Annotated in this window: 106 protein-coding genes and 1 pseudogene (2 of these 107 cut by a window edge); 62 read left to right on the top strand and 45 right to left on the bottom strand. The window is 71.5% G+C overall.

What is annotated here, in order from left to right:
* Together Vau01_RS25110 and Vau01_RS25115 are read right to left on the bottom strand one after the other, a co-directional pair.
* Positions 1-418, bottom strand: the 5' end (the start) of a protein-coding gene (locus Vau01_RS25110) for a hypothetical protein (RefSeq protein WP_203996941.1). It extends 1,319 nt beyond the left edge of the window; 418 of the gene's 1,737 nt are visible here — the first part of the coding sequence; the start codon lies at positions 416-418; the stop codon falls past the left edge of the window.
* Positions 418-987 (bottom strand): histidine phosphatase family protein, encoded by a 570-nt coding sequence (locus Vau01_RS25115; protein ID WP_203996943.1) that lies wholly within the window; start codon positions 985-987, stop codon positions 418-420. The genes Vau01_RS25110 and Vau01_RS25115 overlap by 1 nt, the downstream gene beginning before the upstream one ends.
* A gap of 152 nt (positions 988-1,139) precedes the next feature.
* Here Vau01_RS25115 and Vau01_RS25120 point away from each other — a divergent pair, with 152 nt between their 5' ends.
* Genes Vau01_RS25120 through Vau01_RS25135 form a run of 4 tightly spaced genes read left to right on the top strand, consistent with a single transcriptional unit; the run spans position 1,140 to position 4,902 of the window.
* On the top strand, positions 1,140-2,138 hold the full coding sequence (locus tag Vau01_RS25120) for a tripartite tricarboxylate transporter substrate-binding protein (protein WP_203996945.1): 999 nt from the start codon (positions 1,140-1,142) through the stop codon (positions 2,136-2,138).
* A gap of 1 nt (position 2,139) precedes the next feature.
* Positions 2,140-2,601 (top strand): tripartite tricarboxylate transporter TctB family protein, encoded by a 462-nt coding sequence (locus Vau01_RS25125; RefSeq protein ID WP_203996947.1) that lies wholly within the window; start codon positions 2,140-2,142, stop codon positions 2,599-2,601.
* Complete coding sequence (locus Vau01_RS25130; protein ID WP_203996949.1) at positions 2,601-4,127, top strand: tripartite tricarboxylate transporter permease; 1,527 nt, start codon at positions 2,601-2,603, stop codon at positions 4,125-4,127. The genes Vau01_RS25125 and Vau01_RS25130 overlap by 1 nt, the downstream gene beginning before the upstream one ends.
* Before the next feature lie 22 nt (positions 4,128-4,149).
* Positions 4,150-4,902 (top strand): hypothetical protein, encoded by a 753-nt coding sequence (locus tag Vau01_RS25135; RefSeq protein WP_203996951.1) that lies wholly within the window; start codon positions 4,150-4,152, stop codon positions 4,900-4,902.
* Between the two features lie 202 nt (positions 4,903-5,104).
* Here Vau01_RS25135 and Vau01_RS25140 read toward each other — a convergent pair whose 3' ends face one another.
* Entirely contained in the window at positions 5,105-6,715 is a 1,611-nt protein-coding gene (locus Vau01_RS25140; RefSeq protein WP_203996953.1) for a methyl-accepting chemotaxis protein, read from the bottom strand.
* A gap of 121 nt (positions 6,716-6,836) precedes the next feature.
* Between Vau01_RS25140 and Vau01_RS25145 the strand changes: the two genes are divergently transcribed.
* Positions 6,837-8,318, top strand: a complete 1,482-nt coding sequence (locus Vau01_RS25145; protein ID WP_203996955.1) for a beta-propeller fold lactonase family protein — start codon at positions 6,837-6,839, stop codon at positions 8,316-8,318.
* A 136-nt stretch (positions 8,319-8,454) separates the two neighbouring features.
* Positions 8,455-9,336 carry an oxidoreductase gene (locus Vau01_RS25150; RefSeq protein WP_203996957.1) on the top strand — a complete coding sequence of 294 codons (882 nt, stop codon included), beginning with the start codon at positions 8,455-8,457 and terminating at the stop codon, positions 9,334-9,336.
* Here Vau01_RS25150 and Vau01_RS63500 read toward each other — a convergent pair.
* On the bottom strand, positions 9,315-9,890 hold the full coding sequence (locus tag Vau01_RS63500; protein ID WP_239151833.1) for a CGNR zinc finger domain-containing protein: 576 nt from the start codon (positions 9,888-9,890) through the stop codon (positions 9,315-9,317). The two genes, Vau01_RS25150 and Vau01_RS63500, sit on opposite strands and share 22 nt — an antisense overlap.
* Positions 9,891-9,946: 56 nt before the next feature.
* Here Vau01_RS63500 and Vau01_RS25160 point away from each other — a divergent pair, with 56 nt between their 5' ends.
* Positions 9,947-11,179: an MFS transporter gene (locus Vau01_RS25160; RefSeq protein WP_203996958.1), complete on the top strand. Its 1,233-nt coding sequence runs from the start codon at positions 9,947-9,949 to the stop codon at positions 11,177-11,179.
* Positions 11,180-11,252: 73 nt separating this feature from the next.
* Here the strand turns inward: Vau01_RS25160 and Vau01_RS25165 are convergent, their stop codons facing one another.
* The 3 genes from Vau01_RS25165 to Vau01_RS64670 all read right to left on the bottom strand — a co-directional run bounded on the left by Vau01_RS25165 (position 11,253) and on the right by Vau01_RS64670 (position 13,077).
* Positions 11,253-11,807, bottom strand: coding sequence for a CHRD domain-containing protein (locus Vau01_RS25165; RefSeq protein ID WP_203996960.1), 555 nt, complete (start codon positions 11,805-11,807; stop codon positions 11,253-11,255).
* A 76-nt stretch (positions 11,808-11,883) separates the two neighbouring features.
* Positions 11,884-12,873: a LysR family transcriptional regulator gene (locus Vau01_RS25170; protein WP_203996962.1), complete on the bottom strand. Its 990-nt coding sequence runs from the start codon at positions 12,871-12,873 to the stop codon at positions 11,884-11,886.
* Positions 12,874-12,948: 75 nt separating this feature from the next.
* Positions 12,949-13,077, bottom strand: coding sequence for a hypothetical protein (locus tag Vau01_RS64670; RefSeq protein WP_275423956.1), 129 nt, complete (start codon positions 13,075-13,077; stop codon positions 12,949-12,951).
* Between the two features lie 101 nt (positions 13,078-13,178).
* Between Vau01_RS64670 and Vau01_RS25175 the strand changes: the two genes are divergently transcribed.
* Positions 13,179-14,576, top strand: a complete 1,398-nt coding sequence (locus Vau01_RS25175; protein ID WP_203996970.1) for a pyridoxal phosphate-dependent decarboxylase family protein — start codon at positions 13,179-13,181, stop codon at positions 14,574-14,576.
* 12 nt (positions 14,577-14,588) lie between these two features.
* Here the strand turns inward: Vau01_RS25175 and Vau01_RS25180 are convergent, their stop codons facing one another.
* The 4 genes from Vau01_RS25180 to Vau01_RS25195 are packed head-to-tail and all read right to left on the bottom strand — an operon-like array spanning position 14,589 to position 17,173.
* Positions 14,589-15,236 carry a leucine-rich repeat domain-containing protein gene (locus tag Vau01_RS25180; RefSeq protein ID WP_203996972.1) on the bottom strand — a complete coding sequence of 216 codons (648 nt, stop codon included), beginning with the start codon at positions 15,234-15,236 and terminating at the stop codon, positions 14,589-14,591.
* 33 nt (positions 15,237-15,269) lie between these two features.
* Entirely contained in the window at positions 15,270-16,082 is an 813-nt protein-coding gene (locus Vau01_RS25185) for a MerR family transcriptional regulator (RefSeq protein ID WP_203996974.1), read from the bottom strand.
* Complete coding sequence (locus tag Vau01_RS25190) at positions 16,082-16,573, bottom strand: GyrI-like domain-containing protein (RefSeq protein ID WP_203996976.1); 492 nt, start codon at positions 16,571-16,573, stop codon at positions 16,082-16,084. Before Vau01_RS25190 ends, Vau01_RS25185 begins: the two co-directional genes overlap by 1 nt.
* A 33-nt stretch (positions 16,574-16,606) precedes the next feature.
* On the bottom strand, positions 16,607-17,173 hold the full coding sequence (locus Vau01_RS25195) for a class I SAM-dependent methyltransferase (protein ID WP_203996978.1): 567 nt from the start codon (positions 17,171-17,173) through the stop codon (positions 16,607-16,609).
* 144 nt (positions 17,174-17,317) lie between these two features.
* Here Vau01_RS25195 and Vau01_RS25200 point away from each other — a divergent pair, with 144 nt between their 5' ends.
* The 3 genes from Vau01_RS25200 (at position 17,318) to Vau01_RS25210 (ending at position 20,388) form a co-directional block, all read left to right on the top strand.
* The gene (locus Vau01_RS25200) at positions 17,318-18,472 is read left to right on the top strand and encodes a sensor histidine kinase (protein ID WP_203996979.1); all 1,155 of its coding nucleotides are present in this window, start codon (positions 17,318-17,320) and stop codon (positions 18,470-18,472) included.
* Positions 18,469-19,125, top strand: coding sequence for a response regulator (locus tag Vau01_RS25205; RefSeq protein WP_203996980.1), 657 nt, complete (start codon positions 18,469-18,471; stop codon positions 19,123-19,125). Before Vau01_RS25200 ends, Vau01_RS25205 begins: the two co-directional genes overlap by 4 nt.
* A 99-nt stretch (positions 19,126-19,224) precedes the next feature.
* Complete coding sequence (locus Vau01_RS25210) at positions 19,225-20,388, top strand: EI24 domain-containing protein (RefSeq protein WP_203996984.1); 1,164 nt, start codon at positions 19,225-19,227, stop codon at positions 20,386-20,388.
* Here the strand turns inward: Vau01_RS25210 and Vau01_RS25215 are convergent.
* A complete protein-coding gene (locus Vau01_RS25215) occupies positions 20,288-22,399 on the bottom strand; it encodes a pentapeptide repeat-containing protein (RefSeq protein ID WP_203996986.1) in 2,112 nt (703 codons plus the stop codon). The genes Vau01_RS25210 and Vau01_RS25215 overlap by 101 nt on opposite strands.
* A 44-nt stretch (positions 22,400-22,443) precedes the next feature.
* On the opposite strand from Vau01_RS25215, the pseudogene Vau01_RS63505 reads away from it, so the two are divergent.
* The 4 genes and pseudogenes from Vau01_RS63505 to Vau01_RS25230 form a co-directional block, all read left to right on the top strand.
* Positions 22,444-23,280 (top strand): annotated as a pseudogene (locus tag Vau01_RS63505) (FAD-dependent monooxygenase); the annotation flags it as partial.
* 214 nt (positions 23,281-23,494) lie between these two features.
* Complete coding sequence (locus Vau01_RS63510) at positions 23,495-24,577, top strand: WD40 repeat domain-containing protein (protein ID WP_239151834.1); 1,083 nt, start codon at positions 23,495-23,497, stop codon at positions 24,575-24,577.
* A gap of 38 nt (positions 24,578-24,615) precedes the next feature.
* Positions 24,616-25,374 (top strand): alpha/beta hydrolase family protein, encoded by a 759-nt coding sequence (locus Vau01_RS25225; protein WP_203996988.1) that lies wholly within the window; start codon positions 24,616-24,618, stop codon positions 25,372-25,374.
* A gap of 470 nt (positions 25,375-25,844) precedes the next feature.
* On the top strand, positions 25,845-26,219 hold the full coding sequence (locus Vau01_RS25230) for a Rid family hydrolase (RefSeq protein ID WP_203996990.1): 375 nt from the start codon (positions 25,845-25,847) through the stop codon (positions 26,217-26,219).
* On the opposite strand, the gene Vau01_RS25235 is transcribed toward Vau01_RS25230, so the two are convergent.
* From Vau01_RS25235 to Vau01_RS25245, 3 genes are all read right to left on the bottom strand, one after another.
* Positions 26,210-27,160 carry an aldo/keto reductase gene (locus Vau01_RS25235; RefSeq protein ID WP_203996991.1) on the bottom strand — a complete coding sequence of 317 codons (951 nt, stop codon included), beginning with the start codon at positions 27,158-27,160 and terminating at the stop codon, positions 26,210-26,212. The two genes, Vau01_RS25230 and Vau01_RS25235, sit on opposite strands and share 10 nt — an antisense overlap.
* 83 nt (positions 27,161-27,243) lie before the next feature.
* The gene (locus Vau01_RS25240; RefSeq protein ID WP_203996992.1) at positions 27,244-28,176 is read right to left on the bottom strand and encodes an exopolyphosphatase; all 933 of its coding nucleotides are present in this window, start codon (positions 28,174-28,176) and stop codon (positions 27,244-27,246) included.
* Between the two features lie 154 nt (positions 28,177-28,330).
* Positions 28,331-28,714 (bottom strand): DoxX-related protein, encoded by a 384-nt coding sequence (locus Vau01_RS25245; protein ID WP_203996993.1) that lies wholly within the window; start codon positions 28,712-28,714, stop codon positions 28,331-28,333.
* Positions 28,715-28,764: 50 nt separating this feature from the next.
* On the opposite strand from Vau01_RS25245, the gene Vau01_RS25250 reads away from it, so the two are divergent.
* On the top strand, positions 28,765-29,328 hold the full coding sequence (locus Vau01_RS25250) for a hypothetical protein (RefSeq protein WP_203996994.1): 564 nt from the start codon (positions 28,765-28,767) through the stop codon (positions 29,326-29,328).
* A gap of 1 nt (position 29,329) precedes the next feature.
* Here Vau01_RS25250 and Vau01_RS25255 read toward each other — a convergent pair whose 3' ends face one another.
* Positions 29,330-30,265 carry a hypothetical protein gene (locus tag Vau01_RS25255; RefSeq protein WP_203996995.1) on the bottom strand — a complete coding sequence of 312 codons (936 nt, stop codon included), beginning with the start codon at positions 30,263-30,265 and terminating at the stop codon, positions 29,330-29,332.
* Between the two features lie 136 nt (positions 30,266-30,401).
* On the opposite strand from Vau01_RS25255, the gene Vau01_RS25260 reads away from it, so the two are divergent.
* Positions 30,402-30,548, top strand: a complete 147-nt coding sequence (locus Vau01_RS25260) for a hypothetical protein (protein WP_203996996.1) — start codon at positions 30,402-30,404, stop codon at positions 30,546-30,548.
* Positions 30,549-30,551: 3 nt separating this feature from the next.
* Here Vau01_RS25260 and Vau01_RS25265 read toward each other — a convergent pair whose 3' ends face one another.
* The 4 genes from Vau01_RS25265 to Vau01_RS25280 are packed head-to-tail and all read right to left on the bottom strand — an operon-like array spanning position 30,552 to position 32,618.
* Positions 30,552-30,752: a hypothetical protein gene (locus tag Vau01_RS25265; protein WP_203996997.1), complete on the bottom strand. Its 201-nt coding sequence runs from the start codon at positions 30,750-30,752 to the stop codon at positions 30,552-30,554.
* Between the two features lie 40 nt (positions 30,753-30,792).
* The gene (locus Vau01_RS25270) at positions 30,793-31,467 is read right to left on the bottom strand and encodes a pyridoxamine 5'-phosphate oxidase family protein (RefSeq protein ID WP_203996998.1); all 675 of its coding nucleotides are present in this window, start codon (positions 31,465-31,467) and stop codon (positions 30,793-30,795) included.
* 55 nt (positions 31,468-31,522) lie between these two features.
* Positions 31,523-32,062 (bottom strand): GNAT family N-acetyltransferase, encoded by a 540-nt coding sequence (locus Vau01_RS25275; RefSeq protein ID WP_203996999.1) that lies wholly within the window; start codon positions 32,060-32,062, stop codon positions 31,523-31,525.
* A gap of 19 nt (positions 32,063-32,081) precedes the next feature.
* Positions 32,082-32,618: an RBBP9/YdeN family alpha/beta hydrolase gene (locus Vau01_RS25280; RefSeq protein WP_203997002.1), complete on the bottom strand. Its 537-nt coding sequence runs from the start codon at positions 32,616-32,618 to the stop codon at positions 32,082-32,084.
* A gap of 121 nt (positions 32,619-32,739) precedes the next feature.
* On the opposite strand from Vau01_RS25280, the gene Vau01_RS25285 reads away from it, so the two are divergent.
* Positions 32,740-33,345, top strand: coding sequence for an SRPBCC domain-containing protein (locus Vau01_RS25285; protein ID WP_239151842.1), 606 nt, complete (start codon positions 32,740-32,742; stop codon positions 33,343-33,345).
* On the opposite strand, the gene Vau01_RS25290 is transcribed toward Vau01_RS25285, so the two are convergent.
* A complete protein-coding gene (locus Vau01_RS25290; protein WP_203997013.1) occupies positions 33,335-34,750 on the bottom strand; it encodes a cellulose binding domain-containing protein in 1,416 nt (471 codons plus the stop codon). The two genes, Vau01_RS25285 and Vau01_RS25290, sit on opposite strands and share 11 nt — an antisense overlap.
* 162 nt (positions 34,751-34,912) lie before the next feature.
* On the opposite strand from Vau01_RS25290, the gene Vau01_RS25295 reads away from it, so the two are divergent.
* Together Vau01_RS25295 and Vau01_RS25300 are read left to right on the top strand one after the other, a co-directional pair.
* The gene (locus Vau01_RS25295; RefSeq protein ID WP_203997014.1) at positions 34,913-35,122 is read left to right on the top strand and encodes a dodecin; all 210 of its coding nucleotides are present in this window, start codon (positions 34,913-34,915) and stop codon (positions 35,120-35,122) included.
* 93 nt (positions 35,123-35,215) lie between these two features.
* Complete coding sequence (locus Vau01_RS25300) at positions 35,216-36,466, top strand: FAD-dependent monooxygenase (RefSeq protein ID WP_203997016.1); 1,251 nt, start codon at positions 35,216-35,218, stop codon at positions 36,464-36,466.
* Here the strand turns inward: Vau01_RS25300 and Vau01_RS25305 are convergent.
* A complete protein-coding gene (locus tag Vau01_RS25305) occupies positions 36,418-36,993 on the bottom strand; it encodes a putative glycolipid-binding domain-containing protein (protein WP_203997017.1) in 576 nt (191 codons plus the stop codon). The genes Vau01_RS25300 and Vau01_RS25305 overlap by 49 nt on opposite strands.
* 82 nt (positions 36,994-37,075) lie before the next feature.
* Here Vau01_RS25305 and Vau01_RS25310 point away from each other — a divergent pair, with 82 nt between their 5' ends.
* Entirely contained in the window at positions 37,076-37,603 is a 528-nt protein-coding gene (locus Vau01_RS25310; RefSeq protein WP_203997018.1) for a CGNR zinc finger domain-containing protein, read from the top strand.
* Here the strand turns inward: Vau01_RS25310 and Vau01_RS25315 are convergent.
* Positions 37,600-38,166, bottom strand: a complete 567-nt coding sequence (locus Vau01_RS25315; protein WP_203997020.1) for a TetR/AcrR family transcriptional regulator — start codon at positions 38,164-38,166, stop codon at positions 37,600-37,602. The two genes, Vau01_RS25310 and Vau01_RS25315, sit on opposite strands and share 4 nt — an antisense overlap.
* Before the next feature lie 82 nt (positions 38,167-38,248).
* Between Vau01_RS25315 and Vau01_RS25320 the strand changes: the two genes are divergently transcribed.
* Together Vau01_RS25320 and Vau01_RS25325 are read left to right on the top strand one after the other, a co-directional pair.
* A complete protein-coding gene (locus Vau01_RS25320; RefSeq protein WP_239151835.1) occupies positions 38,249-39,679 on the top strand; it encodes an MFS transporter in 1,431 nt (476 codons plus the stop codon).
* 140 nt (positions 39,680-39,819) lie between these two features.
* Complete coding sequence (locus Vau01_RS25325) at positions 39,820-40,059, top strand: DUF4193 family protein (RefSeq protein WP_203997022.1); 240 nt, start codon at positions 39,820-39,822, stop codon at positions 40,057-40,059.
* On the opposite strand, the gene Vau01_RS25330 is transcribed toward Vau01_RS25325, so the two are convergent.
* On the bottom strand, positions 40,008-40,286 hold the full coding sequence (locus Vau01_RS25330) for a hypothetical protein (protein WP_239151836.1): 279 nt from the start codon (positions 40,284-40,286) through the stop codon (positions 40,008-40,010). The two genes, Vau01_RS25325 and Vau01_RS25330, sit on opposite strands and share 52 nt — an antisense overlap.
* A 63-nt stretch (positions 40,287-40,349) precedes the next feature.
* Here Vau01_RS25330 and Vau01_RS25335 point away from each other — a divergent pair, with 63 nt between their 5' ends.
* The 5 genes from Vau01_RS25335 (at position 40,350) to Vau01_RS25355 (ending at position 45,785) form a co-directional block, all read left to right on the top strand.
* Positions 40,350-40,574: a hypothetical protein gene (locus tag Vau01_RS25335; protein ID WP_203997024.1), complete on the top strand. Its 225-nt coding sequence runs from the start codon at positions 40,350-40,352 to the stop codon at positions 40,572-40,574.
* Between the two features lie 412 nt (positions 40,575-40,986).
* Complete coding sequence (locus tag Vau01_RS25340; protein ID WP_203997025.1) at positions 40,987-42,006, top strand: glycosyltransferase family 4 protein; 1,020 nt, start codon at positions 40,987-40,989, stop codon at positions 42,004-42,006.
* Positions 42,007-42,118: 112 nt separating this feature from the next.
* The gene (locus Vau01_RS25345) at positions 42,119-43,249 is read left to right on the top strand and encodes a glycosyltransferase (RefSeq protein ID WP_203997026.1); all 1,131 of its coding nucleotides are present in this window, start codon (positions 42,119-42,121) and stop codon (positions 43,247-43,249) included.
* Entirely contained in the window at positions 43,246-44,292 is a 1,047-nt protein-coding gene (locus Vau01_RS25350; protein ID WP_203997027.1) for a glycosyltransferase, read from the top strand. Before Vau01_RS25345 ends, Vau01_RS25350 begins: the two co-directional genes overlap by 4 nt.
* A gap of 5 nt (positions 44,293-44,297) precedes the next feature.
* Positions 44,298-45,785 (top strand): glycoside hydrolase family 130 protein, encoded by a 1,488-nt coding sequence (locus tag Vau01_RS25355; RefSeq protein ID WP_239151837.1) that lies wholly within the window; start codon positions 44,298-44,300, stop codon positions 45,783-45,785.
* Here Vau01_RS25355 and Vau01_RS25360 read toward each other — a convergent pair.
* Entirely contained in the window at positions 45,772-46,365 is a 594-nt protein-coding gene (locus Vau01_RS25360; RefSeq protein ID WP_203997029.1) for a DUF1989 domain-containing protein, read from the bottom strand. The two genes, Vau01_RS25355 and Vau01_RS25360, sit on opposite strands and share 14 nt — an antisense overlap.
* A 36-nt stretch (positions 46,366-46,401) precedes the next feature.
* On the opposite strand from Vau01_RS25360, the gene Vau01_RS25365 reads away from it, so the two are divergent.
* Complete coding sequence (locus Vau01_RS25365) at positions 46,402-47,070, top strand: GntR family transcriptional regulator (RefSeq protein ID WP_203997031.1); 669 nt, start codon at positions 46,402-46,404, stop codon at positions 47,068-47,070.
* A 6-nt stretch (positions 47,071-47,076) separates the two neighbouring features.
* Here Vau01_RS25365 and Vau01_RS25370 read toward each other — a convergent pair whose 3' ends face one another.
* A complete protein-coding gene (locus Vau01_RS25370) occupies positions 47,077-47,478 on the bottom strand; it encodes an SSI family serine proteinase inhibitor (RefSeq protein WP_203997032.1) in 402 nt (133 codons plus the stop codon).
* A gap of 105 nt (positions 47,479-47,583) precedes the next feature.
* Between Vau01_RS25370 and Vau01_RS25375 the strand changes: the two genes are divergently transcribed.
* Genes Vau01_RS25375 through Vau01_RS25385 form a run of 3 tightly spaced genes read left to right on the top strand, consistent with a single transcriptional unit; the run spans position 47,584 to position 51,556 of the window.
* Positions 47,584-49,053, top strand: coding sequence for a gluconokinase (locus Vau01_RS25375; RefSeq protein WP_203997033.1), 1,470 nt, complete (start codon positions 47,584-47,586; stop codon positions 49,051-49,053).
* 26 nt (positions 49,054-49,079) lie between these two features.
* Positions 49,080-50,390: a radical SAM protein gene (locus Vau01_RS25380; RefSeq protein WP_203997034.1), complete on the top strand. Its 1,311-nt coding sequence runs from the start codon at positions 49,080-49,082 to the stop codon at positions 50,388-50,390.
* 23 nt (positions 50,391-50,413) lie between these two features.
* The gene (locus Vau01_RS25385) at positions 50,414-51,556 is read left to right on the top strand and encodes a hypothetical protein (RefSeq protein ID WP_203997035.1); all 1,143 of its coding nucleotides are present in this window, start codon (positions 50,414-50,416) and stop codon (positions 51,554-51,556) included.
* On the opposite strand, the gene Vau01_RS25390 is transcribed toward Vau01_RS25385, so the two are convergent.
* Together Vau01_RS25390 and Vau01_RS25395 are read right to left on the bottom strand one after the other, a co-directional pair.
* A complete protein-coding gene (locus tag Vau01_RS25390; RefSeq protein ID WP_203997036.1) occupies positions 51,553-51,951 on the bottom strand; it encodes a hypothetical protein in 399 nt (132 codons plus the stop codon). The two genes, Vau01_RS25385 and Vau01_RS25390, sit on opposite strands and share 4 nt — an antisense overlap.
* On the bottom strand, positions 51,948-52,313 hold the full coding sequence (locus tag Vau01_RS25395; protein WP_203997037.1) for a hypothetical protein: 366 nt from the start codon (positions 52,311-52,313) through the stop codon (positions 51,948-51,950). The genes Vau01_RS25390 and Vau01_RS25395 overlap by 4 nt, the downstream gene beginning before the upstream one ends.
* A 112-nt stretch (positions 52,314-52,425) precedes the next feature.
* On the opposite strand from Vau01_RS25395, the gene Vau01_RS25400 reads away from it, so the two are divergent.
* Positions 52,426-54,702, top strand: a complete 2,277-nt coding sequence (locus Vau01_RS25400) for an Hsp70 family protein (protein WP_203997038.1) — start codon at positions 52,426-52,428, stop codon at positions 54,700-54,702.
* Positions 54,699-55,241 (top strand): hypothetical protein, encoded by a 543-nt coding sequence (locus Vau01_RS25405; RefSeq protein ID WP_203997039.1) that lies wholly within the window; start codon positions 54,699-54,701, stop codon positions 55,239-55,241. Before Vau01_RS25400 ends, Vau01_RS25405 begins: the two co-directional genes overlap by 4 nt.
* An 8-nt stretch (positions 55,242-55,249) precedes the next feature.
* On the opposite strand, the gene Vau01_RS25410 is transcribed toward Vau01_RS25405, so the two are convergent.
* Positions 55,250-58,378, bottom strand: a complete 3,129-nt coding sequence (locus Vau01_RS25410; RefSeq protein WP_203997041.1) for an AfsR/SARP family transcriptional regulator — start codon at positions 58,376-58,378, stop codon at positions 55,250-55,252.
* A gap of 193 nt (positions 58,379-58,571) precedes the next feature.
* Between Vau01_RS25410 and Vau01_RS25415 the strand changes: the two genes are divergently transcribed.
* Together Vau01_RS25415 and Vau01_RS25420 are read left to right on the top strand one after the other, a co-directional pair.
* Complete coding sequence (locus tag Vau01_RS25415) at positions 58,572-59,111, top strand: hypothetical protein (protein WP_203997043.1); 540 nt, start codon at positions 58,572-58,574, stop codon at positions 59,109-59,111.
* 139 nt (positions 59,112-59,250) lie between these two features.
* Entirely contained in the window at positions 59,251-61,203 is a 1,953-nt protein-coding gene (locus tag Vau01_RS25420) for an Hsp70 family protein (protein ID WP_203997045.1), read from the top strand.
* Between the two features lie 6 nt (positions 61,204-61,209).
* On the opposite strand, the gene Vau01_RS25425 is transcribed toward Vau01_RS25420, so the two are convergent.
* On the bottom strand, positions 61,210-62,130 hold the full coding sequence (locus Vau01_RS25425) for an NADP-dependent oxidoreductase (RefSeq protein WP_203997047.1): 921 nt from the start codon (positions 62,128-62,130) through the stop codon (positions 61,210-61,212).
* 94 nt (positions 62,131-62,224) lie between these two features.
* Between Vau01_RS25425 and Vau01_RS25430 the strand changes: the two genes are divergently transcribed.
* Positions 62,225-62,881 carry a TetR/AcrR family transcriptional regulator gene (locus tag Vau01_RS25430; RefSeq protein WP_203997049.1) on the top strand — a complete coding sequence of 219 codons (657 nt, stop codon included), beginning with the start codon at positions 62,225-62,227 and terminating at the stop codon, positions 62,879-62,881.
* 6 nt (positions 62,882-62,887) lie between these two features.
* On the opposite strand, the gene Vau01_RS25435 is transcribed toward Vau01_RS25430, so the two are convergent.
* Positions 62,888-63,886 (bottom strand): aldo/keto reductase, encoded by a 999-nt coding sequence (locus Vau01_RS25435; protein WP_203997051.1) that lies wholly within the window; start codon positions 63,884-63,886, stop codon positions 62,888-62,890.
* A 202-nt stretch (positions 63,887-64,088) separates the two neighbouring features.
* Between Vau01_RS25435 and Vau01_RS25440 the strand changes: the two genes are divergently transcribed.
* The 3 genes from Vau01_RS25440 to Vau01_RS25450 all read left to right on the top strand — a co-directional run bounded on the left by Vau01_RS25440 (position 64,089) and on the right by Vau01_RS25450 (position 66,792).
* The gene (locus Vau01_RS25440) at positions 64,089-65,297 is read left to right on the top strand and encodes a DUF6745 domain-containing protein (protein ID WP_203997053.1); all 1,209 of its coding nucleotides are present in this window, start codon (positions 64,089-64,091) and stop codon (positions 65,295-65,297) included.
* Between the two features lie 18 nt (positions 65,298-65,315).
* Entirely contained in the window at positions 65,316-65,849 is a 534-nt protein-coding gene (locus tag Vau01_RS25445) for a DUF8820 family protein (RefSeq protein WP_203997054.1), read from the top strand.
* 178 nt (positions 65,850-66,027) lie between these two features.
* On the top strand, positions 66,028-66,792 hold the full coding sequence (locus Vau01_RS25450) for an SDR family NAD(P)-dependent oxidoreductase (RefSeq protein WP_203997062.1): 765 nt from the start codon (positions 66,028-66,030) through the stop codon (positions 66,790-66,792).
* A 42-nt stretch (positions 66,793-66,834) separates the two neighbouring features.
* Here Vau01_RS25450 and Vau01_RS25455 read toward each other — a convergent pair whose 3' ends face one another.
* Positions 66,835-69,963 (bottom strand): GH92 family glycosyl hydrolase, encoded by a 3,129-nt coding sequence (locus Vau01_RS25455; protein WP_239151838.1) that lies wholly within the window; start codon positions 69,961-69,963, stop codon positions 66,835-66,837.
* Positions 69,964-70,179: 216 nt separating this feature from the next.
* On the opposite strand from Vau01_RS25455, the gene Vau01_RS25460 reads away from it, so the two are divergent.
* Positions 70,180-71,154 carry a LacI family DNA-binding transcriptional regulator gene (locus Vau01_RS25460; protein ID WP_203997191.1) on the top strand — a complete coding sequence of 325 codons (975 nt, stop codon included), beginning with the start codon at positions 70,180-70,182 and terminating at the stop codon, positions 71,152-71,154.
* On the opposite strand, the gene Vau01_RS25465 is transcribed toward Vau01_RS25460, so the two are convergent.
* From Vau01_RS25465 to Vau01_RS25475, 3 genes are all read right to left on the bottom strand, one after another.
* Positions 71,144-72,361, bottom strand: coding sequence for a cytochrome P450 (locus tag Vau01_RS25465; protein ID WP_203997070.1), 1,218 nt, complete (start codon positions 72,359-72,361; stop codon positions 71,144-71,146). The two genes, Vau01_RS25460 and Vau01_RS25465, sit on opposite strands and share 11 nt — an antisense overlap.
* 301 nt (positions 72,362-72,662) lie before the next feature.
* Positions 72,663-73,865, bottom strand: a complete 1,203-nt coding sequence (locus Vau01_RS25470) for a PucR family transcriptional regulator (RefSeq protein ID WP_203997072.1) — start codon at positions 73,863-73,865, stop codon at positions 72,663-72,665.
* On the bottom strand, positions 73,865-75,325 hold the full coding sequence (locus Vau01_RS25475; RefSeq protein WP_203997074.1) for a glycosyltransferase family 39 protein: 1,461 nt from the start codon (positions 75,323-75,325) through the stop codon (positions 73,865-73,867). The genes Vau01_RS25470 and Vau01_RS25475 overlap by 1 nt, the downstream gene beginning before the upstream one ends.
* A gap of 183 nt (positions 75,326-75,508) precedes the next feature.
* Here Vau01_RS25475 and chvE point away from each other — a divergent pair, with 183 nt between their 5' ends.
* From chvE to mmsB, 3 genes are read left to right on the top strand one after another with little or no spacing between them, the layout of a single operon-like run.
* Positions 75,509-76,633, top strand: a complete 1,125-nt coding sequence (gene chvE / locus Vau01_RS25480) for a multiple monosaccharide ABC transporter substrate-binding protein (protein ID WP_203997076.1) — start codon at positions 75,509-75,511, stop codon at positions 76,631-76,633.
* A 5-nt stretch (positions 76,634-76,638) separates the two neighbouring features.
* Complete coding sequence (gene mmsA, locus Vau01_RS25485) at positions 76,639-78,186, top strand: multiple monosaccharide ABC transporter ATP-binding protein (protein WP_203997084.1); 1,548 nt, start codon at positions 76,639-76,641, stop codon at positions 78,184-78,186.
* Positions 78,187-78,189: 3 nt separating this feature from the next.
* Positions 78,190-79,440 carry a multiple monosaccharide ABC transporter permease gene (mmsB, locus tag Vau01_RS25490; protein ID WP_203997086.1) on the top strand — a complete coding sequence of 417 codons (1,251 nt, stop codon included), beginning with the start codon at positions 78,190-78,192 and terminating at the stop codon, positions 79,438-79,440.
* 51 nt (positions 79,441-79,491) lie between these two features.
* Here the strand turns inward: mmsB and Vau01_RS25495 are convergent, their stop codons facing one another.
* The gene (locus tag Vau01_RS25495) at positions 79,492-80,466 is read right to left on the bottom strand and encodes an FG-GAP repeat domain-containing protein (RefSeq protein ID WP_203997087.1); all 975 of its coding nucleotides are present in this window, start codon (positions 80,464-80,466) and stop codon (positions 79,492-79,494) included.
* A gap of 142 nt (positions 80,467-80,608) precedes the next feature.
* Here Vau01_RS25495 and Vau01_RS25500 point away from each other — a divergent pair, with 142 nt between their 5' ends.
* Together Vau01_RS25500 and Vau01_RS25505 are read left to right on the top strand one after the other, a co-directional pair.
* Positions 80,609-82,693: an FAD-binding protein gene (locus Vau01_RS25500; RefSeq protein WP_203997092.1), complete on the top strand. Its 2,085-nt coding sequence runs from the start codon at positions 80,609-80,611 to the stop codon at positions 82,691-82,693.
* A gap of 76 nt (positions 82,694-82,769) precedes the next feature.
* Positions 82,770-84,758: a hypothetical protein gene (locus Vau01_RS25505; protein WP_203997093.1), complete on the top strand. Its 1,989-nt coding sequence runs from the start codon at positions 82,770-82,772 to the stop codon at positions 84,756-84,758.
* Here Vau01_RS25505 and Vau01_RS25510 read toward each other — a convergent pair.
* The 3 genes from Vau01_RS25510 to Vau01_RS25520 are packed head-to-tail and all read right to left on the bottom strand — an operon-like array spanning position 84,739 to position 89,572.
* Positions 84,739-86,346: a phytoene desaturase family protein gene (locus Vau01_RS25510; protein ID WP_203997094.1), complete on the bottom strand. Its 1,608-nt coding sequence runs from the start codon at positions 86,344-86,346 to the stop codon at positions 84,739-84,741. The genes Vau01_RS25505 and Vau01_RS25510 overlap by 20 nt on opposite strands.
* Positions 86,339-88,450: an acetate--CoA ligase family protein gene (locus Vau01_RS25515; protein ID WP_203997095.1), complete on the bottom strand. Its 2,112-nt coding sequence runs from the start codon at positions 88,448-88,450 to the stop codon at positions 86,339-86,341. The genes Vau01_RS25510 and Vau01_RS25515 overlap by 8 nt, the downstream gene beginning before the upstream one ends.
* A 21-nt stretch (positions 88,451-88,471) precedes the next feature.
* Entirely contained in the window at positions 88,472-89,572 is a 1,101-nt protein-coding gene (locus Vau01_RS25520; protein ID WP_203997096.1) for an ABC transporter ATP-binding protein, read from the bottom strand.
* 56 nt (positions 89,573-89,628) lie between these two features.
* Here Vau01_RS25520 and Vau01_RS25525 point away from each other — a divergent pair, with 56 nt between their 5' ends.
* Together Vau01_RS25525 and Vau01_RS25530 are read left to right on the top strand one after the other, a co-directional pair.
* Positions 89,629-90,264 (top strand): TetR/AcrR family transcriptional regulator, encoded by a 636-nt coding sequence (locus Vau01_RS25525; protein ID WP_203997097.1) that lies wholly within the window; start codon positions 89,629-89,631, stop codon positions 90,262-90,264.
* Between the two features lie 68 nt (positions 90,265-90,332).
* Positions 90,333-91,499 (top strand): acyl-CoA dehydrogenase family protein, encoded by a 1,167-nt coding sequence (locus Vau01_RS25530; RefSeq protein WP_203997098.1) that lies wholly within the window; start codon positions 90,333-90,335, stop codon positions 91,497-91,499.
* A gap of 100 nt (positions 91,500-91,599) precedes the next feature.
* On the opposite strand, the gene Vau01_RS25535 is transcribed toward Vau01_RS25530, so the two are convergent.
* From Vau01_RS25535 to Vau01_RS25545, 3 genes are read right to left on the bottom strand one after another with little or no spacing between them, the layout of a single operon-like run.
* A complete protein-coding gene (locus Vau01_RS25535) occupies positions 91,600-92,445 on the bottom strand; it encodes an ABC transporter permease (protein ID WP_203997099.1) in 846 nt (281 codons plus the stop codon).
* A complete protein-coding gene (locus tag Vau01_RS25540; RefSeq protein WP_203997101.1) occupies positions 92,442-93,329 on the bottom strand; it encodes an ABC transporter permease in 888 nt (295 codons plus the stop codon). Before Vau01_RS25540 ends, Vau01_RS25535 begins: the two co-directional genes overlap by 4 nt.
* Entirely contained in the window at positions 93,326-94,558 is a 1,233-nt protein-coding gene (locus Vau01_RS25545) for a polyamine ABC transporter substrate-binding protein (protein ID WP_203997102.1), read from the bottom strand. The genes Vau01_RS25540 and Vau01_RS25545 overlap by 4 nt, the downstream gene beginning before the upstream one ends.
* A 59-nt stretch (positions 94,559-94,617) precedes the next feature.
* On the opposite strand from Vau01_RS25545, the gene Vau01_RS25550 reads away from it, so the two are divergent.
* The 5 genes from Vau01_RS25550 to Vau01_RS25570 all read left to right on the top strand — a co-directional run bounded on the left by Vau01_RS25550 (position 94,618) and on the right by Vau01_RS25570 (position 101,725).
* On the top strand, positions 94,618-96,231 hold the full coding sequence (locus Vau01_RS25550; RefSeq protein ID WP_203997104.1) for a phytoene desaturase family protein: 1,614 nt from the start codon (positions 94,618-94,620) through the stop codon (positions 96,229-96,231).
* Positions 96,228-97,385 carry an aromatic ring-hydroxylating oxygenase subunit alpha gene (locus Vau01_RS25555; RefSeq protein WP_203997105.1) on the top strand — a complete coding sequence of 386 codons (1,158 nt, stop codon included), beginning with the start codon at positions 96,228-96,230 and terminating at the stop codon, positions 97,383-97,385. The genes Vau01_RS25550 and Vau01_RS25555 overlap by 4 nt, the downstream gene beginning before the upstream one ends.
* Position 97,386: 1 nt before the next feature.
* Entirely contained in the window at positions 97,387-98,748 is a 1,362-nt protein-coding gene (locus Vau01_RS25560) for an aspartate aminotransferase family protein (protein ID WP_203997106.1), read from the top strand.
* Positions 98,748-100,106 carry an aminobutyraldehyde dehydrogenase gene (locus Vau01_RS25565; protein WP_203997108.1) on the top strand — a complete coding sequence of 453 codons (1,359 nt, stop codon included), beginning with the start codon at positions 98,748-98,750 and terminating at the stop codon, positions 100,104-100,106. The genes Vau01_RS25560 and Vau01_RS25565 overlap by 1 nt, the downstream gene beginning before the upstream one ends.
* Positions 100,107-100,279: 173 nt before the next feature.
* Positions 100,280-101,725, top strand: a complete 1,446-nt coding sequence (locus Vau01_RS25570; protein ID WP_203997109.1) for a GGDEF domain-containing protein — start codon at positions 100,280-100,282, stop codon at positions 101,723-101,725.
* Between the two features lie 44 nt (positions 101,726-101,769).
* Here Vau01_RS25570 and Vau01_RS25575 read toward each other — a convergent pair whose 3' ends face one another.
* Positions 101,770-102,279: a leucine-rich repeat domain-containing protein gene (locus Vau01_RS25575; protein ID WP_203997110.1), complete on the bottom strand. Its 510-nt coding sequence runs from the start codon at positions 102,277-102,279 to the stop codon at positions 101,770-101,772.
* 65 nt (positions 102,280-102,344) lie between these two features.
* Between Vau01_RS25575 and Vau01_RS25580 the strand changes: the two genes are divergently transcribed.
* Together Vau01_RS25580 and Vau01_RS25585 are read left to right on the top strand one after the other, a co-directional pair.
* Positions 102,345-103,166, top strand: coding sequence for a hypothetical protein (locus tag Vau01_RS25580; protein ID WP_203997112.1), 822 nt, complete (start codon positions 102,345-102,347; stop codon positions 103,164-103,166).
* 81 nt (positions 103,167-103,247) lie between these two features.
* Positions 103,248-103,871 carry an LppU/SCO3897 family protein gene (locus Vau01_RS25585; RefSeq protein ID WP_203997114.1) on the top strand — a complete coding sequence of 208 codons (624 nt, stop codon included), beginning with the start codon at positions 103,248-103,250 and terminating at the stop codon, positions 103,869-103,871.
* 10 nt (positions 103,872-103,881) lie between these two features.
* Here Vau01_RS25585 and Vau01_RS25590 read toward each other — a convergent pair whose 3' ends face one another.
* Positions 103,882-104,610 (bottom strand): MOSC domain-containing protein, encoded by a 729-nt coding sequence (locus Vau01_RS25590; RefSeq protein WP_239151839.1) that lies wholly within the window; start codon positions 104,608-104,610, stop codon positions 103,882-103,884.
* Between the two features lie 71 nt (positions 104,611-104,681).
* On the opposite strand from Vau01_RS25590, the gene Vau01_RS25595 reads away from it, so the two are divergent.
* From Vau01_RS25595 to Vau01_RS25625, 7 genes are all read left to right on the top strand, one after another.
* A complete protein-coding gene (locus tag Vau01_RS25595) occupies positions 104,682-105,236 on the top strand; it encodes a CGNR zinc finger domain-containing protein (RefSeq protein ID WP_203997122.1) in 555 nt (184 codons plus the stop codon).
* A gap of 91 nt (positions 105,237-105,327) precedes the next feature.
* On the top strand, positions 105,328-105,699 hold the full coding sequence (locus tag Vau01_RS25600) for a hypothetical protein (protein ID WP_203997124.1): 372 nt from the start codon (positions 105,328-105,330) through the stop codon (positions 105,697-105,699).
* Positions 105,690-107,120, top strand: a complete 1,431-nt coding sequence (locus Vau01_RS25605; protein WP_203997126.1) for a lysyl oxidase family protein — start codon at positions 105,690-105,692, stop codon at positions 107,118-107,120. The genes Vau01_RS25600 and Vau01_RS25605 overlap by 10 nt, the downstream gene beginning before the upstream one ends.
* 108 nt (positions 107,121-107,228) lie before the next feature.
* Positions 107,229-108,668 (top strand): DUF3375 domain-containing protein, encoded by a 1,440-nt coding sequence (locus Vau01_RS25610; RefSeq protein WP_203997127.1) that lies wholly within the window; start codon positions 107,229-107,231, stop codon positions 108,666-108,668.
* Positions 108,665-109,270, top strand: a complete 606-nt coding sequence (locus tag Vau01_RS25615) for a DUF4194 domain-containing protein (protein ID WP_203997128.1) — start codon at positions 108,665-108,667, stop codon at positions 109,268-109,270. The genes Vau01_RS25610 and Vau01_RS25615 overlap by 4 nt, the downstream gene beginning before the upstream one ends.
* Positions 109,270-112,662 carry an ATP-binding protein gene (locus tag Vau01_RS25620; RefSeq protein ID WP_239151843.1) on the top strand — a complete coding sequence of 1,131 codons (3,393 nt, stop codon included), beginning with the start codon at positions 109,270-109,272 and terminating at the stop codon, positions 112,660-112,662. The genes Vau01_RS25615 and Vau01_RS25620 overlap by 1 nt, the downstream gene beginning before the upstream one ends.
* Positions 112,655-113,863: a Wadjet anti-phage system protein JetD domain-containing protein gene (locus tag Vau01_RS25625; protein ID WP_203997131.1), complete on the top strand. Its 1,209-nt coding sequence runs from the start codon at positions 112,655-112,657 to the stop codon at positions 113,861-113,863. The genes Vau01_RS25620 and Vau01_RS25625 overlap by 8 nt, the downstream gene beginning before the upstream one ends.
* Positions 113,864-113,866: 3 nt before the next feature.
* Here Vau01_RS25625 and Vau01_RS25630 read toward each other — a convergent pair whose 3' ends face one another.
* A protein-coding gene (locus Vau01_RS25630) for a helix-turn-helix transcriptional regulator (protein ID WP_203997132.1) crosses the window boundary here: on the bottom strand, positions 113,867-114,192 show its 3' end. The gene runs 634 nt beyond the window's last position; 326 of the gene's 960 nt are visible here — the last part of the coding sequence; the start codon falls outside the window, past its right edge; the stop codon is at positions 113,867-113,869.

A 114,192-nucleotide genomic window follows, 5' to 3' on the forward strand; every position in this document is an offset into this window, starting at 1 on the left:
ACCCGCAGAACGCCCCGCCGACCGCCGCGGCCGCCCGGTGGTTCAGCAACCGGCACAGAACGAAGAACCACGCGGACGCCGTGCCGGCCAGCGCGAGCGTGTCGACGACCACGAACGTCGTGTCGGCGCCGAACATCAGGGTCACCGGCGCCAGCGGCAGCGCGAGGGCCAGCACTGAGGTGTTTGCCATCAGGTTGACGCCGTAGGGCGCGTTCAGTTTGGCCGTGAACAACGGGTTCTCGAGGTGGGCGACCGCGTTGGCGCCGTTGGTGAGGAACCACTCGAACTGCACCTGGTCCGGATAGTTGTCCCGGAGCACGAGGCCACCGGGATCGGCCCACAGGTTGTGCAGCACCACGACGGCGCCCACGAGGTAGACCACGTACGGCAGCGCCCGCACGGTCAACCGTTCCGTCATCAGCCGCGAGGGTCGATCGAGTAGATGACGTCGTGGGGTTGGACACCCGCGAGCGCCTCGTCCGGATCGAGGCCGAGCAGGTGCCGTCGCAGCATGCGTCCGATCATCTCGTGGGAGACGAGCAGGGGCCGACGGGCCGGGTAGCCGCCGATCCGGGCGAGCGCGTGGCCCGCGCGGACGTCGGCGTCGGCGTAGCTTTCGCCGTCGGGGAACGACCAGCCGTACTTGTCCGCCGAGCGCCGGCGCCAGCTGTCGGGATCCCGGGCGTCGATCTCCTCGTCGGTCAGGCCGGCGAAGCTGCCGTGGTGGACCTCGGCCAGCTCGTCGATCGCGACGACCGGCAGCCCGAGGTGGCCCCCGATGATGTCCGCGGTCGCCCGGGCCCGCCCCAACGGGCTGGCGAAGATCGCGTCGACCGCGTGCGGCCGCAGGTGCGCGGCATGACGGTGGGCCTGCTCGACCCCGCCGGCGGTCAGCGGCGAGTCGAGCTGACCCTGTCGACGTCGTTGCAGGTTCCACTCGGTCTGGCCGTGTCGGGCCAGGAACACGCGGTCCCATCGGATGTCCACCCCGCCATCCTGCCGGACCGGGCGGGACGGCCGGGCCGGCCGGGCGCGCGACGATTTGATCTCGGATCGGCATCGCGATCGATCGATGGCGGTATGGTGGCGGTCCCCGGGAACCATCGATGAGCTGCAATCGTTGATGAGGAGGTCGCGCCATGCGCACGACCAGGACCATCGTCGCGATCGCCGCCGTCTCACTCGCCGCCGCCTGTTCCGGTACCGGCGGCTCCGACGACGGCGACGCCGGAAACTACCCCGACGACAACATCACCTTCATCGTGCCGTTCAGCGCGGGCGGCCCGACCGACACCGTGACCCGCATGATCGCCGAGCCCATGGCCAAGGAGCTCGGCGTCAAGATCGTCGTCCAGAACAAGGAGGGCGCGGGCGGCACCGTGGGCGCCGGCGAGGTCGCGCGGGCCAAGCCGGACGGCTACACGGTGCTCATGCACCACATCGGCATGTCCACGGCGCCCGCCCTGTACAAGAACCTGCCCTACAAGCCGCTCGAGGACTTCGAGACGATCGGGCTCGTCACCGAGGTCCCGATGACGATCGTCGCCCGCAAGGACTTCGCGCCCGCGACGCTGCCCGACCTCGTGACGTACGTGAAAGCCAACGCCGGCAAGGTGACGCTCGCCAACGCCGGCATCGGCGCCGCGTCCCACCTGTGCGGACTGCTGTTCCAGCACGCCGCCGGCGTCAAGCTCCAGGAGGTCCCGTACCAGGGCACCGGCCCCGCGCTGACCGACCTCGTCGGTGGCCAGGTCGACTTCATGTGCGACCAGACCACCAACACCACCGGCCAGATCACCGCGGGCAAGGTGAAGGCGTACGCGGTCACCACCCCGGAGCGGGTCAAGAGCCTGCCCGACCTGAAGACCACCGCCGAACTCGGGATGCCCCAGCTCCAGGTCAGCGTGTGGCACGGCCTGTACGCGCCGAAGGGCACGCCGAAGGCGATCGTCGAGAAGCTGTCCAACGCGCTGAAGAAGGCGCTGGCCAACCAGGCGGTCATCGACCAGATGGCCAAGCTCGGCACCGCGCCGGTACCGGCCGACGACGCGACGCCGCAGGCACACCGGGCCTACCTGGAGGAGCAGCTCACGACCTGGGCGAAGATCATCGCCGACGCCGGGGTCAAGGCAACCTGACGTGGAGCGTCGCCGGTCCTTCCCGGACGTCCTCGCCGGGGGAATCTTCGTCGTGATCGGTGGCGCGTTCGTGGTGGGGTCGCTCGGCTACGAGCTGGGCACCCCGCTGCGGATGGGCCCGGGCTACTTCCCCCTGCTGGTCGGCGTCATCGTCGTCGCGCTCGGCCTGGCGATCGTCCTCAAAGGACTGATCGCCGGCGAGGTGATCGCGTTCGGCGCGGTTCCCTGGCGCGCGGTCGCCGCGATCGTGGCCGCGTTGCTGTTCTTCGGCTTCACCGTCGACGGGCTCGGGTTCGTGCCGGCGTCGGCGGTGACCGCGTTGCTGACCACCCTGGCCAGTTCCCGGGTGCGGCCGCTGCGGGCCGTGCTGGTCGCCATCGGCCTCACGGTGGCCAGCACGCTCATCTTCGTCGTCGGCCTCCAGTTGCGGATCCCGCTCTGGGGCCCGTGGCTCGGGGTCTGATGGAACTTCTCGACAATCTCGCGCTGGGCTTCTCGACCGCGCTGCTGGTCCAGAACGTCGTCTACTGCTTCATCGGCGTGCTGCTCGGCACGGCCGTCGGTGTGCTGCCCGGCATCGGCCCGACGGCGACGGTCGCCATGCTGCTGCCGATCACGTTCAACTTCGAGCCGGTGACCGCGCTGATCATGCTGGCCGGCATCTACTACGGCGCGCAGTACGGCGGCTCGACGACCGCCATCCTGATCAACCTGCCGGGCGAGTCGTCGGCGGCGGTCACCGCGCTCGACGGGCACGAGATGGCCCGCCAGGGCCGGGCCGGACCGGCTCTCGCCGTCGCCGCGATCGGGTCCTTCATCGCGGGCACGGCGGCCACCGTCGTGCTGGCCGTGGCGGCACCGCCGCTGGCCGAGGTCGCCCTGAAGTTCGGCCCGGCCGAGTACTTCGCGCTGGTGCTGTTCGGCCTCATCGTGTCGATCGCGCTGGCGCGCGGGTCGACGCTCAAGGCGCTGGCGATGATCGCCCTCGGCGTCATGTTCGGCACGGTGGGCCAGGACATCTACACCGGCACGCCCCGGTTCGTGTTCGACCAGCGGGAACTGTACGGCGGCATCGACTTCGTCTCGGTCGCCGTCGGCCTGTTCGGGGTGGCGGAGATCCTGCGCAACCTGGAGAACGAGGCCACCCGCACCGCGATCGTCGGCAAGGTGACGAACCTGTGGCCGACCGCCGAGGACCGCCGCCGCGTCGTCGGTCCGATCCTGCGCGGCACCGGCCTCGGCGCCGCGCTCGGCGTGCTGCCCGGCGGTGGGCACGTGCTCGCGTCGTTCACGTCGTACGCGGTGGAGAAGCGGGTCTCGAAGCGGCCGGAGGAGTTCGGGAAGGGCGCGATCGAGGGCGTCGCGGGTCCGGAGTCGGCGAACAACGCCGCGGCGCAGACGTCGTTCATCCCGCTGCTCACGCTGGGGCTGCCCGCGCATCCGGTGATGGCGCTGATGGTCGGCGCGTTCATCGTCCACGGCATCACCCCGGGGCCGAACGTCATCAACGACGAACCGGCACTGTTCTGGGGCCTGATCGCGTCGATGTGGATCGGCAACGCGCTGCTCCTGCTGCTGAACCTGCCACTGATCGGCATGTGGGTACGGATGCTGCGCATCCCGTACGAGGTGCTGTTCCCGATGATCATCCTGTTCGCCGCGATCGGCACGTACTCGTTGGCGCTCAACCCCTTCGACGTCTACGCGATCGTGTTCTTCGGGATCCTCGGGTACGTCCTCATCAAGTGCGGCTGCGAGCCCGCGCCGTTCCTGCTCGGTTTCGTGCTCGGGCCGCTGCTCGAGGAGAACCTGCGGCGGGCGCTCATCATCTCCCGGGGCGACCCGACGGTGTTCGTCACCCGTCCGCTCTCCGGCACGCTGCTGGCCCTGGCGGCGATGGCGCTGATCGTCACGGTCCTGCCGACGATCCGCCGGCGCCGCGACGAGGTCTTCACCGAGGACGAGGTCGGCAGCAGCCTGCCGTCGTAACGACCGGTGCTACCGTGCGCCGGTGCGATGGGCATGGCTGGAGATCGATGTACCGTGGGTGCTCGCCGGGGCGCTCGCGGTGTTCGTCGGCTACATGACGCTCGTGCTGCCGGCGTACCGCTGCTGGCGGTGGCCCCGGCTGTCCGAACCCGAACTGGACCGCCTGGAACGCGTGTCGCGCTGGCGCTACGCCGGCCACCTCGCGCTGGGCGGCGTGCTGCTGCTGGCTCCCGGCGTCACCGCCCGGAACCTCGGCCTCGCCCTGCCGACCGGCCGCGGCTGGGTCGCCGCCACCGGGATCACCATGGGGGCGATCGCGGTCGCCGTGCTGTTGGCACTGAAGCACTCGGTGGCGCACTCGGAGCACGGCTGTCACGACGGACGCGACGCGGCGGCGCGGCGCCGAGCGGTCCGGGACACCGTAGTCGGGTGTCTCGGCGACACCGTCGTGTTCATCGTGCTGCCGCCCGCCGTCGGGTACGGCGCCCTCGGGCTACCGCTCGCCCACGTCTCGGCCTTCACGGTTCTCGGCTACGGGTTCGTCCACCTCTCCCACCGGCTCTGGTCGATGCTGGGCTGGACCGCCGTGACCGCCGTCGCCGTCGCCGCCTACCTCATGACCGCGAGTGCCCTTCTGCCGGCCATCCTGCTGACCGCCGTGGCGGTCAGCAGGATCTACGCCGTGCCGATGCTCCCCGACGACCCGCCTGTGCGCCCGCCCCCGCGCCCACCGCTGGTGCTCGTCGATCCGCCAGGCCCGACGTCCGCATCGTGAGACGGCAAACCGCGACCTCTTGTGGGAGAGAAGGGTCGGTTGCGGCAGACATTTGTTTCCAAGATCCGGGCGCGGATCGCTCACCCGGCCACAGACAATGAGTCGGCTGAGTTGATCGAGGAAGAATGGGTCTGTCATAGCAAGCCTCTTCTTCCACGGTCAACTTTGCCCGCGACTCCCGGTCACGGATGCCGGATGCGGATCAGTACCGGAAGGAGCCGACCAGCGCGTTGAGCTCGGTGGCCATGCGGGCCAGTTCCATGGTCGCGATCTGCGTCTCGTTGACGCCCCTGGTGCTCTCGTTCGCCGCGTCGGCAATGCCGGTGATGTTCTCGGCGATCGTGCTGGCGCCGGTGGCGGCCTCGGTGATGCTGCGGCTGATCTCCTGCGAGGTGGCGGTCTGCTCCTCCACGGCGGCGGCGATCGTCTGCTGGTAGGCGTTGACCTGGCCGATGACGTCGGTGATCTCGCCGATGGCGCCGGCCGCACCGGCGACCCCGGACTGGATCGCCTCGATCCGGGCGGCGATGTCGCCGGTGGCCCGGGCGGTCTCCTGGGCCAGGTCCTTGACCTCGGAGGCGACCACGGCGAAGCCCTTGCCGCTCTCGCCGGCGCGGGCGGCCTCGATGGTGGCGTTGAGGGCGAGCAGGTTGGTCTGCTCCGCGATCGCGTTGATGACCTGGAGCACGGCCCCGATCTCCCGGGAGGCGTCGCCGAGCGTGGTGACGCTGGTCGTCGCCTGCCCGGCCGAGTCCACGGCCGCGCCGGCGACGGTCGCGGCCTGGCTGGCGTTGGTGGCGATCTCGCGGATCGAGACCTCCATCTCCTCCGCGCCGGAGGCCACCGTCTGGACGCTGCGGGACACCTCCTCCGCGGAACTGGCCACCATCTCGGACTGGGTGGAGGACTCGGTGGCCGCCGCGGCGATGTGCGCGCTGGTCGCGGAGAGTTCCTCGGCGCTGGCCGCGACCGTCCGGGCGTTCTCGGCCACCGCGGCGACGACCCGGCGGGTCCGGTCGTTCGCCCGGTCGAGCGACGCCGCCATCGTGGCGATCTCGTCGCGGCCCCGGACGTCGGCGGTCTGCGTGAGGTCGCCGTCGGCGACCGCGTCGAGGACCCGTGAGACGGAACGCAGCGGGGGGACGATGCTCCGCTGGAGCGCGAACGCGATGGCCAGGGCGAGGAGCAACGCGAACACGCTGACGGCGATGATCCACAGGCGGGCCGACGATCCGGCGTCGTCGAGCTCCTTCTGGCTGGCCTTCGCGTCGGCCTGGGCGAGCGCGACGGCCTCGTCACCCGACGTGGCGATCGTGGTGAAGAGCTCGATCTCCCGGCCCAGGATCAGCCCGTCGGCGGCGACGCGGTCAGCGGCGGTACCCGACCGGTACAGCGCGACGATCTGCTGGTCGGTGGCGACGAAGTCGGTGAAGGCGGTCCGGATCGCGGCGACCGTGGCCCGGATCGCCGCGCTGTGCGCGAGCGACTCCAGCGCACCGAGCTCGTCCTGGAACGCGTCGGCGGCGGCGAGGAACTGCTTGCGGCTGTCGCTGCTGTCCGCGACGGCGTTGGGCAGGCCCCGCGCCACGTCGAAGGCGTAGGCGGTCTGCCATCCGTTGAAGTCGGCGCTGCGGAACTTGACCTGTTTCGCGGCCTCCACGACCAGGGCGGCGTCGTTCGCCTCGCCGGCCAGCCGGCTCTGCTTCGACGTCACGCTGTACCCGAGGGCGGCCACGCCGAGCAGCAACGCGAGCGTCACCACCGCGTTGACGGTCAGCCGGACGCCCACCGACACGTTGCTCGCCCATCCCACGCCCCCAGTATCGGGGCAGCACCCGGTGCCCGGAGCGGTTTCCGGATGGAACGGGACGGAACCCGATGGAACGCCTCTCCCATGGCCCATGAATGGACCCCGACGCAAGGAGAGGATCAGCGTGCCATTGAACATCACCGGAAGAATCCGGATTCTCGCGGGAGTGAGCCTCCTGGCGACCGGCGTGGTGGCCACCTCGGGGACCGCCGGCGCCGAGCCGACGGCCGCGCTGCCAGTCGCGCCCGCGCCCGCACGCCCGGTCTACGTGACCAACTCGGACACCCCCAGCATCTCCACCTTCGCCGTCGACGTGGACACCGGACGCCCGACCCTGGCCGACGCGTCGGTCAAGGCGCGCGAGGGGGTGCGCCAGCTGGCCTTCACCTCGGACGGCCGGCGGGCCTGGGCGGCCAACGCCGACGAGATCGGCACGATCTCGGCCTACACGGTCGGAGCGGGTGGCCGGCTGGCCCCGGCGGGCACCGTCTACACCGGCGGAGACACCCCGCTGGGCATCGTCGTCACGCCGCGCGGGCACACCCTGTACGTCGCACACGTCGTCAGCAACACGGTGACTGCCTTCACGATCAACCCCGACGGCAGCCTCACCCCGATCGACACCGAGGCCACAGCGGTCGCCAACCCGCGCGGGCTGGCGCTGACGCCGGACGGCCGTTACCTGTACGCCGGGCACGGCGATCCGGGCCCGGGTCGGGACACCTCCGTCGGCGCGATCACCACGTTCGCCGTCAACCGCGACGGCAGCCTCACCGCGGTCGGGGCGCCGATCCGGGTGGGCCGGTTCTGCGGGGCCATCACCGTGACACCCGACGGCCGCCGCCTCTACCTGGTCTGCCAGGACACCGACGGGATCGTCGGCTTCGCGATCGGCTCCACCGGGCAACTGACGCCGCTGCCCGGCTCGCCGTACCCGGTGGCGGACTGCCCCGAAGGGATCACGACCTCACCCGACGGCCGCTTCGTGTACGTCGCCAGCCCGGGCGGGGCCTGTCCCACCGGGGAGGGTCCGGGTGCGGTGTCCGCCTTCGCCGCCGGCTCCGACGGAGCGCTGACGGAGCTGCCCGGATCGCCGATCCCGGCCGGCGACTTCCCGTTCCCCGTCGGGATCACCACCATGCCGAACGGGCGGTTCGTGTTCACCTCCGGCGGTGACGACTCCGGTCTGCTCGGCGCGTTCGGCGTCGGCACCGCGGGGACGCTGCTGCCCTTCGCGGACTCGCCCTTCGAGACCGGTGGCGAGGGACCGGCGTACAACTCGGCCGCGGTCCTGCCCAACCAGGGTCCGGTCGCCGCCTTCGCGACCCGCGTCGCCGGCCGGTCGGTGACCGTCGACGCGTCGGGGTCGACCGACCCGGACGGCACCGTGGCCCGTTACCGCTGGGACTTCGGTGACGGCACCACCCTGACCACCGCCGGTCCCCGCGCCACGCACGTCTATCCGCGGGCCGGGACGTTCCGGGTGACCCTCGTCGTCACCGACAACGAGGGCTGCTCGACGACGCTGGTCGCCACCGGCCAGGCCGTCCTGTGCAACGGCACGGCCGCCGCCACCACGACACAGGCGGTCGTCGTGCGCGGCTGAGCCCGTCCGTCCGAAATCCGGCGCCCGGCGGCGAACCACCGCCGGGCGCCACCGTGCGATCACACCGGCGCCGCCGCGGCGGCGATGACGGCCGTCCGGGTGGCACCGACCACCTGACCCGATAGGGTGAATGATCATGGGGAACCAGCGGTGGACTCTCGGCGGCGACCTGACCATCAACCGGGTCGGCTACGGCACCATGAAGCTCACCGGCTGGCCGAGAGGCGATCGGCCCGACCGCGACACCGCGCTGGCGATCCTGCGTCGGGCCGTCGAGCTCGGCGTCAACCACCTCGACACCTCCAACTACTACGCGCGCGACGGCGTGGCGGCGAACGAGCTGATCCGCTCCGCGCTGTATCCCTACCCGGCCGACCTGGTGATCGTGACCAAGGTCGGCGCGCTGGTGGAGGGCGACGACATCACGCGGTCCGCCGCCGAGCAGCGCGGCGTCACCCCCGACGGGCTGCGCCGCGGCGTCGAGGCGAACCTGCGCTCGCTCGGCGTGGACCGGCTGGACGTGGTCAATCTCCGGATGGGCGACCGCGGACACGTCGAGCCCCCGTTCGAAGCCGCACTGGAGTCGCTCGCGTCCCTGCGCGACGAGGGCCTCGTCCGGCACCTCGGTGTCTCCAACGTCAGCCCGGACCAGGTCGCCCGGGCGCGCGCCGTCACCGACATCGTGTGCGTGCAGAATCTGTACAACATCGCGGCGCGCGACGACGATCCCCTCGTCGACACCTGCGCCGAGGCCGGCATCGCCTACGTCCCGTTCTTCCCCGTCGGCGGGTTCCAGCCGCTGACCGCCGAACACCTGTCCGCCGTGGCCGGCCGCCTCGGCGCCACCGTGCCCCAGCTGGCGCTGGCCTGGCTGCTGGCCCGCTCACCCAACCTCGTGCTCATCCCCGGCACCGGTTCCCTGGCACACCTGGAGCAGAACATCGCGGCCGGCGGGCTGCGGTTGACCGGCGACGACGCCGCGCTGCTCGGGCTTCCTCAGGCCCGGGACCGGCGGTAGTGACGGGCCATCTTGTCGCGGCTGCCGCAGGTGGCCATGCTGCACCAGCGACGGGTCCGGTTGCGGCTGGTGTCGAGGAACAGCCAGCCGCAGCCGGGGCATTCACCGAGCCGGTCGTGGTCGCCGGCGAGCAGTAGTTCGCCGGCCGACAGCGCGATCGTCCACAGTGGAGTTTCCGCGCCGGGCGCGGCCGGCCGCAGGTGGAAACCTCCGCCGTCGCGCGGGGCGATCGTGGCGTGCGAGACCGCCCGGCCGTACGCGTCGCCGACGGACGCGAGGTCGGCGGCGGGAACAGGGTGGGCGCCGGCGACGGCCGAGAACGTCCGGTAGATCGCGTCGCGAAGGTGATGGGCCTCGCGCAGCACCGCGGCCTGCCGGGCGACGGGTACGTGTGGGTCGGGCCCGCCGGCATGCTCCAGCCAGCGGCGGAGAGCCGGGTACGTGGCGACGTAGTCGTACGCCGTGGTGTGCCGGCGAGACGTGACGGTGTTCGCGAAGTCGAGACACAACGCGTTGCCGCACAGCTCCAGGTTGGCGACCTCCCGCTCCGTCATCTAACCATTGTAAGCACATTGACCGGTAACAACGGCGCGCCCTACTCTTACCGCTCATGACCACATCACCGGTAAGAGTCGAGCGGCCGGGCGGCCTCGGCCGCACCTTCAACGCGCTCTGGTCGGCAACCGGCACCGCGAATCTCGGCGATGCCATGTACCTCATGGTCCTGCCGCTCATCGCATTGCGGCTCACGTCGTCCGCCGGGCTGGTGGCCGGCGTGACGGTGGTTCTCACGCTCGCCTGGCCGCTGTTCGGCCTGCACGCCGGCGCCGTCGTCGACCGCGTCGACCGGCGCCGCCTGATCGTGGTGGTGAACCTGGTGCGGGCGCTCACCCTCGGCGTGCTCACGGTGCTGCTGCTGGGCGACCTGATGTCGATCGGCTGGGTCTACCTCGCCGCGCTGGTGCTCGGTGTCGGTGAGACCCTCGTCGACACCGCACTCGCCGCACTCGTGCCGGCGTCGGTCGACCGGCCGGAGAACCTCGATCGTGCCAACGCCCGGCTCGAGGTCGCGCAGAACGTGACCAACCAGTTCGTCGGACCGCCGTTGGCCGGCCTGCTGGCGATCGTCGGGCTCGCCGCGGTCACCGGGGTCGGCGCGCTCCTGTTCCTGGCGACCGTGCCACTGCTCGCGCTCATGCGGGGCAGCTACCGGGTCGCGGCCGTCGGGGCGCGGGGTGGCGACGGCGTCACCGCCGGCCTGCGGTTCCTCTGGCGCAACCGGCTGCTGCGCAACCTCACCCTGCTCACCGCGGCGATGAACGTGTTCTGGGCCGCGTGGACGGCGGTGCTGGTGGTGTACCTGGTCGCGCCCGGCCCGGGTCACCTCTCCACCGCGGCGTACGGCGTCCTGCTGACCACGATGGCCGCCGGCGGGATCGTCGGCGCCGCCCTCGTCGTCCCCCTGCGGCGGCGGCTCGGCGACCACCTGCTGCTGGCCGTCGACGTGCTCGGAACGATCGTGCTCATCGGCACCCCGGCCGTGACGACGAACCCGTTCGCGATCGGCGCGGCCATGGCCGTCGGCGGCGCCGGGTCGGCGGTGTGGCGGGTGATCGTCGGCGTGGTCCGGCAGACCGTCACCCCGGCCGACCTGCTGGGCCGGGTCTACAGCGCCAGCCGGGTCATCAGCTGGGGCGTGCTGCCGGTCGGCGCCGCCCTCGGCGGCCTGATCGCCGAACTGTGGACCGTACGCACGGTCTTCGTCGTCGGCGGGCTGGCCAGCGTCGGACTGTTGCTCGCGTACGCCGTCACGGTGCGTCCGAAGGACCTCGCGTCGCGATGACGGGTGGCCGGCGGGCCGACCGCGGGGAAGGACACCGGCCGCGCTGTGGTCCACGGCCGGCCCGCCGGATGGATCAGTGGTGATCGTGATCGAGCTGTGCGCGGATCTCTCCGCCCGGGAAGGCGCTGGTGTGGACGTTGACGTACGTGACGCCGGCCCGGATCGCCGCCGCGAGCTCCGCGAACTCCTGCGCCGCGATGCCCTGGCCGACCGGACCGATGACGTCGGCCGGGCGGAGGGTGCCGGTGACCGTCCCCGGGGAGGCGGGACAGGCCTGGGTGCCGGCGGGGCCGTTACCGAGGTTGGTGCAGAGGAAGACGCTGATGCCACCGCTCTGGTGGGTACCGCCGAGGTGGATGTGCGCCTGGTTGACGGTGGTTGCCAGGCCGTCGTAGGTGAGCCGGTACGTGATCTCCTGCTTGCGGAGGTCGACACGGGCCAGGAACAAGCCCTTCCCGGTGGTCGACAGCACGAGCGGATCCTCCTGGTATCCGCTCAACTGCACCGCCAACGTGTTCTGCGAGCTGTCGGTCTCGTTACCGGCGACGGCGGCACTGCCCGTGCCGGTGGCGACCACCAGCGCGGCGACGAGTCCGATCCACAAGAGGCGTAAACGACCGTTTCGCACCTGCTGCCTCCTTTCGTAGGCACGGTGTGACGGCACGGTGTCCATCCGCCGCCTACGCAGAAACGCGCCGGCCGGTTCAATCGATGTTTTTCGCTATTTGCACGCTACGCTGCGCGGCGCCGAAGTCCGGGTGGTCCGCCAGCCAGGCCGCGTACGCGGGTCGCTGCTCGATCACGTCCTCGTACGCGGCGACGGCCAGCGCGACGACCTCGTCGGCGGCGTCCGCGGCGACGCCGTCGGGGTGCCACCCGACCAGATGCCGCCAGCGCAGCGGCGTCCCGGCGATCGGGACCATGGTGATGCCCGCCAGCCCGCGGAACGTGGCCTGGCACAACACGACACCGGCGCCGCCCGTCACGAAGTCGACACAGCCGCCCACGTCCATCTCGAAGATGTGCCGCGGCGTGAAGCCGGCCCGGGCGGACGCGGCGACGAAGCAGTCGGTGAAGCAGCCGTCGCCGGGCGCGCTCGCCCACTGTTCGCCGGCCAGCTCGGAGAGCGCCACCTCAGGCCGCCCGGCGAGCGGGTGGCCGTCGTGCATGAGCACCCACACCGGGTCCACGCACACCGTGCGCCAGATCAGCCCGTGCTCCGCGGCCGGCGTCGAATCGGCGCAGGCACCGATCAGCGCGAAGTCGAGCCGGTTGCCGTGCACCGCGTCGGCCAGCTCGTCGGCCGACCACGTCGCGTGCGTCGAGACCTCCTTGCCCGGGTGGGCCCCGGACAGCCGCTGGACGAGGCCGCCGGTGATCGGGCCGTTGGTGGCCCCGATCCGGTACCGGGCCATCGCCGCGCCGGTGCGGACGAGCTGCGCGGCGTCGTCCCGGAGACCCTCGACGGCCGGGATGAGCACCCGTGCCCGGGTCAGCACCAGCTCGCCGAGCGCCGTCGGCCGGGCGCCCCGCCGGTCACGCTCGAACAGCCGGCCGCCGAGCGCCCGCTCGATCCGCTGGAGCTGCGTGGTGAGCGCGGGCTGGGGCAGGCCGAGGGCCGTGGCGGCCTTGGTGACGCTGCCCGTCTCGGCGATCACGCAGATCACCCGGAGATGACGCAGCTCGATGTCCATGGGTGGGACGGTACGTCCGCAGGGGACGTGAAGCCACACTTCCCGGCGATCTGCGTCGCCCGACGATGAACGCCGTCACGGGCGCCAGTGCGGCCGATCCGTGGGCATCGGCGCGAACGCGCCGGCCGCGCGCAGCCGGGTCCCGGCCGCGACGATCCGGGCCGTGCCCGGCAACTCGCCGGCGTCGATCAGGGACAGCAGCACGCCACCGTCGGGTGCCGAAGCCGTACCCGAGCTCGGGGCGGTCGCCCACGCCCGCGGCGACGATAGCGACGGAGGAACTCGTCGTGGTCCAACATGGGTTGATGATCGCAAGAGACCGTCCCCTGGAACCGACCGGCACCCACCTGCGGACGATGATGGGCGAGGTCACCGAGTACCTCGTCGGCCTGGTCGACGGGATCCGTGACGCGCCGGTGTCCGACTTCGACGGCGTCCCGGAACTGCTGGCCGATCCGGAGCTCCGTCGGCCGCCCGGCGACACGGGCCGCCCGCTCGCCGAGCTGCTGTCCATTGTGGACCGGGCCGCGGCGAAGGGCCTCGACGCCGGCCACCCCGGCCACCTGGCGTACATCCCGGGCAGCGGACTCGTCAGCGCCGCCATCGCCGACCTCGTCGCGGCCGTCCTCAACCGGTACACGGGGCTGGCCCACGTGGCGCCCGGCCTGGTGGCGCTGGAGGCCGACGTGATCCGGTGGCAGGCCGACCTGTTCGGCCTGCCGGACACCGCGGCCGGCGTCCTCACCAGCGGTGCCTCGATCGCCACGCTGTCGGCGATCGTCACCGCCCGCGACACCGTGCTGCCCGACGACTTCCGCGCCGCGACGGTGTACGTCAGCTCGCAGACCCATCAGTGCGTCGCGAAGGCCGCGCGGCTGGCGGGACTGCCGGTCCGGGCCGTGCGGACCGTCGCGGTCGACGGTGCGCTTCGAATGGACCCGGACGCGCTGCGCGCCGCGATCGCCGCCGACCGGGCCGCCGGGCTGCGGCCGTTGGCGGTGGTCGCCAACGCGGGCAGCACCGGCACCGGTGCCGTCGACCCGTTGCCCGCGCTGGCCGACATCGCGGCCGAGGAACGGATCTGGCTGCACGTCGACGCGGCCTACGGCGGCTTCTTCCAACTGACCGAGCGCGGTCGCAGCCGGCTGCGCGGCATCGAGCGGGCCGACTCGCTGGTCGTCGACCCGCACAAGAGCCTGTTCCTGCCGTTCGGCACGGGTTCGCTGCTGGTGCGCGACGGTGAACTCCTGCGCCGCGCCCACTCCGGCGTCGAAGGCCATGTGCTGCAGGACATCCGCGACAGCTCGGTGCCCGACTTCGCCGCGTACGGGCCGGAGCTGACCCGCGACTGCCGCGGCCTGCGGATGTGGCTACCGTTGCACCTGCACGGCGTCGACGCGTTCCGGTCCGCGCTGGACGAGAAGCTCGACCTCGCCGCGTACGCCCACGCCGAACTGCGCGACGACCCGCACCTGCACGTGCTCGGCGCGCCGGAACTGTCGGTGGTGGCGTTCCAGCACCGGGGCGGGCAAACCGCCGAACTGCTGCACCGCGTCAACGCCGAGGCCCGCGTCTTCCTGTCCAGCACGACGATCGACGACCGCTACACCGGACGGATCTGCGTCCTCAACCACCGCACCGACCGCGCCCGGGTCGACATGGCGGTCGAGGCCGTCCGCCGGCACGCCGCGGCCCTGTCCTGACGGCGTGGTCTGTCAGGGGTCATCGTCGTCGGGGAGCGTCAGCTCCGTGAGTTCGGTCAGTTCACCGAGCCACTCCGGAATCTCGGAGATCTCGTTCATCCACAGCCCGAGCTCCCGCAGGTTGGTCAGGCGGCGGATCCACTCCGGCACCGTCGTCAGGCCGGTGCGGGACAGTTCCAGGCGGGTGAGGTTGGTCAGCTGTCCGAGCGTGTCCGGCAGGCTCTCCGGTGCCGAGGTGAACCAGCCGAGATACAGGTCCAGGTTCGTGAGCCGGGTCAGGTTGCCGATGCTCTCCGGGAGCCGGTCCGACCGCGTGTCGACGAGGAACAGCTCGGTGAGGTTCGTCAGCCCGCCGAGGAAGTCGAGCGGCTCGCCCTCCAGGTTGTTCTCGCTCAGGTTGAGCACGCGGAGCCCGGTGAGCTCGCCGAGAACGGCGGGCACCTGTTCCAGGTGGTTCAGCTGAACGTCGAGCTCCACCAGCCGGTCGAGGTCCGTCAGCCAGTCGGGCAGGTCGTCGAGGTTGTTGAACTTCAGGTCGAGGGACTCGAGATGGGTGAGCTGACGCACCGCGTCCGGCAGCTCGTACAGTCCACACCGGGAGAGGTCGAGCGACCGCGCCGTGCGTGCGGCCTCGATCCGTGCCTGGGTTCCCGCATGCATCCGATGATGCTATGCGCGCGGTCGCGCCGTGCGTCAGCGGAACGGGAGGGCCACGTCGCACACCAGGTCGCCCGGGGCGGCCGCGTCGGGCGTCGTGGGATGGCCGTAGACCTCGCGTGGTGGCGCGACGACGGTGTGGCCGTGGTCGTGGACCCAGCGGCGGACCGCGTCGTAGACCGAGAGGATCTGCGGCGGTTCGAAGTGCCCCTTGATCACCTCGATGTACGCCTCGCGGTGCGCCGGCTCGACGCGGCCGGCGGTCCCGGATCGGACCGGCACGCAAACCTCGACCGGCCCGTCGGCGTCCTCGTTGACGTCGCCGTGGAACACCACGAACCGTGGCCCGACCGGGCCGCCGCACTGACCGGCCTGGGCGGTCAGCCGGGCGGTGGCGTCCCGGATCCAGCCCAGTTCGGGCGCGGTGACGTAGCGCAGCTCGCTCAGGACCCGCTGCTCGGCGACGTCACGCACCGAGACGTCCCACGGCTCGTCGGCGACCGGCGTCTCGGCGGCGAGGTTGCGGACCAGGCGGTCGGCCAGCTCCCGCTGGGCCGCGAGGCGCTGCTCCACCCCCGTCCAGTAGACGGCCAGCCGCCCGGCGGCGTCGGGGCCGGGCGTGCCGACGATCGCCGTGATCTCGGTGAGCGGCATGTCGAGCCGGCGCAGCAACGCGATCAGCCGGCCGGCGTAGAGCTGACGGGCGGAGTACCGGCGGTATCCGGTGCCCGGCACCACCTCGGCGGGCCGGAGCAGGCCGATCCGGTCGTACAGCCGCAGGGCCCGGACCGACAGCCCACATCGGCGGGCGAACTCGCCGATGGTCAGGAGGCCGGGCCCGCCGGGCATCAGGTGACCGGAAAGGCGACGTCGAAGACCTCGTCGTCGGCCGCGGCCGACCTGAAGTCGGTCCAGTAGACCTCGCGCGGTGCCCGGGCGACGGCCAGAGCGTTGTCCACCACCCACTTCTCGACCGCTTCGTACACCCCGCCGAGCTCTCCGCCGGTCACCTGTGATTTTGTGACCCGGGCGAAGGCCTCACGGTGGGCCGGGATCGCCCGGTCACCGCCGACCGCGACCGTCGCGCAGACCTCGACCGCGGTCGGACCCTCGTTCGGATTGCCCTCGTAGATGGTGACGAACACCGGCTCGTCCGGGTCGGCCGGGCGCTCCACGAACGGCCAGGCGGCGGTCCCCAGCAAACCACCGGCCGCCCGCGCACGCTCCGCGACCCGGGCCATCGCGCCCGGCAACCACGCCTCCAACCCGGCCTGATCGACCGTGGCCGTCTCGCTCACGACCCGAATCTCCGGCACGTCACGCAATCGAATCTCGACCATGGAGCCAGAGTGCAGCCTCTCCCAGGGTCAGGGTCAAGCGTTGCGGCACACGAGGGAGTACCGCCACAGCAGGTGACGTCGCCATTCCACCCCGGGCAGCAGCTCGGTGGCCAGGCGCCGCATCGTGGAGTACCGCTCCGGTGGCGGCCAGACGGTCGGGGCGCTGTCGTCCGGCGCGCCGGGCCGGCGCCGCACCCTACCGACCACCTGCGCCACGATCTCGACGGGTAGGTCCTTGGGCAGGTCCGGCCTGGCCAGGCCGACGACGACCAGGACGCCACCGGGGGCGACCAGACTCCGCAGGCGGAGGAGTCCCGCACGGGCGTCCAGGTGATGCAGCGAGGCCACCGCGCTGACGAGATCGAAGCCGCCCGCCTCGCTCGTGAGGATGTCGCCGGCCACGTACTCGATGTCACCGGCCTCGGGGTGCTCCCGGCAGCGCCGGATGCACGGCTCGTCCGGGTCGATGCCGAAGACCGCGGGCACACCTCGCCGGCGCAGCTCACGGGTGAGTTCGCCGTTACCGCACCCCACGTCGAGCGCCCGACGGCAGCCGGCCGGGATGACGTCGAAAACCAGGGACTCGTATCGGGAACTCATCTCGGCGGACCCTGCTCACGCACGCGGCCACGGTACGGCCCGCCACCCGGGTGATCAACCGTACCGGCGGTGCGCGGGCCTACAACCTGCGCGGTCAACTCAGGGGTTGATGACGGCCGATCGGTGTTCGCATATCGTGTGGAGGTGCGGCTACTGCCCTCCGGTCGCGTGGCCGCGGTCTTCGACGTGGCGCTGACCGTCTGGATGGTCGCGCTCTCGCAGTACTTCGTGTGGCGCATGCCGGATCCCTACGGCCTGTGGACCGACGTCGACACGACCGGCCGGGTTCTGCTGGCGGTCGTCCACGTGCCGTTGATCGCCCGTCGCCGGTACCCGGTCGCGGTGTGCTGGCTCACCTGTGGCGGGGCCGCGGTCTACCTCACGATCGGGTACTACCACTCGGCGATCACGTTCGCGGTGGCGCTGGCCGTCTACTCCGTCGCCGCGTACCGGCGGCCGCGGGTGTCGGTGCCCGCGACGGTGGCGGCGAACGCGGTGCTGTTGTGGGGCAACCGGTTGGTCGAGCCGGGCATGGAACTGGCCGGCCCGGCCACCGCGGTCATGGTGGCGCTCATCGCCTGGGCGTTCGGAGAGGCGACGCGGCGGGCGGCGGAACAGCGGGCCACGCTGCGGGTCCTCACCCAGCGGTTGGAGCGGGAGCAGGAGGAGCAGGCCCGCCGGGCGGTCGTCCGCGAGCAGGGACGCATCGCCCGGGAACTGCACGACGTCATCGCCCACCACATGTCGGTGGTGTCGGTGCAGGCGGGCCTCGGCCGGTACGTGTTCGACGCCGATCCACCGACCGCGCGGCGCACGCTCGACGTCATCGGCGAGGTGGCGCACGAGGCGCTCGACGAGATGCGCCGGATGCTGGCCATGCTGCGCTCGTCGACCGACGAGGCGCCCTTCGCCGAGGTCGCCGGCCTGGCCCAGCTTGACGACCTGCTGGCGCGGGTGCGCGCCGCCGGCGCGACCGTCGACGTGACGGTGACCGGCGTCTCCGCCCGCCTTCATCCCGGCCCGGACCTGTGCGTGTACCGCATCATCCAGGAGTCGCTGACCAACGTGCTCAAGCACGCCGATCCGCCGCACGCCCGGATGTCGTTGTGCTGGAGCGCGACCGGCCTCACCGTCCGGGTCGAGAACGACGGTGCCGTTGGTCCGGTGGGGGAGGGCTACGGGCTGGTCGGCATGCGCGAGCGCGCCCGGTTGTACGACGGCCGGTTGCGCGCGGACCCCCGGCCCGGCGGGGGGTTCGAGGTGACGCTGGAACTTCCACTCGACGAGGTGACCGCATGACGAGCGTGCTGGTCGTCGACGACCAGGGGTTGATCCGGGCCGGTCTGGCCGCGATCGTGCGGGCCGCGCCGGGCCTGGAGTTGACGGCCGAGGCCGGCAGCGGCGAGGAGGCGGTCGTGCTGGCGGCGTCGACCGGACCCGACGTCATCCTCATGGACATCCGGATGCCGGGCATGGGCGGCCTCGCCGCCACCAGACACATCATCGACGCGACGCCGCAACGGCCGCCGAAGGTGCTCGTCCTGACCACCTTCGACCTCGACGAGTACGTGTACGCGGCGTTACGCGCCGGTGCGTGCGGGTTCCTGCTCAAGGACGCCGGCCCGGAGCGGCTGCTGCAGGCGATCGCCACGGTGGCCGCCGGTGACATGCTGTTCGCGCCGAGCGTGGTCCGCAAGCTCGTGGAAGCGAACGCTTCCCGGCCGGCGGCGCCGCGACCACACACGTTGCGGGATCTGACCGCCCGCGAGACCGAGGTGCTGGAACTGGTCGCGCGCGGCCTGTCGAACCCGGAGATCGCCGACCGGCTCGGGCTCAGCGAGGCGACGGTGAAGACCCACGTGAACCGGATCATGAGCAAGCTGCACCTGGCCAGCCGGGCCCAGGCGGTCGTGGTCGCGTACGAGGCGAGGCTGGTCGTCCCCGGCTCCTGACGCGTGTACCGCCCTGGTTGTAGGACCTCGGGTGGACGCGTCGGCGCGTGGCCGTCCGTAGCCTCGTGGTCGATCCGACGCCTGCCTGGGGAGCAGTGAATGACCACTCCTGATGGGGACTGGCCCGCGGCGCCTTACGCCGCACCGTACGTCCCGCCGCCGGACGCTCCACAGTGGACCGTCGGCCCGACGCGGGTGCGGGCGGCGGCGGCCGGCACGTTCGTCCGGGGACTGGCCCGCCGGGCCCGCACGGAGGCGGCCGTCGCCGAGCGGGTGCATCGCGGACGCGCGGCCGGGGCGCAGCGGTTGCGGCAGGTCGCTCCCCGGGTCGACCCGGCCCGGCTGACGGCCACCGCCGGCCGGGTGGGACGGGGAACCGCCGAGCACACCGGTCGGGCGGTCCGGCACACCGTGACGGCGTTCGCGGAGTTCGGAATCGGCATCGCCATGTTCTGGCGCGGGCTGTGGACGTTCGTCCGGAGCCCGCGTCTCTGGGTCTACGCCCTGGTGCCCGCGGTCGTCCTGTACCTGCTGATGCTCAGCAGCCCGGCCCTCGTGCGGGTGGTGTCGTACGAGGGCGCGGAGTGGCTGGCCGGCTTCGCCGACGACTGGCCGGACCTGGTGCGGTGGATGCTGTTGCTGACGTTCAAGTGGGCGCTGAAGGCGTTGCTGACCGCGATCGTCGGCTTCCTGGTGGTTCCGGTGACCCTGCTCGTCGGTGCGCCGTTCTACGTGCTCACCGTGCGCTCGCTGGAGCGGCGGCTGGGTGAGCCCGCCCGCACTCCACGCCCGAACTGGCTGGAGGCGAGCGCGTTCGTCATGTCGCAGACCGCGATCGTGTTCCTGGTGGTGGCCTTCGGCGGGCTGTTGATGGTCCCCGTGCTCCTGATTCCCGGGGTCAACCTGCTGGCCGCCGTGGCCGTCGCGGTCGTCATCAACGGGTTCGTCGTCGGCCTGCTCGCCGTGGGGCTGCCGCTGCATCACCGCGGGGTATGCCGGCGGCGCAGCCAGCTCGGGTACGCGTGGCGCCGCCGGTGGGCGGTCATCGGGTTCGGCGGGATGAGCGTTCTCGTCCTCAGCGTTCCGTACGCCCCGCTGCGCTGGCTGACCGTGCCCGCGGTGTTCGTCGGAGCGGTGCTGCTGCACCGCCGTCTCCCGTATGTCAGCGCTTCATCCGGCCCCGGATCGACAGGATCGCCAGACCCAGCAGGAGCGGCCCGAGCAGGCGTAGACCGATCTCGATGGCCTTCCCGGTGGACGTGAACGAGCGGGACGGCGTGGGCCGCAGCAACGAGGTCGCGCTCTCCACCGCGTGGAACGCGGCCTCGTCCCAGCCGGGGCGCGTACCGTTCACGGTGACCTGACGGTAGGTGGCCGGCCCGCCCGGCGCCGATCCGGCGAGCGGCCGGTACTCGATCTGCGCCGAGCCCTTGAACCCGATGGTCGCGAACCCCAGCGTTCCCAGCGCGAGAACGAGCAGGAGCGTGGCGAACGCCCGCGACGCCCGCAGCCCGTACCCGGCGACCGCCCAGTAGAGGGTCAGCAGCGCGCGCTCGACACTCCGCGATGGCGCCGCGACCCGGCGCATCTCCATCTCGCCGTAGTACAGGTCGGCGGCGCCGGGCTCGTCCTTGGCGTCCTCGCGGCTCTTCCGGAGGTCCCGGTAGACCGCCTGGATCCGCGCCGCCTCGCTCCGGGCGTCGTCCCCGGTGCGCACGGTTGGAGTGGACGGCGGCACGTCCTCGTCCACGTCACGGCATCTCGCCGGGAACCACCCGTCCGGGCGACGGTCGTAGCGGGCGCGCCAGAGGTGCTCCTCGGCGATCGCCCGGCGCGCCGTCCACAGCCGCCGTCGCGGGAACGAACCCACGGGGGTGCCGGCGAACAGGGGTGGTCCCTCGATCCGCAGCTTGTCGCGGTTGTAGCAGTTGAAGAAGCGGGCACCGCGCAGGTCGAGGCCCACCAGGGTGAGGTTCTCGGCGTCCACTGTGGACATCCGCACCAGGCGCGGGGCCGTCTTTCCGCCCTCCGGTGCGGCGATGGTGGCCGGTGACGCGAACGAGGCGTCGGCGAGGTTGAGCCGGCCGTCGCGGAAGTCGACGGTCAGCGCCATGGCCGACCTGATGTCGGGCGCCTCGACGCGGAGGGCGCCGTCGAGTTCGAGGTTCACGCCGTCAGGCGCCTGCAGGCCCGTCGCGGTGAACCGACGGTCCACCGAGCACCGGACGACGAGCTTTCCCGCCGCCCGGAGGTTGCTGAGGTCGAGGGATGCGGCCCGGCACGGCCCGAACCGGGTCGCCGCCGGGACGACCGCCCAGCCGAAGTCGGCGTCGACGAAGATGGCCCGGTTCACGGTCACCGAGGAGATGAAGGTGGACCGGAGGAACGTGGAGTGTCCGGTGAACGTCGCGTCGTCGAAGCTCACGGATCCGAAACTGCAGTCGTCGAAACGGGTTCGGCCCCGGAAGTCGGCTTCGAAGGAGGTGGGATTCTTGAACAGGCATCCCCAGAAGCCGGCGTGTTGGGCGAACTCGGCATCGTCGAACGAGGCCCCGCCGTGGAATTCCGTTCCACCGCTGTGGGCCAGCCGGCCGTGCCCGTCGGGGCGGCGCTGCGCCGCGGCGACTGCGCCGAGAACGCGCACGGCTCCGAACCTGGCCGGACCGTTGAACCGCGCACGGCGGAAGTTGGCGGGCTGGCCGAATCGGGTCGGCTTGGCCGGCGCACCCCCCTCCGACGGCGGCCCGAACTGTGCCGTGCCCTCGAACGTGGTGCCGAAGTGGGCCGGTCCCTGGAACTGCGCGCCGGAGAAATGGCAGTCGCCGGCGAACGTCGCTTCGGTGAAGTCCGCGTCGGAACCGAACGTCGCGCCGTCGAACCGCGCGGTGCCGGTGAACGTCGTCCCGTGGAACCGCACCGCCTCGCGGAACTCCACGGCGCTGAAGTTCACGTCGTGGAGCCGCGTGCCGCCGAAGGTGGCCCGTCCGAGGAAGAGGGCGCCCTCGAACGTCGCCGAGTCCGGCAGGACGGCGCCGTCGAAGTTCGCGTTCCGGAACATCGGTTCGGTCCGCCCGGCCGGGGTGAGCGCCCGGCGCAGCGAGTCGAACAGATCGGCCGTGAACGTGGTGTTCCGGACGTCGACGGTGGCACCGCTCTCCAACCGTTCGAGGGCGGTCAGGAGTTCGGTCCGTGGGAGGTGGGCCAGGCAGGCGTCGCCGTCGAACACCACGCCGGAGCAGCCATCGTGCGCACAGACCCGGGGGTCGTCGGGCATGGAGAAGAGCTTAGGCGACGGCGAAATCGTGGGCCTTCCCCCAAATGTGTGTTGTGGCGCATGCCGGAAACCGCGATACCACTGTGGTCGTCATCGGGGCCGGACCGGCCGGACTGACCCTGGCCTGCCTGCTGCAACGGTCCAATGTGGACTGTGTGGTGCTGGAGGCGCGCAGCCGCGCCTACGTCGAACGCCGCCAGCGGGTCGGCATGCTCGACCACACGGCCGGGGAGATCTTCGTCGAGCACGGTCTCGCCGACCGGGTCCTGTCCGACGCACGCCGGGAGACGCACCTGGAGCTTCGGTACGAGGGCGTCCCGCGGCTCGTCGACGTCCCCGCGCTTGCCGACGGCCGGGCCAGATGGCTTGTCCCGCAACAGGTTCTGCTGCGGCGACTGATCGAGGTGTTCCTCGACGGGGGAGGAGACCTGCGGTTCGACGTGTCCGACGTCGTCCTGCACGACCTCGTCGGCGCCGAGCCGACGGTCACCTATCGGGACGAGACCGGAGCGCGGCGGCAGGTGCGGTGCGGGTACGTCGCGGGCTGCGACGGTTACCACGGCGTCAGCCGGGCCGCCATCCCACCCACCGCGCTGACCACGTACAGCTCCGACCACGGCATCCGCTGGATCACGTTCCTCGCCGACGTGCCCGCGCCCAGGCACTCGCTGCTGGGCGTCAGCCGGCACGGGTTCGCCGCCCAGTTCGCCCGCGGACCCGCAACCTGCCGCTTCTACCTCCAGCACCGGCCCGGCGACGACCCGCTGCAGTGGCCCGACGAGCGCGTCTGGGAGCAGCTTCGGCTGCGGTTCGGCGATCCCGTTCCACCGCCAACTGGCCAAGGCCCGGCTCGACCGGCTCTTCACCTCACGAACCGCCGCCACCGCGTTCGCCGCCCTCATGGCCGGCACACCGACCGACCTCGCCAGGGCCGGGTAGCCCTTCTATACTCGCGGCCCGGGACGCCGGCCGGGTGTGTTGCCCCGGAACAGCCGGCCCGGTCACACTCTGCGCGGGGGCACGGGGGAACCGGTGACGCAGTACGTCTACCCATACGGTCCGGCACGGCCGCCACGCAGATCGCGGACGCCGGTGATGCTGGGCGCCGCCTTCGCTGTGCTTCTGGTGGTGGCGTGCGGCGGCGTCGCCTTCCTCGTGGTGAACCGCGGGTCGGGCGCCGCCCGGGACGCCGCGCCGTGCGAGGTGGTGGCGGCCACCATCACGGTCACCGGTGCGGTCGAGGGCCTCCCCGACGTGACGTTCAGCGCCGACGGGCGCACCGTCGCCACGTCCGGCCAGCCGGTCCAGCTCTGGAACGCGGACACCGGCGCGCCGCTGAAGAACCTGACCCACCGGTTCCGCGACCTCACCGTGATGGCGTTCAGCCCCGACGGCAAGGCGCTGGCCATGGCCAGCGACAAGACCAGGATCCGGGACTTCCTCGGGTTCGAGCCCACCGGCGCCGCCGCCGGCCAGGGCGGCATGTACCCGCTGGTGCTCTGGAACGTGGAGACCGGCGGTCCGGGCGACCTGTACCCGCACGGGAGCCCGCTCGACGGCGTCGAGTTCAGCCGCGACGGTGCCAGCCTCGCCACCATCGAGGGCGACGACGTCTACCTGTGGGACCGGACCGGCAGGACGCGCGGGCCGCAGGCGCTGCCCGTCACCGAGCCGCACGTGGGCGGCGTCGTGTTCAGCCCCGACGGCAAACTCGTCGCCGTCGCGAGCAGCCTGGGTGCGGTCGTCCTGTACGACCCCGCCACCCGCAGGGCCGTCCGGACCTTCGAGAAGTTCGGTGACCGGTACACGCAGATGCGTTTCAGCCCGGACGGTGCCCACCTCGCCATCCACAACGGCGGTGCTCCGCTGAAGATCTGGAACCTCACGACCGGCGCCGCCGTCGCCCAGCTCGACCTGGCCGCGGACGACTACCTCGTCGACTTCGTGTACAGCGCCGACGGGCGCAGCCTCGTCACCCTGGATCAGACGACGGACTACCGCCGGTGGGACGCCGCCACCGGCCAGCAGACGGGCCGGGTCCGCAAGGCCTGCGGACGGCGCAACGCCGTGGCCGCGCAGTACGGAACGCTCAGCCCGGACGCGACCCGCGCCACCGGGGTGGATCAGCGCACCGCTGGTGGGCCGAAGCAGGTGGAGGTCGTCGGCCTGCCGTTCTGACCTCGACCCTGGGTAGGCTCCGGGGTGGGGAGGTCCCGATGCGTGCAACGGCCGAGCACCTGGAGCCGTACCGGCGGTGGCGGATGACGTACCGCAGCGACGGGCGTGACCTGGCCGGCTTCTGGCTTGCCCCCGACGCCGACGGCCCGCATCCCGCGCTGGTGTTCAACCACGGCAGCATCGGCTTCGGCCCGGCGTCGCTGCCCGGCCTTCAGGTGCTCGTCGCGCTGGGGTACGCGGTGTTCGCGCCGATCCGCCGCGGGCACAACGACGAGCCGGGCCCGTACTGGCTGGACCTGGTGCCGGCGCCGTGGGGCAGCCCGGAGATGGGCCGGCAGCTCGTCGCGGCCCTGCGGGGGGAACTGGTCGACGTGCTGGCCGCCGTGGACTGGGTCGCCGCCCGCCCCGAGGTCGACGCCGGGCGGATCGTCGTGGCCGGCTCCTCGTTCGGCGGGGTGCTGACCGTGCTCGCGCTGAGCGAGCCGGCGCCGTTGTGCGCCGGCATAAGCTTCGCCGGCCCGTCGATGAGCTGGCCCGACGCGCCCGCGTTGCAGGCGGAGCTGCTGGCCGCCGCCGCGTCGGGAACGGCGCCGCTGTTTCTGGCCCAGGCGTTCAACGACCACAGCCTGCAGCCGACCTACGCGATCGGGGCCGAGCTGGCCAGGCACGGCCGTCCGCACGAAACCCGCGTGTATCCGGCCATCGGCGACGACCCCATGACCGGACACGGAATCTTCGCCACCGGATTGGACCTGTGGCGCGTCGACGTCGAGCGGTTCCTCGCCCGCTGGGTGTGACCGCAACGCAATCCGCCGCGGCCCGATCGTCGATGTGCCTTGCTCGGTGCCGCCCTGAGCGACGCCGTCCACGGGTACGCCCACGACTCACGGCGCTGCAGATCGACCTGACCTTCAACACCCGCGACGCCGAGTCGCTGGCCGGGTTGTCGAGGAGCTGGTGCGGCCGGCGGCAGCGTGCTGGCGACGTTTGACGGCCACGTGGTGATGGCCGACTCCGAGGAAACGAGTTCTGCGTCGCGGCCTCACGCCCGGACACGCTTCGAGGTTGGCTCCATAATCCTTAGCGGTGCGACGTTTTTGCTGTTCCGAGCGCCCCAAACAGCAAAAACGTCGCACCGCTTTCGATCATGAAACGATCCGGACTTCACTCTCTGGCCAGTAAGTTGATCAAGCGGCAGCAGGGAAGCCGATCGTGCGATCAAGGCGGCGGCTAACGTGTAGCGGGATCACGGAGGCGGAGGGGTTCGATGCGGCAGACGGTTTCCTCGGGCGGGCCTTACGAAGACGTGTACGGCTACAGCCGTGCGGTGCGGGTGGGTGACCACATCCACGTGGCGGGCACGACCGCCCGCGCGCCCGATCTGGACGGCGACGCCTACACGCAGGCACGGGCGGCGCTCTCGATCATCGAAACCGCGTTGGGTGAGGTCGGGTCGGGGCTGGGCGCCGCGGTCCGCACGGTCACCTATGTCACCGACCTAGCCGACGCCGACCTGGTCGCCCGGGCCCACCGCGAGGTGTTCGGCGAGGTGCGGCCGGCGGCGACGCTGGTGGAGGTCACCGGCCTGCTGGGCGGCGCCCGGGTGGAGATCGAGGTGTACGCCGTCGCGGGCTACGAGTAGCCGTACGGCACGCGGGGGCGGTACGGGGCCTCGAGAGCGGCCGTGTCGTCGTCGCTGAGGGTCAGGTCGACGGCGGCGAGGGCGTCGTCGAGCTGGTGGAGCTTCGTCACACCGACGATGGGCGCGGTCACCGGTGCCTTGCCCAGCAGCCAGGCCAGCGCGATCTGGGCGGGTGGCCGGGCGTGTGCGGCGGCGACCCCGCGCAGCGCGTCGACGACGTCCGCGTCGTTGTCGTGGCCACGTGGGGAGGCCTGCTCGGCGACCGCGCGGGGCGTGTCGCGCCGGCCGCCGGCGAGCAGACCGCGGGCCAGCGGGCTGTACGGCAGGACGCCGACGCCCTGGTCGGCGCAGAACGGCAGCATCTCCCGTTCCTCCTCGCGGTAGGCGAGGTTGTAGCGGGTCTGCATCGACACGAACCGGGTCTGCGCGGTGTACTGGGCCTTCGCGAGCTGCCACGCGTACATCAGGGACGCGCCGAGGTACCGGACCTTCCCGGCCCGCACGACGTCGTGCAGTGCCGCCATGGTCTCCTCGATCGGCGTCCCGGCGTCCCATCGATGGATCTGGTACAGGTCGATGTGGTCGGTGCCCAGCCGGCGCAGCGACGCGTCGACGGCGGCCATGATGTGTTTGCGGGACAGGCCGCGGTCGTTGGCACCGGGTCCCATCGGATAGAAGCACTTGGTCGCGAGCACGTAGTCGCCGCGGCGGGCGAAGAACCTGCCGAGCAGACGACCGGTGATCTGCTCGCTCACCCCGCCGGAGTACATGTCGGCGGTGTCGAAGAACGTCACGCCGGCGTCGACGGCGCGCCGCACGATCGGCTCCGCCGCGTCCTCCGGCAGGAACCACGGCTCCGCGGCGGGATCGCCGAAGCTCATCATGCCCAGGCCGATCCGCGACACCTTGAGCCCGGACGAGCCGAGCCGCACGTACTGCATTCCGACCATTTTTCCCGAGCGCGGCGCGGACCGGGAAGGGTACATCGAAGGCGGAACGCGCGACTCGGTACGAAGAATGAAGGTCAGGCGGGGACGCGGGGTTGCGCCAGCGCCTGGATGAGCTCGGCCAGAACCCGTTCGGCGTCGGAGTTGTCGACCTGGCAGGTGCCGGCCGCCAGATGCCCGCCGCCGCCGTACCGCAGCATGATCGAGCCGATGTCGGCCGGCGAGGTGCGGTCCACAATGGACTTTCCGGCGGCGAACACCGTGTTCTGCTTGTCCCTGCCCCACAGCGCGTGGATCGAGACGCGCGTCTCGGGATAGAGCGCGTAGACCATGAACCGGTTGCCCGCGTAGATGGTGTCCTCGGCGCGCAGGTCGACCACGACGACGTCGTCGTGGATCGTGCTCACCCGGCGCAGCTGGTCGATGAACGGCTCGGTGTGCTTGTGGAACAGCTCCGAGCGTTCGCGGACGTCCCGCATCGCCAGGATCTCGTCGACGCTCTCCAGCTGATGGCAGGCATGGATGAGCTTCATCATCAGCTCGAAGTTGGAGATGGTGAAGTCGCGGAAGCGGCCGAGGCCGGTGCGGCTGTCCATGAGGAAGTTCAGCAGCGTCCAGCCGGTCGGGTCGAGGATCTCCTCCACGGTGTACTGCGCCGAGTCGGCCTTGTCGACGGCCTCCATCAGGTCCAGCGGCACGTCGGTGAAGAAGTCGGCGCCGCCGAACTCGTTGTAGATGACGCGGGCCGCGGACGGCGCGGACGCGTCGATGATGTGGTTGGGCTGCGGACCGACGCGCACCGTCTCCGAGTGGTGGTGGTCGAAGACCAGGTGCGCCCCGGGAACGTACGGCAGGTTCGTGATGATGTCGTTCTCGGTGATTTTGACCTTGCCGTCCTGCATGTCCTTCGGATGCACGAAAATGATCTCGTCGATCATGTCGAGGTGATTCAGCAGCGTGGCGCACACCAGGCCATCGAAGTCGCTGCGCGTCACGAGCCGGTATTTCACGGTTTCATTCATCGGCCACCGGGGCGCCGACCTGAGGGGATCGGCTCAGTCCGGGTCCTCGTGCCACCGGCCGGGGTCGTTGAGGCGTTGCAGCCGCAACGGGCGTCCCGTTCGGTGTCGAATGTGAGGTTCCGGCCGCGGGTCTCCGTGGACGTCACGTACCAACCGCTGGTGTACGGCGACGGGCTACGCGTAGCGCCCACCAGATCAGGGGAGCCTGCATCGGGAGGCGGGCGTAGGCCGCGGCCCGGTACGCCGGCGGGCGTCGGCGCCAGTCCCGGGCCATCTTCACGTTCGCCGGGAAGACGGCTACGAACAGGGCGGCGGCGGCCAGACCGCCGGCGCGGCGGGTGCGCGGATGCGCGACGGCCGCGGCCACCGCGAGTTCGGCGACGCCGCTCAGGTACGTCCACGTCCGGGGCCGGCCGGGCAGCGTGCGCGGGACGATCGGGTCGTATATCTGCGGCGCCGCGAAGTGCGTGCCACCGGTGACGGCGAGCAGCAACGCGAGGCCGTGGGCACTCCGGGACGCGGACATGGGGTTCAGCATGCCAGGACCCGGTGTCCGCGCGCCTATCATCGGTCGGGATGGATATCGACGAACGCGAACTGCACTACCCGCCGGACGCGCCGCTGCGCGCCTGGCGGTTGTTCCGGGTGCGCGCGTTCGACGGGGACCTGCTGCTCTCCTCGCCGATGTACCACGACCCCGACCCGCCGTCGTGGCCAGCCGTCGGCAGCGTCGCGTCCTGCTACGAGGGCCACCCGGCGCCGGCTCCCGGGTGCCGCTGCGGCATCTACGGCGCGGTTCCGGGAACCCTCGACTCGCTTCCCGGCTACCTGCTCGACACCGCCCACGACGCCGACCGGTGGGCCTACGCCGAGATCGCCTGCAGCGGCCGCGTCTTCGTCGACATGCGCGGCGTGCGGGCCGAACGCGCCGAGCTCGTGCGCATCGCCCTGCCCGACTCGTCCTGGCCGGACGAGGCAGCGCTGTCCGCCGCGAAGCGGCTGCTCCACGCGCGCTATGGAGTGCCCGTCGGCGGGCTGGACTGGGTCCCCGACTGGGTTGCCGGCAACCGACGCGATGCGGGGCGGCCACCCGCCGAGGTGAACCTCGCCCTCGACCTGAACCGGCTCGATCTCGGCTGATCTACAGCAGCAGGCCGACGGCGCACGCGAGGACGAGGAGGGCGCCCATCGCGTAGGTGACGACGGCGAGAGCCGAGATCGGTGGTTCCGACCAGGGGACGCGGTGGCTGTCGAAGACCGGCTTCAGCGCGAACTGGAACAGCTTCCGCCGCGGCTTGAATCCGAGCCGCAGCAACGGCCCCCGCAACGGAAGGAACTCCGGTGTCCAGTCGGACGCAAAGCGGAAGAAGCCGTACCGGGCTCTCGGCATTCCGGGAAGAGCGATGCCGCTGGTGCGGACGGCTTCCGCGCGGAAGGAGTCGTACGCGGTCCGCTTCATGTCCAGGACGAGGATCAGCAGCCGCTCCGGGCGGACCATTCCCCGGGCCGTGCGGAGTTCCCACAGCAGGCCCGCGTCGGTGCCGGCCCGGAGGACGACGAGGCGCGCGACGCGCATCCAGTGGACGACGGCGTCGCGCCACTCGTCGTCGGTGGTGTACTGCCGGGCGGCGCCGGGTCTGGGAAGCGTCTCGCCCGGCTGGCCGATCGCGATCATGTCGCCGAGGGGTTTCAACGCCTCCGCGAGTTGCTCCTCGTCGGTGGTCGCGCCGGTGACGAGGGTCTGTGTCAGCAGCAGCGACAGGCCCTGTCCGGTGATGCCGGCGTCGGTCCGGAACGGGCGGAGATACAACACGCGGGGCCGGTCACCGTGCAGCACCGCCGGTGCCGCGGACCTCGCCGTCAGCTGGCGCCCACGGAAATAGAGAAACCCACCGACGACGGCGAGGATTGGCGCGGCGATCGCGAGCGCCACGAACAGTTCCACGGGCACGCCGAGAATGAGGGGCAGTACGCACGCCGCGATCAGGACGGCCACGACGGCGAGCGCGATGAACACGACCCCGGCGGTCTTCGTGGCGGCGCCGGCGGCGCGTGGCGAAACGTCCTGCGGCGGCACGGATTCACGATGGCATCCGGTGCCCGCTGATCCCACGCCGAAGTCACGCACCTGACAGCGACGTTTGCCGGGAACCGCCGATGGGAATCGATGCTCCGTCCATAGTGAACCGTCCACAGTGGTCCGGGAGCCTCATATGTCAACGCAGGCCGTGCTCTACGTCATTGCGATCATTCTGCTGGTGCTCGCCGCCCTGCCGATTCCCACCCGGGGTATCGGGCTCGCGTTGCTGGGTGCCGCCGCGGCCCTCGCGGCCTACTCCTGGCCGGTGATCTCGGGCTGACGGTCAGATCTGCGTGGCGGCGAACAGTTCGAGATGCGCGCAACGCGGGCAGCGGAACGCGTCGACCTGCCAGCGTGGCTTGCCCAACCGCTTGGCGCCGCCGAAGGGGCCGCGTTCGAGCCGGCCCGCGATCCACCGGGCGTAACCCTGGACGCCTGGCCGGAGTCCTCGACGAATCCCGGCTCCAGGCCGACGGTTCCGCACTGCGTGCACCTCAGCTCGTTCATCCCCGGGAGCGTAGACGCTACCGGCTCGTCGTCCGCGGACGCACGAAGTAGTCGGACCGGCCGCGGCGGGGTGCGCTGCCGTCCGACCTCAGTCGGGGAATGAACTTCGAACAGTGGATGTAGGCCTCGTGTACGTCCGCGACGACCCAGCGCGTGGCCCGCCGGGTGGGTGCCGCCTCGACCGGGAGATCCGGGTGGTCGGCCCGCAGGTCCGCGTCGTCGACGATCGTGGCGGCGCCGTTGACGTGCAGCCCGACACCGTCGGCGCCGAAGTCCAGGAAGAGCAGGCCCACCCGCGGGTTCTCGCTGATGTTGCCGAGGCTCGCCATGACGCCGTTGCCGCGGTAGTCCGGCCAGGCCAGCCGGTGGTCGTCCAGGACGTGGACGAAGCCGGGCGGTCCGGCCCGGAAGGTGCTGTCGCAGTTCCCGCGCGCGTCGCTGGTGGCGAGGAACATGAACTCCTGCCGCGCCACGAACGCACGCATCGCGTCGTTGAGGTGGTCGAGAACCTGGGTGTCGTAGAAGCGCCGGGCGCGGTCACCGGTGCCGTACCGCTGCTGGAGGGTCCGCTCACCGGCGGATCCGACGAGCGGGCAGGCGGGTGTCGCGAGCCGGTCGGTCCGGGGTGCCGCCGTGCGTGGCAGGAGCAGCGGTAGCGCCCGTGTCAGCACTAGCAGAATCCATCTCACCATCAGCCAATGCTGGCGGCACGCCACCCAGACCGTCGCACTACGTGTGCGATCGATACTATTTGAGTAACGATCCGGGGGTGGGGTCGGTCGCGAGTCGGGCGTGCAGTTCGACGTCGAAGCGCTCGTCACCGTACCGGAGCTTCTGCCGTTCCAACCCTTCGACCAGGAACCCCGCGCGGCGGGCGACCACGCACGAGGCGGGGTTGTTGGTCCGGTGACCGAGTTCCAGCCGGAACAGCCGGCCGTCGCCGAGCGCCCAGTCCGCCAGCGCCCGCACGGCCGCGGTGGCCACACCCTGCCCGCGCCCGTGTCCGGCGGTCCAGTACGAGACCCACCCGGTGTCGTGGCGCCGGCTGATGTCGGTGACGGCGACGTTGCCGAGGACGGCGTCGTCCGCCGTGACGACGGCGAAGCTCCACCCGCGTCCGGCGGCGAACTCCTCGATGCGGGCGTCGAGCCACCGCTCGGCCGCACTCGGACTGTCCATCGGCTCGGCCGCCTGGCGGGCCATGTCGGGCGTGGCGAAGGCGGCCCGCACCGCGTCGGCGTCGGTCCGCAGCCACGGCCGCAGCGTGAATCGTCCGGCGTGAATCATCCGAACATCATCGACGACCTCACGGGATGAGGCGGTCGACCAGCTCGAAGGTGTCGTACGGCTGGTTGTAGTCGCCGAAGTGTCCGTCGTCCCGGATGATCTGCGTTCCGCCCACCCGGTCGAACATGAACCGGGCCTGTTTGTCGTCGCAGCCGTACGGGTCGTCGGTCGAGTTGATGAAGTAGAGGTCGCCGGCGTTCTGCTTGATGGCCGGCCAGTCGTAGCTCGGCTGCAGAACCGGCTCGTCCGAGGTGTTCGGCTGGGTGTGGTACCCAGCGACGAGAATCGCCTGCGACACGGGCGTTTCGAGGTGCTCCAGCACCGCGAGCAGGAGTGCCGCGCCCCCGGAGTGCCCGACCAGAACGGTCTCCCGGTCGAACCGGTGCGCGGCGAGCACCTTCGGCAGGAACGTGGCGATGGGTTCGACGTTGACATCGGGATAGTGCGGCACCTCGACGGAGTAACCCCGATCGGTGAGACGCCGCTCGAGCCAACGGAACCAGAGTATGTCCGGACTTCCGTTGGTTCCATGAAAGATGACGGCGTTCCGGCCCACGGGTCCCCCTTGATCTTGAAGCGTCGCCGGAGTCTACCCGCATCAAATAGAAGTGGTTGCTTATATAAGTCTGGGCCGGTACGGTCGCGGGGTGAGAGACATACTAGACGAGTTGGCCGCCGTGCACCGGGTGATGGGCACGGGCACCGTGCCGGCCGGCGAGGCGTACACGGTGGAGCTCCGGCGCCGCTACGACGCGGAGATCGAGGACGTCTGGGACGCCATCACCAGCGCCGATCGGCTGGGTCGCTGGTTGCGGCCGGTCACCGGAGATCTCCGCCTCGGTGGCAAGTACGACCTGGAGGGCATGGGACACGGCGAGATCCTCCGGTGCGAACCGCCGCGGTTGCTGAAGGTGTCCTGGCTCTTCGGCCCGGACGCCGACGCCTGGGACGGCACCAGCGAGGTCGAGGTGCGCCTGGCCCCGGGCCCGACCGGCGACACCGAGTTCGAACTGATCCACGCCGCGGTCGTCGATCCGCATTATTTCCCGACGTTCGGCCCCGGCGCCGGCGGCGTCGGATGGGACCAGGGCCTGCTCGCCCTGGCCCGGCTCCTCGCCGGCAAGGAGGGCGAGGAGGGCGACCAGCTGCACGAGTTCAGCCGGCGCAGCGCCGCGGCCTGGGGCCGGGCCCACCTTGCCGCCGGTGGCGACCCGGAGCACGTCGCGGCCGCGGTCGCGGCCACGACGAGCTTCTATGTGCCGGAGGACCCGGTCAGCCGGTGAACGTGGCGAAGATCCGGCTGAACTCGAACGGCGTCTGCGGCACGTTCGTGCACTGGAACAGCGCGCCCGTGCAGGCGTTCCGGTCGCGGTTGGCCTCCCAGAAGGAGACGAGCCCGAGGCGGTTGGCGTTCGCGAACGCGATCAGGTCGCGGGCGTCGCTCTGGCTGAACGTGCCGTTGTCGTCGTTCTTGCCGAGCATCGGCGTCACACCGACCATCCGGAACGCGGCCGCGTCGCTGTTGCCGTAGACGGACCGGATCTGGTCCTTCGTCGACCGCACCGCCTGGATGGCGAGGTCGCCGTAGTCCTGTCCGGCCCGGCCGTAGTCCATCGCCATGATGTTGACCAGATCCAGGTTCACACCCGCGTTCTTCGCCGAGCGGACCACGTTGAGCCCGTCGCCGGTAAGCCCCTCCGGCAGCACCGGCAGCGTCAGCGAGATCCGCAGGCCGGGGTTGGCCTTCTGCAGCGCGGCGAGCGCGGTCGAGCGGCGGGCGATCGTCGTCGGGTCGGCCACCGCCGCGCCCTCGATGTCGAGATCGATGTACGTCAGGTTGTACGCCGAGACGACCGCCTGGTACTCGGCCTGCAGCGCCCGCACGTCGGTGCACGCCTGCGCCAGTTCGATGCCGGTGGCGCCGCCGAACGACACCCGCACGTCACCGCCGGCGGCGCGCACCGCGGCGATCTGGTCGGCGAACGGCCGCGTCCGCGGGTCGAACGCGTTGAACCAGCTCGCCTTGCAGCCGGCGCTCGTCACGAACGCCAGCGAGAACGACTTCACGTTGCCGCTCTGCCCGAGCTGCGCCAGCGTCGTCGCGCCGTTGGAGAGCAGCCCCATGTCCACGTAGGGCGCGACGCGCGTCGCGGCGCCGGCCGGTGGGGGAGGTGCCGGGCTGGTCGTGGTTGCGGTCGGCGCCTTCGTGGGCGAGGTGGTCGGTGTGGTGGTGGCCTGCGGCGGGGACGTGGTGACGGGCGGGGGACCGCCGGGGGAGCAGGCGGTTCCGTTGACCGTGCAGCCCGTCGGGTCCCCACTGCCGGCCACGACGAAGCCGAACGCGGTGCTGCCGCCGGCCGGGATCGTCGCGTTGTAGCCCTTGTCCCGGGCCGTCGACACCCGACCCGACGTGGTCACCGCGGCGTCCCAGAACGTTCCGAGCGTCGCGGTGGCGGGCAGCGCGAACGCGACCTGCCAGCCGGTGGCCGGCGCGGTTCCGGTGTTCCTGATCGTGTACGTGGCCTGGTAGCCGGTGCCCCAGTCGGAGTCCTTGTGGAACGTCGCGGTGAGCGTGGCGGCGGCCTTCGTCGACGGACTGGTCGCCGCCACGGCGGCGATCGTCCCACCGCCGACGGTGATGAACACCGCGGCCGCGTAGATGGCCAGGCGTACCGGTCTGCGCACCATGAATGACTCCGATCGAGGGGTTTCCGAACGCCGTCGATCGTGGTGGCGCGGGCCTTAAAGCCCCAAGCCAACTTCCTTAACATCGCCTGAAGTCTGCGCGCGGGCTGCCGGGTCCGCTACGGTCGGCTTCGAGGGTCGTCGGCAGCACCGTGGGAGGTTTCCATGAGCGATCACGTCTACCGGGTCACCGAGATCGTCGGCTCCTCGTCCGAGGGTGTCGATCAGGCCATCCGCAACGCCGTCGCGCGGGCGTCGCAGACCCTGCGCAACCTCGACTGGTTCGAGGTCGTCAACATCCGCGGACACATCAACGAGGGCCAGGTCGGACACGTCCAGGTGACCATGAAGATCGGGTTCCGGCTGGACGAATAGCGACCGGAACGGCTGCGCACATGCGCGACGAAGAGGTACCGGTACTGATCGTCGGCAGAAGTCTGGTGGGGCTGTCGACGTCGGTGTTCCTCGGTGGAACGTGAGGTCGTCGCCGCCGCCGAGCGGGAGTTCGTCCAGAACGGCGCGATCATGGCGGTCGAGTCGCTCGACGGCCGCGAACTCCAGTGGTTCTTCCGCAACATCAACGACGGGGTGGAACATCTCAGCCCGTCCCCCCGGATCTTTGTGACCCAGATCGGCCTGGAACCGGTGCTGCGCGAGCGCGCCGCGGCGCTCGGCGGGCGGCTGCGGTACTCGGCCGAGCTCGTGTCGCTGTCGACGGACGACGACGGCGTGACCGCGCGGGTGCGTGACCGGCGCAGCGGCGAGGAATCGACGGTCCGGGCCCGGTACGCGGTGGCCGCCGACGGCGTGCGGAGCCCGCTGCGGCACCGGCTCGGCATCGGGATGCGGGGCCACGGAACGTTTTCCGACAGCGTCACGATCTACTTCCGGGGCGACGTGCGGCCGCTGCTGGGCGACCGCAACCTCAGCGTCGTCTACGTGGTGAATCCCCGGCTGCAGGGTTTCTTCCGCTTCGCCATCGACGGCCGGTCCGGTTTCCTGGTGGTCAACACCGCCGTCGACGACGACGGCCGGCGCACCACGGTCGGGGGGACCGCGACTGAGGCCGACTGCGTGCGGTACGTCCGGGACGCGCTCGGCGCGCCCGACCTGGCCGTGGAGATCGACGACGTGCAACGGTGGAACGCTTCCGCCGAATGGGCCGAGCGGTTCGCGGCCGGCCGGGTGCTGCTGGCCGTGACGCGGCTCGATCCGGGCCTCGGCACCGACGGGCTGATGCCGATGGTCGACGACGCCCTGATCGACCTCGGTCACCGGTACCGCTCCGCCGCGATCACCCCGGACGGGTCCGACGACGGGGACTGGGAGGACCCGCGCGAACCCACCGGCCGGCCCGGTTTCCGGCTGCCGCACGTCCCGGTGCGCCGCGCCGGCACCGAACTGTCCACATTGGACCTCGTGAGCACCGCGCCGGTGCTGTTCACCGGATCCGGCGGTGCGGCCTGGGCACGGGCCGGCGAGACGGCCGCCGCCCGGTTGGGTGTTCCGCTCGACGTGTACGGCGTCGGCCCGGGTGGCGACGTCGAGGATCCGGATCGGGCGTTCGCGTCGGCCGGCGGGATCGGCGCCGAGGGCGCCATGCTCGTGCGGCCCGACGGGTTCGTGGCGTGGCGGGCGGCGGAAGCGGTCGTCGACCCGGTGGGCGTCCTCTATGCGGCGCTGGCCCGGTCGCTGGTGCGTCGCCACAGTTCCGGGTAACGCACGACCAGACCGTCCGCGTCGACGGCGAGGTCGGCCCGGAACGTGCCGGACTCGTACCGGTACACCGGTCCGTCGGGCCCGTCGGGCAGGCGGGTGTAGCGCTGCCCGGCCTTGCGTACCCGCAGCGGTGGCAGCGTCACATAGGCCATCTCCAGGTCCGCGCTGTCTCCGACGGCCAGGCCGAGCCGGCGGATCGGGAACGTGTTCGTCAGTGGCGTGCAGGAGATGTCGACGTCGAGACAGCCGTCGAGGTCCGCGATCGGCCGGCCGTCGCCGTCGGTCCAGGCTCCGGCGCCGTCGGCGCGCAACGTCAGTCGCTCGGTGCGGGCCGACGCGGTGACCTCGATGGAGACGTTCCTGGTCCGCGCGGCGTCGTCGGTGGTGAGCGTGTAGCCGACCCGTACCGGCGGCCCGTCGGGAAGTGCGTGCACCGCCAGGCTGTCGGCGCGGATCCCGCCGCTGTCGACGGTCAACACCAGATGTTCCGTACCCGGCCAGGCGAGCGAGGCCCACACGACGTCCATTCGTCCACTCCTCTGTTAACCAGTAAATGTGTTTGTAGGTTAACCGCCACGATCGTGGTGCCGCAACCGCTAAACTCGTTGAATGGTTAACGGAGGTCGCGCGGCGGCGCAGGAGGCGCCCGGTGCGCTGGAGCGGGTCCGCGAGCTGCTCAACACCTGGCTGGTCCCCAACGACACCCGGCAACCGACCGACGCGTTCGCCGGGTACGCCACCCGGCACGGCCTGACCCGGGCCGAGCGGTCGGAGCTGCGCGAGCTCCGCGACGATCTGCGGGGGGCCGTGGAGCGCGCCGACGACGGCGACGACCGGCTCAACGGATGGCTGCGCCGCAGCGACCTCCGCCCGGAGATCGAGAACGGCACGCTCGTGTTCCGGCACGCGCCCGGCCCGGCGGCCGAGCTGGTGGCCGCGGTCGTGGCCGCCGTCGACGACGGCCGGTGGCCGCGCCTGAAGGCGTGCCCGGACTGCCGTTGGGTCTTCTACGACCACACGCGCAACGGCGGCAAGCGCTGGTGTCTCATGACGGCCGGCGGCCCCGACGGCCGCTCGTGCGGCACCATCGCGAAGGTCCGTAGCCACCGTCAGCGGCAGGCCGCGCAGCCCTTCTAGGACAGCGTGGCGATCCAGCGGGTCAGGTGGCGGACCTGGCCGGCCATGACGGCCGGGTCGCGCAGCGCGTTGGCGAGCAGGGCTGCGCCCTGGATGCCGGCGAAGAAGGCGACGGCCAGCTCGCGGGCGTCGGTGCGGCCCATGTCCCGGAACTGGGTCTCGGCCCAGTCGAGAATGATGCCGATCGGTTGGGCGGCTTCGACGTCGAGGCCGTCGTCGCGGCGGTCGAGTTCGGTGACGAGGGTGCCGAACGGGCAGCCGTAGCGGGCGACGAGTTCGCGCATCTCGGTCCACTGGTTGGCCAGGGCGGTGAGCCGGGCGGCGGGGCTGCGCCGGGCGCGGAGCGAGTCGAGCATCGCCCGGACCTGCCGGGTGCGGTCGTCGATGACGGCGCGGATCAGGTCGTCCTTGGTCTTGAAGTAGTAGTACACGTTGCCGGTCGGCACGGTGGCGGCATCGGCGACCTGCGCGATCGTCGTGGCCTGCACGCCCTGCCGGTGCAGCAGGTCGGCGGCGGCGGCGACGAGGCGCGCGCGCTTGCCCGGTGTCGTTGAGTCAGTCATCTCACTAGGAGCATAGCCAGCGGCCGCGGACGGCTGCTATGGTCCCGAGTTAGTCAGCTAACTCACTAACACGGAGGTTGGTGTGACCTCGTCGCTGTCCACCCGGCGGGGCGTTCTCACGCTCCTGTTGCTGTGCACGGTCCAGTTCATGGACATCGTCGACTCGTCGATCATGAACGTGGCGTTGCCGTCGATCCGGGCCGATCTCGGTTTCTCGCAACAGCGCCTGCAGTGGGTGCTCAGCGGCTACCTGGTCACCTACGGCGGGTTCCTGCTGCTCGGCGGTCGGGCCGCCGATCTGCTCGGCCGCCGGCGCCTGCTGGTGGCCGGCACCGTCGTGTTCGCGGTCAGCTCGCTGGTCGGCGGCCTGGCGACCGGCGCCGGCATGCTGATCGGCGCCCGCGTGGTGCAGGGCGTCGGCGCCGCGTTGATGGCTCCGGCCGGGCTGTCGATCCTGACCACGACGTTCGCCGACGGGCGGGACCGGACCCGGGCGCTGGGCGTGTGGGGCGCGATCAGCGGCATCGGCGCCGCCGCCGGCGTGTTCCTCGGCGGTGTGCTGTCGCAGGGGCCGGGCTGGCGATGGGTGCTGTTCGTCAACGTCCCCGTCTGCGTCGCCATCGTCGTCGCCGCGTTCCGGCTGGTGCCCGGCGAGCGCCGGCGGACCCGGACGGCCACGTTCGACCTGCCGGGCGCGGTGCTGGTCACCGCCGCGATGCTGGTGCTGGTGTTCGCGTTGGTGAAGGCACCGGACGAGGGCTGGGGCAGCCGCCACACGATCGGTGAGCTCGCCACCGCGGCGGTGCTCCTCGCGGCGTTCGTCGTGGTCGAGCGCCGCAGCCGCGACCCGCTCTTCCCGTTCACCGTCTTCCGGACCCGGGGACTGGCCGCCGCCAACCTCACCCAGCTGATCGCGTTCGCCGGGTTCCTGTCGATGTTCTTCTTCCTGACCCTCTACATGCAGAACGTGCTCGGCTTCACGCCGATCGAGAGCGGCTCGGCGTACCTGCCCGTCACCGCCGGCATCATCGTCGCCGCCGGCGTGTCCTCACAGCTCGTGCCGCGGATCGGGACCCGGCCGGTCATCGTCGCCGGTACCCTCGTCGCCGCGGTGGGCGTGTTCATGCTGTCGCGGATCCCGACGGACGGCACCTACCCGGCCGACCTGCTGCCCGGACTGGCGGTCATGTCGTTCGGGCTCGGCGCGGTGTTCGTCACCGTGACCACCGCGGCGAACGCCGGGGTGCCGGCCGACAAGGCCGGGCTCGCCGCCGGCCTGCTCAACACCTCGCTGCAACTCGGGTCCGCGCTCGGCCTGGCGATCTTCTCGGCCATCGCCTCCGCCCGCACCGACCACCGTCTCGCCAGCGGCGCCGCCGCACCGGACGCACTCACCTCCGGGTTCGCCGGCGCGTTGATCGCCGCCGCCGGCGCGTTGCTCGTGGCCGCCGTCATCGCGTTGCGGGCGACGAACACCCGCGGTGGGACCGGCTCACTGACCCCGGTCGCCTGATCGCCCGCCGCGCACAATCTTGGCGTCCCATCTGCGAGCGTTCGGACGGTGATGGGTCTACGGTCATCACACCACATCCGATCAGGGAGGCCGTTATCGACTACGACTCGCCACGTCGGCCACCGATCGAAGACGACGGGATGGATGAGCTCAAGACGCGGGACAGGACCGCCCGGCCGCCGACGGCCGAACTGGACGAGCTCGACACCGCTGACGGTTTCGAGCCGTCCGGTGCGGACGTGTCGGGGGAGGAGCTGGCCGTGCCGGTGTCACCGATGCGGGCGGACGAGTTGCAGTGCTCGCGTTGTTTCCTGGTACAGCACCGCAGTCAGTTCGCCGTGCGCGTCGACGGCCAGAATGTTTGTCGGGAGTGCTCCTGAGCGTTGTCGTCGGGGGCCAGTTCGCGCCACTCACCGCCGGCGCCGCGCCAGGCGCTGGCGAGAATCTCCGCGCTGGACCGGCCCGGACACGGGTGGGTCTTCGACCGGCCGCTCTCGCCGCCGACCCGGGCCACCACCTCCCAGCGTTGACCATCGGTACGGATGTACACGTCGCGTCGTCCGCGCGGGCTGGGGATCGTGTTCCACCAATGGCGCTCTACCTTCACCCGATGACCGTATAGCGTCGTATCCCGGTGGGAAAGGCCAACTGGGCGCTCTAGGATCAGCCCATGGCTAGTATCGTGCTCCGCGTCCGGCTCGTCACCGGTGACCGGCTCGACGTCACCTACGAGGAGAGCGAGACCAGCCAGGAGACGGCTGTCACCGAGAACGCGATTTCCGTGCTGTCGGACCCGTCGGGAGTGCTCCGGGCCCGGCACGGAGACCGTGAGGTCGTGATCTACGGGCGTGGCGTCGCGGCGATCGAGATCGAGCCACGCGGTCCGGTTCTGTAGTCAGCGGCCGGTCGGTGGAACCACCGACGTCGACTTCGACTCATTCTTGGACTTTTTCGCGGCGCGTTTCTCCTTCAGACTGCTCGTCTGCTTTTTTCGACTTTCCCGGCTCGTTGACTTGCTGGCCATGATGGCTCCTCGCGTCTCGGCTGGGCATGTGGACCTCACCCTACGCGTCACTGCCGGGCAAATGTAGAAATGCGCGTCGGCGGTTCGACGCGACGGGGCGTAGGGTTGGGCCGTCGCTCAGGTCCCCGGCGGCCCGATCTGTCCCTGCCGGGGCGGTGATGATTCCGTTGCCGGAGATTCCGGCGGCCTGACGCGGGAAAGCCTCACGCGGGAAATGTGGTGACGACATCGGTACGTCCAGCACGAGGGATCCGGCCGCGGCGCGGCAGCCGTTCGGGCGATTGTGCGGATAGCGCTGCTCGGGCCGGTGGCGTGGCGGACACCCCCGCTCGCCTACGGTCCGTGGGAGCGGGTGACCGGCCTGCTGGCCGACGGGCTGGTGGCGCGGGGTGTCGACGTGACGTTGTTCGCGACCCTGGATTCGGTGACCTCGGCCACGTTGGCCGGTGTGTGTCCGCACGGCTACGCCGATGATCCGGCAGTGGACGGGCGGGTGTCGGAGGCGTTGCACGTCTCCCACGCGTTGGCGCGATCGGCCGAGTTCGACCTCGTGCACAACCACCTCGACTGGTTGCCGCTGGCCTTCGCCGAGCACTGCCGGGCGCCGCTGCTCACCACCGTCCACGGGTTCTCCGGGCCGAAGATCGTTCCCGCGTACGTGAAAGCCGGCGCCGGTTCGGCGTTCGTCTCCATCTCCGACTCCGACCGCATGGCCGGAATCGACTACGTCGCCACCGTGCACCACGGCGTCGACATCGACGAACTGCCCTTCAACGCCGAGGCGGGCAAGGGCCTCGTCGTCCTCGGCCGGATCCATCCGGACAAGGGGATCCACACCGCGATCGAGATCGCCCGGCGGGCCGGCCGGCCGCTCACCATCTGCGGCATCGTCCAGGACGAGCGGTACTTCGCCGAGCGGGTGGCCCCTCACGTCGACGGTGACCGGGTGACGTTCGCGGGTGCCGTCGGTCCCCGGCGGCGGGCCGAGATTCTCGGCGACAGTGCGGCACTGCTGCATCCGATCGCCTTCGCCGAGCCGTTCGGGCTGTCGGTGGTGGAGTCGATGATCTGCGGCACGCCGGTGGTCGCGTTCGACCGTGGGTCCATGCCCGAGATCGTCGACGACGGGATCACCGGGCTGGTGGTCGGCACCGTCGACGAGGCCGTCACGGCGGTCGACCGGGTCGCCGACATCAGCCGGTCCGCCTGCCGGGAGCGGGCCGTCCTCAGATTCAACGCCGGCCGCATGGTCGATGAGTACCTGGCTGTCTACGAAGGGCTCACGGGCCTCTCCCGGCCCTGAGTCCCGCACGCCGCCCCGCCCTGCCCCCACACGCTGGCCCGGCGGGCGTCCGTACCGCGTGAGGTCACCGGCGCACATTGCCGGCGGCCGATGATTGGAAAGTCGGTACAACATGGATATCGAGTTCGGTTTATTGAGCACCCATCCGCCGACCCGGTGCGGGCTGGCGACGTTCAACGCGGCGCTGGCCGCCGAGTTGACCAGCGCCGGCTCCGGCGGCGTCGTGCGGGTCATCCCGACCGGCGACGACCGGCGCGCCGCGGCCGGCGTGGTGCACAGCTGGTCGGAGGGCGACGTCGCCGGCTGGCGGGCCGGCGCCGACGCGCTCAACGCCTTCGACGTGGCGGTGGTCCAGCACGAGTACGGCATCTACCCCGGCCGGGACGGTGCCGACGTGGTGCACCTCCTGCGCCGGCTCACGGTGCCCAGCATCGTGGTGCTGCACACGGTGCTGGCGCAACCCACCCCCAACCAGAAACTCGTCCTGGAACAGGTCGTCGCCGCGGCCGGGGCGGTGGTGACGATGACCGGGTCCGGTCGGGACCGGCTGCTCCTCGGCTACGCCGTCGACCCCGGAAAGGTGTCGGTCATCCCACACGGCGTCGCCGACCACTCCGGAGCGCCCGCGCGGGCCCGGCGGTCGAACCTGTTGACCTGGGGCCTGCTCGGCCCGGGAAAGGGCATCGAGTGGGCGCTGCGGGCGATGGCCCGGCTGCGGGACCTCGACCCGGCCCCCACGTACACCGTGGCCGGACAGACCCACCCCAAGGTCGTCGAGCGGGAGGGTGAGGCGTACCGGGAGCGCCTGGAGCGCCTCGGTGCCATGCTCGGCATCTCCGACGCGGTGACCTACCTGGCCGGCTACCAGGACGCGGCCACCCTGCACGCGCTCATCGGGTCCGCCGACGTCGTCGTGCTCCCGTACGACTCGCGCGAGCAGGTCACGTCCGGCGTGCTGATCGAGGCGGTGGCGGCCGGGATCCCGGTCGTCGCGACCGCGTTCCCGCACGCCGTCGAACTGGTCACCGACGGTCGCGGCGCGATCGTCCCGCATCAGGACTCCGCGGCGCTGGCCGCCGCGATCCGCCAGGTGCTGACCCGGCCGGGCCTGCCGGCGTCCGCGCCGTCCGCCGAACCCGTCGCGTCGACCCTGCACTGGCCCGTCGTGGCCGGGCGTTACGCGGCGCTGGCCCGGCGGCTCATCCAGGCCGGCTCGTCCACCGTCAGGGCGGCGTCGGCATGATCGCGCCGACGACCGGGCGGACCGACCTGCCGGCGGAGGTCGACGCGCCGGCGCCGGCCTGGGCGCACCTGGTCCGGCTGACCGACGACACCGGGCTGTTCGAGCACGCCCGGCACGGCATCGTCCGCCGCGAGCACGGCTACTGCACCGACGACGTCGCCCGCGGCCTGGTCGTCACCAGCCGCGAGCCGGATCCGCCGGCACCGGTGCTCCGGCTCGCGGAGTGCTACCTCGCCTTCCTCACCCATGCCCAGGACCCCGACGGCTCCTTCCACAACCGGCTGGGTTTCGACCGCCGGTGGACCGACAAACCGGGGCTCGGCGACTGGTGGGGACGCGCCCTGTGGGGCCTGGGCACCGCCGCGGCACGCGGTCCCGCCGCATGGATCCGCGACGAGGCGCTCGTCGCCTTCGACGCCGGTGCCGGGCGCCGGTCACCCGCTCCCCGCGCGATGGCCTTCGCCGGGCTGGGCGCCGCCGAGGTGCTCCGCGCCCGCCCCAACGACCAGGGCGCGGTCGCCCTGCTGGTCGACGCCGCCGCCGCGGTCGGCACACCGGACGACGATCCGCGTTGGCGGTGGCCGCATCCGCGCCTGACCTACGCCAACGCCGCCCTCGCGGAGGTCGTCATCCTCGCCGGTCACCTGTGCGGCGACGGCGCGCAGCTCGCCACGGGCCTCCGGATGCTGCGGTGGCTGTGCGACATCCAGGTCGTCGACGGGCGGCTGTCGGTGCTGCCCGCGAAGGGTTGGCACCGGGGGAGCCCGCGGTTGCGCCACGATCAGCAGCCGATCGAGGTCGCCGCCCTCGCCGACGCCGCCGCCACCGCCTGGACGGTGACCGGTGACCCGTCCTGGGCCACCGTCGTGCGGCAGGCCGTCGGATGGTTCCGCGGCGACAACGACGTCGGCGTGACGATGTGGGACCCGGCGACCGCCGGCGGGTACGACGGACTGACCCTGCACGGGCCCAACCTCAACCAGGGCGCCGAGTCGACCCTGGCCCTCATCTCCACGATGCAGCACGCCCGGTCGCGGCCATGATCCGGGTGCCCCGACAAGCGACCGCGGTGCCGCTGGCGACCCGCCAGGACGCCACGCTGGTCCCCGATCCGCGCCGGGTCATCGCCAAGCTGTTCGTGCCCGGTGAGGACTCGGCCGTCGGCCGTACCCGCGCGCACGATCTCATCGACCGCATCGCCGCCCTGGGCGAGGACGAAACCGGCCGGCTGCTCCAGCAGACCCTCGACCGGTTCGGCGCCCGGCACCGCGACCTGACCGACGCCTTCGAGCACCACTTCGACCTGGTCCGGCACCGGGTGGACCGGTCGACCGAACTGTCCGCCGCCGCCCGACTGCTGGTCGGCGCCTACTTCACGCACGAGTACGCCGTCGAGGCGGCCGCCCTCTGCAACCCGTCCATCGTCGCGCATCCCGACCAGACCGAGCTGTCCTCCGGTCAGCTCCGGGTCGCGGTCAGCGTGCGCCAGATCGGCGAGGGACACGTGTCGTCGATCGGCTTCGTCACCGCGGTCCTCGGCCCCGGCGCCCGCATCGACGTGGCCGAGCGGTCGGGTCCGCTGATCGCGGGCCGGCGGGTTCCCGCGCAGCACCGTCGGGACCTGCTCGCCGCCGGGCTGGCCGACGACGGTTGGGACAACGAGGTGTCGGCCACCGTCCTGGGATCCCTTCCGGAGCGGTTCGACGAGGCGACGTTCGAGCGGACCCTCGCCGGCCTCCCGGCCGACCTGCGATCGCGGTCCACCGCGGTCGGAACCCTGGAACAGGTGCGCCGCACCGCCACCGTCGGCTACGCCACCGAGTTCCCCGCCGACACCCTTCTGCACCAACGGATCCTGTGGCCGGCCACGGCGGTGGAGAGCAACGGAATGGAGGACGCCCGGTTCGTGCGGTTCGTCGACGACGACGGACCGGTCTACCGGGCCACGTACACCGCCTACGACGGCCGGCACATCGCGGGTTGGGCGGTGCGCAGCGACGACCTCCGCCGGTTCGAGTTGACGCCGATGCGCGGCCCCGCCGTCCGCAACAAGGGAATGGCGCTGTTCCCGCGCCCGCTCGACGGGCGGCACCTCGCCCTGTGCCGGGCCGACGGCGAGACCACCGGACTGACCGTCCTCGACCGCGAGAACCGTTGGCAGACACCGGTTCCGCTGCACCGCCCGCACCGCGGGTGGGACCTCATCCAGGTCGGGAACTGCGGATCACCGATCGAGACCGACGCCGGGTGGCTCGTCCTCACCCACGGCGTCGGACCGATGCGCCGCTACGCCATCGGCGCGCTCCTGCTGGATCTGCACGACCCCGCGCGGGTCATCGCCGAACTCCCGGACCCCGTCCTCGAACCGGACGAGTCCGAACGGGAGGGCTACGTGCCCAACGTCGTCTACTCCTGCGGTGGCCTCATCCACGCCGACGTCCTGTGGATCCCGTACGGGGCGAGTGACACCCGCATCGGGTTCGCGACCGTGCCGGTCACGGCGATCCTGGACCGGATGCTGCTCACCCGGCGCTGATCTCGACGCCGAGCGCGCGGACCCGGCCGCCGTTGGCCTTGGCCGCCGGGCAGGCGGTGACCGCCACGACGACGTCGCGCTCGGCCACGAACGTCACGGCCTGGCCCGCCCGCACGGTGGGCGGCAGGACGGTCAGCCGGCCGTCCGGCGCGATGTCCACCCGCATGAAGACGTTGAACGCGATCGTCACGGTGGCCGCCGGCACCCCGAACGTCGCCAGCGACGAGGTCAGGTTGTCGAGGCAGTTCGGGTGCGCGTCGGTCACGCCGTAGCCGATCTCGTACATCTCCTGGCTGCACGGCGCGTACAGGAAATCGTGGTGGCCGGCGTCGTCGGCGACGATGCGCAGCAGGGGACGGCTGCGGCGCGAGTACAGCACCGAACCGGTCGACAGGTGGACGCTGTCGCCGTAGTCGAACGTCCGGCCGTTGCTCAGCCCGTCGGCGGGGTTGTCGGCGGCCACGGCGAACACGTCGCCGGTCTGTCCACCCTCGACGTCCACGACCCGTAGCCGGGTGCCCGCGCCGAGCTCCCACGCGATCCCGGAGCCGGCCGGCACCGTCCGATTCTCGAAAGTCATTGTATACAAATAGCATGCGATCCGTATCCTGACGGCATGCCACAGGCCAACGAACGGGTGGGCGGCCCCGTCGCCATCCAGCAGCGGATCCAGGAACTGATCATGAGCGGGGCCTTCGGGGGTGGCGACCGGCTCGTCGAGGAGGACCTGGCCGCGCGGCTCGACGTCTCCCGCACGCCCGTCCGCGAGGCACTGCACGCCCTGGCGGCCCGCGGGCTGGTGGCGAGGGCCAGCCGCACCTGGACCGTCCGCAAGCTCGACGTGCGCGACGTGCGGGAGATCTACGAGGTCCGGTGCGCGCTGGAGTGTGCCGCCGCCCGGCTCGCGGCGCTACGGCGCTCGGCGGACCACGTCGACGCGATCGACGGGGCCAACCGGTTCAGCCGGACCGTTCTCGCCGGCCCGGCCACCGACTTCACGCCGGCGAGCTTCACGCCGGCCAGCGAACGCGTGCACGGCCTGATCGTCCACGCGGCGAACAACCAGCGGCTGGCGCAGGAGATCGAACAGTCCCAACTCGTCTACTTCAGCCGCCCGATCGCGGCGATGTACTCCGCACCGGAGATCGAGGAGTCCATCGCCGAACACGAGGCCGTCGCCCGGGCCATCACCGACCAGGATCCCGACGCGGCCGACGCCGCCATGCGCCACCACATCGAACACGCCCTCGACCACGTCGTCCGCAAGCTGGCCTGGCTCACCTGACCCGGGTCAGAACGTGAAGACCCAGCCGAGCTTCGCTCTGGCCACGCACCAGTTCGCGTGCAGCTCGTCGTAGTTCACCGGATCGCCGAACCAGTGGCCGGTGACCGTGGTGCGGATCGCCCAGCCCTGCACGCCCTGGCAGCTGAGCGGCCGCCCGGGCAGCGATTCGATGTCTCCGCCGGCGGCCGTGAGGTCTCCGCAGGCGAGGACCGGGTCCAGGTACCACTCCTCCCCGCCGCCGGCCGGGTCGCAGGTCAGGGTGGTGGTGAACACCTGGTTGGACGCCGCCGGCGCGCTCCAGGACAGGGTCAGCACGGCTCCCGGCGCATCGGCTGAGGCTGAGGCGGGGGACGCGGCCGCGACGGCCGTCGCCAGCAGCACGGCCGCCACGAAGGTACGAGCAATCATGGTCTCATTTCCTCCTTGCCATCGCGCGGAACCCCAGCCTCGGCGACGCCGTTGCAGTGCCGTTGCAGCGAGCTGATGACCTCCGGTTGGGGTTAGGGTCCCCCAATGACCCGGACCGACGACGACGTCGCTCTCGACGCGGCGCTGGATCCGCTGGTCCTGGCGGTGGACATCGGGTCCACCGCCACCCGGGGCGGTGTGCACGACGCGTCGGGCCGGCGGGTCCACGGCCTGCAGCACAAGGTGCCGCACGCGTTCACGGTAGCGCCCGACGGCAGTTCGGTCATCGATCCCGATCAGATCACTTCGGAGGTCGAGCAGGTCCTCGACGCGGTGACCGGCGACCGCCGGCTGAACACCCGCATCGCCGGCGTCGCGATGGACACCTTCGCCGCCTCGCTGATCGCGGTCGACGCGGCCGGACGCGCGCTCACCCCGTGCCTGACCTACGCCGACTCGCGCAGTGCCGAGGCGGTCACCGCGCTGCGCGCGGAACTCGACGAGCACGCGGTGCAGCAACGCACCGGCACCCGCCTGCACACCAGCTACCACACCCCGCGGCTGCGCTGGCTCGCGGCCGCCCAACCGCGGATCTTCGCCGCGGCGGCGGGCTGGTGGTCGCTGGGGGAGTACGTCCTGGCCCGGCTGGTCGGGCACCCGCTCGCCGGCACGTCGACGGTGGCGTGGACCGGCCTGCTCGACCGCCGCACCGGCGAGCTCGACGCCGAACTGCTGGCCGCCGCGGGCGTCCGCGCCGAGCAGTTCTCCCCGCCGCGGGACCTTCCGGACCCGGCGTCGGCGCACCGGCCCGGCCTGGACCGGGCCGTGTGGTTCCCGGCCATCACCGACGGCTTCGCCAGCAACGTCGGGTCCGGGGCGACCGACGCCACGGTGCTCACCGCGGCGACGGCCACCAGCGGCGCGCTGCGGGTGCTGCTCGACGGTCCGGCCGACCCGCTGCCGTTCGGGCTGTGGAACTACCGGGTCGACGCGCGCCGCACGCTGCTCGGTGGGGCGATCAACGACGTCGGTCGCGCCGTCAGCTGGGCAATGAGCACGCTGCGCCTGAGCCCGGACCTCGCGGCCGTCCTCACCGCGCCGCCGAGCGACGCCACGCCGCTCGTGCTGCCGTACCTCACCGGTGAACGGGCGCCGGGCTGGGTCGGCGGGGCGCGTGCCGTGCTCGGCGGGGTGTCCGCAGCCACCGACGGCGACGCCCTGTTCCGCGGGATCGTCGAGGGCGTGGCCATGACGTACGCGCGCGTCGCCGACGAGCTGCGCCCAGCGGCCCCGCGGGTCGTGGAGGTCGCGGCGGCGGGCCGGGTCAGCAACGACCGGCCCGAGTGGCTCCAGATCCTCGCCGACGTCCTCGGACGACCCGTCACGCACGTGACCCGCCGGCGCGCCACGCAGCGCGGCACGGCGCTGCTCGCGCTCGACCTGCTGGCCCCGGACGTCCCGCGGGCGTCCCGCACCACCGGTGTGACGTACGAGCCGCGACCCGCGTACGTCGACCACTACGCGGACCGGCGGGCCCGGTTCGCCGAGATCTACGACGCACTCGTGCGCGGCTGAACACCGCCCGGCCTATCGTGGGGCGGGTGAGCACGCGTACCGACCTCGTTGAGAGCCTGATGAGCCGTTTCCCGGACGTGCCGAGGGAAGCCGTCATCAAGGAGGATCTCCTGCGCGGCGGCCTGGCCTTCGACGACTCGGCGCTGTCCGATCCGGAGGGCGGCGACGTCAAGCCCAAGTCCTACTTCATCTTCTCGTTCGACCACCGGACGCTGCCCGAGCTGGGCACCGCCGCGCTGCGCCGGCCGCCGGAGGAGATCGTGCTCACGGGCGGACCGTACGACCTGCGCCGCACCGTGGTCTCGGTCCGCACGAACCCCGACTCCCCGTACCGGGTGGGGACGGACGACGACGGCCGCATGCGCCTCCACCTCGACGGCCGTCCGATCGCCGACGTGGGGCTGCCGCCGATGCCGAACTACTACCGGCACACGCTGGCCAACGGGAAATCGGTCATGGAGGTCGCACCGACCATCCAGTGGGGTTACCTGATCTACCTGACCGTGTTCCGGGTCTGCCAGTACTTCGGCGCCAAGGAGGAGTGCCAGTACTGCGACATCAACCACAACTGGCGCCAGCACAAGGCCGCCGGCCGCCCGTACACGGGCGTCAAGCCGGTGGACGAGATCCTGGAGGCGCTGGCGATCATCGACAAGCACGACGTCGAGAAGACCTCGACGGCGTACACCCTGACCGGCGGCAGCGTCACCTCACACGTGGGCGGCAAGACCGAGGCCGACTTCTACGGCCAGTACGCGCAGGCGATCGAGGAGCGCTTCCCCGGCCGGTGGATCGGCAAGGTGGTCGCCCAGGCGCTGCCCCGGGCCGACGTGCAGCGCTTCAAGGACTACGGCATCCAGATCTACCACCCCAACTACGAGGTGTGGGACAAGCGGCTGTTCGAGCTCTACTGCCCGGGCAAGGAACGCTACGTCGGCCGGGAGGAGTGGCACCGCCGCATCCTCGACTCGGCCGAGGTGTTCGGCCCGCGCAACGTCATCCCGAACTTCGTGGCGGGCGTCGAGATGGCCGCCCCGGACGGCTTCACAACCGTCGACGCGGCGATCGACTCGACCGCCGAGGGGCTGCAGTACTTCATGTCGCGCGGCATCACCCCGCGCTTCACCACCTGGTGTCCCGAACCCACCACGCCGCTCGGCAAGGCCAACCCCCAGGGCGCGCCGCTCGAGTACCACGTGCGGCTCCTGCAGACCTACCGGGCGATCATGGAGGCCAACGGTCTCACCAGCCCGCCGGGCTACGGCCCACCCGGACCCGGCCGGGCGGTCTTCTCGGTGAGCTCGTTCATGGACAGCCTTCCGGCCACGACCCCGTAGCCGCGACTGACTAGATTGGCGCGATGACCGCCATCGAGGACCTGATCCAGCAACGCCGCCCGGGGCCGGCGGTGCCCGGCCGGATCGGTCGCCATGACGTGCTGGTCGAGGCGACCGGGTTCGGCACGAGCGTCTACGAGATCCGGGGTGGACGGGTGCTCACGCTGCGTGCCAACCAGGGTTACCGCGAGGACGTCGCCGCCGCGCTGCTCGACGCGGTCGACGACCTGGCGGACGCCGACGACCTCGGCTCGACGGTGTGGGTGCGCCCGCTCGACGTCCCGGACTTCGCGTTGGACCGGGCCGTGCTGCTCGGCCCCGGGTACACCGACTTCTTCGACCGCACGCCGCTGGCCGACCGCGGCCTCCAGGTGATCCCGGTGCACCGGTCCGAGGTGGTCGAGGGCGAGGAGTACGAGTCCTTCTGGCCCGGGGTCATCGGCAAGAACCTGGGCATCCGCCACCACGACTGGACCCGCGCGCCGGCGCCGCGGGCCGACGTGCGGCGGCTGGACTCGGGCGCCGGCGGCCTGTACCGGCACAACCGCCGCAGCCGCCGGAGCGCGAAGCCCGCGCTCGTCAAGGCGGAGTCGGTGCTGAGGCGCGACCTTCCCGGCCTGCTGTCCGGTGTCGAGGTGTCGGCCATGGACGTGCGCGGCCACGACCTGCGGCTGCGCCGCGAGTGGGACCGGCTGCGCGGCACCCTCCTCCTGTCGGGCGCGACGGAGGCCGTCGAGGTGGACATCCCCCGGCACGCCGCCCCGGACGTCTTCGGCCCGCTCTTCGGCGGCGCCGACTTCGACCCGGCCACGTTGACGGCGGCCGCCGCCGGCCCGCCCGAGGAGATGCTCGAGATGCGGGTCAACGACGCGGGGCGCCGCCGGCACGACAACGAGGACCACCCCGCGACCCTGGACGAATGCCTGCGCTGGCTGCGGGCGCTCGGCCACGTCGACGGCAACTTCCTCGTGTTCGCGGGCCGGTCCGGCGGCATCGTGCAGATGATGTGGCAGGACGGGCCGGACGGGCCGCGGCTCTGGCTGGAGACGCCCAATCCGTCCCGGGGCCGCCACGTCACCCTCGACGAGGCCGAACGGATGATCACGATCCTCGCCCGTACCGACCGGGTCGCCGTCGACGACCTCGGCGATCTCGAGACCGTCTAGCCGCCCGGGCACCCGGTGCCGCCGCTCCTCGGAATGCACTGCGTGACGCGGGGCGCCGGCTCCTGATCGGTGGGCACGTCGCCGATCAGCGGTGCCGTGGTGGCACCGGCCGCGATCGACACCACCAGGTAGATCGACACCATGCCCACCAGGGCGCCGACGAAGTGCCGGATCCAGTACCCGTCGCGGGCCGACCGGGCGAGCACCAGGCCGGCGACCGGCAGCACCAGGTTCAGCACCAACGCCGCCACCAGGAACCTGTCGGTGGTCGCCCCGAAGGCTTCGGCCGCCGCGGACGTCGGTAGGTGCGGCGACGACATGCGTCGAAGCAGCCCGACGACGAGCAGGAACGGCACACCGTAGAGCCAGCCGAAGAACACTGCTGCACGCGTCACCGGAAACCCTGCCCGGCCGCGACCAGCGCGGCCACCCCGACCACGCCGCACAACGCCGACACGGTGCCGGTGACGACCGGCCAGCGGACAACCCGGGCCAGCAGCGCGGCGACCGCCACCGTGACGACCGCGGCGCCGAGCAGCACCGGCAACCCGACGAAGATCATGAACAGGCCGACCTGCTCGACCGGGCTCAGGCAGCTGAACATCGCCGAGCAGTCCCGGCCCGGCGCGACCGGCAGGCCCGACCAGGCCACGAGGACCGCGGCCGGCACCACGACATACCAGCCCAGCGCGACCAGCAGGCTGGACCGGAACACCGCACCGTGCGACGCCCGACGCGGCGTACCACCATCATTCATGCCCCGAATCTCGCAGGGCCGACGGCTCCCGCCTATCCGCCTTCGTACTCATCCGGCCTGGGTAGCAGCCGCTTCCTGAGACCGCGTGACACGCTTCTATACGCTCTGCCGGGTGGGCAGCGGGTACACGCTCGGAGTCGACTTCGGCACGTCCAACACCGTCGCCGCGGTCGTCGACCCGGACGGCCGGGTACGGCACCTGCTGTTCGACGCGTCGCCGCTGCTCGCCTCCGGGGTGCTCGTCGATGCCGGGACGGTGCTGACCGGCTCCGACGCCGCGCAGGGGATGGTGTCCCGGCCGGCCGCGTTCGAACCGCACCCGAAACGGCGGGTCGGCGAGGGGACGGCCTGGCTCGGCGACCGCGAGGTCGAGGTCGCCGACCTGGTGGCCGCGGTGCTCGGTCGGGTGGCCGCGGAGGCCCGGCGGCTGACCGGCGGCCGGACCGTGCCGGCCGTGCTGACCCATCCGGCGGCGTGGAGCCGGTCGCGCCGGAGCGTCCTGGAGACGGCCGCGGACCGCGCCGGCCTGACGGTGAGCGGGCTGGTCGCCGAACCGGTCGCGGCCGCCGCGTACTACGCCGAGGTCCTCGGCCGGCGGGTGCCGCCCGGGCGCGGCCTCGTGGTGTACGACCTGGGCGCGGGCACGTTCGACGTCGCGGTCGTCCGGGTGTCGGACGACGGCTACGACGTGGTCGCGGCCGACGGTCTGGAGGACGTCGGCGGGCTCGACCTCGACGCGGCCCTCGTCGCCATCGCCCGTGGCCTGACCGCCCGCGACCAGACCACCGGGCCGGCCTGGGACCGGCTGGACACTCCGGGAACCGTCGAGGACCGGCTGGCCCGGCAGGCGTTGTGGCGCGACGCCCGGGCGGCCAAGGAGCAGCTCTCCCGGCACCCGACCGCGAACCTGCGGGTGCCGATCGCCGGGGCCGAGCTGCACGTGACCCGCGACGAGTACGAGGCGGCCGTCCGACCCCTCCTGGAGCGGACGGTCGCCCTCACCGCGGCCACCGTGCGGGCCGCCAACCTGGGTCCGGACGGCGTCGCGGCGGTCCTGCTCGTGGGCGGCGCCAGCCGGACGCCGCTCGCGGCCACCCTGCTGCACCGCGAGCTCGGGGTGGCACCGACCACGATCGACGTGCCCGAACTGGTGGTGGCCGAGGGGTCGCTCTACCTGCGGCCGGTCCCGGCACCGGATACGACCGCGGCGGACGCGTGGCCACCGCTGGAGCCGGATCCCGGCCCAGCGCCGGCGCGCCCGCGGCGCCCGTCCCGTCGGTCGATGACGGCCGCCGTGCTGGCCGTCGTTCTGGCGGTGGCCGGCCTGGTGTATTTCTGGCCGTTCGGCGACGATCCCGGCGGTACGCCGAACGGCTCGCCGACGTCCACGTCGCCGTCCAGCTCCACCTCCACCGACGGCCGGGCCACCGGTGACGGAACCACCGGCTTCCCGCGCATCGTCGCCGACGGCGGGCCGATGGAGGGCCACGGCGAGCGGGTCAGGGCCATGGCCTTCGCGCCCGACGGCAGCACCCTGGCCAGCGGCGACGCCCATGGATTCGTCCGGGTGTGGGACCTCAAGACGCACAAGTCCCGCGGCCCGGGACTGGCCGGCCACACCAACGCCGTCACGGTGGCCTTCAGCCCCGACGGCGACACCCTGGCGACCGGCGACGGCCGGACCATCCCGGCCGACACCCGCGAGACGTCGGTGCGGCTGTGGGAGCCGCGCGAGGACTACGGCAAGGGCCCGGTGCTGGCCGTCCCGGGGCTGGCGGTGCTCAGCGTCGCGTTCAGTCCCGACAGCGCGATGCTGGCCAGCGGCGGCGCCGACGGTTCGGTCCGGCTGTGGCGCCGGCAGCCCGCGGGCGCCGTCGGAGCGGCGCTGACCGGCCACACCTCCCGGGTGCTGAGCGTCGCGTTCAGCCCGGACGGCAGGCAGGTGGCCAGCGGCGGCGAGGACGGCACGGTCCGGGTGTGGGACGTGTCGACCGGCCGCGCCGTCGGCCAGCCGCTCCGCATGGACGCCGAGGCCTTCGCCGCCATCGTGCGGTTCAGCCCGGACGGCCGCCTGCTCCTCGCCGGCGGGACCGACGGCACCCTGCGGGTCTGGGACGCCGCGACCCGCCAGCCGCTGGGCGATCTGGGTGACGGGCACAACGACACGGTCGCCGCCATGTGGTTCAGCGCCGACAGCCGCACGGTCACCACGATCGCGGTCAACAGTTCGTTCATGATCTGGGACCTCGCGTCCCGGACCGGGGCCTACATGGCGACCGTGCCCGGCCAGCAGGAAGGCCAGCTCGACAGCGTCGCGTTCAACCGCTCGGGGGACGTCGTGGCGACCAGCCGGGGCGGCGCCGTCTTCCTGTGGAGGCTCACGCCATGACCCGCTCCCGCGCGCACGTCCTCATCTGGTCGGTCGTGACCCTGGTGGCGCTCGCCGGGTGCGCCGGCCCGACGGCGCGCCCGGGCACCGGTCAGCAGGCCGTGCCGACGCCGGCCGTTTCACCGTCGGGTTCGCCGGCGGCCGCGTCATCGGCGAGCCCGGGCGCGCCGGGCGGTGACCAGCCGCCCAACGCCGGCGACAACTCCGCGTGGAAGCAGCGTGGCGAACTCTCGCCGGAGGATCGCCGGGCCGGCGACGAGGCGGCGGCGCGGATCACGCCGGTGCTGCAACGGTTGCGCGCCGCCCAGGAGTTCGCCCTCGACGCGACCAGGAAGGCGCTGCTCGATCTCGGTTTCCCGGCCGAGACGGTGCTGGTCAAGCAGATCGGGGACGCCCCGTACCCGCCGCCCGGCGCGGTGTTCGCGGTGCGGGTCGGCGAACGGGCCTGTGTCATCGGCGATGTCCGACCCTCCCGCCTGCTGGTGCAGGTCGCCGGGTCCAACCCCGAGTTCGGCTGCCTGGAACCCACCACCCACTGACGCCGGCGTCACCGGCTCCGGGCCTTCTCCAGCGAGTCGCGCAGCGTCGCGTGGTCCCGGTTCCATCCGGTCTCGGCTTGGATGTCGAGCGCGAGCGCCGCGTGCCGGGCGACCGTCGCCAGGTCGCCGCGGTCGAGCCCGATCTCGGCGAGCGCCGCCAGGGCCCGCCCCTCCAACACCCGGAACCCGCTGGCCCGCGCGGCCTCCAGGGTCCGCAGGAGGGTGGTCTCCGCGCCGGGATCGCCGATCCGGTATTCGGCCGTGGCGAGGTTGATCGCGGTGTCGACCTCGATGTACCGGTGGCCGGGGGCCACCGCATAGCGGTGGGAGAGGCGGTGGTGCAGGACCGCCTGCGCGTCGTCGCCCAGCGCCTCGTACGCGGTGGCGAGGGACTTGTGGACCCCGGCCGCGTAGCCGTGCTCGCCCGGAAGCCGGAGCTGCGCGCACGCCTCCAACGCCTCGTGGAGCGCGCCGTCGGCGTCACCGTTCGCGCAGCGGATCGCCGAGATCAGTGCCCGGGCGTGCACCTCGACGTCGTGCTCGCCGGCCTCTTCGGCGATCCGGCGCGCCTCGGCGGCGGCGTCGTGGGCCCCCGCCCGGTCGTCCATCAACAGGAGCACCTCGGCGAGGTTGGCCAGCGCGGTCGCCTGCCCGATGAGCCAGTTCCCCGCGCGCAACCGCGCCACCGCGTCCCGGAACAGCTGTTGCGCTTCCCGCAGGCGGCCGAGGCACGCGTACGACACGGCCAGGTTGAGCAGGGCGACCGCCTCGCCGCGGCCGGCGCCGACGGCGCGCTGGGCGGCGAGCGCGGCCTGCTGGTACTCCACGGCGCGCGGCAGGTCACCCAGCCCGGTGAACACGATCGCGGCGTTGCTGAGGATCGTCGCCTCTCCCTCCGCCCACCCGGCGCGCCGGCTCAGTGCCAGCGCCTCCTCGTAGTGGCGGGCCGCCGTCTCCAGGTCGCCGGTGTTGTACGTGCAGTGGGCGAGGTTGAGCGCCGCACACGCCATTCCGGCCAGGTCGCCGGCGGCCTCGGCGGCGCGGTACCCGGCCTCCGCGATGAGCTGCCACTCCGTGACCGTGCTCTGCAGCGAGCAGTAGCCGCGCGCCGCGTCGGCGATCAGCCACGCGGCCGGGTGGCCACGGTCGGCGGCTTCGCGGCAGGCGGCGACGAGGTTCGGCAGTTGGGCGCCGAACCACGCGAGGGCCTGCGGACGGGTCAGCGTTCCGGCCGGTGCCGGTGTGACCGACGGCAGGCGCAGGGTCTGCGGGTACAGCACCTGCGCCGCGGCGTCGGCGGCGTCGACGTAGTGGGCGAGGAGACGGTCGAGGGCACTGTCACGGGTCGCCGGATCGTCGGCGCGGACCCGGTTCCGGGCGTACTCGCCGATCAGATCGTGGAAGGCGAACCACTCGTCCGGTCCACCGTGGAGCAGATGCGCCGCCGCGAGCCGTTCGAGGCCCGCCCGCGCGTCCGCGACGGACCGACCGGCCAGCGCCGCGGCCGACGGCGGCGTGACGCCCGGGCCGGGCACCAGTCCCAGCAACCGGAACAGCTCCTGCTGCGGGCCGGTCAGGGCCGCGTACGACAGGTCGAACGCGCGCCGCACGGCCCGGTGCTCGTCCCCTTCGGTCTCCAGCGCGTCGAGCCGGTTCCCGCTGCGCAGTTCCTCGACGTAGCGCGCCAGTGCCGGCAGCCGGCGCTCGGCCAGGTTCGCCGCGGCGATGCGCAGCGCCAGCGGCAGGTACCCGCACGCCGCCGCGAGGTCGGACATGGCGGCCGGCGCGGCGTCGCCGACGACCGCGGGGTCGAGGACGCGCTGGAGCAGGTCCACCGCGCCGGTCTCGGACAGCGGGTCGAGAACGAGATGACTGGCCGCGTTGTGGGCGATGAGACCGGGCATCCGATTCCGGCTGGTGACCAGCACCACGCATCCCGCGGTGCCGGGCAGCAGCGGCCGTACCTGCTCCACGGAGCCGGCGTTGTCCAGGACGATCAACACGTTCCGGCGGGCCAGCACCGAACGGTAGAGGGCGGCCGCCTCGTCGACGTCGGCCGGGACGCGGGCGGGCTCGGCGTCGAACGTCCGCAACAGCCGGCCGAGCGCCTCGCGCGGCTGTACCGGCCGGCCCGGGTGAAAGCCGCGCAGGTCCAGGAGGACCTGCCCGTCCGGGAAGCGGTCCGCCGCGCGATGCCCCCACTCGACGGCGAGCGCCGTCTTGCCGACGCCCGCGACGCCGACGATCGCCACGACCGGTGCCGCGCCCTGTGACGTCGTGAGCTCGTCGAGGCGGCCGAGTTCGGCGCCGCGACCGGTGAATCCGTTGGTGACGGCGGGAAGTTCGGCCGGCGTCACCCGGGGGCCGGCCTCCGCGGCGGTGACGACCGGACGTTCCAGCCAGCCCTCGCGGCGGAGAATCGCCCGCTCGGTCCGGCGTAGTTCCTCGCTCGGGTCGACGCCGAGCTCCTCGGCCAGGGTGTCGCGGGCCAGCCGGTAGGTGTTCAACGCGTCCGCCTGCCGCCCGGCCCGGTACAGGGCCACCATCAGCAGCCCGTAGAGCCGTTCCCGGTACGGGTGCTGGCGTACCAGCTCCTCGATCTCGGGCACCAGGTCGCCCGCGGCACCGCACCGGAGGTCGGCGTCGAACCGGTCCTCCAGGGCCGCGAGCCGCTGCTCCTCCAGCCGGGTGGCCTCGGCGGCCAGAATTCCGCCGGACACGATGCCGGCGAACGGTTGTCCGCGCCACAGCGCCAGACCGTGGTTCAGGAGGGCGCGGGCGGTCGCGGCGTCGCCGAGCCGCAGCGCCGCCGCACCGTCCCGGGCCGACCGCGCGAACTCGACGCTGTCGACGGCGGCCGGATCGACGGCCAGCACGTAGCCGACCCGACGGTTACCGAGGACGAGACCCGCGCCGAGCAACCGGCGCAGGCTCTGCACGTAGGCCCGGAGGTTCTCGCCCGCCGACGGCGGGGGAGGCGGGTCCCACACCGCCTCCACCAGTTCGTCGGTCGTCACCGTCGCGCCGGGCCGGCAGGCCAGCAATGCCAGCAGGAGCCGTTGCTTGCGAGGGCCGAGTGGCACCGACGAACCGGCGCCGTCGACGACCTCGACCGCACCCAGAACCCTGAACCTCACCCCGGCATCCCCCGTCCGTCCGCCGTGCCCGCCCCGATCCGACCGGACGCAACCTACCGGTACCGATCAATGCCGATCAACCGAATGACGGCCGGACACACCACACGATCGCCACACCCGAGGCGCTATACGGTTTCTATACGGTGCCCTCCATACAGTGTGCGGCGATTCCGACACCCTTCATGGAGGCTTCGTGTCCACGTACCAGCAGACGACACACCATCAGGAGCAATTCACCCCCACCGGATCGGCCGCACGGCCGACGACGTTGACGGTGGCGGTCGGTGCCGCCATCGCCGTCGCGGTGCTCAACATAATCAGCGCGATCGCCATCATCGCCTCGGTGTCCGACCTGGTTCGCCAGCAGATCGCCGACAACCCCGGGCTCGGCGAGCCACCGATCGACCCGGCACTGGTCGACATGACGTCCGACCGGGCGCAGGGGCTGGAGACGGTGTATTCGGCCCTCGCGTACGGCATGGTCTTCTGGGCGCTCGCGCTCGCGGCGCTCGCCTATTTCGCGCTGCGTGGTGGACGCGTGACGCGCATCTTCGCCACCGTGATCCTCGTGGTGACGGCGCTGTTGAAGGGCGCCGACGCGTTCATGTCGCTGTCCACGATCTCGTTCATCGCCGACATCCTCGTCGGTGTCCTGGCTCCCGTGGCGATCGTCATGTTCTTCCTGCCCGCGTCGAACGCCTACGGCAGGCTGCGGCGCGCCGCGCGTCGCTGAGTTCCGGCGACTTCTCGTCGCCCTTTCTTCGCACTTTCCTCGACCTTTCACGCCGCGGACGCGGACTTGAGAGATCTGCAATGTCGGGCGGCCACTGTGGCGTATCGACATCCATACGACACGCCTGGGAGTGGAGCCGTTGTCCGCGGTACTGGACGCCTGCCGGTTGGCCGTGGACTTCGGCACCTCGAACACCGTTGCCCTGCTGTCCCTGCCGGGCCGCAACCCGACCCTGCTGCTGTTCGACGGGAACCCGTTGCTGCCGTCGGCCGTGTGCGCCACCAACCCGGGCGAACTGTTGGTCGGAGCGGACGCGGTCAACGCCGCACCGATGTATCCGCAGGGATACGAACCGCACCCGAAACGCCACATCGACGACCGCGTACTGCTGCTGGATCGCGTCGAGGTCGACATCGCACGGGTCATCGGCACGGTGCTCGGCCGGGTGGTCGAGGAGGCCGCACGGGTCGCGGGCGGGCGGCCGGGGGAGGTGGTGCTCACCCATCCGGCGTCGTGGGGCCAGCGCCGCAAGGAGGTTCTGCTGGCCGCCGCGGCGCACGCCGCCATCATCGGCGTCCGGTTGATGCCCGAACCCGTGGCCGCGGGCCGCTACTTCGTCGACGTCCTCCACCAGCGCCTGCCGGCCGGCGGGTACCTGCTGGTGTACGACCTCGGCGCGGGAACGTTCGACACCTCGGTGCTGCGGCGGACCGGGGACGTGTTCGAGGTCGCGGCCTCGCACGGGTTGGCGGACGCGGGCGGGCTCGACATCGACGCCGCGGTGATGACGCACATCCTCGCCACGACGCTCGCCGACGACCAGCCCGTCCGCGACCGGCTGACCGAACCGCGCACCGCGACGGACCGCCGCCACAGCCTGCAGTTGTGGGCCGGCGTCCGCACGGCCAAGGAGTCGCTGTCGCGGACGGCGTCCGCTCTGGTCCACGTGCCACTCGTCGACCGGGACGTGCCGCTGGGCCGCGAACAGCTCGACCTGCTCGCGCGACCGGTGCTCGACCGGACGATCGAAGCCACCCGCGCCGTCCTGACCGACGCGCGGGTGCCACCCGCGGGCCTCGCCGCCATCGTCCTCACCGGCGGCGCGAGCCGCATGCCGCTGGTCGCCACGCTGCTGCACCAGGCGTTCGGCATCGCTCCCACCGTGATCGAGCAGCCGCAACTCGTGGTCGTCGAGGGCAGCCTCGGCGGCGCCGGTACACCGGTCCGCGCCGACGGACGGCCGGTGGAGACCGGCCCGCCGGCCCACGTTCTGGCCGAGGCCCTTCCTCGGCCCCGGCGCTGGCGCACCCGGCGCACCCTGATCGCCGCGGTCGCGATCCTGCTGGCCCTCCTGACCGGCGCCCTCGTCACCCTCGACGACCGTGACGGCTGGTCGCCGTTCGGTCCCGCGGACGGCGGGGGCCGCACCGGTGACCGTGCCGGCGAGGCGGCCGGCCTGACCAACGGGGAGGCACGGGGCGACGGGCGCAGGACGTCACCGATCCCCGGTGCGCCGGTGGGATCGGGCGGCGCCGGCGAAAGCCAGCCCGGTGTCGGCGTCTCCTCACCCGGCGCGCTGCCCGGCGCGCCACCGGGCGCCACCGCGACGACGGGACCGACGACGGCGCCGGCCGCCCAACCCCCACCGTCTCCGTCGGCCGCGTCCCGGACCACGTCGTCCGGATCCGGCTACGCCTGCGAACAGATGGGGCTGCGCGTCTCGCGCGTGTCCGGCGCGGCGGTGACGAGCTGGCCCGACGTCCGGCTCCGCGGATGCGTCAGAGCCGGCGGCGCCCAGTACTCCGCATTCGGCGAGGCGACCATCGAGGTCCGCACGTCCGGCACGTCGGCGTCGTTCAGCTACCGGGTGGAACTCGACGAATGCAACGGCAACCAGGCCGACAGCAAGGTGGTCAGCACGGGAAGCACCTCCGCCATGTCCACCACGTCGACGACGTCGACGAACACCTGGTGGTACGCGGCATCGGCCAAAGTCGTCGTCCGACCGACCACCGTCGACTTCCAGGCCGGCGGCACCCGGTGGCTGGCCACCGTCGACACCGTCACCAGCCCGTGCATCCAACTCGTCTGACCACTGTCAGTCGACGGTGACGGCGATCTTGCCCCGCGTGCCGGCGGTGAAGGCGTCGAACGCGGCGGGTACCTCGTCGAGCGGGTAGGTGTGTGCGACCGGGACGGTGAGCTTCCCGCCGGCCACGTCGGCGGCGAGCCGGTCGAGCGTCTCTCCGGTGGGGTTGGCCATGATGAAGACGGCCGCCGGGTGCTGGTCGGGACCGTAGCCGAGCGTGCTGGCCAGCCGGCCCTTCTCGGTCAGGGCCGCGGCGAGGACGGCACCGTCGCCGGCGAAGTGCAGGACCACGTCGACGCCGTCCGGGCTGACCGCGCGGAGCTGGGAATCCAGGTCGCCGGTGTAGTCGACCACCTCGTGGGCGCCCAGGTCACGGACGAAGTCGGCCTCCTCGCCGGGGCGGGCGGTGGCGACCACCCGCGCGCCGGCCGCGGCGGCGTACTGCACCGCGATCGCGCCCACTCCGCCGGTGGCGCCGCTGACCAGTACGGTCTCGCCGGCCTGCGGTGCGGTGGCGGCGAGCGCGTCGGCCGCGGCGGTGCCGGCCAGGCCGAGCGCACCGGCGGCGGTCGCCGCGACGCCGTCGGGAAGCCTGGCGATGCCGATCTCCTCGGGCACGGTGACGTACTGGCCGAACCCGCCGTCGCCGAGGAACGGCTTGGTGACCACGCCGAAGACCGGGTCGCCGACGGCGAACCGGGTGACGCCCGCGCCGACCGCCTCGACGGTTCCGGCGAAGTCCTTGCCCAGCACCACCGGGTAGCGGTGCTCCATCATCCCGGCGAGATAGCCGGCGGCGACCGACACGTCGAACCCGTTGATCGACGACGCCCGCACCTTGACCAGCACCTCACCGGTGCCCGGCTGCGGCGTCGGCACCTCGGAAACCTCGGGCTTCGCACCCTGCTCAGCGGTCACAACAGCCTTCATGTCAGCTCCTCGGAGAGAAGTGGAGGACACCCTCCACTAAGTTCACCGAGCGTAGCATGGAAGTGGAGGATGGCTTCCAGTTAGAGTGACGAACATGACGAACGAGGGCGCCGGTCTGCGCGTCGACGCCGAGCGCAACCGGCAGCGCATCATCGCCACTGCCCGCGAGATCTTCGCCGAGCGCGGCATCGACGTGCCGATGGAGGACATCGCCCGCCGGGCGGGCGTCGGCGTCGGGACCCTCTACCGGCGCTACCCGACCCGCGCCGACCTGGTCACCGCCGCGTTCGAAGCCAAGATGACCGCCTACGCCGAGGTCGCCCGCGACGCGCTCGCCGACCCCGACCCGTGGAGCGGCTTCTGCGGCTACGTCGAACGCATCTGCGCGATGCAGGCCGGCGACCGCGGCTTCACCACCGTTCTGACGATGTCGTTCCCCATGGCGAAGCGGTTCGAGGCCGACCGCGACCGCGCGTTCGCCGACTTCAGCGCTCTCGTCGACCGGGCGAAGGCCGCAGGCGGGTTGCGGGCCGACTTCGTCACCGAGGACCTGCCGTTGTTCCTTCTGGCCAACGCCGGCGTCCTGGCCGCGACCGCCGACGCCGCCCCCGACGCCTGGCGTCGCCTCGTCGGCTATCTCCTGCAGGCGTGCGCCGCTGACGCGGCGCGGCCACTGCCCGACCCGCCGGCACCCCGGCAGATGTACCGCGCCATGCTCCGCGCCACGAAGTCCCAGCGCGCCACGAAGTAGACGACGTCAGAGATTGGTCATCTTCTCGGCCTCCTCGGCGTAGCGTCCGCCCCGGATCTCGATCGTCGCCGTCGCCCGTTCGATCTCGGCCAGTTCGGCGGCCGTCAGTTCCAGCTCGGCCGCGCCCAGGTTCTCCTCGAGGCGGTGCGGCTTGCGGGTGCCGGGGATCGGCACGATCCATGGCTTCCGGGCGAGCAGCCAGGCGAGGGCGACCTGGCCCGGGGTGGCGCCCCTGCGCCCGGCGATGGCGGCGAGCAGGTCGACGACCGCCCGGTTGTGTTCCAACGCTTCCGGGGTGAACCGGGGGATGGTGCTGCGGATGTCGTTGTGCGGGTCGAAGGTGGTCGACGCGGTGACAGTGCCGGTGAGGAAACCCTTGCCGAGCGGGCTGTAGGGCACGAAGCCGATGCCCAGTTCCTCGCACGCGGCGAGGACCTCCTGCTCGGGGCGCCGCCACCACAGCGAGTACTCGCTCTGCACCGCCGTGACGGGCTGGACGGCGTGCGCCCGGCGGATGGTGGCGGCGGCCGCCTCCGACATGCCGAAGTGCTTGACCTTGCCGGCGCCGATGAGGTCCCTGACCGCGCCGGCGACGTCTTCGATCGGGACCTGCGGGTCGACGCGGTGCTGGTAGTACAGGTCGATGGTGTCGACGCCCAGCCGTTGCAACGAGCCGTCGACGATGTGCCTGATCACCTCGGGGCGGCTGGTGACCCGTCCACGTGGCTTGCGTTCGACCGGGTCGATGTCCCACCCGAACTTGGTGGCGATGACCACCCGGTCGCGGTACGGGGCGAGCGCCTCGCCGACGAGTTCCTCGTTGGCGTAGGGGCCGTAGATCTCAGCGGTGTCGAAGAACGTGACACCACGGTCGACTGCGGCACGGATCAGCGAGATCATCTCCCGCCGGTCGGGCCGGTCGCTGTAGCCGCCGGTCATGGACATGCAGCCGAGCCCGATCGCGGACACTCGAAGACCGTCGGTTCCGAGGGTGCGGGTCTGCATGGTGGGCTCCTGTCGTGGTCGCGGGCACGGTGGAACGCTACGTCTCCCGTCGCGGGCGAGGGAGGCTCTGTCATTACCTGCCACGGCAGGGCCACCCACGCCACCCACGCCCGGCTGTGACTCACCGTCCTTTGTGGACGGTCGAAAACGCGTGGACCGGATCATGCGCCGAGCCCATCATGAGTGGGGGAGGTGACACGGCATGGCCGTTCGCATCAGGATGCTCGAGTCCGCGCAGCGCGAGGCGATGGCGCCGCACGCCGAGCGGTGGGCCGTCCACGCTCTCGACACCACCGGTGTCGACTGGGTGGATTGGGAGGACGGCGTCCGCGCCGCCTATGCGTTCAGCGACGTGCGGTGGCCGGGCCGTGTATTGCGAACCGCCTCGCCGTTGGCGCTGGCGCGCGCACTCTTCCTCGCGCGGGTCAACGAGCAGCCGGGCGATGAGAACCGGGCGCTCGCGGGCCTGCTGCGCCAGATGCAGTTCGCGGTCGACGGGGCGATCGAGCGGCGGTTCGGCCAGCCGGCGCGTACCGCCGTGCACCGCGGGGTGTTCCAGCCGGTCGACATCGTTGCCGCGGCCGACGCGGTGGAGAGCGCCGTGGCGGAGACGCTCGCGTCGGCACGGCTTTTCGACGACCCGATCGGCACCCGCGACTCGGCGGTGGCGACGGCGCGGTCGCTGACCGGGCGGCGGGTCCACTCCCTGAGCCGGGTCGTTCCGGCCGAGTGGCAGACGTGGCGGCTGCACCTCGGCGGGCGGGGCGAGGCGGCGTGGGGCGCGTACGCGTCGTTCTTCGGCGAGATCGCCGGCGACGGCATGGCGGGCAGCGGTTGGCGCCGGCGGGCCGAGATGGTCGCGAAGGCCCAGTCGGCCGGCTGGTGGTATCCGTCGTTGGACTTCGTGCTCGTCGCCGAGCCTCCGGTGATGGTGCGCACCGAGCGGGCCGCGGGCATGCCGCCGCGGCTGCATTGCGCCACCGGCCCGGCGATCGGCTGGCGCGACGGGTGGCGGCTCTACTTCTGGCACGGTACGCGCGTGCCGGGTTGGGTCATCGAGGAGCCACTCGTCGAGCGGGTGCACGCCGAGGCGAACATCGAGGTGCGGCGGTGCGCCATCGAGGCGATCGGCTGGCACGAGTACATCGCCCAGGCGGGTCTGAGCCTCGTCGACACCGCCGACGACCCCGGCAATCCGGGGTTCGACCTCCAGCTGTACGACCTGCCGGAACGGGTCTGGGGCACGCCCGCCCGGGTGCTGCTGGCGACCAACGGCAGCGCCGAGCGGGACGGGAACCGTCGCCGCTACGGCCTTCCGGTGCCGTCCGACGTGTCCACCGCGGTGCACGCCGCCGCGTGGACGTACGGGCTCACCGGAGATCAGTACCTGACCATGAACCGTCGAACCTAGGAGAAACTAGGAGAAACCATGAAGACGCTGGGAGACCTGACCGGTTCCACCGGTCGCGACGTCGACCTGCACCTCCTGCTCGACCTTGTCATTCCGGTGCACGAAGGCATCCAGGCGCAGGGCGACGTGATCGTCGTCCCGCTCGCCGAGGTCGCCGGCGATGTCAAGGTCCAGGGCTCCGCCCAGTGGCGGGAGGTTCCGGCCGACGGCATCGAACTGCTGCGCGGGGGAACCGGCGGCAACGCGCACACGCTCGTCGCCGACCCGGGCACCTGCGTGTGGACGGCCGACGTGTTCGACCCGACCGGCCTCAGCCTCGGTGTGTTCGAGGCGATGGCCACCGCGTACCTGCTCCACCGTGAGCACGGCGGCACGGGTGTCGCGCCGGGTGCGTACGTCGTGCGCCGCCAGCGCGAGCACGGGCCGGCGGTACCGGCACGCAACCTCGCGTCGGTGGCCCGCACCGCGGCGGTGCCGCGGGCACTGCTGGAGCAGCGGGCCGCCGCTGCCGAGGCCCAGGCCGCGTCCACCGTTCGTTTCGTCGCCGACTGAGATCGCCGCTGAGGTCCACGCGGCGGCGCGTCGCTGACGTCCACGTGGCGGCGCGTCATTGAGAACGACGCGGCGGCGCGCCGGATCCACCGGCGCGTCGCCGCCGGTCGGCCGGCCCGGTCGTAGTCTGCTGACGGCTGGATCACCCGACCTCACCAGCCGGAAAGGTTGGCGACCCATGACATCTCCCTTCCGCCTGGACGGCAGGACCGCCCTCGTCACCGGCGGGAACCAGGGGCTCGGCAAGGCGTTCGCGCTCGGCCTGGCCCAGGCGGGCGCGCGGGTCGCCATCGCCGGCCGGCGCGAGGAGGCGAACCTGGCGGCCGCCGCGCACGCCAGGGAGGCGGGCTTCGACCTCGTCACCATCACCGCCGACATCACCGACGACGCCCAGGTCGCCGCGATGACGGAGCAGGCGGTCAGCGCCTTCGATGGCCGTATCGACATCCTGGTCAACAACGCGGGGACGTGCTACCACGCGCCGGCCTTCGAGGTCACCGACGAACAATGGGCGAGCGTCTTCGACCTCAACGTCCGTGCGCTGTGGAAGACCTGCCTCGCCGTCGGAGCCAACATGCGCGAGCGCGGCGGCGGCTCGATCGTCAACATCGGGAGCATGTCGGGCGTCATCGTCAACCGTCCGCAGTGGCAGCCGGCGTACAACGCGTCGAAGGCCGCGGTCCACCACCTGACCAGATCGTTGGCGGTGGAGTGGGCACCCTACGGGATCCGGGTCAACGCGGTCGCGCCCGGCTACGTCAAGACCGACATGGCGCCGGTCGACCGCCCGGAGTTCCAGCGTCACTGGGTCGAGGACTGCCCGCAGCAACGCTTCGCGCTGCCCGAGGAGATCGCCCCGAGCGTCGTGTTCCTCGCCAGCGACGCCGCCTCGTTCGTCACCGGCTCGGTCCTCGTCGCCGACGGTGGCTACACGGCCGTCTGAAACGGGGCACCCGGTTCCCTGGGAACCGGGTGCCCTCGTCGCTCAGGTCCCGTAGACCTCCAACTCGTAGACGCGCGCGGCCTGATCGGTGTTCTGCGTCGGCGTGACGATGTTCAGCCGCACGTAGCGGCCGCTCGCCGACACGGGATGGTCGCTGCTGTTCGCGGTGTTGCCCCGGGCCTGCACCACGGTCGTCCACGTTGTTCCGTCGGCGGACACCTGAAGGTCGAAGTCCCGGGTGTTCCAGGCGGTGGATTCGCCGCCCGCGCCGGCGTGGCGCACGGTGAACGACTGGATGGCGTGGCTCGCGCCGAGGTCGACCCGCAGGAACTTGGTGGTTCCGAGCGAACACCACTTGTCGCTGTTGCCCGCCGAGGTGCTGCCGTTGACCGCCTTCTCCGGTCCTTCGGTGGTCGAGCATTGCGAGTCGGCGGTCGCCGGCCGGCCCAGCGCGAGGTTGGTCGGGCCGGAGCCGGCCGAGCCGTAGACCTCGAACTCGTCGATCCGGGCGGCGCCGTTGCCGTCGTTGGCGGGAGTGGTGACGGCGAGCCGGACGTACCGCGCGGTGACGGCGGTGATCGGGTGGTAGGTGCGGCTGGACCGGTTGCCGGACACGGTCACCCGGCTCGTCCACGTGGTCGCGTCGGTGCTCGTCTCGATGCCGAACCCACCGGTGTTCCAGGCCGTCGTCTCGCCGCCCAGCCCGGCATGCTTGACGACGAAGGACCGCACGGTCTGGTTCGATCCCAGGTCGACCTGGAGGTACTTGGTTCCCGCCGCGGTCGAGCACCACTTCGACGTGGAGCCGAGCTTGCCGTCGAACGCCTTGTCCGGCCCCTCCGCCGTCGCGCACGACGCCGAGCCACTGGCCGGTTTGCCGGCCGCGAGGTTGGTGCCGAGATCCGGTGCCGTGGGCGGCGGGGTGGCGCCGTCGTTGAACGAGGGCGGCACGTTCGCCGGGTCCGTCCCCCACGACGTGGGAGAGCCGGTCATCGTGTAGGACAGCGTGGCGCCGCCGGCGATGTCGCCGTAGCGCAGCCAGGTGCGCTGGGTCGCGGTGCCGTTGACGGACAGGCTCTGCACGTACTGGTTGCCCTGTCCGGCATTCGTGCCGTTGATCTGGATGTCGCCGCTCGGCCGGTCGACGAACACCGACGGGAACAGCGGGCCGTGCAGCGCGATGGTGTCCGCGCCGGGGGTCGGTGGGTACATGCCCATCGCGGACCACACGAACCAGGCCGACGTCGCGCCGAGGTCGTCGTTGCCGGGCAGGCCACCGGGACCGGTGGTGAACGACTCGTTCATCACCCGGCGGACCGTGTTGCTGGTGCCGGCGGGCGCCGCGGCGAAGTGGTAGGCCCAGGGCACGCCGTGCTCGGGCTCGTTGCCGATGTAGAAGTAGGGCTGTGACTGGCCGCCGTTGGTCTGGGTGAAGTGGTGGTCGAGTCGTTGGACGGCGGTCTGGCGGCCGCCCATCAGGTTGATCAGGCCGGCGAAGTTGTAGGGGACCATCCAGGTGTACTGGGACGCGTTGCCCTCCACGAAGTTCGACTGGCTGGCCGGGTTCAGCGGCCACGGCCAGGTGCCGTCCGCGTTGCGCGGGTGGACGTAGTTCGACTCCGTGTTGAAGACGTTGCGCCACCACTGGGCGCGGGCCATGTACGTGTTGTATTTCGCGGTGTCGCCGAGGGACCGGGCGAACTGCGCGACCGCGAAGTCACTGGCGGAGTACTCGAGGGAGTCGGACGGGTCGTTCTCGATGTAGTGGTGCTGGGTGTAGGTGGCCTGCCGGCCCCGGATCGGGCTGCCCTGTGCGGTGCCGCCGTTGGAGCTCTTGTCCATGAGCGCGAGCGCGGCCGCCGTGTCGAAGTCGCGCACGCCGAACTGGTACAGGCTGTCGACGATGATCGGCCCCGGATCACCGGTCATCACGAAGATCTCGCTGGTGTTGTGCGACCACTTCGGCAGCAGGCCGCCCTGCTGGCCGTCGAGCACCATCGACTTGGCGATGTCGGCGGCCTCCACCGGTGCGATGAACGCGATCAGCGCCGACCACGAGCGGTAGATGTCCCAGCCGGAGTAGTTCTGGTAGACGGGATGGCTCGCCGTGCGGACGACGTTGTCGAAGCCGCGGTACTGGCCGTTGACGTCGTTCGACAGGTTGGGGTTGATGAAGACCCGGTAGAGCGCGGTGTAGAACTTCTGCAGGTCCGCCGCGGATCCGCCGGTGGCCTGCACCCGGTTGAGATAGGTGTTCCATTCGGCGTCGGCGTTGCCGCGCACGGTGTCGAACGCGAAGCCGGACTGCTCGCCGGCGAGGTTGGCCTGCGCGCCTGCCTGGCTGACGAACGAGATCGCGACCTTCACCTGCACGACGCGGTTGGTGGAGGTGTCGAACGTGAGGTAGCCACCGGAGTTGGTGCCGCTGGTACTCGTGGAGCCCGCGGTGACGGTGCCGCCGAGCCAGGTGCCCACGGCGCTCGGGGCCCGGTCGAACTCCATCCGGTAGAAGATCTGGTACGTCTTGCTCGATCCGCAGAAGCCACCGCCGGTCACGCTGCCGGTCACCGTCGACCCGCTGATCGCGATCGACCCGCTGCGGTTTCCGGTGGCGCTGCGGCTGGTGTTGACCAGGACCCGGGCGGTCGTCGACGACGGGTAGGTCAGCCGCATGGCGGCGGTGCGTTTGGTCGCCGTCGCCTCGACCTTCGTGTTGCCGTAGTTGCTGAGCACGGACTGGTAGAAGCCGGGCCGCGCCTGCTCCTGGGTCTTGTCCTGGGTGGCCCGGTAGGACGTCCACGACGTTCCCGGCGACGCGCCGATGGCCCCGGTGATCGGCAGGATGCCGAGGTCCTCGTTGTTGGCGCAGCCCGCCCCGTTGAAGTGGGTGAGGCTGAACTCCTCGATCTGGGTGTCGCCGAAGCGGTAGCCCGACGGTGACGCGGTGGGGGTGTCGGGGCTCAGTTGCACCATGCCGAAGGGCTGTATCGGACCGGGAACCGTGCTGCCGCCGGCGCCACCGCCGACCGGATTGGGCGCGTTGCTGTCGTCGGTGCCGATGAACGGGTTGACGTACTGGGTGAGCGCGAGCGCGGCGGCGTTGGCCGTCGCCGTGGTGAACACGACGGCGAGCGACGCGCAGAGGGCGGTGAGGGCGACGAGGGTGATCACGCGGACACGGGGTGGTCGGAGCATTGGGGAGGTCCTCTCCGAGCGGGCGGGCGGGGCGAGGTGTTCCGAGACAACGTTGTATCGACGCTGGGCTATACCAGCCTCAAGGTTCTGAGAGAGCGCTGTCAATGACTGACATTTCCGGCCGCGTCGACTAACGTGAGCAATTTGGTCGGGAAAACGTTGTCCGGAGGCGGCCTGCCCCGCCGGCCCACGATGGTGGACGTGGCCCGCCGCGCCGGGGTCAGCGTCAAGACCGTCTCCCGGGTCGTGAACGGCGCGCCCAACGTGGCGCCGGATCTCGCCGACCGGGTGCTCGCCGCGGTCGCCGACCTGGGTTTCCGGCGCAACGGCCTCGCGAGCACGCTGCGCTCCGGGCAGGCTACCGCGACCATCGGCCTGATCATCGAGGAAATCGCCAACCCGTTCTACGCGACGATCGCCGCCGCCGTGGCGGAGGTGGCCCGCGAGCACGACACGGTGCTCGTCATGGCCTCCTCGGAGGAGGATCCGGACCGCGAGAAGCACCTCCTGCTCGACCTGTGCTCCCGCCGGGTCGACGGGCTGCTCGTCGTGCCGGCCGGGTTCGACCACTCGTTTCTCCGTGCCGAGGTGCAGATGGGTCTTCCCGTGGTGTTCCTCGACCGCCCGGCCGGTGGCCTGCTCGCCGACACCGTGCTGCTCGACAACCGGGGCGGTGCCCGGGCGGGCGTGGAGCGGCTCGTCGAACGCGGCCACCGGCGGATCGCCGTGCTGCTGGACTCCATGTCCGTCTACACGATGCGGGAGCGGGTCGCGGGCGCGCAGGAGGCGTGCGCCGCCGCCGGGATCGGCTACGACGACGTGCTGATCCGTGACGGCGTGCGCGATCCGCAGGCCGCCGCCCGCACGGTCGCGGAACTGCTCGACCGGCCCGACCCGCCGACCGCCCTCTTCGGCACCAACAACCGCATCACCGTCGGGATCCTGGGCGAGCTGTGGCGACGCGGCGGAGCGGAGGAGCTGCTCGGCTTCGACGACTTCGAGTTGTCGCACCTGATGCCGCGTCCGCTGACGGTCGTGTCCTATGACGCCCACGCGTTCGGCCGCAGCGCGGCGGAGCTGCTCTTCCGGCGCATCACCGGAAACCGCTCCTGGCCGTCCACCACCGTGCTCCCGACCCGCGTGATCGACCGGGGCGTCAGAACGTGACCCGCAACGATCCCAGCCGGTGACCGAACGGTGGGGACGGCAGCCGGTCGGGGGTGTCGTAGGCGGGCCGCAGGTCGGGGCAGCGGTCGAGCAGGATCCGCAGGCACTCGTCGGTCTCCATCCGGGCCAGCGCCGCGCCCAGGCAGTAGTAGGAGCCCATGCCGAAGCTGAGGTACCGGTTGGGCCGGCGGGTGATGTCGAAGGTGTCCGGGTCGGGGAAGGCGTCCGGGTCGCGGTTCGCGGCCCTCAGCGCGAGATAGACGTGCTGACCGGCCGGGACGGCGTGCCCGGCCAGCTCGACGGGCTCGGTGGTGATGCGGCCGATCACGCCGGCCGGACCGTCGCAGCGCAGCATCTCGTCCACCGCCAGCGGCATCAGCTCCGGTTCGGACCGCAGCCGGGCCAGCTGGTGCGGGTGCGCGAAGAGCAGGACGAGGCCGTTGGCGATCAGGTTCGCGGTGGTCTCGTGGCCGGCGAACAGCAGCAGCACACAGTTGGCGACGGCCTCGTCCTCGGTCAGGGTGCCCTCGGCCTCGGCGGCCACGAACATGCTCAGCACGTCCTCGCGGGGGACGCGGCGCCGATCGGCCGCGAGGATCCGCAGGTAGTCGTGCATTTCGAGCATGCTGCGCTGGGCCTGGCGGATCCCGTCGATGCTGCCGTTGCCGAAGATCGGCAGGATGTCGCGCGACCATGCCTGCAACTGTTCGCGATCGCTGGTCGGCATCCCGAGGATCTCGGCGATCACGTTCGCCGGTAGCGGGTAGGCGAGGTCGCGTACCACGTCCATCTCGCCGTTCGCGGCGACCGCGTCGAGCAGCTCGTGGGTGAACTCGCGGACGCGTGGCCGCAGCCGGTCGACCGTCGCCGCGCTGAAGTACCGCTTGAGCAGCCGTTGGAAGCGTGCGTGGTCGGCCGGAACGGTGTGTCCCATCCACATCTCGATGGCCTGGCTGACCGGGCGCAGCTCGTCCTGCTCCGCGGGCGTGAGCCGCCGCAGGACCCGCGCCATGTTCGCGGTGTCCAGGCGCTTGTCCCGCAGCGCGGCCATGACGTCCGTGTACCGGGTGAGCAGGTAGGCGTCGAGCTGCGGCAGCCGGGCCAGCGGGCTCTCGGCACGCACCCGCGCCAGGAACGCGGTCTGGTCGGTCATCGCCTCCGGCGTGAAAAGGTCGTATTCCCGCACGGTCGCTACAGGGGCATTCATGGATGAAATTGTGCGGGACGCCAGTGATCGATCTCTATGTCCGAATCGGCGGTGGACAGCAACCCCCGCGGGGTGCCACGCAGGGGGTGGAAGGCGCCGGACCCGCCATCGGGCGCACCGGGGGCACGGGGGGATGTGCCCGTCGGTGCGTCGCCGGCGCGATCGAGACGTCCGCAGGTCCGGCGCCTCGTCGATGCTGCCACGCACGGCCGCGGACCTGACACGTACACGGTTCACAACAATGAGCGCGTGCGCTTGCCGACCGTCGGCAACGACGGTCGGCAAGCAACGGACGGGTCCGTCAGCCGGCCGTAGGCAGGGGCCTGGCGGGCCATTCGAGTGCCCTGGCCCCCAGCACCGCGGCCTGGAGCGTGAACCGGTGCCCCGGATCGGCCGGGTCGTAGCCGATCAGCGTCCGGATCCGCTCCAGCCGGTAGGTGACCGTGCGCACGGACACGTGCAACCGCTTCGCCGTCTCGGTCGCGACGGCTCCGGTGCTGAAGTAGACCTCCATGGTGTCCAGCAACGGCTGGGCGCCGCCGCGGGCCAGGATCAGCGGGCTCAGGACGGCGACGACCAGGTCGACGATGGCGGGTTGGTCCCGCAGCAGCACCCGGAACACGAGCAGGTCGTGCGCCTTGACCACCGGGTCGGTCATGTGCAGCCGGCCGGCCATGATCAACGCGTCGCGGGCCTCCTCGTAGGAGCGGGCGATCCCGTACACGCCCGGGTGCGGCCGTCCGACCGCGACCCGCCAGGGCCGGCCGTTCCGGAGGCGGGTGAGTTCACCGTGCATCAGGCGCCCGAGATCGTCGTCCGCGTCGCGGGCCGGTGTCCGCCCGCCGGCCGCGGCCGGCGCGAGCACGACGAGCAACCCGTCCTTGGTGGCGACCAGGACGTCCCGGTCACCGAGCCGGTCGAAGATGACCGCCTCCAGCGCGTTGATGGCGGCACCGGTGTCGGGCAGCCGCTGGGCGGGCGCGGCCAGCGCCACTTGGTGCACGCGGGCCAGTTCGAGCCCGAACGGCTCGGAGCGCGCGACCAGGGCGCCGAGGTCGGAGTCGCCGCGCAGCAGGTCGTCGATCAGCTCCCGGCGGAGCGTCTCCTCGCGCCGCACGAGTTCCCGCCGCGCGACCGCGTAGCCCTCCGCGAGCGTGGCGACCGCCTCGTCGATGACGTGCAGCACCGCCGCCGCTGCCGCGCGCACCGCCGCCTCGTCGCGGGGGCCTACGACCGCGGGAAGGTCCCGCCACAGCCGCCGCGCCGCCGACAGGTAGAACTGCACGACCCGTCCGGCCGAGATGCCCTGTTCGGCGGCCCGGCGGCCGAGCCGACCCACGGCGTCGAGTTCGGCGCGCCGGGGCCGGCGTCCGCTGACGGCGGCGTCGGCCAGGAGGGACAGGTAGTCGCCGAGCAGTTCCACCGGGACGTCGCCGGCGTCGCGGGCGGCAGCGGTGGCGACGTCGACCAGCCACTGCTCCGGCGGAGGCGGCATCGAGGTCATCAGCTGAGGTGTTCGAACGCCGGCCAGGCCGCGGCCCACGGCGTGCGACGGTCGCGGCAGACGGAAACGGTGGCTCCCTGCTCCTCGTTGTCGACGTCGACGCCGTTGTCGAGTTCCGCCTCGACGGTGCAGGAGCCGAACGTGCCGGTGCGCATCGGGTCGCCGGCGGTGACCACGATGGCCACGGTGGCCGTCTCGGGCGGGGGCCCGTACGCGTAGAGCGCGTTGTGTCCACTGTAGACATCGGGGAGGTCGTAGGCGGGGCCGTAGCGGTCGATCGCGCCGGCCTCGCCGTAGTTGGCGGTGATGATGACGGTCCGGTCGCGGTCGTCGGCGGGCAGCGCCGCGTAGACCCCGGCGATCTGACGCACGTAGCGGCGCCAGCCGATCTGGTCCCCGACGGTCTGGTTGGACGCGGCGACCGGGCTGTCGCCGACCGCGTCGACGGGGATCAGCGGCAACGCGAACACGGCCGAGACGATCGTGTTCACCGCGAGCAGCGCGGCCACCGCGACGAAGCGTCCCCGACGATCGGCCATCCACCGCGCCACCGGCGCCGCCCCGATCGCGTACACCACCAGCAACACGCCCAGCGTGTAGTAGAACTGTCCGGAGCCGGCCACCGTGAGGGCGAGCACCACCGGGTACGCCACCACGAAGGCCCGGATCCGGCGCTCGCGCCACGCCTCGACGAAGCCGGCCACGATGACCGGCACGGCGAACATGCCGAGCAGCACGAACTGCAGCGGAACGACGAGCGGCCGCACCTCGTCGCCGCGGTCGTCGGCCAGCGCGGCGGCCATCCGCGCCTGCGGGAAGTCGTTGACCACCTGGTACAGCAGGTTGGGCAGGCCGACCAGCAGAGCGATGCCGACGCCGGCCCACAGCGCGCGGGAGAGCAGTTCCCGGCGCGGTCCGACGAGCAGCAACCCGACGCCGAGCCCGATGAGCATCAGCAGCACGAGGTGCTTGTTGTAGAAGCCCAGCCCGGCCACCAGGCCGGCCCACAGCCACCACCGGCCCTCCTCGCGCAGCAGCGCCCGCAGGGCGAACAGCCCGACCAGGGTCCAGGCCAACAGGTCGGGGCCGGTGGTGGCGCCGAGGTGCCCGGACAGCAGCGGACCCATGCCGCCCGCACCGGCCGCCGCGACGACCTGCGCGGCCGTCCCGCCGCCGACCTCCCGGGCGACGAGCGCGGCGACGACCGCGACGACGGCGATGATCAGGACGAACGGCAGCCGCAGCGCCCACACCGAGTCGCCGAGCAGCGCGGTGGAGGCCCGGATCAGCAGCGGCGTGAACGGCGGCTGGTCGACGTAGCCCCAGTCGGGGCGCAGCATGCGGAAGTACAGTTCGTCGCGGTGGTAGTCGTAGCCGCCCGAGGTCGCCAGCAGCAGCGCGACGACGCCCGCCGTGACCGCGGCGACCGGTCCCCGGGCGAGCGGTGATCGGTTCCGCACCCGTGCAGCCTAGGCGCGTCCGGCCGGTCCCGGTGACCCCGCCGGACGCCGGGTGACGCGCGGGTTAATCACGTTACGGGACCGTAACGAGCCACCGTTGACACCGAATGTTGTTAGCGATAACAATCGTCCCCAGTCATGACTGTCCAAGATCACCGATCCTGCGCCACTACAGGAGTGCGGATGAAATTCACCCGGATAGCGACCGCAGCCGCGGCCGTCGCGCTGACCGTCGCGCTCGCGGCGTGCGGCGACAGTACGAAGGACGCGGACAAGCAGGGCGGCGGTGACAATGCCGGCGCGCTGATCGGGGTCACCATGCCCACCAAGTCGTCCGAGCGCTGGATCGCCGACGGCAACAACCTCAAGTCGGCGCTGGAGAAGCTCGGCTACAAGGTCGACCTCCAGTACGCCGAGAACGACATTCCCACCCAGGTCAACCAGCTCGAGAACCAGATCACCAAGGGCGCGAAGCTGTTGATCATCGCGTCGATCGACGGCACCGCGATCACCTCGCAGCTGGAGAACGCGAAGGCGAACAAGATCCCGGTCATCGCCTATGACCGGCTCATCCGTAATAGCCCGAATGTCGACTACTACGCCACCTTCGACAACTTCAAGGTCGGCGTGCAGCAGGCCACCTCGCTCCTCGTCGGGCTGAAGCTCAAGAACGAGGACGGCACCGACGGCACCGCCAAGGGCCCGTTCAACATCGAACTGTTCGCCGGTTCGCCCGACGACAACAACGCGACGTTCTTCTTCAACGGCGCGATGTCGGTGCTCAAGCCGTACATCGACAAGGGCACGCTCGTCGTCAAGAGCGGACAGACCGACTTCAAGACCGTCGCGATCCTGCGGTGGGACCCGGCCACCGCGCAGAAGCGCATGGAGGACCTGCTCACCAAGACCTATCAGGGCGGGGTGACGGTGCAGGGCGTGCTCTCGCCGTACGACGGCCTCTCGATCGGCATCCTGTCGGCGCTGAAGAGCAGCGGCTACGGCACCGCCGGCCAGGCCTACCCGATCGTGACCGGCCAGGACGCCGAGCTGGCCTCGGTGAAGTCGATCATCGCGGGTGAGCAGTTCGCGACGATCTACAAGGACACCCGTCAGCTCGCCGCGAAGTCGGCGGAGATGGCCAACGCGGTGCTCAAGGGCGAAAAGCCGTCCGTGAACAACGACAAGGACTACGACAACGGCAAGAAGGTCGTACCGTCGTACCTGCTCGAACCGGTCATCGTCTACAAGAGCAACTACAAGCAGGCACTCGTCGACACCGGTTACTACAAGCAGGAACAACTCGGATAACGATCGTGAACGATCACATCCTGGAGATGCGCGGCATCACGAAGACATTTCCGGGCGTCAATGCGCTGACGCGCGTGGATCTCACCGTCAACCGCGGTGAGATCCACGCGATCTGCGGCGAGAACGGCGCCGGGAAGTCGACGTTGATGAAGGTGCTGTCCGGCGTGTACCCGCACGGCTCGTACGACGGGGAGATCTCCTTCGACGGCGAGCCGTGCCGGTTCGCGGACATCCGCGACAGCGAGCACCGCGGCATCGTGATCATCCATCAGGAGCTCGCGCTGTGTCCGCAGCTGTCCATCGCCGAGAACATCTTCCTCGGCAACGAGCAGTCCAAGCGCGGCTTCATCGACTGGAACCACACCAACCACCAGGCCGGTGTGCTGCTGCGGCGGGTCGGGCTGCGGGAGAACCCCACCACGCCGATCTACGACATCGGCGTCGGTAAGCAGCAGCTCGTCGAGATCGCCAAGGCGCTGTCGAAGCGGGTGCGGCTGCTGATCCTCGACGAGCCCACCGCGGCCCTCAACGACGAGGACTCGGCACACCTGCTCGACCTGATCCGCGGCCTCCGCGAAGACGGCATCACGTGCGTGATCATCTCGCACAAGCTCAACGAGGTGCTGGCGATCGCCGACCGGATCAGCATCCTCCGCGACGGGCGCATGATCGAGACGCTGGACTCCGCCTCGGGCCCCGTCACCGAGGAGCGGATCATCTCCGGCATGGTCGGCCGCGACCTCGACCACCGCTTCCCGTCGCACGAGTCGCACATCGGCGAGGAGGCGCTGCGGATCGAGGACTGGACCGTGTACAGCCCCGCCCAGCGCGACCGCCGGGTGGTCTCGGGCGCCAACCTGACCCTGCGCCGCGGCGAGATCGTCGGGCTCGCCGGGCTGATGGGCGCCGGCCGCACCGAGCTCGCGATGAGCGTGTTCGGCCGTTCGTACGGCACCAACATCTCGGGAAAGATCTTCCGGGACGGGCGTGAGGTGCACATCCGTTCGGTCCGCGACGCCATCCGGCACGGGATCGCCTATGCGACCGAGGACCGCAAGCGCTACGGGCTCAACCTCATCGAGGACATCAAGCGCAACGTGTCGGCGGCCGGCCTCAGCCGTCTCGCCAGACACGGCTGGGTCAACGACAACGAGGAGTTCCGGGTCGCGACGGCGTTCCGGGAGAGCATGAACATCAAGGCACCCGACGTCCTCGCGGTCACCGGAAAGTTGAGCGGAGGCAACCAGCAGAAGGTCGTCCTCTCCAAATGGATCTTCACCGACCCGGACGTCCTGATCCTCGACGAGCCGACCCGGGGCATCGACGTCGGCGCCAAGTACGAGATCTACACGATCATCAACCGGCTCGCCGACGAGGGGAAGGCCGTGCTGGTCATCTCCTCGGAGCTGCCGGAACTGCTCGGGCTGTGCGATCGCATCTACGCCCTGTCGGCCGGGCGGATCACCGGTGAGCTGGCGCGCGGCGACGCGACACAGGAACGGCTGATGCAGTTCATGACCCAGTTCGACTACAACCCTCAGAGGGTGGGATAAGGCATGGCCGCACCGACCAACGCCGACGTCACCGTCAGCGCCGACGGCGTCAACCTGGGCAAGGCCGGCGGGCCGTCGACCCGGTTCTCGCTGAACCTGCGCCAGAGCGGCATCTTCGTGGCGTTCGCGCTGATCATCGTGCTGTTCACGGTGCTCACCGACGGTGCGTTGCTGCAGCCGCAGAACATCTCGAACATCGTGGTGCAGAACTCGTACATCCTGATCCTCGCGATCGGGATGATCCTGATCATCATCGCCGGGCACATCGACCTGTCGGTCGGCTCGGTGGTCGCGGTCACGGGTTCGGTCGCCGCGGTGCTGATGGTCCGCAACGACGTGCCGTGGCCGCTGGCGGTGCTGATCACCCTCGTCGTCGGTGGCCTCATCGGCGCCTGGCAGGGCTACTGGATCGCGTACTTCGGCATTCCGGCGTTCATCGTGACGCTCGCCGGCATGCTGCTGTTCCGGGCGCTGACCCTCACCGTGCTCGGCAACCAGGGCATCGGTCCGTTCCCGGACGAGGTCCGCACGCTGTCGAACGGGTTCACCGAGGCCTATCTCGGCAACATCGGGCTCGGCCCGCTCGGCGGCGCCGATCTCTTCAGCCTGATCGTCGGCGTGGTCGCGGTGGCCGGCATCGGGCTGACCCAGTGGCGGACCCGGGCCGCCCGGCTCGGCTACGACCAGCCCGTCGACCCGATGCCGTTGTTCCTGGCGAAGATCGGCGTCGCGGCGTTGGTGGTGCTGTTCATCGTGGTGCAGCTGGCCCGGTTCCGGAACCTGCCCTGGGTGCTGGTCCTGCTCGCCGCGCTCACCATCGGGTACTCGCTGCTGACCAGCCGCACGGTGTTCGGCCGCCAGATCTACGCGGTCGGCGGCAACCTGCAGGCGGCGACGCTGTCCGGCGTCAAGGTCAAGTCGGTGGTCTTCTGGATCTTCGTGAACATGGGTGTGCTGGCGGCACTGGCCGGCATCATCTTCGCCGGCCGGCTCAACCAGGCCGGTCCCACGGCCGGCAACGCCTTCGAACTCGACGCGATCGCGGCGGCGTTCATCGGCGGCGCGGCCGTGCAGGGCGGCGTCGGCCGGGTGGTCGGCGCGCTGACCGGCGGCCTGATCATGGGTGTGATCAACAACGGCATGTCGCTGCTGGGCGCCCCGTCCGAGCGGGTGATGCTGGTCAAGGGCCTGGTGCTGCTGGCCGCGGTGGCGTTCGACGTGTGGACCAAGCGGCGGGCCGGCGTCTCCCGGTAGGCAGGGGCGTGCGGCGACCGTCGGATCCCCGACGGTCGCCGCCCCTTCCTTTCAGCCGTACCGTTCGCTGACGCCGACGATGCGGAACGGCGGTCCGACGAGGGCCGGCTGCCCGTTCTCGCCGACGACGGTGGCCTGGCGGATCACCCGCTCCCCGCGCATGAACCAGATCCGCGTCTCGCCCGTCTGGTCGTGGTGCCAGACGATGTCGGCGTAGCCGTCGGAATTCATGTCACCGACGCCGACGATGCGGAACGGCGGCCCGACGAAGGCCGGCTGGCCGTTCTCGCCGAGGACGGTCGCCTGCCGGTAGATCCGGTCGATGTTCATGATCCAGATCCGCGTCTCGCCGGTCTGGTCGTGGTGCCACACGATGTCACCCGGGCCGTCACCGTTCACGTCGCTGATCCCGACGATCCGGAACGGCGGCCCGACGAGCGCGGGCAGGCCGTTCTCGCCGAGGACGGTGGCCTGCGAGAGGATCTTCTCCCGGCCCATGAACCAGATCCGCGTCTCGCCGGTCTGGTCGTTGTACCAGATGATGTCGTCGTAGCTGAAGTAGTCCATCTCGCTGATGCCGACGATCCGGAACGGCGGCCCGACGAGCGCCGGTGCGCCGTTCTGGTCGACCACCGTGGCCTGGCGGACGATCCGGTTCTCCTTCATGAACCAGATCCGGGTCTCTCCCGTCTGGTCGTGGTGCCAGACGATGTCCGGATGGCCGTCCTCGTCCTTGTCGCTGATGCCGACGATCCGGAACGGCGGCCCGACCAGGGCCGGCACGCCGTTGGCGTCGACCACGGTCGACCGGCGGACCAGCCGGTGTTCGTTCATGAACCAGATCTGGGTCTCGCCGGTCTGGTCGTTGTACCAGACGAGGTCGGCGAAGCCGGCGACGCGCGCGGTCACGCCCGCGGCGACGACCGGACCGGCCCGCGCGGTCGGCGCGACGGCGACCGCGCCGACCAGTCCGACAGCCATGAGAATCGCGGTGCCGATCCGCCGTTGGCGCAGCATTCCGCTCATGTGCGTTCCCCTCTCGTGATTGCCCGATGGAAGGCGCGGCCATCGTCGGGCGGGGTCGCGCGCGGCGGATAGTGCCCGTTGTGAACCGGGCCGGTTCACAATCTGTACTTGCGGCCGCATCGCCGACGGTCAGACTGCGTTCATGCGCAACTACGGCCAGTTCTGCCCGATCGCGCGCGGCTCCGGGATCCTCGCGGAGCGATGGACGCCGATCATCATGCGCAACGTGCTGCTCGGCTGCCGCTCGTTCACCGAGATCGCGGCCGGGGCGCCGGGCCTGTCGCGGGCGCTGCTCACCAGGCGGCTGCACGAGTTGGCGCGCTCGGGACTGCTCGCTGTCACGCCCAAACCGGGCGGGCGGGGCTCCCGGTACGAGCCGACCCGGGCCGGCCGGGACCTGTGGCCGGTGCTGCAGGCGATGGGTGCCTGGGCGGAGCAGTGGATGGAGGTCACCGCCGAGGAGGCGGATCCCGATGTGGTGCTGTGGTCGTGGTGCCAGGTGTACCTGCGGCGCGACCAGCTGCCGGAACGGCGCGTGGTGGTCCGGTTCGACCTGCCCGAGGACGGCCGGATGCGGAAGCTCTGGCTGCTGATCGAGCGGCGGGACGGCGAGATCTGCACGTTCGACCCGGGGTTCGGCGAGGACCTCGTGGTCCGGGTGCGTGACGTGCTGGCGTTCGCCCGCTGGCACCTCGGGCTGCTCGACTGGGCCGCGGCGCTGCGGGGCGGCGCGATCGAGGTCGACGGGTCCCGCGCCGTGAGCCGGGCGCTACCGACCTGGAACGACGCGCCCCGCGTCAACGTCCGCCGCCGCGCCGAGAACCAGCGCACGCCGGGCACCCGGCCGCCGCCGTTCCCGACCGCTCCCGGTGATGCGGACGACCTCCTCGTCACGCCCGACGACGCGGGCTACGACGCGGCCCGCGCGGTGTGGAACGGCGCGATCGACCACCGGCCGCGGGTCATCGTCCGGTGCCGGTCGGTCGACGACGTGGTGGCGGCGGTGCGGTCGGGCCGCGACCGGGGCCTGCCGGTCAGCGTGCGCGGCGGCGGCCACGGCGTGGCCGGCACGGCGGTGTGTGACGGCGGGCTGGTCGTCGACCTGGGACCGATGAGAACGGTCCAGGTCGATCCGGTGCGGCGGACCGCCACCGCGCAGGCGGGCGTGCGGTGGGCGCAACTGGACGCCAGCACGCAGTCGGTCGGGCTCGCCACCACCGGCGGCATCGTCTCCCACACCGGAATCTCCGGGTTGACGCTCGGCGGCGGCATGGGGTGGCTGATGCGCCGCCACGGCCTGGCCGTCGACAACCTGCTCGCCGCCGAGGTGGTCACCGCCGACGGCGACCTCGTCGTCGCGAGCGGGCACGAGCATCCGGACCTGTTCTGGGGACTGCGCGGTGGCGGGGCCGGGCTCGGCGTGGTCACCGCGTTCACCTACCGGCTGCATCCGGTGGGTCCGGACGTGCTGGCCGGGCCCGTCCTGTGGGCGCTCGACGACGCGCCGGAGGTGCTGCGCGCCTACCGCGAACTGACCGCCGCCGCGCCCGACGAGGTGGCCACGATCGTCACCCTGCGCCGGGTGCCCGATCTGCCGTTCCTGCCGAGGGAACTGCACGGCCGGCCGGTCTGCCAGATCGGCATGCTGGCACTCGGCGAGCCGGAGACGGCACAGGACCTGCTCGCGCCGCTGCGTGGCATCGGCCGGCCGCTGCTCGACCTGGTCCGGCTCCGGCCGTACGTGGACCTGCAGTCGATGGCCGACGCGACCGTGCCGGCCGGCTGGCACTACTACTGGAAGTCCACGGGACTCCGCGAGCTCTCCGACGCCGCGATCGACACGATGGTCGACCAGGCCCGGCGGGCCGACTCGACCCGCAGCTACGCGATCCTGTTCCAGCTCGGCGGCGCGGTCGCCCGGCCGGAGCCGGGTGCGACCGCGTACTCGCGGCGCGACGTGCCGTTCGAGCTGAACGTCAACGGGGTCTGGCTGCCGCACGAACCGGTCGGCCCGCACGAGACCGAGTGGGCCCGGGAGTTCGTCGCCGCGCTCACCCCGCACGGCGCCGGCGTCTACCTCAACTTCCTCGACCGCGACGACTACCGCGACGGCCGGGCCCGGTCGGCGTTCGAGGCCACCGCCTACCGGCGGCTCACCGAGCTCAGGCGTCGATACGACCCGGACGGCCTGTTCGCCGATCCCGCGACGTCCGCGCGGACGGGTTGACCAACGGGATTCAGGGTCATCTATTCTGGTCGATGCAACGGGGGATCTTCGAACGGGGACGATGATGCGCGGGAAGATGGCATGTCTGGTGGTGTCGGCGTTACTGGTGACGACACTCGGTGTCGGCGCGGGTCCGGCGCACGCGTCGGGCAACACGTGGTACGACCGCTACGCGGCGATGGACGCCGCGCTCGGCGACAGCGTCTCGGCCAACAGCGCCACGCTCGCCTGGAGCGAGAGCTACCGGCTCCGGAGCTACCTCGACGTGTACCGGCTGACCCGCGACACCGCCTGGCTCGACCGGCTGGTCGGCCGCGTCGACGCGGTCGTCGCCGGCGCCGACGACATCGACAACGACGGGTTCCTCGGCTGGTCCACGTCGCGGTACTCGCCGCCGGAGCTGGCGAACACCGGCTTCGAGACGGCCACCTCCGGTGACTCGACGATGGCGGCCAACTGGGTGCGCTGGCAGACGACCAGCGCGAACGCGCACCGGACCACCGACCACGCGGCCGGCTCGTACGCCATCCAGATCGACTCCGACGGGCAGCTGTGGCGCAAGGTCTACCAGCGGCTGGGCGCGTACGAACCGAACACGGTCTACGACCTGCGTTTCAGCGCGAAGACCAACGGCTCGGACGCGCGCGGCCGGATCTACGTCATCGACCAGACGGCCGACGTGATCCTGTGCTCGGCCACCGTCACGAACACCGCGTGGGCGGCGTCCACTGTGGAGTGTCGCAGCCCCGCCGCGGCCGGGCACACGCTGGAGGTGTGGCTGGGACACGACAACTACCGGGTCGCCGGGGGCCGGGCCTACTTCGACGACGTGAGCATCAGCGCCCGCGTGCCGTACATGGTGCACGACGGGATGGTCGGCTCGACGATCGCGCAGTTCGTCCGGCTGGCGCAGCGCACGCCCTCGTTGCCGGACCGGTACCGCGAGAAGGCGGCGGCGTACCGGGCGTTCCTGGAGACCGAGATCGTGCCGCGGTGGGAGTCCAGCGCGTACCTCGGAAACTCGTGGGTCTCCTCGGCCGGCACGTACCGGCAACCGCCCAACGTGGACACGTTCGCACACACCCGGCCGTCGCCGGACCACCTGCCCTTCAACCAGTCGCTGGCGTACGCCCAGATGCTGCTGGCGCTGTACCAGGTGAACGGCAACGCCACGTATCTCGCCCGGGCCCGGGGCGTCGCCACGTACTTCAGGAACGCGTTGACGCTCACCGGTGACCGCTACGTCTGGCACTACGCCCCGTACAGCAGCGGGATCGAGGACACCTCGCACGCGAACATCGACGTCGGCGCGGCCCGCGAGTTCTACGAGGCCGGTCAGGTGTTCACGGCGACGGACATGCAGCGCTTCACCAACTCGCTGACGAAGGCGATGTGGAACGGCTCGCTGACGGCCCCCGTGGTGCGCCGGAACGTCGACGGCACCGGCGACGACTCGTACAGCATCTACCTCGTCGAGTGGGCCGAGTACGCGCAGTGGGCGAAGGACATCCTCCCGATCGTCGCCGAGCAGTACCGGAATCAGACCGGCAACAGCCCGTACACGATGCTGGCGCTGTCGCGCATCATGAAGTGGGACCGGTCCAAGGTCGTCAACCAGGGCTTCGAACTGGCGACGAGCTTCGACGCCACCCAGCCCGCGCAGTGGAACCGGATCGGCTCCACCGCCAGCACCGCGTTCCGCGACTCGGCCAACGCCTTCGAGGGCACGTACGGGCTGACGATCCGCTCGGTGGCCGGCGCCGCGCAACAGGTCAACCAGACGTGGGAGGGCTGGCGGCCGGCCAGCCGGTACACGCTGACCTTCACCGGCAAGGCCACCGGCGCCGCCGGCGGCCGGGTGCGCGTCGTCGACGAGACCACCGGGGCGACGCTGGCCGACGTGACGTTCACCGACATCGACTGGACCACGACGTCCGTCGAACTGACCTCGCCCGCGGCGAGCGGCGACGTGGCCCGCGTCTACATCGGCAACGCCGACCCCGCCGCCGCCGGCACCGCACACGTCGACGCGATCAGCCTGCGGGTCAGCGGCGACGCGTGGTGACACCGCCGATATCAGCCAGCACCGCGCGGGCCGCGTTGCGTCCGTTGAGGGCGATGACGCTGCCGCCCGGATGGGTGGCCGCGCCGCACAGGTAGACGCCGGGGATCTCCGTGCGGGGGCGGAGCCGGTTGGTCCACATCTGGTCGGGGCGGACCTCGCCCTGGAAGATGTGGCCGCCGGTCAGCCCGGTCCGGGCCTCGATGTCGGGCGGGCCGAGGACCTCGTAGCTTTCGAGGCAGTCCGGGAAGTCGGGGGCGAACCTGGCGACGAGGTCGATGAACTGCCGGGCCACCTCGTCGCGCCGGGCCTCCCAACCGCCGGTGAGCGCATAGGGCGCGTACTGCCCGAAGATGCTCATGAGGTGACGGCCCTCGGGGGCCGGCGTCGGGTCGTGACCGGTCTGCACGTAGATCTCGCCGAAACCGACCGCCGGCTCGCCGGCGTCGCAGGTGGCGAACGCCCGCTGGGCCGCGTCGAGTCCGGTGGTCACGTCGACCACGCCGAGCGCCATGAACGTCTCACCGGGGGCGGCGGTCCAGGACGGCAACCGGTGCAGCGCCGCGTTGAACTTCACGACCGGGCTGCGGATGTCCCACTCCTCCAGGCGCGTGCGGTAGGGCGCCGGAACCGCGTCCCGGGGCAGCATGCCGAGCAGCCGCTTCGGGTCGGCGTTGCTGACCACGCGGCCGCACCGGATCAGCGTGCCGTCGTCGAGCCGCACGCCCTCGCCGGGAAGCACCTCGGCGACGGCCAGCCCGGTCGCCAGCACCGCACCGGCGTCGCGGGCGGCGTCGGCGATCGCGAAGCTCACCATGCCCATGCCGCCGCGCACGTAGCCCCAGACGGCGCCGTGGCCGAGCACCTCGCCCGCGAAATGCATCAGCTTGACGGCGGCGGTGCCCGGGTCGCGCGGCCCGGCGTACGTGCCGATGATGCCCTGGCCGAAGAGCGCGTCCTTGAGTCGCTGGTCGGTGACGAACTCGTCGAGCACGTCGGAGATGGACGCCTCGAACAGCACGTCGCACATGAGCCGCTCGTGCCCGAGCAGTTCCTCCAGTTCGGCCCGGCCCGGCGCGTCGACCGCCCAGGTGTCGACCGCGCCCTTGCGCAGCCGGATCCGGATCTGGTCGAACAGGTCCTCGTAGGCGACGTACCCGTCGATGTCCTTCTGGCTGAAACCCAGTTCCCGCAACCCGTTCAGCGTCCGGTCGTGGTCCATCCACTGCGCGAAGGCGGTGCCGTCGTCGTACGGGATCCACAGCTGCGGGTCGGCGAGATACACCTCCAGGCCACGGTCGTGCAGGCGCAGTTCGTCGATGACGGTCTGGTCCAACAGCCCGATGACGTACGCGCACGGGCTCACCACGTACCGCTGGTCCGGAAACGGTCGGTCCAGCGTGGCCGCGCCGCCGAGCCGGCTGCGCGCCTCGAGGACCAGCACCGACCGGCCGGCGCGGGCCAGGTACGCCGCGCACGTCAGTCCGTTGTGGCCGCCGCCCACCACCACGACGTCCCAGTGGCGCGCGGCCAGCTCGGCCACCGGTGCGGGCAGTCCGACCTCGCCGAGACGGGCCGCGATGTCATTCATGGTGGGTCCTCCCGGAAAGCCTGCGGGCGACCGCGTCGACGACGGTGGCGCCGTCGGGGCGGGCGATGACGGGGTTCAGTTCGATCAGGGCGAGATCGGCCTTTTGGGCCAGCTCGGCCAGGCGCAGGGCGAGGTCGCCGACCGCGTCGAGGTCGACGCCGGCGTGCCCCCGTCGGCCGTCGAGCAGGGGCGCGGCGCGGAGCCGGCGCAGGCGGTCGCGGACCGTCGGGCGGTCACCCGGCAACGGGACGAGCACCGCGTCGTCGAGCACCTCGACCCAGATCCCGCCGAGCGCGAGCACGAGCACCGGCACCAGCCCGTCCCGGCGCACCGCGATCATCAGCTCGACCCCGGGCGGGCACATCGACTCGACCAGCACCGGCGTGCCGCTCCGACCGGGCAGCCCGCGCAGGTGCCGGAACGCGGCCCGGACCGCTGCGTCGCCGTCGACGCGGAGGAGCAGCGCGCCGGCGTCGCTCTTGTGCCGGAGGTCGGGCGCGCTGAGCTTCAGCGCGACCGGGCCGCCCAGGCGCCGCGCGGCGGTGACCGCGGCGTCGGCGTCGGTGACGAGGTGACCGGGCGGGGTGCGGATGCCGGCCGCGCGCAGCAGGTCCTTGGCCTCGTGCTCGGACAGCCAGTCTCCGGCCGAGTCCCCGGTAGAGCCCGCGGCCTTGGCGGCCGACCTCGCGGCCGCCTCGGTGGTCGCCGCGATCGCGCGCAGGCGGGCCGCGTCGGCTGCTTGTGGATGCAGGACGCCCGCGCAGCGCACGCCCTCGCGCAGCCCCGCGACCGGCACGACGCCGGCGTCGACGAGCAGTTCGGCGACCGGTTCGGGCAGCAGCTCGGGCAGCGTCGACGCGAGCAGCACCGGCTTGCACAGCCGCTTCGCGCCGGCCATCACACCGGCCAGCGCGCCGTCCCAGCTCTCCGCCGCGTCCGGGTCGAGGTCCGCCGGCCGGTCGTAGTACACCAGCACGCTGCCGACGGCCGGGTCCGCGCCGGCGTGCGCCACCAGGTCCGCCGTCGGCTTGACCGCGCCGAAGATGACCGCCGTGTAGTCCAACGGGTTCGCGACGGTCGCGGTCGCCGGCAGGACCGTGCGCATCGCCGTCACCGTGGAGGCCGCCAACGCCGGCAGCGGGACGCCGAGCCGGTGCGCCTCGTCGGCGGCGATCGCGGCGTCGCCGCCCGAGCAGGTCACGATCACCGTGCCGGCGCGCGGTGCCGGCCGGGCGTAGCCGAGCGCCTTGGCCAGTTCGAGGAGCTCGTGCGGGTGGTGCGCCCACACGCCGCCGGCCTCCTCCACCACCGCGCGCAGCACCCGGGCGTCGCCGGCGACCGAGCCGGTGTGCGACGCGGCGGCGCTCGCGCCCAGCGGGCTCGTCCCGGCCTTGAGGACGACCACCCGCACGTCGCGTTCGGCGCACCGGGCCAGCGCGCGTAGCAGTTTCGCCCCGTCGCCGTCGGCCTCCAGGTACAGCGCGACGGCGCGCACGTCCGGGAACCGGACGACGGTGTCGAGGTAGTCGGCGGCGTCCAGGACCGCCTGGTTGCCGCACGAGACGACGGTGTGCAGTCGCAGCGCCCGGGTGCTGGCGAGCGCGTTGACCGCCACGTTGCCGCTCTGCGAGATCAGCGCGATCGGGCCGGGGCGTTTGAGTGTGCACGCGTCACCCCACATCGGCGCCCGGGCGGTGACCGAGACGATGCCGTTGCCGTTCGGTCCGCAGACCGGCAGCCCGTACCGCAGCGCCGTCTCGCGCAGCCGGGCCTGCGTCGGTCGGCCGCCGGGCGTCTCGGCGAACCCGGCGGCGAAGACGACGGCGCCGCCCGCGCCGATGTCGCCGGCCTCGGCCAGCAGGCCGGGCACCGAGGCGGCCGGCGTGGCGATGACCACGGCGTCCGGCGCCGTCGGCAGATCGGCCAGGCGGGGCACGCAGCGCACGCCGTGAACGGTGGACGCCGTCGGATGGACGCCGAACACCTGGCCGGGGAACCGGTTCGCGACGAGGTTCGCGACCGCCTGGTTGCCGTACGTGCCCGGCCGGCTGGACGCCCCCACGACGGCGACCGAACGGGGTGCCAGCAACCGGCTCAGGTCCACGTCACCAAACTGATTGGTGAGTCAGTCAGTTGTCAAGGCCATCGCCGGCGCCGTCCCTTCCTGCGCCAGCAACCGCACGGCCGCCGGCGGCAGGAACAGCGTCACCGGCTCGCCGGGCCGGAGGTGGTCGTGGTCGGCGTCGTTGACGAGCATGACGTGCACGGCCGGCCCGTGCGCGAGCCGGACCAGCACCTGGCTGGTGGCACCGATGTACACGAGCCGGTCGACGATCGCCGGCACGCGGTTGTCGCCGGTCAGGCCGGCGGCCTCCAGGCGGACCCGCTCCGGCCGGATCACGATGCGGCCCGGCCCGGTACGCGGATCACCCACCGGGGTCGCGGCGACGGTGAACTCGCCCAGCCGCACGCTCTCCGCGCCCAGGCAGGTGACCTCGAGCAGGTTGGTCAGGCCCAGGAAGTCGGCGACGAACTCCGTGTCGGGCGTCTCGTACACGTCCCTGGGCCGGCCGCACTGCACGACCCGCCCGTGGTCCATGACGGCGATCCGGTCGGAGATCTCCAGCGCCTCCTCCTGGTCGTGCGTGACGAAGACGAACGTCGTGCCGACGGTGCGCTGGACCGCGGCCAGTTCGGCCCGCAGGGTCTTGCGCAGTTTGGCGTCGAGCGCGCCGAACGGCTCGTCGAGCAGCAGCACGGACGGCCGGCACACCAGCGCGCGGGCCAGCGCGACGCGCTGCTGCTCGCCGCCGGAGAGCTGGGCCGGATTGCGGCCGGCGAGCGGGGACAGCCGGACGAGGTCGAGCGCCTCGCCGGCTCGGGTGCGCCGCTCGGCCTTGCTGACGCCGGTGCGCCACCGCAGGCCGTACTCCACGTTCTGCGCCACGGTCAGGTGCGGGAACAGCGCGTAGCTCTGGAAGACCGTGTTGACCGGGCGCAGGTGGGCCGGCGTGCCGGTGAGATCCCGGCCGTCGAGCCGGACCCGGCCCTCGGTCGGCGCCTCGAACCCGCCGATCATCTGAAGTGTCGTGGTCTTCCCGCATCCGGACGGCCCGAGCAGCGAGAAGAACTCGCCCGCGGCGATCGTCAGGTCGATGCGGTCGACGGCGACCGTGGTGCCGTGAACCTTGCGCAGGCCGTCGAGTTCGAGCATGCCGCCCTTCATGGGCGCAGTGTAGGCGCCTGACTGAACGACCAGTAGGTCCGAGATATGGTTCTCCTGTGGCAAAACAGGAACACGGGGGGAACGGCCGGTCGGGCCAGACCGACCGGCGGCGCAGCGAGCTGCTCGAAGCGGCCCGCCAGGTCGTGCTCGACCGGGGCATGGCGAGCGCCCGGATCGCCGACGTCGCCAAGGCGACGAACGTGAGCGGCGGGCTGGTCCACTACCACTTCGCCACCAAGGACGAGCTCATGGCGGAGATGCTGCGCGCGTCCAGCGAGGCGGAGCGCACGCAGCTTGCCAAGATCGTCGACGCCCCGGCCGATGCCATCGACCGGCTCGACCGCGTGATGCGGTACTACATCCCGAGCACCCGCAGCGACCAGAGCTGGATCCTGTGGATCGAGGCGTGGGCGGCCGGCCTGCGGACGCCGGTGATGCGCACGATCCTGCTGGAGCTGGAGCGCGCGTGGCTGAAGGCGCTCGAGCGGGTCATCCGCGACGGCGTGGCGGCGGGGGAGTTCACCTGCCCCGATCCGGCCGCCGCCGCCGAGCGCCTCGACGCGCTGCTCGACGGGCTCATGGTGCGCAACACCGTGCACCCCGGCGCGATCCCACGCAAGCGGTTGCTGGAGCACGTGCGCACGGCGGCGGCGCGCGAGGTCGGCCTGCGGCGCGAGGACTTTCCGGCCTGACGCTTGACACGCCGTCGCCGAGTGGATTGACTGAATGGCCAGTCAGTTCCGTCTCCGGGGGAGCGCGCATGGCGCCGCTGGTCCAGCTGTCCGCCGAGCAGGAGCTCCTCGCCGACCGGGCCCGCCGGTTCGTCGACGACGTGCTGTTGCCGCACGAGGTCGCCGCCGAGCAGGCCCGGGGCCGGCTGCCCACCGAGGTCGTCGACCGCATCCGGGCCGAGGCACTGGCCGCGGGGCTGGCCGGCGGACGGCATCCGGTCGAGCACGGCGGGCAGGGCTGGTCGACCGTCGACTACGTCGCCGTGCACGAGCAGTTCGGCCGCTGCACCAACGGGTTGTGGTGGTGGATCCCCGACGCGTACAACGTGCTCGGCGCCGGCACCGCCGAGCAGGTCGAGCGCTACCTGGTGCCGTCGTTACGGGGCACCGCGTCGCTGTCGTACGCGGTCACCGAGGAGCACGCGGGCTCCGACCCGTCGGGCATCCTCACCACCGCCCGACGCGACGGCGACGGCTGGGTGATCGACGGCGAGAAGTGGTTCGTCACGAGCGGCGACGTGGCGACCGCGCACATCGTCGTCGCGAACGCCGAGGGACACGGGCCGACGCTGTTCATCGTCGACGCCGACCGGCCCGGAGTGTCCATCGTGGACGATCCGCCGTTCACCCACTCGTTCCCGCACGGGCACCCGACGATCCGGTTCACCGCGGTCCGGGTGGGGCCCGACGCCGTCCTGGGCGACCCCGGCGCCGCCGAGACGCTGCAGCAGGCGTGGTTCGTCGAGGAGCGGCTCGGCATCGCGGTGCACTGCGTGGGCGCGATGGGGCGGCTGCTGGAGGAGGCCGTCGAGTGGGCCACCAAACGCGAGCAGGGCGGTGCCCGCATCATCGACCACCAGGGCGTCTCGTTCCCGCTCGCCGATTCGGCCGCCGACGCCGCGGCCGCGCGGCTCCTGGTGTACGAGGTGGCGGCGCTGGCCGACGGCGGCGCCGATCCGAAGGTGGTGCACGCCAAGGCCTCGCTCGCGAAACTGTTCGCCAGCGAGGCGGCCTACCGCTGCGCCGACCGCGTCGTGCAGACCTTCGGCGGACGCGGCTACGTGCGCACCTACGCCGCCGAACGGTTCCTCCGCGAACTACGCGTCGACCGCATCTGGGAAGGCACCAGCGAAATCCAGCGCCTCGTGGTCTCCCGCGCCCTGCAACGCCGCGGCGTCCGCACGGTCATCGCCTGACCCCACCCCAACCCTCACGAGTCGATCTTGCAGTTGTGGTGCCTCACAAAACCGGGCAATGGCGGGCGATCCTGGCACCACAACTGCAAGATCAACGGGGTTAGACGTCGATGGAGGCCATTTCCTTCAGGGCGGAACCTGAGCCGGACGCGCCGGAGCGGCGGCGGAGGACCAGCCAGGCCAGCACGATGGCGAGCGTCGAGCCCAGGAGGAGGAGGGCGGCCAGGGCGTTGAGGGCCGGGGTCGGTGCGGTGCGGGCGACCGAGTAGAGGCGGATCGGCACGGTGGCCGACGACGCGTCGACGGACAGGAAGGCGCTGATGACGAAGTCGTCCATCGAGGACGCGAACACGATCAGCGCACCCGCGACCACGGCCGGGTACAGCAGCGGGAGCAGCACGGTCCGCACGGCCTGCAGCCTGGTCGCGCCCAGGTCGCGCGCGGCCGCCTCGTACTCGGGCCCGACGGAGGCCAGCCTCGCCCGCACGATGACGACCACGTACGAGATCGAGAACGTGACGTGGCCGAGCACCTGTGCGGGCCGGCCGAGCGGGATGACCGTGTACAGGTTGGTGAACACGAGGAACAGGGCGCTGCCGAGCACCAGTTCGGGCGTGGCGAGCGGAACCAGCATAAGGCCGTTGGCCGCCCGGCTCGTCCGGCCGCGCCAGCGGGCCAGCCCGAGCGCGAGGGCGACACCGAGCGGCGTCGCCACGAGCGTGGTCAGCAGCGCGAGGACGACGCTGTTGAACAGCGCGTGGCGCAGGCTCGGGTCCTCCGCGACGGAACTGGGGTCACAGCAGTACCACCGCGTCGAGAAGCCCTGCCAGGTGCTGCGGGAGCGGCCGGCGTTGAAGGAGAACTGGATCGCCAGCAGCACCGGCGCCAACGACCAGACGACGTACAACCACGTCAGCGCGGCGAGGACGATCGGGCGGCGCTTCACGCGGCCCGGTCCGACCGCTGCGAGGAGATCAGGTAGTAGGCCATCAGCACCATGAGCATCGCCGACATGATGAGGACCAGCGACGCGCCCAGGTCCTGGCGGGAGCCGCCGAGCAGGTACAGCTCGATCTGGTTGCCGACCATCGTCGTGCGGGGCGAGCCGGACACCAGGGTGTTGGTGTAGTAGTCGCCGAACATCGGCAGTGCGGTGACGACGCAGGCGGTCAGCAGGCCCGGCCGGCTCAGCGGGAGGGTCACGTGGAAGAACGTCCGCACCCCGCCGACGCCGAGATCGCGCGACGCGTCGAGCAGCCGCCCGTCGATGCGGTCGAGGGTGGCGTACAGCGGGACGATGAAGAACGGCACGTAGCCGTACACCAGCGCGAAGATCACCGTGTACGGCTGGCCGGACAGCCACCGCACCGCCGGCAGGTGGAGGAAGGTCAGCACGTCGTTGACGTATCCGTCGTTCTGCAACAGGCTCAGCCAGGCCAGCATCCTGGTGAGGTAGTTGATCCACCACGGCGCGAGGATCAGCCCCAGCAGCAGTCCCCGGTACCGGCCGGCGTGGCGGGCGAGATAGTAGGCGATCGGGTAACCGATCACGACGCAGATCATCAGGGCGACCGCGACGAACACGAGCGTGCGCACGAAGACCGGCCGCAGGTCACCGGCGACGGTGCTGCGGACGGCTTCGACGAACGTCGTGGTGTCCCAGTACGTGGGGTTCCACTCCGGCACGGTCGAGCCGAACAGCGGGTCGCGGTAGCCGAAGGCGACCGCCGCGATCGAGTAGAACGGCACCACCAGAAAGGCCAGGAGCCACAGGGTTCCCGGTGCCGCGAGCGCTGCCCACAGCCGCTCGCGGCTCCGGGCTCGACTCACCGGCCGGCCTTGAACTTCGCCCACTCGTCCAACCACAACCGGTCGCCCGTCGGTGACAGCTGCAGCTCCTGGAGGCCGTCGCGGTAGTGCGCCGGGCTGATGATCGCGTTGGCCAGGTTCTCCGCGACCACCTCGTCGGCGATCATCTTCTCCGGGGTCACCACCGACAGCGCCGGCTGGTAGCCGGTGAAGCCGAAGTTCTCCAGCGCGATGTCGTTGTCGATCATGTGGTTCAGGAAGGCGTGCGCGAGCACGGGCTTCTCCGCCGACCGGGGGATCGCGATGGTGTCGGTCCCCACCGGGCCACGGCGGTCGGCCGGGAACCAGTACCCCAGCACGTCGACGGCGGCATTCTGACCCAGGTACGACTGGGCGTTGACGGCGTCACCCGACCACGCGTGGTGCACCGTCGCCGCGCCCTCGGCGACGGTCTGGTAGCCACCGGAGGCCACCTTCACGTTCACCGCGCCGACGAGCTTCATCAGGTCCTCGCCGGCGGCCTTGATCACGGCGGGGTCCTCGGTGTTCAGGTCGGTCTTCCCGACCCGCAGCATCGCCAGCGACAGTCCCTCCCGGGCGTCGTCGAGCACGTACGTCTGACCCTTGTACGCCGGGTCCCAGATCAGGTCCCACCCGTTGGCGGGCACCGCCGTGACGCGGTCGGCCCGGTACAGGACGCCGGTGGTGTACGCGGTGTACGGCACGGTGTACCGCGATCCCTTGTCGTAGAACGGGTCCTGCAGTTCGGGCCAGGCGTTCGTCAGGTTCGTCAGGTAGCTGCGGTTCAGCGGCTGCAGCAGTTTGCCCGCGACCAGTTTGCCGACGATGTCGGGCGTGGGGAAGTACACGTCGAACGCCGTGCCGGCGGTGCGCAGCTTGGCGATCGCCTCGTCCTGCGTCGTGAACGTCGTGACCTCGACCGTGACGCCGTGCTGCTCCCCGAACGCCTTCGTGACGTCGGGCGACAGGTACTCCGGATAGTTGAAGATCTTGAGCGTGCCGCCCTTCTCGGGCGTCAGGCCGTCCTTGATGGCCGGCACGTCGGAGTGCAGCGGGAGCGTCGCGGGCTTGTCCGGACGGCTGAGCGCGACCTGGTCGGTCGGCGGATCGGACTCCGAGCGGCGCTTGCCGCAACCGGCCAGCGCGCCCGTACCCGCGGCCGCGGCGAGTGCGCCGAGAGTGAGGAACTGCCGACGGGAACCGCGGTTCTCCCTAGGGTGGAAAGTCATGTGAAGGGCCGCCTCATGATGCTTGCCAAACTGACTGGTGATTCAGTTAGTCTGTCGATATGAGGCGCCGGTCACAAGAGCCAGACCGTGAGTGTTCGGCGATCGTGATCGGCGGCGGGCACAACGGTCTGGTCGCCGCGGCGTACCTCGCGCGGGCCGGCCTGCGTCCGCTGGTGCTCGAGGCGCGCGACAACACCGGCGGCGCCGCCACCACCGAGACGCCGTGGGGCCCGGAGTTCAAGGTCACCGCGCTGTCGTACGTGATGAGCCTGATGCCACCCACGGTCATCGACGATCTCCGGCTGCGCGAGCACGGCTACCGGGTCGTCCCGATGGGTCCGTCGTTCGCGCCGTTCGACGACGGCCGCGCGCTGCTGCTCACCGAAGACCCGGTGGCCGACCACGACGAACTGGCGGCGTTCTCGAAGGCCGACGCCGAGGCCATGCCCCGGTTCGACGCGTGGCTGCGCGGCGTCGGCGACGTGCTCGCCCCGCTGCTGCTGCGCACCCCGCCGCGCGTCGGTTCGCGTCGCCCGGGTGACCTGATCGACCAGTTGCGCCTCGCGTGGGGCCTGCGCGGCCTCGACGTCCGGCGCTCCGCCGACGCGGTGCGGCTGTTCACGATGAGCGTCTCCGACGTGCTGAACGAGTGGTTCACCTCGCCGGAGATCAAGGGCCTGATGGCCGTCAACGGCATCATCGGCACCTGGGCCGGCCCGGAGGCACCGGGCACGGCGTACGTGATGATGCACCACACGATCGGCGACATCGGCGACGGCAAGATGGGCGGCTGGGGGTACCCGGTCGGCGGCATGGGCGCGGTGTCGGCGGCCATCCGCAGGTCGGCCGAGTCGTTCGGCGCCACGGTGCGCACCGGCTCGCCGGTCGAGCGGATCCTCGTCGAGGGCGGTCGCGCCGTCGGCGTCGCCACCGGCGACGGCCGGGAGTTCCGGGCCCCGATCGTCGTCGCGGCCACGCACCCGAAGCTCACGTTCCTGCGTCACCTCGACCGGTCCGAACTCCCGGCCGACTTCGTCACCGACATCGAACGGCTGCGTACCCGCAGCGGCACTGTGAAGATCAACGTGGCGCTGGCCGGGCTGCCGCGCTTCGCCGCGCGCCCCGACCTCACCGACTACTCCGGCGCCATCGAACTGGCCCAGTCGCTCGATTACCTGGAACGCGCTTTCCAGGACGCGCGGGAGGGGCGCGCCGCCGCCCGGCCGTTCGCCGACACCGTCATCCCGTCCACAGTGGACGATTCGCTCTGCCCGCCCGGCTCCCACGTGATGTCGATGTTCACCCAGTGGGTGCCGCACACATGGGCGAGCGAGCCGCAGCCGGACGAGCTGGCCGCGTACGCCGACCGGGTCATCGGCGAGTTCGACAAGCACGCGCCGGGCTTCGCCGACCTGATCCTGCACCGCCAGGTGATCGGCCCGCACGAGATGGAACACGAGTACGGGTTGATCGGCGGCAACATCTTCCACGGCGAGCTCTCCCCGGACCAGTTGTTCCACCTCCGGCCGGCGCCGGGCTACGCCGACTTCACCACCCCGATCCGCGGTCTGTACCAGTGCTCGAGCGCGACCCACGGCGGCGGCGGGGTCACCGGGATCGCCGGCTACCTGTGCAGCAGGCGCATCCTCAAGGACGGCAGGAGACGCCGATGATCCCGCTCGATCCCGACGAGGTCCGCAAGAGCCTGGACGGTACCGGCACGATGCTGCCCGCCGGCGCCTACACCGACGAGGCGGTCCTCGCGTGGGAGCGGCGGGTCCTCCTCGGCGGCGGGTGGGTGTGCGTCGGACGCGGCGCCGACGTGGCCGAGCCGCGGTCGCGGCGGGCGGTGCCGCTGGACGACGCGGCCGTCCTGCTCGTGCGCGGCGAGGACGGCGTGCTGCGCGGGTTCCACAACACGTGCCGGCACCGGGCCCACGAACTGCTGCCCTGCGGCGCGACGGCGACCGGACGCTTCATCGCCTGCCCGTACCACAACTGGACCTTCGCCCTCGACGGGAGCCTGCACAAGGTGCCGGCCGAGCACCGGGACGGCCTCGACACGGAGGCGTACGGGCTGGTGCCGGTGGCCGTCGCCGAGTGGCAGGGCTTCGTGTTCGTCAACGCCGACGGGTCGGCGCCCCCGGTGTCGACGTACTTCGCCGGGCTCGACGAGCGGCTCGCGCCCTACGGCATCGACCGGCTCGTGGTGGCCGCCGAGCACGTCTACGAGCTGGAGGCCAACTGGAAGCTCGCGGTCGAGAATTACCACGAGTGCTACCACTGCCCGTCGATACATCCGCAACTGTGCCGGGTCTCGCCGCCCGACAGCGGCGAGATGTTCGCCAGCGACGGCATGTGGATCGGCGGAGACATGGATCTCGGCGACGGCGTGGAGACGATGTCGGTGTCCGGCGCCAGCCCCGTCGGACCGATGCCCGGTGTCACCGGCGCCGCGCGGCGCGAGGTCCTGTACCTGCACCTGGTGCCGACCATGCTGCTCAGCCCGCACCCCGACTACGTCCTCACCCATGTGCTGGAGCCGCTGACCGCCGGTCGTACCCGGATCCGGTGCCAGTGGCTGTTCCCGCCGGAGGTGGTGGCCCGCGACGGCTTCGACCCGGCGTACGCGGTGCAGTTCTGGGACATCACCAACAAGCAGGACTGGGCCGCGTGCGAGAGCGTCCAGCGCGGCGTGCGCAGCGCCGGCTACCGGCCCGGTCCGCTGTCGGCGGAGTCCGAGGACGGGGTGGCGCAGGCGATCGGCGTGGTGGCGCGCACCTACCTCGACGGCCGGCTGCCCACGACCGTCCACGTAGGAGGGTGACATGCCGGCGGACCTCGACGTCCTCGACGGCCTCATCGCGGTCCAGGAAAAGATCTTTCTCGCGCGGACCGGGGAGTCGCAAAGGATCCGGCACGAGTGTGCCGACGTGCTGCCCGGTGGCGTCGTCTCGAACTGGCAGGACGCGCCGCCGGGGGCGGTGTGGATCGACCGCGGCAGCGGGTCGCGCGTGTTCGACGTCGACGGTACCGAGTACGTCGACCTGCACGGCGGGTTCGGGGTCGGCGTCGTCGGGCACGCGCACCCCGCCGTGGTCGCCGCCGTCTCCGACCGGGTGCGCAAGGGCACCCACTTCGCGCAGCCGACCGCCGACTCGGTGGTGGTGGCCCGCGAGCTGGCCCGCCGGTTCGCGTTGCCGATGTGGCGCTTCAACAACTCCGGCACCGAGTCCACAATGGACGCGATCCACCTCATGCGCACGGCCACCGGCCGCCCGAAGATCATCAAGGTCGAGGGCAGCTACCACGGGCACCACGACAGCGTTCAGGTCTCGGTGTACCCGACGGCCGAGGCGGCCGGGCCCTTCGACCGGCCGAACTCCGTACCGTCCGGCACCGCGGTGCCCGAACCGTTGGTGGCGTTGACCGTCGTGGTGCCGTTCGGCGACCTCGCCGCCGTCGAGCGGGTGCTCCTCGAACAGCCCGACGCGATCGCCGGCATGATCGTCGAGCCGGTCATGATGAACGTCGGCCTGATCCCGCCGCCGGCCGGATATCTCGACGGCCTGCGCTACCTGCTGCACCGGCACGGCGCGTACCTGGCGTTCGACGAGGTGAAGACCGGGCTCGGGATCGCGGCGGGCGGCGCGGTCGAGTGGTCCGGCGTCGTGCCGGATCTGATCTGTCTGGCCAAGGCGCTCGGCGGCGGGCTCCCGTGCGGCGCGATCGGCGGCACCCGTGCGCTGATGGGCCTCATCACCAGCGGCGCGTACGAACAGGTCGGCACGTTCAACGGCAACCCGTTGACGATGGCGGCCGCCCGCGCCGTGCTCACCGAGATCCTGACCGACGACGCCTACGACCACTTCACGACGCTGCGCACCACGATGGTCGACGGCGCGACCGACATCCTGCGCCGCTACGCCCTGCCCGGTCACGTGCGCGCGTACGGCGCGAAGGGCGCGGTCATCTTCCACGAGCGGCTCGCCCACTACCGCGACTTCCTCGCCTACCCCGACCAGTGGGGCAACGCGCACTGGCTGTACCAGCACAACGGCGGGGTCTTCCTGCCGCCCTGGGGCAAGTGCGAACAGTGGACGGTGTCCGTCCAGCACAGCGTGGCGGACGTGCGGGTCTTCCTGTCGAACCTCGACCGGCTGGCCGCCGACGTGAGCGCCGGCCGCTGATGGACAGTGTGGTCGATCCCGCCACGGGGGAGACGATCGCGGAGGTTCCCCGCACCGCCGACGTCGACGCGGCCGTCGACGGCGCCCGCACCGCGTTCGAGGACTGGCGCCGGCGCACGCCGGCCGAACGGTCGACCGCGCTGCTGCACCTGGCGGAGCTCGTGCTGGCCGACGCGGCCGGCCTGACGGAGGTCGAGTCGCGCAACGTCGGCAAGCCGATCGCCGCCACCCCGGAGGAGATCGACTTCTCGGTCGACAACCTCCGGTTCTTCGCCGGCGCCGCCCGGTGTCTCGCCGGGCCGGTGGCGGGGGAGTACGTCGGCGGCGCGACCTCGATGGTCCGGCGCGAACCGGTGGGCGTGGTCGCGGCGATCACGCCGTGGAACTACCCGCTGATGATGGCGGTGTGGAAGCTCGGCCCGGCGATCGCCGCCGGCTGTGCGGTGGTTCTGAAACCCTCCGAGCTGACGCCGCTGAGCACGCTGCGCCTGGCCGACCTCGCCGCGAAAGCGTTGCCGCCGGGGGTGTTCACGGTCGTGACCGGTGCCGGCCGGCTGGGTGCCGCGCTCGCCGCGCATCCGGGCGTCGACATGGTGTCGGTCACCGGATCGGTCCGCACCGGCCGGGCGGTCGCGACGGCCGCAGCGCCGACGCTCAAACGGCTGCACCTCGAACTCGGCGGCAAGGCGCCGGTCGTGGTGTTCGACGACGCCGACGTCGAGGCCGTGGCGGCGGGCGTGCGGGCCGCCGGATACGGCAACGCCGGTCAGGACTGCACCGCCGCCTGCCGCGTCATCGCCACGCCGGGCGTCTACGGAAAGGTCGTCGAGGCGGTGACCGCGTCGGCGGCCTCGCTCGTGGTCGGCGACCCGCGCGACCCCGCCACGGAACTCGGCCCGCTGGTGAGCCGCACCCACCGCGACCGGGTGGCCGGCTTCGTGTCCCGGGCCCTGTCCGCCGGCGCCACCGCGACCACCGGCGGCGGCGCGCTGGACGGGCCGGGCGCCTTCTTCGCACCGACCGTGCTCGCCGGCGCCGACCAGCGTTCCGAGATCGTCCAGAACGAGGTGTTCGGGCCCGTCGTCACCCTGCAGCGGGCCGCCGACGAGGAGGACGCGCTGCGGCTGGCCGCCGACGTCGAGTACGCCCTCGCGGCGAGCGTGTGGACGTCCGACGCCGGCCGGGCGATGCGCGCGGCGGCGCGGCTCCGTTTCGGCGCGGTGTGGGTCAACGACCACATCACCGCGGCGTCGGAGATGCCGCACGGTGGATTCCGGCTCTCCGGCTACGGACGCGACATGTCCACGGCCGCGCTCGACCACTACAGCGAACCGCGACACGTGATGGTGAGGTGGTAACGGGCGGCGTATCGCTGTCTGCACCGGCGTGCCGAACGGCGCGCCGGCAGTGGTGTTTACCCGTCGTCGGCGACACCCGGAAACCGTTGGTACGAACGGTTTTCACGCGGTGACCGTACGGCTGAATTCGGGTCGAACGAAGACCGTGAATCATGACCGGCGTGAATTCTCACATGTCGCCGCGAATCCAACGCGTTCCGCACCTGTGGCTCGTTTACTTCTGCGTCGGGGTCTTCGCCCTCGCCATCTACTTCGTCCTGCCGCTGGACCCACAGGCGCTGCTGTACACGGCGGTCGGCGTCAGCGCGGCGCTGGCCGTGGTGGCGGGCGTGGTGATCCACCGGCCGGCGGCGCCGATCGGCTGGCTGCTGCTCGCCGCCGGTCAGGTGTCGTACGCGACGGGAGACACCCTCTACCTCGTCATCGGCGAGGGCGTCGCCGTCGACGTGTGCTATCTCGGCATGTACGTGTTCATTCTGGTGGCGCTCATCATGTTCGTGCGGCGGCGGATCCCGCGCGGCGAGTCGGCCACCCTCGTCGACCCCGCGGTGCTGGTGATCGCCGCCGGTGTGCTGTGGTGGGTGTACGTCATCGCACCGCTGGCGGCCGACGGCGAGACGACGGTCCTGGTGATCGCGTACCCGGTGCTCGACCTGCTGGTGCTCGCCGTCGCCCTGCGGCTCATCCTCGGCACCGGCGCCCGTACCCCGGCCTTCCGGCTGCTGGCGACCGGACTGGTGGTCATGCTCGCCGCGGACGTGCTGTACGCCGTCGGATCCGCCAACGGCACCTACACCGACGGCAGTTGGATCGACGGCGGCTGGATCCTGTCGTACGTGCTCCTGGGCGCGGCCGCGCTGCACCCGTCGATGCGGTGGCTCGACAGCCGGGCGCCGACCGTGGTGGGGCCGATCGGTGGACCACGGCTCACGATTCTGGTGATCGGTGCGCTGCTCCCGGTGCTGATGCTGGTGGCACCGGGACGCGCCGGGGTCGATCACCTGCCGTTCGTGGTGACCGCCGCGGTGCTGCTGATGGTGCTTCTGGTGAGCCGGCTCGTCGCCCTCTCCGCGAGCGAACGCGAACGGGCGATCGTCGACCCGTTGACCGGACTGCACTCCCTCGGCGTGTTCCAGGCGAACATCGCGATCGAGGGCGAACGGGCGCTGCGCAACCGCGGCCACTTCGGCCTGATCACGCTGGAACTGGACGTGTTCAGGGTGGTCGTGGAGACGTACGGGCAGCCGGCCGGCGACAAGGTGCTGCGCGAGGTCGTCCGGCGCCTGCGGGCGCTGTGCCGGCCGGAGGATCTCATCGCCCGCATCGGCCCGCACCGCTTCGGCATCCTGCTGCTCGACGCCGACGGGTATTACGCGGGGCACTTCGCCGAGGCGGTCCGGGACGCGGTCGCGAACCCGAAGATCCCGCTGGATTCCGACGTGTCGGTGCGGGTCACCGCATCGCTCGGCGTCGCCGCTCTCCCGTACGACGCCCCGGCGCCCGAGCGTCTGCTGAAGGTCGCCGAGGATGCGATGGAGGCGGCCCGGAACGCCGGTGGCAACCGTTGCCACAACTGGCACGGGCAGCTGAACGTCATCGCCCCGACGATGCACCGCTGATTCCGGGCGGGCCAGCCGGCCCGCCCGGATCCTCAGAACGGACATCAGCGCCAGATCATGATGTCGTCGCGCCGGCCGACCGCGCCGAGCCGGCGCATCGGGTTCTCCCGCACGTTGAGATCCTTCAGCTTCCGCAACCTGGCCAGCGAGTTCGGCAGCGCCGTGAGCCGGTTGCGCATCAGGTTGAGAAGGGTGAGTTCGCTCAGCTCGCCGAGCGATCCGGGAACGGTCGTGAGCCGGTTGGCCGACGCCTTCAGATACACCAGGTGCCGGAGCCGGCCGAGGGTGCCGGGAAGTTCGGTCAGCTCGTTGAACGACAGGATCAGATCCTCGAGCCGGGTCGCGCCGTCGATCGTGTCGGGGATCGCGCGGATGCGGTTGTACGCGACCTGGAGTGTGGTGAGATTGGTCAACTCGCCGATCCACCCGGGCAACGTCGTCAGGTGGTTCTCGGACAGGTCGAGCCCTTCGACGTGCACCAGGTCACGAACGAATCCGGGGACCTCGGTGAGGCCGCGGCGGCTCAGGTTCAACCACCGTCCGGTCGTGTCCACGAGTGGCTTTGTACAACGGCTGCGCAAGGTCCCGATCAACGCCGCACTTGCTACGGTCGACTGCCATGGAAGTCTCCCAACTGCCGCCGGGACGCTACTTCATCTCGCATTCGTACCGCGACTCGGCCGAGCGCGACCGGTTGCTGGGGTCCCTGCCCGCACACGTACGACCATTGGTCTTTCCGCCGATCACGGTCGCACCGGACGAGTTCGTGAGCACGCCCCTGCTGGAGGCCGTTCGCGCGTGCGATGGACTGATCGCACTGGGCGGCGCGGATTCCGACGAGTCGTTCTGGGTGACCTTCGAACGGGAGTTCGCCAAGCGGACCGGGATCACCGTCTACACCTGGGATCCGGCCGGCATGCTGCTGGACCACGACCAACCGTCCACCGGGTCCACGATGATCCTGCTGAGCGACCCCGTCAACTGGAGCGACGTCGAACTCGTCGGTGTCCAGATGCAGAGGCGTTCGTTCGAGGTCGTCCCCCTGTCGAAGAATCCGGAGGGCCGGTGGGTTCTCCACGAGGGGAAGGACCTGAGGGTGGCCCCGGGAACGCGCGTAGTCGATCCGGCCTTCGTCGTGTTCGCGGGCGGCAGGACCCGGCCCGGATTCTTCCGCGACGTCGTCGCGCGGGGGCGGAGTGGGCACATCGACCCGCACCGGGTCGTGATCGCGTGTCTCAACACCGGGTCCGGAGTCGTCGACGCGGACTTTCTCGGATCACTCATGCGCGGATGGGGCCGCGGGCCGATCGTCGACGACCTCGAGTCGCACATCGTGTACCTGAGAGAGGGCGTCGACGGTGAGGTGCTCGCCAACCGCGTCGACGATCTCATCGTGCGCCTGTCGTGGAACCTGTACCGGACGCGCGGGCCGGTGCGCTGACGGCGCAGTTCTGTCGCATACCCGCCGAAGAGTGCCCGCTCACGCCGTCACCACGTGTCCTGGTGGAGCACGACCGGACGCGTGGACGAGAGGTGGAGCGACGTGTACCCGCAGGGCAACTCGCCGGACTCCTGGCAGCAGTACAACCAGCAGCCCGACCCGTACGCGGGGTACGGGCAGCCGCCGCAACCGATGCCGCAGTACCCGGGTGCCCCGTACCAGCCGTTCCCCGGGCCGGCGCAGGGACAGCGGTCGGGCAGCCGGACGCCGCTGATCATCGTCGGCGTGGTGGTGGGCGTGGTGGTGCTGTTCTGCGCGGCTGCCGTCTTCCTCGTGGGACTGGGCGCCGCCGTTGACGACGGTTCGGGACCGGACCGTGCCGCGCCGGCCGCGTCCACGGCACCGCCCGCCTCGACCCGCACCGCGGCACCGACGACGCCGGCCGCCACCAAGACGCCGACGGAGGAGTCGATCGAGGGCGACCTCGCCAGGTTCAAGGTCGGCGACTGCCTGACGATCACCGGTTCGGAGAACACGGTGAACCCGGCCAAGTGCACCGACAGCGGTGCGTACAAGGTGCTGCTGCGTCGCGACGGCACCACCGACGAGAAGGTGTGCGACGGCACCGAGGCCACCGACTTCCTGTACCAGGACGGCGTCGGCACGAGCCGGGACCTGGTGCTGTGCGTGTCGCTGGCGAAGTAGCCGAGCGCGGTCAGGGAACGGCGTAGGGAGCGCCGACGATCCAGCCGCCCCGGGGCGGTGGCTCGAGGTACTCGTCGACAACCTCCACCGGGTCGCCGACCCGGATCGTGCCGGGGTGGGCCACCCAGCAGTCGAGTGCCACCCGTCCCTCGAACTCCCGGTTGATCCGTCGAAGGACGTCGAGGTTCTGCGCACCGGTGTCGGGATCGATCGTGGTGACGATGCAGCGCGACCGCAACTTCAGCATGCCGATCACCACCTCGCCGATGCGCAGTGTCCGACCGGGCCAGGACCGCTCGGCCAGTCCCTCGACGCCGCCCACGACGATGTTGGGTCGCAACCGTCGCCCGCTGTGGCCGAGCGCGGCGATGCCGCCGTCGGTGGCGACCAGCAGGGGCATGACGTCGAAACGCTCGCTGCCCGCGTAGTGCACGGCCTCCACGCCCGGCCCGGCCACCCGGTGGATCGCGGCGGCGACGGCCGGACTGTTCCACGGCCTACCGTCGACGAGGATCCCGCCGTCCGGGGCGGTCGTCGCGGCAAGGCCCAGGAGGCCCGGGCGCGTGCGCGCGGTCACCACGCCCCGGTGACCGCGGACGTGGACCACCCGGTCGCCGACGATGCCCTCGTCGGTGAGCGTGGCCGACCCGAGTTGCTCTCCCCGCATCGACTTCACCGGGAAGCGCCAGATCTGCGCGACGTGCGGCCCACGGGCTCTAACGGATAATTGCTCGGTCACCCGTTAGAGGATGCCACGGCTTTCTAACGCCGGCAAGTGGAATTTGCCATTAGAACAGGTACCCTGTGGTCGTGAGTGAGCCACTGTCACTGCGGTTCGCCAACACCCGCTACGCGGTGCGCGGTCAGGCGCACGACGGCATCGGCACACGCGAGCTCCTGCACGCCTGGCTCACCCGGCATGCCGACGAACTCGGCCTGACCGGTGCGCCGCGGATCGGCCGAACCGACGTACCCGCCTTCGTCGACCTTCGCGACGCCGTCCGCGACCTGATCGCCGTCGCCGTCGACGGTGGTCGGGCGCCGGCCCACGACGACGGCGTCGCGCTGCTGAACCGGCTCTCCGCCGGCGCGCCGAGTTGGCCGACGCTGGTGCGCGCCGACGGTCGGTTCCAGGTGGTCGAGCGCGCCACGGGCGACGCCCGCGCGTCGGCCCTCGCCGCGCTCGCCCGGGACGCGATGACGCTGCTCGGCGGCGACCTCCCCGGTCCGCTCCGCGCCTGCGGGGCGCCCGGCTGCGTGCAGTTCTTCATCAAGGACCATCCACGCCGCGAGTGGTGCTCGCCCACCTGCGGCAACCGCGTCCGGGCCGCCCGCCACTACCTACGCCACCGCGAGGTCCGGTAGCACCTCAGCGGATGATCAGCCGGCGTTCAGTGGAACACCAGGTCCGGATGGCTACCCTCGCCGCACCTTTGTGGTACGTCGGGAGGGCACCATGATCAGACATATGCGTCGGGTCGGCGCGGCGGGTGCGGTGGTCGTATCCGTCATGGTCGGCACGCAGGTGGTCGCGCAGGGCGCGGCCAGCGCCAGCGGATGCCACCGGCCCGGAGCGTATTTCGAGTTCTACGACAACACCCTGGTAGGGCAGCACTGGCAGTACTGCTACGACCCGGACAGCGAAATACCGTGGCCGGTCATCGTCGAGCGGTACGACCCACCGCCGCTCGGCACGCACCTGCCGTGGACCTGGGTCATCGTCGCGCAGAGCCAATCCGGCACCGCCAAATACACGTGCCGGGGCACCGGCCCGTACACGTTCCGGATCCGCGGTACCGGCGTGAGCGGCTTCTACGCGTGCTCCTGAAGACCCATCGTCGGATCGCGCTGTTCACGGTCGTGGCGGCGATCGCCGCACCCGTTCCGCCGGCGGCCGGTGTCGCGTCGTCGGCGGAACCGTCGCTGCGGTTGGTCGCGGGTGGCGCGGTCACCGTCGAGCGGCGGCCGGGTGCGGTGGTCAGGCTCGACCCGGGGACGCTCGTCGTGGCCGGCCGGACGCCGTTCGAGGTGCGGGCCACGCGAGCGTCCTATGTGGACCCCGTCGTCGCCACCCGGACCGTCGGGAACCGGCGGGTGCGGCTGCCGGCCGGCCTTCTCACCGACCTCGCCGGCTTCCGCGCGTTCACCCACCTGACCCTGCTCGACGCGGCGGGCAACACGGTCATCGAGCGGGACGAGACGTTCTGCCCCAACGGCACGCCGGTGCGCACACATCCGGCGGCGCCGGCCACGTCGCCGTATCCCCGTCGCTGCGCGACGTTCGCGCCCTTCGCGCTGGGCGGCGTGTGGGGGATCCAGGCCGGCTGGGGCGCGCCGACGGCGGCACGGTGGAACTCGCCGCTCTTCCTCGACGACGGCACCTACACGGCGGTGGTGTCCGTCAACCAGCCGTACCGCGAACTGTTCGGGTTCGCGCCGGACGCATGGTCGGCGTCGGTTCCGGTGACGGTGCGCACGGTCGACGCGTCCACTGTGGATACCGAGTCGTCCGGTGGCCCGCTGCGGCCGGCTGCTCAGCGTCCGTCCACGACCATGCGCCCCCCGCGCGGGCCGCGACCGGACCTGCGGCCGCTACCCGCCTTCAACATCTATTTCACCTTCGACGAGACCGGCCGCGACCGACTGGCGTTCGCGGCGACCGTGTGGACCGCGGGCACCTCGCCGCTGGTCGTCGACGCGTTCCGGCGTCCCGGCGAAGCGATGATGGACGCCTACCAGTACTTCTACGACACCCGCGGCACAGAGGTCGGCTCCGCGCCGGTCGGCACCATGGAATGGGACGCGCGTGCGGGCCACAACCATTGGCACTTCACCGATTTCGCGCAGTACCGTCTGCTCGACGCCGACAAGCGGGTCGCGGTGCGCAGCGCCAAGGAGGCATTCTGCCTGGCGAGCACCGACCCGATCGACCAGACGCTGCCGCACGCCAACTGGCACCCGGAGAACACCGACCTGCACAGCTCGTGCGGCGACGCGGACGCCGAGGCCGTGCGGCAGGTGCTCGACATCGGCAACGGCGACACCTACCACCAGGACCTACCGGGGCAGAGCTTCGACGTCACCGACCTGCCCAACGGCGTCTACTACATCGAGATCGTGGCGAACCCGGAACACGCGCTCCACGAACAGGACACGGCCAACAACGTCTCGCACCGGCAGATCGTCATCGGCGGAACACCCGGAGACCGGACGGTCGACGTACCACCCCACGGCCTGGTCGACGCCTGATCAGGCGTTGATCTTCTGATCGCATAAATCGGGCAATAGTTGCATTATGGCGACGGCTCCGCGGTCCGTAGCATGGAGCGCCGGTGGGTTTCTCGGCCGTGGGGTGCGATGGATTTCGACGAGGTGGAGCGGCTGCGGCGCAACAGCGCCGCCTGGCGGTTGCTGAACGCGGACAACGCCGCGCTGGTGCTCACGTTTCTGGGCGCGGTGTTCGTCGACGAGAACGTGCGCTCGATATCGGCCGCCGAGCTTGCCGGCCGGTTGGAGGACGAGCTCCAGGGCCTCAACGAGCGGTTCGGGCAGGTGCGGTTTCCCAAGTCGGCGAAGGCGTACCTGGAGGACTGGTCGCGGTCCGACGTGGGGTGGCTCCGCAAGTACTATCCACCCGGTTCCGACGAGGTGCACTTCGATGCCACGCCCGCGGTCGAGAAGGCGTTGGCGTGGGTCCGTTCCCTGCAGGCGCGGGCGTTCGTCGGCACCGAGTCCAGGCTGAACATCATCTTCGAGCTGCTGCGGCAGATGGTCTTCGGCGCGGAGGCGGATCCGGACCGGCGGCTCGCGGAGCTGTACCGGCGGCGCGGCGAGATCGATGCCGAGATCGAACGGGTCCGGGCCGGCGATATGACGATCATGGACGCGTCCGCGCAGCGTGACCGGTACCAGCAGTTCACCGCCACGGCGCGGGGTCTGCTCGCCGACTTCCGCGAGGTCGAGGCGAACTTCCGGGCCCTGGACCGGGACCTGCGCGAACAGGTGGCGCTGTGGAACGGCTCCAAGGGCGCGCTGCTCGACGAGGTCCTCGGCAGCCGCAACGCGATCGCGGAGTCCGACCAGGGCCGCAGCTTCCACGCGTTCTACGACTTCCTGCTCTCGCAGCAGCGGCAGGCGGAGTTCACGGATCTGCTGGAGCAGGTGCAGGTCCTGCCGGCCATCGAAGCGGCGGACCCGCGGATGCGTCGCATCCACTACGACTGGCTCGACGCGGGGGAGCGGACCCAGGCGACCGTGCGCACGCTGTCGGAACAGCTGCGTCGATTCCTCGACGACCAGGTGTGGCTGGAGAACCGCCGGGTGATGGACCTGCTGCGGGGGATTGAGGCGGCCGCTTTGCGGCTGCGGGACCTGCCGACGGCGTCGTTCGTGATGGAGATCGACGCCGCCGCACCCTCGATCGCGCTGCCGATGGAGCGGCCCCTGTACCGGACCCGGCCCCGGGACGCGCTGGACAGCTCCGCGGTGACGGTGGGCGACGAGGTCGTCGACGTGTCCGTGCTGTTCGAGCAGGTCCACGTCGACCCGTTGCGGTTGTCCGCCGGCGTGCGGGAGGCGCTGCGCAAGCGATCGCAGGTCGGCCTGGCCGAGATCGTCGGGGACCGGCCGCTGGAGCAGGGACTGGCCGAGCTGGTGACCTACCTGTCGCTGGTCGACCCGGCGTTCCGGGTGGTGTTCGACGAGGCGCGGCGCGAACAGGTGCAATGGACGGACGCGGACGGCCGGCACCGGACCGCGACCATGCCACGGGTGACGTTCACGCGGGTGGAGTCATGACGGAGGCGGCGGCACCCGACCTGTCGTTGGCGGTCACCCACCTGATGAAGGGCGTCGTCTACCGCGACACGCACGAGGTCGCCTGGCGGCATCTGGTCCAGTTGCAGGCCCAGGTCCGGGACCATGTCGCCGTCATCGGTCTCACCGTGACGGTCGACGAGGCGGAAGGGTACGCGTTCCTCCGGTCCCGCCCGGTCGACCTCGACGGCGAGGAGTCGCCGGTTCCGCGGCTCATCGCGCGGCGGCAGTTGTCCCTGCACGTGAGCCTGCTCCTGGCGCTGCTGCGTAAGAAGCTGGCCGAGTTCGACGCCAACTCCGGCGACACGCGACTGGTGGTGACCCGGCAGCAGCTGATCGACATGGTGACGGTCTTCATGCCGCGTGGCAGCACGGACACCCGGCTGATCGACCAGATCGACACCCACATCGGCAAGGTGGTCGAGCTGGGGTTCCTGCGACGGTTCGGAGACGGGGAGGCCGCGTTCGAGGTGCGCCGCATCCTCAAGGCGTTCGTCGACGCGCAGTGGCTGGCCGATCTCGACACCAGGCTGGCCGAGTACGCCGCGGAGTTCACCGGGTCGACGGGGAAGGGCGGCGCGTGATGTGGGACGACGAGCGGGTGGGTGCCGGCTTCCGCCTGCACCGCCTCGAGGTGCGCAACTGGGGAACGTTCCACGACCGGGTGTGGGCCCTGACCCCCGACGGCGCGAGCGCGTTGCTGACCGGCGACATCGGCTCGGGCAAGTCGACGCTCGTCGACGCCATCACGACGCTGCTGCTGCCGGCCAACAGGATCTCCTACAACAAGGCCGCCGGCGCCGAGACCCGGGAACGCAGCCTCCGCTCCTACGTGCTCGGCTACCACAAGTCCGAACGGAACGAGTCGACCGGAACCTCCCGGCCGGTCGCGTTGCGGTCGGGCACCTGCTACTCGGTGATCCTCGGCGTCTTCACCAACGCCGCCCTCGGCGCGACCGTCAGCCTCGCCCAGGTGTTCTGGCTGCACGACGGCAACCAGGGCCAGCCGGAACGGTTCTACGCGATCGCGGACGGCGGGCTCTCCATCGCCGACGACTTCGCGAACTTCGGTTCGGAGATGAACGGGCTGCGCCGACGACTCCGGAGCGGTGGAGCCCGGATCACTGAGCACTTCCCCGAGTACGGCAAGGACTTCCGCCGCCGGCTCGGCATCGGGTCGGAACAGGCCATGGAACTGTTCCACCAGACCGTGTCGATGAAAGCCGTCGAGAACCTCAACGACTTCGTCCGCAGCCACATGCTCGAACCGTTCGACGCCGAGACCTGGATCGCGCAGCTCGTCAGCCACTTCGACGACCTGAACCGGGCGCACGAGGCGGTCCTGACCGCCCGGCAGCAACTCGACGCCCTCGACCCGCTGCTGGCGGCCTGCGACCGCGCCGACGCCCACCAGGCGCAGATCGACGCCGTCGAGCGGCAGCGCGAGTGCCTGCCGTACTTCTGCGCCCACGGCAAGGCCGAGGTACTCGCCGCCCAGATCGGCGAGCTGACCCGGATGCGTGCCGAGAGCCAGGCCCGCAGCGACGGCCTGGACCTGGCGTTGACGGACCTTCACGACCGGCAGGAGCGCCTCACCCTCGAACGGGCCGGTCTCGGCGGCGACCGCATCACCCAGCTCACGGCGGAGATCGAACGGACCACGACCGAACGCGACCGCCGACAGAAACGCTTCGACCGGTTCAACCTCCTGCTCACGGCGGCGGAGCTGCCGGCTGTGCAGAACCTGGAACAGTTCGCGCGTCGCCACGATGAGATCACCGCGGCGAACGCGACCAGCGCCGACGTACGGGAGGAGCTGCACACCGGGCTCACGGTGGCGGAGCGGGACCTGGCCCGGGCCGACGAGGAGATGGGCGAGGTCAACGCCGAACTTCTCAGCCTGCGCGGCCGCCGGAGCAACATCCCCCGGCACAGCCTCGACCTCCGCGGCCAGATCTGCGGTGAGCTCGGCATCACCCCGGAGGCGTTGCCGTTCGCCGGCGAGCTGATCCAGGTCCGCGACGACGCCCGCGACTGGGAAGGCGCCGCGGAGCGCATGCTGCGCGGGTTCGCCCTGTCGTTGCTCGTTCCCAACGAGCACTACCCGGCCGTGTCGGACTGGATCGACGGCCACCATCTCGGCCGGCGACTGGTCTACTACCGGGTGCCCGTGCGGCTGGCCGCCTCCCTGCGTCCGGACGGACCGCCCGGCGGGCGAAGCCTGTACACCAAGCTGGAGGTGCGCGAGGGGCAGTTCAGCCGCTGGCTCGACGCGCAGCTCGGCCGGCGGGCCGACCACGAGTGCGTCGAGAGCATGGCCCAGTTCCGCCGGGCCGAGCGTGCCGTCACGCGGTCCGGCCAGATCAAGGGCGTCGGTGGACGCCATGAGAAGGACGACAGCCGGCGCATCGACGACCGCAGCACCTACGTTCTCGGCTGGAGCAACGAGCAGAAGATCGCCCTGCTGCTGCGCAACGCCCAGCAGCTCACCACCCGGCACACCGCGCTGACCGCCGAACGTGACGGCCTGCGCAAGCGGCTCCACGACGCGACGGAACGCGAGAAGGTCCTGGCGAAGCTGGACGAGTTCACCGGGTTCGCCGACCTCGACTGGCAGGAGACGGTCAACCGGATCGCCGACCTCGAACGGGAGCGTCGCGCCCTCGAGTCGTCGTCCCGCGAGCTGCAACGGGTCGCCGACGAACTGGTCTCCGTCGTCGAGGAGATCGCGGTGACGCAGAAGGAACGCGACGTCCTCCAGCAACGGATCGGCGTGCTCGACAAGGACATCGACCGCAACCGGACCACCCTCGCCGAGGTACGGGCCATCGTCGAGGGCCCCGCGTTCGAGCACGCGCGGTCGTCCTTCGACGAACTCGCACCCCTGCTCGACGGCCATCCGCGCAACCGGCCGCAGGACTTCGACCGGCTGGAGACCGTCCTGGAACGCGCCCTCGCCGCCCGGCGGGAAACCGCGGCCGGGCACCGCCACGACGCCGTGACCACCGCGGTGCGCCACATGACGATGTTCCGGCGCGCCTACCCGCAGGCCGTTCTGGACATGGACGACTCGTTCCAGTCGGCCACCGACTACCGGGCGCTCCGGGCCCGGCTCGTCGACGACGACCTGCCCCGGTTCGAGCACGACTTCAAGCAGTACCTCAACACGAACACGATCCGCGACGTCGCCACCTTCAACTCCCAGCTGTCGAAGCAGCGTGACCTGATCAATGAGCGGATCGCCACCATCAACACCTCGCTGGAGGCCATCGACTACAACCCCGGGCGGTACATCCGGTTGGAGGGCCACCGGACGCCGAACACCGAGATCCGTGACTTCATCGGCGACCTCGTCGCGTGTACCGACAACTCGTTGCATCCCGACGCGGACGACCAGTACTCGGAGCAGAAGTTCCTTCAGGTGAAGCGGCTGATCGAACGGTTCAAGGGGCGGGAGGGCCACACCGACGCCGACCGGCAGTGGGCGCGCCGCGTCACCGACGTGCGCAACTGGTTCGTGTTCTCCGCCTCGGAGCGGTGGCGTGAGGACGACACCGAACACGAGACCTACGCGGACTCCGGTGGCAAGTCGGGCGGGCAGAAGGAGAAACTCGCCTACACGATTCTCGCCGCCTCCCTCGCGTACCAGTTCAAGCTGGACGGCACGGCAGCGGCCGCGCGGACGTTCCGGTTCGTCGTCATCGACGAGGCGTTCGGACGCGGGTCCAGCGAATCGGCCCGCTACGCCCTGAGCCTGTTCCAACGCCTCGGTCTGCAACTGCTCATCGTCACGCCGCTCCAGAAGATCCACGTCATCGAACCGTTCGTCGCCGCCGTCGGCTTCGTCGACAACGCCACCGGCGACAACTCCCGGCTGCAGTGCCTCACCGTCGAGGAGTACCGCGAACGTCAGCAGCGGCACCTCGTCCGTCAGCTCCCGCCGGTCACCGTCGACGACGCGGTCGCCCGTGGCTGACCGGCGGCCGGCGCGCCGGGCCCCCGTCAGCCGGTCCTGGACCGTGCCGGGCGACGTGGTGGCCGGCCTCCGCAAGCGTTGGGACCGCGGCGAGTTCCTGGCCGCCATCGCCGAGGACCGTCCGTGGGAACCGGTCGGCGTTCCGATCCGGGCACCGTCACCGACGGAGATCGCGTCGGCGTTCGGCGAGGTCCAGGACTGGGCGGCGCAGTGGCGGGGACCGGCGGCGGCCAAACTGCGCGTGGAGTACAGGCCGATCGGCGGACGGGCCATCGGCGCGAACCTGGTCCCGGCCAGGGCCTGGCTCGACACCCCCGAACAGCTGTGGTCGGTGCTCGGGGTGACCCCACGGGTCCGACGCTTCACCGACCTGGTCTCCGACACCCGCCGGGACGCGCCGACGCTGGTGTCCTTCATGACCGCGCAGCCGATGAAGGTCCTCGCGCACGAGGCGGTGTGGCCGGCACTGGTGCGGACCGTGCGGTGGATCGCCGACCGCGCGACGCCGGAGATGTACCTGCGGCAGGTCGACGTTCCCGGCGTCGACACCAAGTTCATCGAGCGGCACCGCACGCTGCTGGCGGACCTGCTGGACCGGCACCTTCCCGACGACCGCGTCGATCGCGGCGCTCCTCCGTCGGACTTCGCCCGCCGCTACCGGTTCCGCGGGAAGCCCCGCTACGTCCGCCTCCGGCACCTCGACGCCCGCTCCGCCGAGCCCTTCACCGAGGTCATGGTCCGCGTCGACGAACTGGCATGCCGCCCGCCGGCGGCCTCGACCGTGTACGTCGTCGAGAACGAGATCACGTATCTGGCGTTCCCACCCGTCGCGGACGCGATCGTCGTCCTGGGCGGTGGGTACGCCGTGCCGACGCTGCATCCGTTGGCCTGGTTGACCGGACGCCGGCTGATCTACTGGGGTGACATCGACACCCACGGCTTCGCCATCCTCGACCGGCTGCGCCAATCGTTCCCGCACGCCGGGTCGATGCTCATGGACCGCGCCACCCTGCTCGCCCACGACGGCCAGTGGGTGCGCGAGCCGACGCCCACCGACGCCGCGCTGCAGCGGCTGGACCCGGCCGAATCCGCGCTGTACCGCGACCTTGTCGAGGACGCGCTCGGACCGGCCGTGCGGCTCGAGCAGGAACGCGTGCGGTTCTCCGCTGTCACCGACGCCGTCGGCGCCGACCCGGCGTAGGTATCAGATCCAGCCGCGGTGGGCCGCGGCCATGCCGGCCTGGAACCGCGTCGAGGCGTGCACCAGGTCCATCACCGCGGTGATCCGGCGTCGCGCGGTCCGGAGGCTGACGCCGAGCTGGCGGGCGATGGCCTGGTCGGTCAGTCCGGCGCCGAGCATGGCGAGGACCGTGGCCTCCTGCGGGTCGAGGCCGTCCGCGGCGTGTGCCCGCACCGCGACGATCGGCGTCGCCTGTACCCAGTACGCCTCGAACAGGGCGATCAGCGCGTCGAGCAGCGCGGAGGGGTGGATGACGGCGATCGCCTCGCTGACGTGTCTGCCGGAGAGCG

Origin of the sequence: Virgisporangium aurantiacum (assembly GCF_016863635.1) — a bacterium.
GTDB classification, from domain to species: domain Bacteria; phylum Actinomycetota; class Actinomycetes; order Mycobacteriales; family Micromonosporaceae; genus Virgisporangium; species Virgisporangium aurantiacum.

Coding starts and splice junctions, on each gene's coding strand:
- Vau01_RS25120 (WP_203996945.1), top strand. CDS start 1,140: ATGCGCACGACCAGGACCATCGTCGCGATCGCCGCCGTCTCACTCGCC.
- Vau01_RS25130 (WP_203996949.1), top strand. CDS start 2,601: ATGGAACTTCTCGACAATCTCGCGCTGGGCTTCTCGACCGCGCTGCTG.
- Vau01_RS25150 (WP_203996957.1), top strand. CDS start 8,455: ATGGGGAACCAGCGGTGGACTCTCGGCGGCGACCTGACCATCAACCGG.
- Vau01_RS63500 (WP_239151833.1), bottom strand. CDS start 9,890: ATGACGGAGCGGGAGGTCGCCAACCTGGAGCTGTGCGGCAACGCGTTG.
- Vau01_RS25160 (WP_203996958.1), top strand. CDS start 9,947: ATGACCACATCACCGGTAAGAGTCGAGCGGCCGGGCGGCCTCGGCCGC.
- Vau01_RS25170 (WP_203996962.1), bottom strand. CDS start 12,873: ATGGACATCGAGCTGCGTCATCTCCGGGTGATCTGCGTGATCGCCGAG.
- Vau01_RS25175 (WP_203996970.1), top strand. CDS start 13,179: ATGATCGCAAGAGACCGTCCCCTGGAACCGACCGGCACCCACCTGCGG.
- Vau01_RS25180 (WP_203996972.1), bottom strand. CDS start 15,236: ATGCATGCGGGAACCCAGGCACGGATCGAGGCCGCACGCACGGCGCGG.
- Vau01_RS25185 (WP_203996974.1), bottom strand. CDS start 16,082: ATGCCCGGCGGGCCCGGCCTCCTGACCATCGGCGAGTTCGCCCGCCGA.
- Vau01_RS25190 (WP_203996976.1), bottom strand. CDS start 16,573: ATGGTCGAGATTCGATTGCGTGACGTGCCGGAGATTCGGGTCGTGAGC.
- Vau01_RS25195 (WP_203996978.1), bottom strand. CDS start 17,173: ATGAGTTCCCGATACGAGTCCCTGGTTTTCGACGTCATCCCGGCCGGC.
- Vau01_RS25205 (WP_203996980.1), top strand. CDS start 18,469: ATGACGAGCGTGCTGGTCGTCGACGACCAGGGGTTGATCCGGGCCGGT.
- Vau01_RS25210 (WP_203996984.1), top strand. CDS start 19,225: ATGACCACTCCTGATGGGGACTGGCCCGCGGCGCCTTACGCCGCACCG.
- Vau01_RS25215 (WP_203996986.1), bottom strand. CDS start 22,399: ATGCCCGACGACCCCCGGGTCTGTGCGCACGATGGCTGCTCCGGCGTG.
- Vau01_RS63510 (WP_239151834.1), top strand. CDS start 23,495: ATGCTGGGCGCCGCCTTCGCTGTGCTTCTGGTGGTGGCGTGCGGCGGC.
- Vau01_RS25225 (WP_203996988.1), top strand. CDS start 24,616: ATGCGTGCAACGGCCGAGCACCTGGAGCCGTACCGGCGGTGGCGGATG.
- Vau01_RS25230 (WP_203996990.1), top strand. CDS start 25,845: ATGCGGCAGACGGTTTCCTCGGGCGGGCCTTACGAAGACGTGTACGGC.
- Vau01_RS25235 (WP_203996991.1), bottom strand. CDS start 27,160: ATGCAGTACGTGCGGCTCGGCTCGTCCGGGCTCAAGGTGTCGCGGATC.
- Vau01_RS25245 (WP_203996993.1), bottom strand. CDS start 28,714: ATGTCCGCGTCCCGGAGTGCCCACGGCCTCGCGTTGCTGCTCGCCGTC.
- Vau01_RS25250 (WP_203996994.1), top strand. CDS start 28,765: ATGGATATCGACGAACGCGAACTGCACTACCCGCCGGACGCGCCGCTG.
- Vau01_RS25260 (WP_203996996.1), top strand. CDS start 30,402: ATGTCAACGCAGGCCGTGCTCTACGTCATTGCGATCATTCTGCTGGTG.
- Vau01_RS25270 (WP_203996998.1), bottom strand. CDS start 31,467: ATGGTGAGATGGATTCTGCTAGTGCTGACACGGGCGCTACCGCTGCTC.
- Vau01_RS25275 (WP_203996999.1), bottom strand. CDS start 32,062: ATGATTCACGCCGGACGATTCACGCTGCGGCCGTGGCTGCGGACCGAC.
- Vau01_RS25290 (WP_203997013.1), bottom strand. CDS start 34,750: ATGGTGCGCAGACCGGTACGCCTGGCCATCTACGCGGCCGCGGTGTTC.
- Vau01_RS25295 (WP_203997014.1), top strand. CDS start 34,913: ATGAGCGATCACGTCTACCGGGTCACCGAGATCGTCGGCTCCTCGTCC.
- Vau01_RS25305 (WP_203997017.1), bottom strand. CDS start 36,993: ATGGACGTCGTGTGGGCCTCGCTCGCCTGGCCGGGTACGGAACATCTG.
- Vau01_RS25310 (WP_203997018.1), top strand. CDS start 37,076: ATGGTTAACGGAGGTCGCGCGGCGGCGCAGGAGGCGCCCGGTGCGCTG.
- Vau01_RS25315 (WP_203997020.1), bottom strand. CDS start 38,166: ATGACTGACTCAACGACACCGGGCAAGCGCGCGCGCCTCGTCGCCGCC.
- Vau01_RS25325 (WP_203997022.1), top strand. CDS start 39,820: ATGGATGAGCTCAAGACGCGGGACAGGACCGCCCGGCCGCCGACGGCC.
- Vau01_RS25335 (WP_203997024.1), top strand. CDS start 40,350: ATGGCTAGTATCGTGCTCCGCGTCCGGCTCGTCACCGGTGACCGGCTC.
- Vau01_RS25345 (WP_203997026.1), top strand. CDS start 42,119: ATGGATATCGAGTTCGGTTTATTGAGCACCCATCCGCCGACCCGGTGC.
- Vau01_RS25350 (WP_203997027.1), top strand. CDS start 43,246: ATGATCGCGCCGACGACCGGGCGGACCGACCTGCCGGCGGAGGTCGAC.
- Vau01_RS25360 (WP_203997029.1), bottom strand. CDS start 46,365: ATGACTTTCGAGAATCGGACGGTGCCGGCCGGCTCCGGGATCGCGTGG.
- Vau01_RS25365 (WP_203997031.1), top strand. CDS start 46,402: ATGCCACAGGCCAACGAACGGGTGGGCGGCCCCGTCGCCATCCAGCAG.
- Vau01_RS25370 (WP_203997032.1), bottom strand. CDS start 47,478: ATGATTGCTCGTACCTTCGTGGCGGCCGTGCTGCTGGCGACGGCCGTC.
- Vau01_RS25375 (WP_203997033.1), top strand. CDS start 47,584: ATGACCCGGACCGACGACGACGTCGCTCTCGACGCGGCGCTGGATCCG.
- Vau01_RS25385 (WP_203997035.1), top strand. CDS start 50,414: ATGACCGCCATCGAGGACCTGATCCAGCAACGCCGCCCGGGGCCGGCG.
- Vau01_RS25395 (WP_203997037.1), bottom strand. CDS start 52,313: ATGAATGATGGTGGTACGCCGCGTCGGGCGTCGCACGGTGCGGTGTTC.
- Vau01_RS25405 (WP_203997039.1), top strand. CDS start 54,699: ATGACCCGCTCCCGCGCGCACGTCCTCATCTGGTCGGTCGTGACCCTG.
- Vau01_RS25425 (WP_203997047.1), bottom strand. CDS start 62,130: ATGAAGGCTGTTGTGACCGCTGAGCAGGGTGCGAAGCCCGAGGTTTCC.
- Vau01_RS25430 (WP_203997049.1), top strand. CDS start 62,225: ATGACGAACGAGGGCGCCGGTCTGCGCGTCGACGCCGAGCGCAACCGG.
- Vau01_RS25435 (WP_203997051.1), bottom strand. CDS start 63,886: ATGCAGACCCGCACCCTCGGAACCGACGGTCTTCGAGTGTCCGCGATC.
- Vau01_RS25440 (WP_203997053.1), top strand. CDS start 64,089: ATGGCCGTTCGCATCAGGATGCTCGAGTCCGCGCAGCGCGAGGCGATG.
- Vau01_RS25445 (WP_203997054.1), top strand. CDS start 65,316: ATGAAGACGCTGGGAGACCTGACCGGTTCCACCGGTCGCGACGTCGAC.
- Vau01_RS25450 (WP_203997062.1), top strand. CDS start 66,028: ATGACATCTCCCTTCCGCCTGGACGGCAGGACCGCCCTCGTCACCGGC.
- Vau01_RS25460 (WP_203997191.1), top strand. CDS start 70,180: ATGGTGGACGTGGCCCGCCGCGCCGGGGTCAGCGTCAAGACCGTCTCC.
- Vau01_RS25465 (WP_203997070.1), bottom strand. CDS start 72,361: ATGAATGCCCCTGTAGCGACCGTGCGGGAATACGACCTTTTCACGCCG.
- Vau01_RS25470 (WP_203997072.1), bottom strand. CDS start 73,865: ATGACCTCGATGCCGCCTCCGCCGGAGCAGTGGCTGGTCGACGTCGCC.
- chvE (WP_203997076.1), top strand. CDS start 75,509: ATGAAATTCACCCGGATAGCGACCGCAGCCGCGGCCGTCGCGCTGACC.
- mmsB (WP_203997086.1), top strand. CDS start 78,190: ATGGCCGCACCGACCAACGCCGACGTCACCGTCAGCGCCGACGGCGTC.
- Vau01_RS25495 (WP_203997087.1), bottom strand. CDS start 80,466: ATGAGCGGAATGCTGCGCCAACGGCGGATCGGCACCGCGATTCTCATG.
- Vau01_RS25500 (WP_203997092.1), top strand. CDS start 80,609: ATGCGCAACTACGGCCAGTTCTGCCCGATCGCGCGCGGCTCCGGGATC.
- Vau01_RS25505 (WP_203997093.1), top strand. CDS start 82,770: ATGGCATGTCTGGTGGTGTCGGCGTTACTGGTGACGACACTCGGTGTC.
- Vau01_RS25510 (WP_203997094.1), bottom strand. CDS start 86,346: ATGAATGACATCGCGGCCCGTCTCGGCGAGGTCGGACTGCCCGCACCG.
- Vau01_RS25520 (WP_203997096.1), bottom strand. CDS start 89,572: ATGAAGGGCGGCATGCTCGAACTCGACGGCCTGCGCAAGGTTCACGGC.
- Vau01_RS25530 (WP_203997098.1), top strand. CDS start 90,333: ATGGCGCCGCTGGTCCAGCTGTCCGCCGAGCAGGAGCTCCTCGCCGAC.
- Vau01_RS25545 (WP_203997102.1), bottom strand. CDS start 94,558: ATGACTTTCCACCCTAGGGAGAACCGCGGTTCCCGTCGGCAGTTCCTC.
- Vau01_RS25550 (WP_203997104.1), top strand. CDS start 94,618: ATGAGGCGCCGGTCACAAGAGCCAGACCGTGAGTGTTCGGCGATCGTG.
- Vau01_RS25555 (WP_203997105.1), top strand. CDS start 96,228: ATGATCCCGCTCGATCCCGACGAGGTCCGCAAGAGCCTGGACGGTACC.
- Vau01_RS25560 (WP_203997106.1), top strand. CDS start 97,387: ATGCCGGCGGACCTCGACGTCCTCGACGGCCTCATCGCGGTCCAGGAA.
- Vau01_RS25565 (WP_203997108.1), top strand. CDS start 98,748: ATGGACAGTGTGGTCGATCCCGCCACGGGGGAGACGATCGCGGAGGTT.
- Vau01_RS25570 (WP_203997109.1), top strand. CDS start 100,280: ATGTCGCCGCGAATCCAACGCGTTCCGCACCTGTGGCTCGTTTACTTC.
- Vau01_RS25580 (WP_203997112.1), top strand. CDS start 102,345: ATGGAAGTCTCCCAACTGCCGCCGGGACGCTACTTCATCTCGCATTCG.
- Vau01_RS25600 (WP_203997124.1), top strand. CDS start 105,328: ATGATCAGACATATGCGTCGGGTCGGCGCGGCGGGTGCGGTGGTCGTA.
- Vau01_RS25610 (WP_203997127.1), top strand. CDS start 107,229: ATGGATTTCGACGAGGTGGAGCGGCTGCGGCGCAACAGCGCCGCCTGG.
- Vau01_RS25615 (WP_203997128.1), top strand. CDS start 108,665: ATGACGGAGGCGGCGGCACCCGACCTGTCGTTGGCGGTCACCCACCTG.
- Vau01_RS25620 (WP_239151843.1), top strand. CDS start 109,270: ATGTGGGACGACGAGCGGGTGGGTGCCGGCTTCCGCCTGCACCGCCTC.